General features: G+C 72.0%; 107 protein-coding genes, 4 tRNA genes and 2 pseudogenes (1 of these 113 running past the window's edge). 47 read left to right on the top strand and 66 right to left on the bottom strand.

Annotation, left to right across the window (positions count from 1 at the left end; translation table 11 throughout):
- Nucleotides 1-52: 52 nt before the first annotated feature.
- Nucleotides 53-1540, bottom strand: a complete 1488-nt coding sequence (locus IE145_RS04045; protein ID WP_189518872.1) for a PP2C family protein-serine/threonine phosphatase — start codon at nt 1538-1540, stop codon at nt 53-55.
- 633 nt (nt 1541-2173) lie between these two features.
- Here IE145_RS04045 and IE145_RS04040 point away from each other — a divergent pair.
- Nucleotides 2174-2932, top strand: a complete 759-nt coding sequence (locus IE145_RS04040; protein WP_189518871.1) for a bifunctional DNA primase/polymerase — start codon at nt 2174-2176, stop codon at nt 2930-2932.
- Between the two features lie 428 nt (nt 2933-3360).
- Nucleotides 3361-3807, top strand: a complete 447-nt coding sequence (locus tag IE145_RS04035; RefSeq protein WP_189518870.1) for a hypothetical protein — start codon at nt 3361-3363, stop codon at nt 3805-3807.
- A gap of 214 nt (nt 3808-4021) precedes the next feature.
- Here the strand turns inward: IE145_RS04035 and IE145_RS04030 are convergent, their stop codons facing one another.
- The 3 genes from IE145_RS04030 to IE145_RS04020 all read right to left on the bottom strand — a co-directional run bounded on the left by IE145_RS04030 (nt 4022) and on the right by IE145_RS04020 (nt 6703).
- On the bottom strand, nt 4022-4987 hold the full coding sequence (locus IE145_RS04030) for a DUF5926 family protein (RefSeq protein WP_189518869.1): 966 nt from the start codon (nt 4985-4987) through the stop codon (nt 4022-4024).
- Between the two features lie 105 nt (nt 4988-5092).
- Complete coding sequence (locus IE145_RS04025) at nt 5093-5695, bottom strand: ATP-binding protein (protein ID WP_373296567.1); 603 nt, start codon at nt 5693-5695, stop codon at nt 5093-5095.
- A gap of 171 nt (nt 5696-5866) precedes the next feature.
- Nucleotides 5867-6703, bottom strand: a complete 837-nt coding sequence (locus IE145_RS04020) for a glycerophosphodiester phosphodiesterase (protein WP_189518868.1) — start codon at nt 6701-6703, stop codon at nt 5867-5869.
- A gap of 201 nt (nt 6704-6904) precedes the next feature.
- On the opposite strand from IE145_RS04020, the gene IE145_RS04015 reads away from it, so the two are divergent.
- Nucleotides 6905-8632, top strand: a complete 1728-nt coding sequence (locus IE145_RS04015; RefSeq protein WP_189518867.1) for a S1C family serine protease — start codon at nt 6905-6907, stop codon at nt 8630-8632.
- A gap of 86 nt (nt 8633-8718) precedes the next feature.
- Nucleotides 8719-8805, top strand: a tRNA-Ser gene (locus IE145_RS04010).
- A 314-nt stretch (nt 8806-9119) separates the two neighbouring features.
- Here the strand turns inward: IE145_RS04010 and IE145_RS04005 are convergent.
- Nucleotides 9120-10028, bottom strand: coding sequence for a bifunctional DNA primase/polymerase (locus IE145_RS04005; protein WP_189518866.1), 909 nt, complete (start codon nt 10026-10028; stop codon nt 9120-9122).
- A gap of 333 nt (nt 10029-10361) precedes the next feature.
- On the opposite strand from IE145_RS04005, the gene IE145_RS04000 reads away from it, so the two are divergent.
- The 8 genes and pseudogenes from IE145_RS04000 (at nt 10362) to IE145_RS03965 (ending at nt 17216) form a co-directional block, all read left to right on the top strand.
- A complete protein-coding gene (locus IE145_RS04000; protein WP_189518864.1) occupies nt 10362-10676 on the top strand; it encodes a hypothetical protein in 315 nt (104 codons plus the stop codon).
- A gap of 227 nt (nt 10677-10903) precedes the next feature.
- Nucleotides 10904-11317: pseudogene (locus tag IE145_RS03995) on the top strand (acyl-CoA dehydrogenase family protein); the annotation flags it as partial.
- A gap of 446 nt (nt 11318-11763) precedes the next feature.
- On the top strand, nt 11764-12675 hold the full coding sequence (locus tag IE145_RS03990) for a bifunctional MaoC family dehydratase N-terminal/OB-fold nucleic acid binding domain-containing protein (protein WP_189518859.1): 912 nt from the start codon (nt 11764-11766) through the stop codon (nt 12673-12675).
- Nucleotide 12676: 1 nt separating this feature from the next.
- A complete protein-coding gene (locus tag IE145_RS33285) occupies nt 12677-13000 on the top strand; it encodes a hypothetical protein (RefSeq protein WP_373296566.1) in 324 nt (107 codons plus the stop codon).
- Complete coding sequence (locus tag IE145_RS03980) at nt 12997-13419, top strand: MaoC/PaaZ C-terminal domain-containing protein (RefSeq protein ID WP_189518851.1); 423 nt, start codon at nt 12997-12999, stop codon at nt 13417-13419. Before IE145_RS33285 ends, IE145_RS03980 begins: the two co-directional genes overlap by 4 nt.
- The gene (locus tag IE145_RS03975) at nt 13416-14582 is read left to right on the top strand and encodes a lipid-transfer protein (RefSeq protein WP_189518848.1); all 1167 of its coding nucleotides are present in this window, start codon (nt 13416-13418) and stop codon (nt 14580-14582) included. Before IE145_RS03980 ends, IE145_RS03975 begins: the two co-directional genes overlap by 4 nt.
- A gap of 189 nt (nt 14583-14771) precedes the next feature.
- A complete protein-coding gene (locus IE145_RS03970) occupies nt 14772-15335 on the top strand; it encodes a SigE family RNA polymerase sigma factor (RefSeq protein WP_189518846.1) in 564 nt (187 codons plus the stop codon).
- A gap of 228 nt (nt 15336-15563) precedes the next feature.
- On the top strand, nt 15564-17216 hold the full coding sequence (locus tag IE145_RS03965) for a long-chain fatty acid--CoA ligase (protein WP_189518844.1): 1653 nt from the start codon (nt 15564-15566) through the stop codon (nt 17214-17216).
- Nucleotides 17217-17305: 89 nt separating this feature from the next.
- Here the strand turns inward: IE145_RS03965 and IE145_RS03960 are convergent, their stop codons facing one another.
- Both IE145_RS03960 and IE145_RS03955 read right to left on the bottom strand, forming a co-directional pair.
- Nucleotides 17306-21499 carry a response regulator gene (locus IE145_RS03960; RefSeq protein WP_229825306.1) on the bottom strand — a complete coding sequence of 1398 codons (4194 nt, stop codon included), beginning with the start codon at nt 21497-21499 and terminating at the stop codon, nt 17306-17308.
- Between the two features lie 369 nt (nt 21500-21868).
- Nucleotides 21869-22444: an SSI family serine proteinase inhibitor gene (locus IE145_RS03955; RefSeq protein ID WP_189518842.1), complete on the bottom strand. Its 576-nt coding sequence runs from the start codon at nt 22442-22444 to the stop codon at nt 21869-21871.
- A gap of 315 nt (nt 22445-22759) precedes the next feature.
- Here IE145_RS03955 and IE145_RS03950 point away from each other — a divergent pair.
- Both IE145_RS03950 and IE145_RS03945 read left to right on the top strand, forming a co-directional pair.
- Nucleotides 22760-22850: transfer RNA gene (locus IE145_RS03950), tRNA-Ser, on the top strand.
- 215 nt (nt 22851-23065) lie between these two features.
- Nucleotides 23066-23138, top strand: a tRNA-Arg gene (locus IE145_RS03945).
- A gap of 107 nt (nt 23139-23245) precedes the next feature.
- Here the strand turns inward: IE145_RS03945 and IE145_RS03940 are convergent.
- The 4 genes from IE145_RS03940 to IE145_RS03925 form a co-directional block, all read right to left on the bottom strand.
- Nucleotides 23246-24112, bottom strand: a complete 867-nt coding sequence (locus IE145_RS03940; RefSeq protein ID WP_189518840.1) for a GNAT family N-acetyltransferase — start codon at nt 24110-24112, stop codon at nt 23246-23248.
- Nucleotides 24113-24363: 251 nt separating this feature from the next.
- A complete protein-coding gene (locus IE145_RS03935; RefSeq protein WP_189518838.1) occupies nt 24364-25488 on the bottom strand; it encodes a radical SAM protein in 1125 nt (374 codons plus the stop codon).
- Between the two features lie 211 nt (nt 25489-25699).
- Nucleotides 25700-26029, bottom strand: a complete 330-nt coding sequence (locus IE145_RS03930) for a hypothetical protein (protein ID WP_189519266.1) — start codon at nt 26027-26029, stop codon at nt 25700-25702.
- Nucleotides 26029-26229: a hypothetical protein gene (locus IE145_RS03925; protein WP_229825298.1), complete on the bottom strand. Its 201-nt coding sequence runs from the start codon at nt 26227-26229 to the stop codon at nt 26029-26031. Before IE145_RS03925 ends, IE145_RS03930 begins: the two co-directional genes overlap by 1 nt.
- A gap of 123 nt (nt 26230-26352) precedes the next feature.
- Between IE145_RS03925 and IE145_RS03920 the strand changes: the two genes are divergently transcribed.
- Complete coding sequence (locus tag IE145_RS03920) at nt 26353-27696, top strand: NsdA family TPR-like regulatory protein (RefSeq protein ID WP_189518835.1); 1344 nt, start codon at nt 26353-26355, stop codon at nt 27694-27696.
- Here the strand turns inward: IE145_RS03920 and IE145_RS03915 are convergent.
- Nucleotides 27674-28207, bottom strand: coding sequence for an NUDIX hydrolase (locus tag IE145_RS03915; RefSeq protein WP_189518834.1), 534 nt, complete (start codon nt 28205-28207; stop codon nt 27674-27676). The two genes, IE145_RS03920 and IE145_RS03915, sit on opposite strands and share 23 nt — an antisense overlap.
- 842 nt (nt 28208-29049) lie before the next feature.
- On the opposite strand from IE145_RS03915, the gene IE145_RS03910 reads away from it, so the two are divergent.
- The 3 genes from IE145_RS03910 (at nt 29050) to IE145_RS03900 (ending at nt 32045) form a co-directional block, all read left to right on the top strand.
- Nucleotides 29050-30312: a DNA sulfur modification protein DndB gene (locus IE145_RS03910; protein ID WP_189518833.1), complete on the top strand. Its 1263-nt coding sequence runs from the start codon at nt 29050-29052 to the stop codon at nt 30310-30312.
- Nucleotides 30313-30667: 355 nt separating this feature from the next.
- The gene (locus IE145_RS03905) at nt 30668-31288 is read left to right on the top strand and encodes a hypothetical protein (protein WP_189518832.1); all 621 of its coding nucleotides are present in this window, start codon (nt 30668-30670) and stop codon (nt 31286-31288) included.
- Nucleotides 31289-31487: 199 nt separating this feature from the next.
- Nucleotides 31488-32045, top strand: a complete 558-nt coding sequence (locus IE145_RS03900) for a GNAT family N-acetyltransferase (RefSeq protein ID WP_189518831.1) — start codon at nt 31488-31490, stop codon at nt 32043-32045.
- Between the two features lie 14 nt (nt 32046-32059).
- Here IE145_RS03900 and IE145_RS03895 read toward each other — a convergent pair whose 3' ends face one another.
- The 3 genes from IE145_RS03895 to sigJ all read right to left on the bottom strand — a co-directional run bounded on the left by IE145_RS03895 (nt 32060) and on the right by sigJ (nt 35044).
- Nucleotides 32060-32611: a DUF4760 domain-containing protein gene (locus IE145_RS03895; protein WP_189518830.1), complete on the bottom strand. Its 552-nt coding sequence runs from the start codon at nt 32609-32611 to the stop codon at nt 32060-32062.
- 186 nt (nt 32612-32797) lie between these two features.
- The gene (locus IE145_RS03890; protein WP_189519264.1) at nt 32798-33997 is read right to left on the bottom strand and encodes an NAD(P)/FAD-dependent oxidoreductase; all 1200 of its coding nucleotides are present in this window, start codon (nt 33995-33997) and stop codon (nt 32798-32800) included.
- Nucleotides 33998-34090: 93 nt separating this feature from the next.
- Nucleotides 34091-35044, bottom strand: coding sequence for an RNA polymerase sigma factor SigJ (gene sigJ, locus IE145_RS03885; RefSeq protein ID WP_189518828.1), 954 nt, complete (start codon nt 35042-35044; stop codon nt 34091-34093).
- 161 nt (nt 35045-35205) lie between these two features.
- On the opposite strand from sigJ, the gene IE145_RS03880 reads away from it, so the two are divergent.
- The 8 genes from IE145_RS03880 (at nt 35206) to IE145_RS03845 (ending at nt 45079) form a co-directional block, all read left to right on the top strand.
- A complete protein-coding gene (locus IE145_RS03880; protein ID WP_189518826.1) occupies nt 35206-35781 on the top strand; it encodes a hypothetical protein in 576 nt (191 codons plus the stop codon).
- Nucleotides 35782-35790: 9 nt separating this feature from the next.
- The gene (locus IE145_RS03875; protein WP_189518824.1) at nt 35791-36735 is read left to right on the top strand and encodes a DUF2797 domain-containing protein; all 945 of its coding nucleotides are present in this window, start codon (nt 35791-35793) and stop codon (nt 36733-36735) included.
- Between the two features lie 67 nt (nt 36736-36802).
- Entirely contained in the window at nt 36803-37687 is an 885-nt protein-coding gene (locus IE145_RS03870) for an amidohydrolase family protein (RefSeq protein ID WP_189518822.1), read from the top strand.
- A gap of 519 nt (nt 37688-38206) precedes the next feature.
- Nucleotides 38207-38863, top strand: coding sequence for a fasciclin domain-containing protein (locus IE145_RS03865; RefSeq protein WP_189518820.1), 657 nt, complete (start codon nt 38207-38209; stop codon nt 38861-38863).
- A gap of 153 nt (nt 38864-39016) precedes the next feature.
- Complete coding sequence (locus tag IE145_RS03860; protein WP_189518818.1) at nt 39017-39763, top strand: response regulator transcription factor; 747 nt, start codon at nt 39017-39019, stop codon at nt 39761-39763.
- Nucleotides 39764-39779: 16 nt separating this feature from the next.
- Nucleotides 39780-41423 (top strand): sensor histidine kinase, encoded by a 1644-nt coding sequence (locus tag IE145_RS03855; RefSeq protein WP_189518816.1) that lies wholly within the window; start codon nt 39780-39782, stop codon nt 41421-41423.
- Nucleotides 41424-41495: 72 nt separating this feature from the next.
- On the top strand, nt 41496-42944 hold the full coding sequence (locus IE145_RS03850; RefSeq protein ID WP_189518814.1) for a bifunctional glycosyltransferase family 2/GtrA family protein: 1449 nt from the start codon (nt 41496-41498) through the stop codon (nt 42942-42944).
- Nucleotides 42941-45079 carry an ArnT family glycosyltransferase gene (locus IE145_RS03845; RefSeq protein WP_189518812.1) on the top strand — a complete coding sequence of 713 codons (2139 nt, stop codon included), beginning with the start codon at nt 42941-42943 and terminating at the stop codon, nt 45077-45079. Before IE145_RS03850 ends, IE145_RS03845 begins: the two co-directional genes overlap by 4 nt.
- A gap of 37 nt (nt 45080-45116) precedes the next feature.
- On the opposite strand, the gene IE145_RS03840 is transcribed toward IE145_RS03845, so the two are convergent.
- Both IE145_RS03840 and IE145_RS03835 read right to left on the bottom strand, forming a co-directional pair.
- A complete protein-coding gene (locus IE145_RS03840) occupies nt 45117-46337 on the bottom strand; it encodes a serine hydrolase domain-containing protein (RefSeq protein ID WP_189518810.1) in 1221 nt (406 codons plus the stop codon).
- A gap of 137 nt (nt 46338-46474) precedes the next feature.
- Entirely contained in the window at nt 46475-47362 is an 888-nt protein-coding gene (locus IE145_RS03835; RefSeq protein ID WP_189518808.1) for an endonuclease/exonuclease/phosphatase family protein, read from the bottom strand.
- A gap of 270 nt (nt 47363-47632) precedes the next feature.
- Here IE145_RS03835 and IE145_RS03830 point away from each other — a divergent pair, with 270 nt between their 5' ends.
- Nucleotides 47633-49210: a DHA2 family efflux MFS transporter permease subunit gene (locus tag IE145_RS03830; protein WP_189518806.1), complete on the top strand. Its 1578-nt coding sequence runs from the start codon at nt 47633-47635 to the stop codon at nt 49208-49210.
- A gap of 260 nt (nt 49211-49470) precedes the next feature.
- On the top strand, nt 49471-50214 hold the full coding sequence (locus IE145_RS03825) for a TetR/AcrR family transcriptional regulator (RefSeq protein ID WP_189518804.1): 744 nt from the start codon (nt 49471-49473) through the stop codon (nt 50212-50214).
- A gap of 34 nt (nt 50215-50248) precedes the next feature.
- Here IE145_RS03825 and IE145_RS03820 read toward each other — a convergent pair whose 3' ends face one another.
- From IE145_RS03820 to IE145_RS03800, 5 genes are all read right to left on the bottom strand, one after another.
- On the bottom strand, nt 50249-51283 hold the full coding sequence (locus IE145_RS03820; RefSeq protein ID WP_229825295.1) for an NAD(P)-dependent oxidoreductase: 1035 nt from the start codon (nt 51281-51283) through the stop codon (nt 50249-50251).
- 7 nt (nt 51284-51290) lie between these two features.
- Entirely contained in the window at nt 51291-51761 is a 471-nt protein-coding gene (locus IE145_RS03815) for a PPOX class F420-dependent oxidoreductase (protein WP_006126114.1), read from the bottom strand.
- Between the two features lie 103 nt (nt 51762-51864).
- Complete coding sequence (locus IE145_RS03810) at nt 51865-52683, bottom strand: YceI family protein (RefSeq protein WP_189518802.1); 819 nt, start codon at nt 52681-52683, stop codon at nt 51865-51867.
- 326 nt (nt 52684-53009) lie between these two features.
- Nucleotides 53010-55472, bottom strand: a complete 2463-nt coding sequence (locus tag IE145_RS03805; RefSeq protein WP_506005038.1) for an MFS transporter — start codon at nt 55470-55472, stop codon at nt 53010-53012.
- A gap of 127 nt (nt 55473-55599) precedes the next feature.
- Entirely contained in the window at nt 55600-56112 is a 513-nt protein-coding gene (locus tag IE145_RS03800) for a MarR family winged helix-turn-helix transcriptional regulator (protein WP_069737694.1), read from the bottom strand.
- 271 nt (nt 56113-56383) lie between these two features.
- Here IE145_RS03800 and IE145_RS03795 point away from each other — a divergent pair, with 271 nt between their 5' ends.
- A complete protein-coding gene (locus tag IE145_RS03795; RefSeq protein WP_189518798.1) occupies nt 56384-56599 on the top strand; it encodes a hypothetical protein in 216 nt (71 codons plus the stop codon).
- 84 nt (nt 56600-56683) lie between these two features.
- On the opposite strand, the gene IE145_RS33840 is transcribed toward IE145_RS03795, so the two are convergent.
- The 9 genes from IE145_RS33840 to IE145_RS03750 form a co-directional block, all read right to left on the bottom strand.
- Entirely contained in the window at nt 56684-57184 is a 501-nt protein-coding gene (locus tag IE145_RS33840) for a hypothetical protein (protein WP_308427794.1), read from the bottom strand.
- 453 nt (nt 57185-57637) lie between these two features.
- Nucleotides 57638-58504, bottom strand: coding sequence for an RNA polymerase sigma factor SigF (locus tag IE145_RS03785; RefSeq protein ID WP_189518794.1), 867 nt, complete (start codon nt 58502-58504; stop codon nt 57638-57640).
- Between the two features lie 234 nt (nt 58505-58738).
- Nucleotides 58739-59611 (bottom strand): RNA polymerase sigma factor SigF, encoded by an 873-nt coding sequence (locus IE145_RS03780; protein WP_189518792.1) that lies wholly within the window; start codon nt 59609-59611, stop codon nt 58739-58741.
- 207 nt (nt 59612-59818) lie between these two features.
- Entirely contained in the window at nt 59819-60112 is a 294-nt protein-coding gene (locus IE145_RS03775; RefSeq protein WP_006126122.1) for a Dabb family protein, read from the bottom strand.
- A 10-nt stretch (nt 60113-60122) separates the two neighbouring features.
- Nucleotides 60123-60287 (bottom strand): hypothetical protein, encoded by a 165-nt coding sequence (locus IE145_RS03770; protein WP_006126123.1) that lies wholly within the window; start codon nt 60285-60287, stop codon nt 60123-60125.
- Between the two features lie 482 nt (nt 60288-60769).
- Nucleotides 60770-60857: transfer RNA gene (locus IE145_RS03765), tRNA-Ser, on the bottom strand.
- 67 nt (nt 60858-60924) lie between these two features.
- Entirely contained in the window at nt 60925-61353 is a 429-nt protein-coding gene (gene tadA / locus IE145_RS03760) for a tRNA adenosine(34) deaminase TadA (RefSeq protein WP_189519259.1), read from the bottom strand.
- A 203-nt stretch (nt 61354-61556) separates the two neighbouring features.
- A complete protein-coding gene (locus tag IE145_RS03755; RefSeq protein WP_189519256.1) occupies nt 61557-62105 on the bottom strand; it encodes a tRNA adenosine deaminase-associated protein in 549 nt (182 codons plus the stop codon).
- A 297-nt stretch (nt 62106-62402) separates the two neighbouring features.
- Entirely contained in the window at nt 62403-62645 is a 243-nt protein-coding gene (locus IE145_RS03750; RefSeq protein ID WP_189518791.1) for a hypothetical protein, read from the bottom strand.
- 102 nt (nt 62646-62747) lie between these two features.
- On the opposite strand from IE145_RS03750, the gene upp reads away from it, so the two are divergent.
- Nucleotides 62748-63383, top strand: coding sequence for a uracil phosphoribosyltransferase (upp, locus tag IE145_RS03745; protein WP_006126141.1), 636 nt, complete (start codon nt 62748-62750; stop codon nt 63381-63383).
- Between the two features lie 129 nt (nt 63384-63512).
- Here upp and IE145_RS03740 read toward each other — a convergent pair whose 3' ends face one another.
- From IE145_RS03740 to IE145_RS03715, 6 genes are all read right to left on the bottom strand, one after another.
- Nucleotides 63513-64115, bottom strand: a complete 603-nt coding sequence (locus IE145_RS03740) for a LytR C-terminal domain-containing protein (protein WP_189519254.1) — start codon at nt 64113-64115, stop codon at nt 63513-63515.
- 202 nt (nt 64116-64317) lie between these two features.
- Nucleotides 64318-64614, bottom strand: a complete 297-nt coding sequence (locus IE145_RS03735; protein ID WP_003967677.1) for a type II toxin-antitoxin system VapB family antitoxin — start codon at nt 64612-64614, stop codon at nt 64318-64320.
- Nucleotides 64615-64833: 219 nt separating this feature from the next.
- Nucleotides 64834-66366, bottom strand: a complete 1533-nt coding sequence (locus IE145_RS03730) for a M28 family metallopeptidase (RefSeq protein WP_189518789.1) — start codon at nt 66364-66366, stop codon at nt 64834-64836.
- Nucleotides 66367-66629: 263 nt separating this feature from the next.
- Nucleotides 66630-67325 carry an HhH-GPD-type base excision DNA repair protein gene (locus IE145_RS03725; protein WP_229825293.1) on the bottom strand — a complete coding sequence of 232 codons (696 nt, stop codon included), beginning with the start codon at nt 67323-67325 and terminating at the stop codon, nt 66630-66632.
- A gap of 86 nt (nt 67326-67411) precedes the next feature.
- Nucleotides 67412-68716, bottom strand: coding sequence for an RNA polymerase sigma factor (locus tag IE145_RS03720; protein ID WP_189518787.1), 1305 nt, complete (start codon nt 68714-68716; stop codon nt 67412-67414).
- Between the two features lie 18 nt (nt 68717-68734).
- Nucleotides 68735-69145, bottom strand: a complete 411-nt coding sequence (locus IE145_RS03715) for a YciI family protein (RefSeq protein ID WP_189518785.1) — start codon at nt 69143-69145, stop codon at nt 68735-68737.
- Between the two features lie 262 nt (nt 69146-69407).
- On the opposite strand from IE145_RS03715, the gene cbiE reads away from it, so the two are divergent.
- The 3 genes from cbiE to IE145_RS34085 are packed head-to-tail and all read left to right on the top strand — an operon-like array spanning nt 69408 to nt 71741.
- Nucleotides 69408-70685, top strand: a complete 1278-nt coding sequence (gene cbiE, locus IE145_RS03710) for a precorrin-6y C5,15-methyltransferase (decarboxylating) subunit CbiE (protein ID WP_189518783.1) — start codon at nt 69408-69410, stop codon at nt 70683-70685.
- Nucleotides 70682-71431: a precorrin-4 C(11)-methyltransferase gene (gene cobM, locus IE145_RS03705; protein WP_189518782.1), complete on the top strand. Its 750-nt coding sequence runs from the start codon at nt 70682-70684 to the stop codon at nt 71429-71431. Before cbiE ends, cobM begins: the two co-directional genes overlap by 4 nt.
- Before the next feature lie 34 nt (nt 71432-71465).
- Entirely contained in the window at nt 71466-71741 is a 276-nt protein-coding gene (locus IE145_RS34085) for an SCO4402 family protein (RefSeq protein ID WP_444545671.1), read from the top strand.
- A gap of 93 nt (nt 71742-71834) precedes the next feature.
- Here IE145_RS34085 and IE145_RS03695 read toward each other — a convergent pair whose 3' ends face one another.
- The 3 genes and pseudogenes from IE145_RS03695 to IE145_RS03685 all read right to left on the bottom strand — a co-directional run bounded on the left by IE145_RS03695 (nt 71835) and on the right by IE145_RS03685 (nt 74545).
- A complete protein-coding gene (locus IE145_RS03695; RefSeq protein WP_189518780.1) occupies nt 71835-73298 on the bottom strand; it encodes a flotillin family protein in 1464 nt (487 codons plus the stop codon).
- A 141-nt stretch (nt 73299-73439) separates the two neighbouring features.
- Complete coding sequence (locus IE145_RS03690) at nt 73440-73949, bottom strand: NfeD C-terminal domain-containing protein (RefSeq protein ID WP_189518778.1); 510 nt, start codon at nt 73947-73949, stop codon at nt 73440-73442.
- 105 nt (nt 73950-74054) lie between these two features.
- A pseudogene (locus IE145_RS03685) lies at nt 74055-74545 on the bottom strand (peroxiredoxin).
- A gap of 164 nt (nt 74546-74709) precedes the next feature.
- On the opposite strand from IE145_RS03685, the gene IE145_RS03680 reads away from it, so the two are divergent.
- Both IE145_RS03680 and IE145_RS03675 read left to right on the top strand, forming a co-directional pair.
- Nucleotides 74710-75459, top strand: coding sequence for an alpha/beta fold hydrolase (locus IE145_RS03680; RefSeq protein ID WP_189518776.1), 750 nt, complete (start codon nt 74710-74712; stop codon nt 75457-75459).
- Between the two features lie 90 nt (nt 75460-75549).
- Nucleotides 75550-77277, top strand: a complete 1728-nt coding sequence (locus tag IE145_RS03675; RefSeq protein WP_189518774.1) for a SpoIIE family protein phosphatase — start codon at nt 75550-75552, stop codon at nt 77275-77277.
- A gap of 39 nt (nt 77278-77316) precedes the next feature.
- On the opposite strand, the gene IE145_RS03670 is transcribed toward IE145_RS03675, so the two are convergent.
- On the bottom strand, nt 77317-78168 hold the full coding sequence (locus IE145_RS03670; RefSeq protein WP_189518772.1) for a GNAT family N-acetyltransferase: 852 nt from the start codon (nt 78166-78168) through the stop codon (nt 77317-77319).
- Nucleotides 78169-78258: 90 nt separating this feature from the next.
- Nucleotides 78259-78507, bottom strand: a complete 249-nt coding sequence (locus IE145_RS03665; RefSeq protein WP_189518770.1) for a hypothetical protein — start codon at nt 78505-78507, stop codon at nt 78259-78261.
- Nucleotides 78508-78724: 217 nt separating this feature from the next.
- Here IE145_RS03665 and IE145_RS03660 point away from each other — a divergent pair, with 217 nt between their 5' ends.
- On the top strand, nt 78725-80074 hold the full coding sequence (locus IE145_RS03660) for a ParB/Srx family N-terminal domain-containing protein (RefSeq protein ID WP_189518768.1): 1350 nt from the start codon (nt 78725-78727) through the stop codon (nt 80072-80074).
- An 8-nt stretch (nt 80075-80082) separates the two neighbouring features.
- Here IE145_RS03660 and IE145_RS03655 read toward each other — a convergent pair whose 3' ends face one another.
- The 4 genes from IE145_RS03655 to IE145_RS03640 form a co-directional block, all read right to left on the bottom strand.
- Nucleotides 80083-80712 (bottom strand): phosphatase PAP2 family protein, encoded by a 630-nt coding sequence (locus IE145_RS03655; RefSeq protein WP_189518766.1) that lies wholly within the window; start codon nt 80710-80712, stop codon nt 80083-80085.
- A complete protein-coding gene (locus IE145_RS03650) occupies nt 80709-81977 on the bottom strand; it encodes an MAB_1171c family putative transporter (protein ID WP_189518764.1) in 1269 nt (422 codons plus the stop codon). The genes IE145_RS03655 and IE145_RS03650 overlap by 4 nt, the downstream gene beginning before the upstream one ends.
- Before the next feature lie 78 nt (nt 81978-82055).
- Entirely contained in the window at nt 82056-82643 is a 588-nt protein-coding gene (locus tag IE145_RS03645; protein ID WP_189518762.1) for a toxin, read from the bottom strand.
- Between the two features lie 39 nt (nt 82644-82682).
- Nucleotides 82683-83240 carry a hypothetical protein gene (locus IE145_RS03640; RefSeq protein ID WP_189518761.1) on the bottom strand — a complete coding sequence of 186 codons (558 nt, stop codon included), beginning with the start codon at nt 83238-83240 and terminating at the stop codon, nt 82683-82685.
- Between the two features lie 404 nt (nt 83241-83644).
- Between IE145_RS03640 and IE145_RS03635 the strand changes: the two genes are divergently transcribed.
- The 4 genes from IE145_RS03635 to IE145_RS03620 all read left to right on the top strand — a co-directional run bounded on the left by IE145_RS03635 (nt 83645) and on the right by IE145_RS03620 (nt 86525).
- The gene (locus IE145_RS03635; RefSeq protein ID WP_189518760.1) at nt 83645-83968 is read left to right on the top strand and encodes a MerR family transcriptional regulator; all 324 of its coding nucleotides are present in this window, start codon (nt 83645-83647) and stop codon (nt 83966-83968) included.
- A gap of 293 nt (nt 83969-84261) precedes the next feature.
- Complete coding sequence (locus IE145_RS03630) at nt 84262-84465, top strand: cold-shock protein (RefSeq protein WP_006126182.1); 204 nt, start codon at nt 84262-84264, stop codon at nt 84463-84465.
- Between the two features lie 190 nt (nt 84466-84655).
- A complete protein-coding gene (locus IE145_RS03625; RefSeq protein ID WP_189518759.1) occupies nt 84656-86242 on the top strand; it encodes a DEAD/DEAH box helicase in 1587 nt (528 codons plus the stop codon).
- Nucleotides 86243-86321: 79 nt separating this feature from the next.
- Entirely contained in the window at nt 86322-86525 is a 204-nt protein-coding gene (locus tag IE145_RS03620) for a hypothetical protein (protein ID WP_189518758.1), read from the top strand.
- Between the two features lie 32 nt (nt 86526-86557).
- Here IE145_RS03620 and IE145_RS03615 read toward each other — a convergent pair whose 3' ends face one another.
- Nucleotides 86558-87640: an acyltransferase family protein gene (locus IE145_RS03615; RefSeq protein ID WP_189518757.1), complete on the bottom strand. Its 1083-nt coding sequence runs from the start codon at nt 87638-87640 to the stop codon at nt 86558-86560.
- 271 nt (nt 87641-87911) lie between these two features.
- Here IE145_RS03615 and IE145_RS03610 point away from each other — a divergent pair, with 271 nt between their 5' ends.
- Both IE145_RS03610 and IE145_RS03605 read left to right on the top strand, forming a co-directional pair.
- Nucleotides 87912-89432, top strand: a complete 1521-nt coding sequence (locus tag IE145_RS03610; protein ID WP_189518756.1) for an alpha/beta hydrolase — start codon at nt 87912-87914, stop codon at nt 89430-89432.
- Between the two features lie 61 nt (nt 89433-89493).
- Complete coding sequence (locus IE145_RS03605; RefSeq protein ID WP_189518755.1) at nt 89494-90723, top strand: cation:proton antiporter; 1230 nt, start codon at nt 89494-89496, stop codon at nt 90721-90723.
- A gap of 81 nt (nt 90724-90804) precedes the next feature.
- Here IE145_RS03605 and IE145_RS03600 read toward each other — a convergent pair whose 3' ends face one another.
- Together IE145_RS03600 and IE145_RS03595 are read right to left on the bottom strand one after the other, a co-directional pair.
- Complete coding sequence (locus IE145_RS03600; protein ID WP_189518754.1) at nt 90805-91242, bottom strand: universal stress protein; 438 nt, start codon at nt 91240-91242, stop codon at nt 90805-90807.
- Nucleotide 91243: 1 nt separating this feature from the next.
- Entirely contained in the window at nt 91244-92746 is a 1503-nt protein-coding gene (locus tag IE145_RS03595; RefSeq protein WP_189518752.1) for an APC family permease, read from the bottom strand.
- A 180-nt stretch (nt 92747-92926) separates the two neighbouring features.
- Here IE145_RS03595 and IE145_RS03590 point away from each other — a divergent pair, with 180 nt between their 5' ends.
- The gene (locus tag IE145_RS03590) at nt 92927-93697 is read left to right on the top strand and encodes a peptidoglycan recognition protein family protein (RefSeq protein WP_189518750.1); all 771 of its coding nucleotides are present in this window, start codon (nt 92927-92929) and stop codon (nt 93695-93697) included.
- Between the two features lie 22 nt (nt 93698-93719).
- Here the strand turns inward: IE145_RS03590 and IE145_RS03585 are convergent, their stop codons facing one another.
- The 14 genes from IE145_RS03585 to IE145_RS03520 all read right to left on the bottom strand — a co-directional run bounded on the left by IE145_RS03585 (nt 93720) and on the right by IE145_RS03520 (nt 106335).
- On the bottom strand, nt 93720-94085 hold the full coding sequence (locus IE145_RS03585) for a PH domain-containing protein (RefSeq protein ID WP_189518748.1): 366 nt from the start codon (nt 94083-94085) through the stop codon (nt 93720-93722).
- 87 nt (nt 94086-94172) lie between these two features.
- Nucleotides 94173-96128, bottom strand: a complete 1956-nt coding sequence (locus IE145_RS03580; protein ID WP_189518746.1) for an ABC transporter permease — start codon at nt 96126-96128, stop codon at nt 94173-94175.
- 204 nt (nt 96129-96332) lie between these two features.
- Nucleotides 96333-97154, bottom strand: a complete 822-nt coding sequence (gene modA, locus IE145_RS03575; protein ID WP_189518737.1) for a molybdate ABC transporter substrate-binding protein — start codon at nt 97152-97154, stop codon at nt 96333-96335.
- Nucleotides 97155-97240: 86 nt separating this feature from the next.
- Nucleotides 97241-97636: a TOBE domain-containing protein gene (locus IE145_RS03570; RefSeq protein WP_189518735.1), complete on the bottom strand. Its 396-nt coding sequence runs from the start codon at nt 97634-97636 to the stop codon at nt 97241-97243.
- A gap of 178 nt (nt 97637-97814) precedes the next feature.
- Entirely contained in the window at nt 97815-98618 is an 804-nt protein-coding gene (locus IE145_RS03565) for a VOC family protein (RefSeq protein WP_189518733.1), read from the bottom strand.
- A 128-nt stretch (nt 98619-98746) separates the two neighbouring features.
- Nucleotides 98747-98950 carry a hypothetical protein gene (locus IE145_RS03560; protein ID WP_189518731.1) on the bottom strand — a complete coding sequence of 68 codons (204 nt, stop codon included), beginning with the start codon at nt 98948-98950 and terminating at the stop codon, nt 98747-98749.
- Nucleotides 98951-99011: 61 nt separating this feature from the next.
- Nucleotides 99012-99986, bottom strand: a complete 975-nt coding sequence (locus IE145_RS03555; protein WP_189518729.1) for a TerC family protein — start codon at nt 99984-99986, stop codon at nt 99012-99014.
- A gap of 24 nt (nt 99987-100010) precedes the next feature.
- A complete protein-coding gene (locus IE145_RS03550) occupies nt 100011-100826 on the bottom strand; it encodes an enoyl-CoA hydratase/isomerase family protein (RefSeq protein WP_189518727.1) in 816 nt (271 codons plus the stop codon).
- A complete protein-coding gene (locus tag IE145_RS03545) occupies nt 100823-101950 on the bottom strand; it encodes a cytochrome P450 (RefSeq protein ID WP_189519248.1) in 1128 nt (375 codons plus the stop codon). The genes IE145_RS03550 and IE145_RS03545 overlap by 4 nt, the downstream gene beginning before the upstream one ends.
- A 269-nt stretch (nt 101951-102219) precedes the next feature.
- The gene (locus tag IE145_RS03540; protein ID WP_189518725.1) at nt 102220-103629 is read right to left on the bottom strand and encodes a cytochrome P450 family protein; all 1410 of its coding nucleotides are present in this window, start codon (nt 103627-103629) and stop codon (nt 102220-102222) included.
- Nucleotides 103630-103723: 94 nt separating this feature from the next.
- Nucleotides 103724-104314 (bottom strand): GTP-binding protein, encoded by a 591-nt coding sequence (locus tag IE145_RS03535; protein ID WP_189518723.1) that lies wholly within the window; start codon nt 104312-104314, stop codon nt 103724-103726.
- On the bottom strand, nt 104289-104663 hold the full coding sequence (locus tag IE145_RS03530) for a DUF742 domain-containing protein (RefSeq protein WP_030707069.1): 375 nt from the start codon (nt 104661-104663) through the stop codon (nt 104289-104291). Before IE145_RS03530 ends, IE145_RS03535 begins: the two co-directional genes overlap by 26 nt.
- Nucleotides 104660-105064: a roadblock/LC7 domain-containing protein gene (locus IE145_RS03525; RefSeq protein WP_010063113.1), complete on the bottom strand. Its 405-nt coding sequence runs from the start codon at nt 105062-105064 to the stop codon at nt 104660-104662. The genes IE145_RS03530 and IE145_RS03525 overlap by 4 nt, the downstream gene beginning before the upstream one ends.
- Complete coding sequence (locus tag IE145_RS03520) at nt 105061-106335, bottom strand: ATP-binding protein (RefSeq protein WP_189518721.1); 1275 nt, start codon at nt 106333-106335, stop codon at nt 105061-105063. The genes IE145_RS03525 and IE145_RS03520 overlap by 4 nt, the downstream gene beginning before the upstream one ends.
- 472 nt (nt 106336-106807) lie before the next feature.
- Between IE145_RS03520 and IE145_RS03515 the strand changes: the two genes are divergently transcribed.
- The 4 genes from IE145_RS03515 (at nt 106808) to IE145_RS03500 (ending at nt 109931) form a co-directional block, all read left to right on the top strand.
- Nucleotides 106808-107458, top strand: a complete 651-nt coding sequence (locus IE145_RS03515; protein ID WP_189518720.1) for a response regulator — start codon at nt 106808-106810, stop codon at nt 107456-107458.
- A 170-nt stretch (nt 107459-107628) separates the two neighbouring features.
- Nucleotides 107629-108756 carry a sensor histidine kinase gene (locus IE145_RS03510; protein ID WP_229825290.1) on the top strand — a complete coding sequence of 376 codons (1128 nt, stop codon included), beginning with the start codon at nt 107629-107631 and terminating at the stop codon, nt 108754-108756.
- A gap of 262 nt (nt 108757-109018) precedes the next feature.
- Nucleotides 109019-109702, top strand: a complete 684-nt coding sequence (locus IE145_RS03505) for a helix-turn-helix transcriptional regulator (protein ID WP_189518715.1) — start codon at nt 109019-109021, stop codon at nt 109700-109702.
- A gap of 31 nt (nt 109703-109733) precedes the next feature.
- Entirely contained in the window at nt 109734-109931 is a 198-nt protein-coding gene (locus tag IE145_RS03500) for a hypothetical protein (protein ID WP_189518713.1), read from the top strand.
- Between the two features lie 116 nt (nt 109932-110047).
- Here the strand turns inward: IE145_RS03500 and IE145_RS03495 are convergent, their stop codons facing one another.
- The 3 genes in view from IE145_RS03495 to IE145_RS03485 are tightly spaced (at most 22 nt apart) and all read right to left on the bottom strand, a layout consistent with a single transcriptional unit that may run on beyond the window.
- Complete coding sequence (locus tag IE145_RS03495) at nt 110048-110944, bottom strand: ABC transporter permease (protein WP_189518711.1); 897 nt, start codon at nt 110942-110944, stop codon at nt 110048-110050.
- Entirely contained in the window at nt 110941-111717 is a 777-nt protein-coding gene (locus tag IE145_RS03490) for an ABC transporter ATP-binding protein (RefSeq protein WP_189518709.1), read from the bottom strand. The genes IE145_RS03495 and IE145_RS03490 overlap by 4 nt, the downstream gene beginning before the upstream one ends.
- A gap of 22 nt (nt 111718-111739) precedes the next feature.
- A protein-coding gene (locus IE145_RS03485; RefSeq protein WP_189518707.1) for a peptidase domain-containing ABC transporter crosses the window boundary here: on the bottom strand, nt 111740-112687 show its final stretch. Its footprint extends 1203 nt past the window's final position; only the last 948 of its 2151 coding nucleotides appear in the window; its start codon lies beyond the right edge, outside the window — the gene reads right to left on this strand; its stop codon occupies nt 111740-111742.

Here is a 112687-nt window from a genome sequence, read left to right as displayed (position 1 = left end):
GGACCTGTTACCGGAGAGCGCGCCGGGCAGAGCTTCGCGGGGCCGCCGGAGGTCAGTCGAAGTGGGCGGCGAGGATCACGACGTCCTCGGTGGAATCGCTCCGGTCGAGGCCGTCGGGGAGCACCGTGCGCAGGACGTGGTCGGCCACGGCCGCCGGATCGTGCCGGTCGGGCTTCGGTACGGAGGCGGCGGCGGAGTGCAGCCGGGCGAAGGCGCGGTCCATCGCGTCCCCGGTGCGGCGCAGCAGCCCGTCCGTGTAGAGCAGCACCGTTTCGCCAGGTGCGGGGCTGAACTCCACGCTCGGCGCCTCCCAGCAGGCGAGCATCCCGAGCGGGGCGGAGAGCGTCGTCTCGACGTACTCGCAGCGCCGCTCGCCGAGGATCAGCGGCGGGGTGTGCCCGGCCCCGGCCAGCACGACCTTGCGGGCGGCGGGCTCGCAGTAGGCGAACAGGGCGGTCGCGGTCCGCGCGGGTTCGGTGAGCCGCAGCAGCAGTTCCAGGTCGGAGAGTACGGCGACGGGGTCCTCGCCCTCCATCACCGCGTACGCCCGCAGGCTGGCGCGGAGCCGGCCCATGGCGGCCATCGCGCTCGGCCCGGACCCGCCCACGGAGCCGACGGCGAGGCCGAGGGCGCGGTCGGGCAGCGGCAGCGCGTCGTACCAGTCGCCGCCGCCGTGGGGCCCTGTGCGGTGCCGGGCGGCGAGCTGGACGCCGGGGATCCGGGGGAGCCGGCTGGGCAGCAGCTCCTCGGCGACGGCGGCGACGTCCGCCCGGGCGCGCTCCAGCTCGATCAGGCGGGCCAGGTGCTCGGTGGCGTAGCGCGCGTAGAGGCCGGCGAGATGGCGCTGCTTCTGCGCGGGCGCGGCCGGTTCGTCGTAGAGCCAGAGCGCCGCGCCGAGCCGGCCCCTCGCCTCGGAGGCGAGGGGGAGGGCGTAGCTCGCGGCGTAGCCGAGCCGGGTGGCGACCTCGCGGTGCCGGGGGTCGAGGTCCTGCTCGCCGAGCAGGTCGGGGCTGGTGATCCCGTCGGCCGTGTCCGGCAGTCCGTCGAGGACGCGGCCGAGCGCGGTGGCCGCGCGCGGCACGGTCTCGATGTGCCCGAGTTCGGCGTGGGTGAGCCCCAGGCCGCGCGTGGCGGAGGGGCCTTCGCCGTTCGCCGGTTCCAGAACGAGAAGTCCGCGGCGGGCTCCGACGAGGGCGGCTCCGGCCTGCAACAGCTCGTTCAGGGCGGTTTCGAGGGTGCTCGTCCCGGCCAGCCGCTCGGTGAGTTCGTGCAGGGTCGTCAGGTCCGAGACCCAGCCCGCCAGGCGGTCCTGGAGGAAGGCTCCGGGCGGTCCCGGGACCTCTGTCAGGGGTGCGGGAGTGTGCGTTGAAACCGGAACCTCTGGATCGATTCCAGCCACTTTCGGCAGGTGTGGGGCGCTCATGGCAGCCAGCTTTCCGACCGGTGCGATTCGTCGAATAGCATCGCAAACCCCCATGTGATTCTGCGCCACTATCAGTGCATCCACATGTACACGCACAAGTAACCCGATGTCCAGCATTGTCCCTTCGGGGACCGGGCGATTCGTGCTCTCCCAGTGTGGGTTAACTTGGCCAAAAAATGCACCCTACGGACGCTATTTACGATCGACTGGGGCCGTTCGACAGGGGTACCTCCGGGGTCAGGTCGCCGGAGGAGCGTCATCCCGGGCATGCTGGGTACGTAAACGGTGATGCGCGGGTGCGGTTGTGATCGCCCAGGGAACCCGGCAGCGGGTTCGGGCGTCCTCACCCGTGAACGTGACGCCCCCGCCCCGGACGGCGGGGTTCGCACCAGGGACGGCAGGCGAGGCGCAGGCCACCCTCGCCCGGCGACCGCCAGCCCGGCTCGACCCGCTCGGTTCGACCCGCACGACTCCGCCGGAGCAGCACGACTCCGCTCGGTCGGTGAGGCCCTGTCCGGTTCGACTCCGCTCGACTCTGCTCAGTTCGGCTCGGTTCGGCTCTGCTCCACCCCAGATCGGTTCTATTCGGATCGGTTCCACTCGGCTCGGCTCGGCTCACGCTCGGTATCGACGGCACGCCCGTACCGCAGAACTGATGAGCACGTACGCACAGCGAAGAGATACGCACGTGGTGTCACACACACGTGGTGTCACGTGGACTCGGCGTTCAACGGAAAGGAACGAGCGCTCATGCGCGAGATCCTCGGAAGGCGACGCAGGCTCCGGCTCCGGCGCAAGGAGGCGACCGCCCGGCTCGACGCGGCCCTGACCTGCGCCACCGTATGGCAATGGCCCGTGCTTCCCGGAGTGGGGACGGCGCATCCCGCCGCCCCGAACGGCGAGAGCGCCGGCCCCGGCCTCGGCTGCGCCTGCCCCGAACCCGACTGCGCCGTACCGGGCGCGCACCCCTTCGACCCCGGCCTGCTGGCGGCCACCACGGACGAGCGCATGGTGCGCTGGTGGTGGACCAACCGCCCCACCGCCCCCGTACTGCTGGCGACCGGCGGACGCGCGCCCTGCGCGGTGAGCCTGCCCGCCGTGGCCGGCGCCAGAGCGCTGAGCGCCCTCGACGCGCTGGGCATGCGGCTCGGCCCCGTCGTGGCGACGCCCACCCGGTGGTCGCTGCTGGTGGCCCCGTACACCCTGGAACGGCTCGGCGAACTGCTGTACGCGAAGGACTGGGTGCCCAGCTCGCTCCGGTTCCACGGCGAGGGCGGCTATCTCGTTCTGCCGCCGTCCCGGACCGGCGCGGGCCAGGTCCGCTGGGAGCGGCCCGGGGGGCCGCTCGGAAAGTCCGCTTCCGCTGCGGCCCCGGTGTCGCGAGGGCGAGCGGAGGGCGGCGCTCCGGCGGCCGCGGCCCCTTGGCTTCCGGATGTCGAAGCGGTGCTGGACGCCCTGGTCGAGGCGAGCACCGGGGCACCGGGCGGGGGCAGTCGGCTCGCCTACTGACCTCCTGGGGCTTCGGGCGGGGCGGTCCGGCGTCCGGCTCACTCGAACGGGTGTGAGCCGGACGGGATCCGAGGTAATCGGGTGCCGGGCGCCCCGGCGGCACGCATTCCGTCGATATCGTCGGCCTGTCGTCAGTCCTTCGTCGGTCTGCCGTCAGTCCGTCGTCAGGAATTCCGCGCAGTTGCCAGGTGGGGCCCACCATGAATCTCCGCATGATCGGTCTCACGGCAGCCGCGGTGTGCGGAAGTCTCGTTCCGCTGGTTGCTTCCGCGCACTCGGCCGTTGCTCCGGATGCCGTATCGGCTGGTCCGGACACCGGGAAATCATCTGCCGGACCGCCAGAAAGTCATAGGCCAAAGGTTTCTGATCCGCTCTCCGGAGATGATTCCGCCTCCTCTTCTTCGGCATTGCCGAAATCACCATCGGAAATGAGCACGGAAGCCGGTTCCCTGTCTGAGTTTGATCGGTCGGGCGCGGCGGGGCTGGAGCGGTCGGGCGCGGCGGGGTTCGACCGGTCGGGTGCGGCGACGGCCCGGTGCGGGCCCGAGGTCGTCGCACCGGAGGGGGTCGAAGCGCAGACCTGCGTCATGGCCCGGGGGGACACCGTGTGGGCGCGCGTCTACTACCGGAACACGACCGGTGAGGAAATCCGTTCCGTGCTCACGCTGATGGGTCCGGGCGGGCGGACCGTGGAGTTGCACTGCGCGCCGGCCGCGCACGACGAGCCGGGCATCTGCGAGACGCCGGGCGTCCCCTCCTCGGGCGCGCCCGGATCCGCCACGGCGATCGCGGAGTTCGTGGGCGCGGGGCCGGTGGAGGAGGCGCCGCTGCTGCTGCGCGCCGGATCGGAACGGGCCCCGGCCGCCGGCGGCTGAGATGCGCGCCCGGGGGTGTCACGGGGCGGGCCGCAGCCGGAAACGAGGACGCCCGGTCGCTGGCGACGGGGGATGCACCAGCGACCGGGCTTCTAGAACCGTAACAAGAGATCTGCTGTTCGCAAATTCGATCTCGCCTGTAGGGACGCCTATTTACTTACGAGTACGGCGAGTTGTGACGCGGGTCACCGTCTGCGGCGTCCCGATGTCACTGTCAGCTGAGGGTCACCTGACGGTTGGTGAGACCGCCCCGGGCGCGCCGTTCCTCGGCGGTGAGCGGGGCGTCGGACGCGAGCGCCGCGGCCAGTCGCTCGGCGAACTCGACGGCGGGCTTCTCGCACGCCTCGGCCCCCATCGAGCTCGGCAGGTCCCAGACGGGCACCACGAGACCGTGCGCCCGGAACGACCCGACCAGCCGGGTGTCGTCGCCGAGCGAGGAGGTGCCCGCGGCGTGCAGCCGGGCGAGCGCGTCGAGGAGCTGCTCCTCGGGGTGCGGCATGACCCAGCGCAGGTGGTTCTTCTCCGGGGTCTCGCACCAGTACGCGGCGTCGACGCCGGAGAGCAGCGTCGTCGGGATCGCTGCGGCGTTCGCGCGCTCCAGCGACGCGGACACCTCGGCGGTGGCGTTCTCCGCGTCCGGCACCCAGAACTCGAACCCGGAGTGCACTTCCGGCTCGAAGGCGGCGTCCGGGGCCAGGAGGTCCTGGAGGCGCGGACCGTCGGCCGGTACGCGGCGGGCGGCGACCGGGGAGCCGGGCTCGGCCTCCAGGGCGCGCTGGAGGGTGTCCGCGAGGTCGCGGCTGAGGTCGCCGGAGGAGGTGTCGTTCTGCAGGGCGAGCAGGACGGAACCGTCGTCGCGGCGCAGCGCCGGCCAGGCCATCGGCAGGACCGTCGCGAGCTTCACCGACGGAACCCCTTCGGGCAGCCCGTCCTTGAGGGTCAGCTCGACCGTGGCGGCGGGCACCAGCTCGCGCAGCGCGACCCAGTCGCACTCGCCCGCCAGTCCCTCGAAGGGGCGATGCACGAGCTCGGTCACGGCCTGGGCGGCGGCGCGTCCGTGACACGCCTTGTAGCGACGGCCCGATCCGCACGGGCAGGGCTCACGGGCCCCGACGACCGGAATCTCACCGTCCTTGAGCTGCTGCTTCCCGGCCTTGGACTGAGGGCGCTTCTTGGCCATGGTGGGCATTCTCCCGATTGCGACAGTGCGGACTCGGCGCGAGCCTAGCCGCCCGGGGAGCCGTGCCCCGCCCACGTACGCGATCGGGCCCTGGGGGCCCCGCTCTCAGCTCACGTCGTCGAGGACGTCGGAGAAGTCCAGGCCCTCGAACCCGGTGAGCCCCCCGACCCCGTGCGCGGACACACCGTTCGTACCGCGGCCGTTCCTGTCGGAGCCGTTCGTCGCGGAGCCGTTGGCGGCGGATCCGTTGCCTGCGAGGCCGGGCGGCTTCTTCGAGGAGACCAGGGCCCAGACGGTGACCTCGCCGGGGGCATCGTCCCGTACGCCCCACTCCTGGGCCAGGGCGCTGATGATGTTGAGGCCCCGGCCGCCGCGTGCCGTCACCGACGGGGTGGCCGGAACCGGGCGGGTCGGGCCGCCGCCGTCCGTGACCTCCACGGTGAGCCCGCCGCCGGTGTCCACCCGCCAGGCGGCGCGGATGTCCCCGTCGCCGACATCGGTGTGCCGGCCGAGCGGCCTGCCGTGTCGGCAGGCGTTGCTGAGAAGTTCGGAAAGGATCAGAACAGCGTCGTCGACGACCGCGTCCGACACCCCGTTGCCGCGCAACTGCTCACGCATCCGGTGTCGTGCCTGCCCCACGCCGGCAGGACCATGAGGAATGGCCATGCTCGACGACGCGGGCACCTCTTGTGCCACCACCAACGCCACCCCCGAGACCTCCTTTGCCCCACGCCACGGGTTGGATGCCCCACTGGGCTGGACCGGAAACCGGCCAATGCGCTACGGGTGACGCACTCGTCACGACCGAACGCGCAGCGAATGCGCCGGAGCACACCCCGTAACGGCCGAGGTCGGAGGCTTGACGGGTACTTATCCGCCCTAAATGCGCCCGAGTTGGGACAGAACCTGCTTCGGGCGATTGGTGATGATCGCCTCGACGCCCAGTTCGGCGCACAGCTCGACATCGGCGGGTTCGTTCACGGTCCACACGTGCACCCGGTGCCCCGCACGGTGCAGCCGTTCGATGTATCCGGGGTGGCTGCGCACGATCCGCATGCCGGGCCCCGCGATCCGGGCCCCGGCGGGCAGCCGTCCGTCACGCATGCGGGGGGAGACGAACTGCATCAGGTAGACCGTGGGCAGAGTGGGGGCGGCCGCCTGGACGCGGTGGAGGGAGCGGGCGGAGAAGCTCATGATGCGGAGGGGTGGGGGCCCGTCGGCGGGCGGCTCGGCCAGCCCGAAGCGCCTCAGCAGGTGCAGGAGCCGCTCCTCGACCTGCCCGGCCCAGCGGGTGGGGTGCTTCGTCTCGACGGCCAGCTGCAGATCCCGCCCGGTGGCCCGTACCTCGGTGAAGAGCTCCAGGAGCCGTTCCAGGGTGAGTACGGAGGTGAGCTCGCCCGGCACCGGATCCCAGTCGGGCGACTCCTCCCGGTCCTTCCAGGAGCCGAAGTCGAGGGCGGCGAGGTCGGCGAGCTCCAGGGCGGACACGGCGCCGCGCCCGTTTGAGGTGCGGTTCACCCGTCGGTCGTGGACGCAGACGAGATGGCCGTCGGCGGTGAGCCGGACATCGCATTCCAAGGCGTCGGCACCGTCCTCGATCGCCTTGCGGTAGGCGGCGAGGGTGTGCTCGGGGGCGTCGTCGGAGGCCCCGCGGTGGGCGATGACCTGGATGGAGGTGTGCGCGCTGCGCTGCCGTGCGTGGGTCACCCGCGCCATGGTGTCACCGTCGCTGGGATGGCTGAGCACATGTCACCCTGGGGGTCCGTTTTGTCGGATGTAAAGATTGGTGTGCGGATGCACAGGTCCTGCTTACAGTGGCCCGACGTGTTGTGGGAAAAGCTGACTGCAGACACGTGCACAGCGGGTTTCTTGCCGAATGCCGACTGGATGCCGAGTGGAACCGAGGAGTAAAGAGCTGTGAGCACCGAGAACGAGGGCAACGAGGACCGCGTGGTACCGGCCGTGCCGTCCGTTCCGTCCGCACCTCCCGTGCCGGCCGACACTCCCGAACCGGCCACCGGCGGCGCAACGGAGGGCGCTTCGCGGACCCCGGGCGCTGACGGCGCATCCGACGAGTCCGGCGCGGGGCCCGCGGCCGTCACCGCTCCGGCGCACGCGGAGGCGCCGCGCCACAACCCCACGCACCAGGGCGCTCCGGCGCACCAGGGGCCCTCGGGCACGCCCACGTACGGCCAGGGCGCCGCACACCCGCCCGCGAACCAGCCGCCTCGGCCGTCGCGGCCGCCGCAGCCCTCCCCGTACGGAGTGGCCCCCGGCGGCGGCCTCGGCGCGGGCCCCGGATACGGAGCGGAGCCCGACCTCCCCGCGGGCGCCGCTTCCTGGCCGCCGCCCCCGCCCGCCGTCCCGTCGTACGCCGGCGGCGACGCCGGTCACGCGCCGGGTCACACGTCCGGCCACGCATCCGGTCACGCGTCCGGCGGTATCGGCAACGGCGGCGGCCACGGCCCGGTCTGGGGCGCCCCCGTCCCGCCCGGCTCCGACACCCCGGACGGCAAGAACGGCAGGAGCAGGGCCGGCGGCCTGGTGGCGGCCGTGGCCGTGGCGGCGCTCGTCGCGGGCGGCATCGGCGGAGCCCTCGGTTTCTGGGCGGCCGACCGCAACGACAACGGCTCGTCCGGCAGCTCGACCACGGTGTCGGCGTCGGACACCCCGAGGGACCTGAAGCGCCCGGCGGGCACGGTGGCCGGGGTCGCGGCGAAGGCGCTCCCCAGCGTGGTCACCATCGACGCGCAGGGCGGCGACGGAGAGGGCGGCACGGGCACCGGCTTCGTGTACGACAAGGAAGGCCACATCCTCACCAACAACCACGTGGTGGCCTCCGCCGCGGAGTCCGGCGAACTGTCGGCGACGTTCTCCGACGGCAAGAAGTACGCCGCCGAGGTGGTCGGCCGGGCGCAGGGCTACGACGTGGCGGTCCTGAAACTGAAGAACCCGCCGCAGGGCCTGGCACCTCTCCCCCTGGGCAACTCGGAGAGCGTCGCGGTGGGTGACTCGACGATCGCGATCGGCGCGCCCTTCGGCCTGTCGAACACGGTCACCACGGGCATCATCAGCGCGAAGAACCGCCCGGTGGCGTCCGGGGACGGCCAGAGCAACAAGAACTCGTACATGAGCGCCCTGCAAACCGACGCCTCGATCAACCCGGGCAACTCCGGCGGCCCGCTGCTGGACGCGACGGGCGCGGTCATCGGCATCAACTCGGCGATCCAGTCGACCGGCGGAGGCCTCGGCCAGTCCCAGGCCGGCTCCATCGGCCTCGGCTTCGCGATCCCGATCAACCAGGCCAAGAACGTCGCCGAGCAGCTGATCAAGACCGGGAAGCCGGTCTACCCGGTGATCGGCGCGACGGTGACGATGGAGGAGAAGACGGGCGGCGCGGCGATCTCCGCCGAGGGCGCGGGCGGCACCCCGGCCGTCACCCCGAACGGCCCGGCGGCCAAGGCGGGCCTGAAGGCGGGCGACGTGATCACGAAGTTCAACGACACCGTGATCGACAGCGGCCCGACCCTGATCGGCGAGATCTGGACCCGCAAGCCGGGCGAGAAGGTGACCCTGACGTACGAGCGCGACGGCAAGGAGTCCACGGCCGAGGTCACCCTGGGCCAGCGCGAGGGCGACAGCTGACCGGCTAGGCTGTCCCACGCGTCGAACCGGCCCCGCGCGGGCCTGACGCCCCATCGGCTTGCACAGCGACCGGGCGGACGACGCGGGGTGGGTTGCCCGAGCGGCCTAAGGGAACGGTCTTGAAAACCGTCGTGGCAGCGATGTCACCGTGGGTTCAAATCCCACACCCACCGCAGCAGGTCAGCGATCGTGCTGATCAGAAGGGGTGTCCCGACAACGGGGCGCCCCTTCTGCATGGGTGCTGTCTCACCTTGAACCGCCCCTGCGCCGCTGTGGATCATTGTTTGTGGGCCAGGCGTGGACCACGGTCCACGAAGTTCTGACCGGTGGACATACGCGGACCTTCGCGCCCTTGCTTGACCGAGTGTCCTGCTGGGTTGGAGGACCTGAAGGCTGCACACGAAGACACCGGCCCGACGGCGATGCGGACTCCGCCTCGTACACCGGCGGCGGCTTCGATCCGCCGGGCTCCCCTTCTTGCTCTGCGTCAGGCCGCGCCGTTCGTCCCCCCGCCCCGCCCCGACGTCAGCCGGGCCGCTGAGGCGATCGCGGCGCGGGCCTCGTGTTCCGGCAGGCCCGTGCGGACGGCGGCTGCGGTGAGCGCGTCGGCCAGGGCGTCGCCGAAGCCGTGTTCGTACGCGCGGCAGGCCGCCCAGAACAGGCGGGTGTTGCGCTGGCCCTCGTGGGCGGCCAGCACGAACTGGATCAGGCCCTCGCCCCGGCGGTCCTGGGTGGCGGCTGGGCCCGCGCTCCTGGTGGCTGTGGGCGGGCGGCGGGGCTGGGTGAGGAGGCGGAGCAGGGCGCGGGGGCACGGGGCCGGGGTGAGGTGGGCCGTACCGGGGCCCAGGCGGTAGCGGCCGTGGGCGGTGACCGAGCCGGGGCCGACCAGATAGCCGCCGGTCCCGCGGATGTCGATGCCCGGGGCGAGGCGGCCGGCGGAGTTGGGGACTGTCGCGTCGGCGGGGCCGGTCAGCCAGAGGTGGCGGCCGCCGCTCGGGGTGAGCACCGTGACCGTCGGCGGGATGGTGAACAGGTGCTGGAGGGCCAGTTGCCGCAGGGCTCCCGCCGCGTCGCTGCCGTACGCCGGGTCGACGTCCAGGTCGATGCCGATGAGGCGGTGCGGGGCGTGTCCGCAGGCGATGCCGTAGCCGGTGGCCCGGGGCGCGGCGGCGAAGAGGGCGCGGACGGCCGCGGGGTCGGTGGTGGCGTCGTGCACCCCGTGTCCCGGCAGTCCGCACTCGCCCCGGCAGTGCGTCGGGGGCTGCTCGCCGCGGTGGGGGGAGCGCAGGGCGGGGAGCTTGGTGGCGGAGAGGGGAAAGACGGGGAGGCCGCGCCCGGCGGCGGCGAGGGCGTGGGCGAGGGCCAGGGTGGGGGTCTGCCGGTCGATGGTGGCCATGCGATTAGTTTCGTACATGTGTTCGAGGAAGGGAAGGGGGGGTGGGTGCGGGGTGGCTCGGGGCGGCCGGTGCGGGTGGGTGGCGGAACGCTTCTTCGCGCGCGCGGTACGGGTGTGCCGCGGTTGCCTCGCTGACCTGGACTTTCCTGCGGCTCAGGAGGTTTATCCGCTCTTCGTCATACGTGAGAGGGAACGGGAGATCGTGAGGGATTCGCCGGGGGCGCCCTGGGCAACTCTGGTCTCGCGACGTTGTGAACAGCACCGGGGTGGTCGGCCAACTCCCCCGGAACCAGCCGAATATGAAGCCGCAATTCCGTTCCTGGAGGACATGACATGGCAAGTATCCGTACCGCTCGCGCCTTCGCCGCCGTCGCCGCTCTGCCCTTGGCCGTCGCGCTCTGCGGCGGAGTCGCCGTGGCGGACAACGGCTCCTTCGCGAACGACGGATCGAACGCTGCCGTGGCGACGATCGGCGGCAGCGGTGTCGGCGGCGACAACTCCGGCAACTCCTCCACGACCCAGCAGCAGGCCGTCGGCGCCGGTGCGTCGAACCAGAACACGTCCGCCCAGGTCAGCAACTCGGCCTTCGTGCCGATCGATCAGTCCGACCACAGTGTCGCGGTGAACTTCACGCCCTTCTTCTGGTGACCGCCCCCCCGGTGAACCGGCCGTCGGGACCTCCCGGGGGGTGGGTCCCGGCGGACTGAACGGCAGCCCGTGCGGCGGCACTTCGGTGCCCCCGTGCGGGCTGCCCGTGTCTTGACAGGGGTCGCTAACTGACGGACAGTCAGAAACGTTGATCGGGTGCTGCTTGCCGGGGCGTCGGCCAGCGGTGCTCCGGCGTCTGACCTGTCCGCAGTTCTGGAGGGCCCTCCGTGCATCTCGCTCCGACGGAACGCCAGCAGCGACTCCGCGTCGTACTCCGGTCTCACGTCCGTACGTTGATGGGTGGCGGGTGTGGTGGGGGCGACGAGGCCGCACCGGGGAGCGAGCAGCGTGCGCGGCAGCTCCCCCGGCGGATCGGCGCCGACGGGCTGCTCGGGCGCGGCCGGCCCAGGGCGTACGGCGGGCGGGGCCGCGGCCCCGACGAGCAGTTCGTCTTCTTCGACGAGGCGTACCGGGCCGGCGCCCCCGTCTCCATGGTCACGCTCAACGCCGTCGGCCCGACCCTGATGGTGTACGGCACCGAGGGGCAGAAGGCGTCCTTCCTTCCCCGCATCCTCGGCGGCGACCTCGTCTTCGCGATCGGCTACAGCGAGCCCGGGGCCGGTAGGGGCCTGTCGGCCCTGCTCCGGGGCGGGTCCCCCGGCTGCTTCGGGCCGGACGGTGAGCTGGAGCGGATGAACTGCGCGGCCCGGATCAACACCTTCGGGGGCGGTGTCGGCGAGGTGCAGCGCGAGATCGCCGCGACGGCCGGGCTCGGGATGATCCGGGGCAAGCGATGAGCGGGGCGGGGGGCGAAGCCGGGGGGGCGGGGGCCGAAGGTCGTCGGTCGCCCTCGGAAGGCCGATGGTCGCTCTCCGAAGGTCGTCGGTCGCCCTCCGAAGGCCGCTGGGCGGAGCCTGAAGCCCCGCGGCCCGGCGCCGAAAGCCCCCAGCCGGAGGCCGAGAGGGCCGAGAGCGCCGGGAAGGCCGAGAGAGCCGAGAGAGCCGGGAAAGCGGGGAAGGCCGAAGGTGTCGGGGAGGCCGAGAGAGCCGGGAAGGTCGAGGGAGACGCCAAGGCCGAGCGCGATGAGTTGTACGCCCAGCTCCGCGCCCACGAAGGCCGTGCCGCCACCGCCGGGCGCGGCAAGGATCTTGTCAACGAGCCGATGATCCGGCACTGGTGCGAGGCGATGGGCGACACCTCGCCCGCCTACCGGGGCCCGGACGCCGTCGCCCCGCCGACCATGCTCCAGGCGTGGACGATGGGCGGGCTCTCCGGGCACACGGACAGCACGGGGCGGTCCGCCGCGTACGACGAGATGTTCGCGCTGCTCGACGGCGCCGGGTACACCTCCGTCGTCGCGACCGACTGCGAGCAGGAGTATCTGCGGCCCCTGCGCCCCGGTGACCGGATCACCTTCGACACGGTCATCGAGTCGGTCTCCCCGCGCAAGACGACCAAGCTCGGCACCGGCTACTTCGTCACCACCCGCACGGACGTGCACGCCGACGGCGAGCTCGCCGGGACGCACCGCTTCCGCATCCTCAAGTACCGCCCCGCGCAACGGAACAAGGTCCCCGAGCCGACGCGCCGCCCCCGGCCCGTGATCAATCGCGACAACGCCGGGTTCTGGGCCGGGGTCGCCGAGCGCCGCCTTCTCATCCAGCGCTGCACCGACTGCGCGACCCTCCGCCTGCCCTGGCTGCCCGGCTGCAACGCCTGCGGCAGCGCGGAGTGGGACACGGTCGAAGCAGGCGGGGAAGGCACGGTTTTCAGCCATGTCGTCATGCATCACCCGTCGTTCCCCGCCTTCGCGCCGGACGGTGAGGGCGGGCCGTACGCCGTCGCGCTGGTCGAACTGGCCGAGGGTGTCCGCATCGTCAGCAACGTGATCGGTGTGCCGTACGACAAGGTCCGCGTCGGCATGCCCGTACGCCTGGAGTTCCTCGTGGCGGACCCCGACCTCAAACTGCCCGTCTTCCGGGCGAACGAAGGCGGTTGAGATGGACTTCACCCCGAGTAAGGAGCAGACCGCCGCGCAACGGCTGGCCGCGCGGATCCCCGAGGCGGCCTGGCGCCACGATGAGCAACTGGCCTACGAGGCGCAGGCGTTGACTCCCGCACGGTGGGCCCCGGAGGCGGGCAGGCGGGGCGTCCACGCGGGCCGGCATCCGCACGGCGGTACCGGGGCCGGCCTCGACCATCCGGTCCACCGGCCCTTCCTCCGGGGCCGCCGACTCGACGCGTACCTCGGCCGCGGCCGTGAAGTCCTGGAGGATTCGGGCCTGCTGTCGGCGGCCGACGGACATGGGGAGCGCGTGTCATGAGGCGGGCGCACCGCGTCGGCGACGAGCTGCCGCCCCTGGAGATCCCGGTGACCCGGACCCTGATCGTCGCCGGGGCCATCGCCTCGCGGGACTACCAGGACGTCCACCACGACGCGGAGCTGGCCCGGGCGAAGGGATCCCCCGACATCTTCATGAACATCCTCACCACCAACGGGCTCGTCGGCCGCTACATCACCGACCATTTCGGCCCCACCGCCGTCCTCCGCAAGGTCGCGATCCGCCTCGGCGCGCCCAACTACCCGGGCGACGTGCTGCGGTTGACCGGGCACATCGCCGACGTAAGCGCCGGGGAACACGCCGAAGCAGTCGTCCACGTCACCGGCGACAACCGCGTCGGCCGCCATGTCACCGGCACGGTCACCGTCGCCCTCCCGTACCGAGGCGAAGAGGCAGCATGAGCATTCGCAGAGCCGATTCGCTCGGTGGGAAGGCCGCGATCGTCGGAATCGGAGCCACCGAGTTCTCCAAGGACTCCGGCCGCAGCGAACTGAAGCTGGCCGTAGAGGCCGTCCGCGCCGCTCTCGACGACGCCGGCCTCACCCCCGCCGACGTGGACGGGCTCGTCACCTTCACCATGGACACCAGTCCCGAGATCACCGTCGCCCAGGCGGCCGGGATCGGCGAGCTGTCGTTCTTCTCCCGGATCCACTACGGCGGGGGCGCGGCCTGCGCCACCGTGCAGCAGGCCGCCCTTGCCGTGGCGAGCGGCGTCGCGGACGTCGTCGTCTGCTACCGGGCCTTCAACGAGCGCTCCGGCCGCCGCTTCGGCTCCGGCGTTCAGCGGCGGGAGCCCACGGCCGAGGGCGCGGCGCTCGGCTGGAACCTCCCGTACGGGCTGCTGACCCCCGCCTCCTGGGTGGCGATGGCGGCCCGGCGCTACCTGCACACCTACGGCCTCGGCCCGGAGGTCTTCGGTCGGGTGGCCGTGGTCGACCGGCGGCACGCGGCGCGGAACCCGGCGGCGTACTTCTACGGGAAGCCCATCACGCTCGCCGACCACGCCGCGTCCCGCTGGATCGTGGAGCCGCTGCGGCTGCTGGACTGCTGCCAGGAGACGGACGGCGGCCAGGCCCTGGTCGTCACGCGTGTGGAGCGGGCCCGTGATCTGCCCCGGCCGCCCGCCGTCGTCGTCGCGGCGGCGCAGGGGGCGGGCCGGTCGCAGGAGCAGATGACGAGCTTCTACCGGGACGGGCTGACCGGCCTGCCGGAGACCGCCGTCGTCGCCCGGCAGCTCTGGCGCACCTCCGGGCTGTCCCCGGCCGATATCGACGTGGGCATCCTCTACGACCACTTCACCCCGTTCGTCCTGATGCAGTTGGAGGAGTTCGGCTTCTGTGGGCCGGGGGAGGCGGGCGACTTCGTCGCGGCGGACGCCCTGCCCCTGAACACCCATGGGGGGCAGCTGGGGGAGGCGTACCTCCATGGGGTGAACGGCATCGCGGAGGCCGTCCGGCAGATCCGGGGCACCTCGGTGAACCAGGTGGCGGGCGCGGCGAGGTCCCTGGTCACGGCCGGTACGGGCGTGCCGACGTCGGGCCTGGTCCTCGGGGCGGACGGCTGAGCGGCGGCGCGTTGCCCCGGGGACCCGCGGCGGCTCCTGGAGACTCTCAGGGGCGGACCCTGACGGAGGCGCGCAGGCCCGTCCACCTTCAGGAGGTTCAGGGTGGACGTCCCCTACAACCTGAGGCGGACAGCGCTTCGGGACCTGGGGCCGATCCCCTCGGCGGCGTCCGCTCCTAGCGTTGGGTACATGACCACGCCAGTCTGCGCGGGCGCCTCCAGGGCGGCCTCCGCCACCGACGGACATCACCCCCACACGCCCTACGCGTCGTTCTCCTCGTACGTACGGGCCCGGGGGCCGGTCCTGCTGCGTACCGCGCGCTCGCTCACCGCGAACCCGTGCGACGCGGAGGACCTGCTGCAGACCGCGCTCGCGAAGACGTACGTGGCGTGGGAGCGGATCGAGGACCACCGGGCGCTGGACGGCTATGTCCGCCGGGCCCTGCTGAACACCCGCACCTCGCAGTGGCGCAAGCGCAAGGTCGACGAGTTCGCCTGTGAGGAGCTGCCCGAGCGCGAGACTCTTCCGACGCCGGATCCGGCCGAGCAGCAGTCGCTGCACGACGCTATGTGGCGCGCGGTGCTCAAGCTCCCGGACCGCCAGCGTGCGATGGTCGTCCTGCGCTATTACGAGGACCTGAGCGAGGCCCAGACGGCGGAGGTCCTCGGTGTGTCGATCGGTACGGTCAAGAGCGCCGTCTCCCGCGCCCTCGGCAAGCTCCGCGAGGACCCTGAGCTGACGCCGGTCCGCTGACCGGCATCACCACCGGGGGCAGCAGGTCGCGGCACCGCGGGGGCGGCCGACCGGCAGCGCCTCCGGAGGTACCGGCAGCGCCTCCGGAGGTATCCGTGCGGCCCTCGGGCAGGATGTCCCACAAGGCCCCGGTCAGGAATTTTCTCCCGTGAGTAGTGACATACCGCGTGGTATGTGCGCAGAATCAGCGGAACCCTACTGCCGCGTAGCGCCCACCGGGAGGACGCCGTGCTGAGCACCATGCAGGACGTACCGCTGACTGTCACCCGCATCCTGCACCACGGGATGACGATTCACGGGAAGTCGCAGGTCACGACCTGGACCGGCGAACCCGAGCCGCACCGTCGTACCTTCGCCGAGATCGGCGCCCGCGCCACCCAGCTGGCCAACGCGCTCCGCGACGAGCTGGGCGTCGACGGCGACCAGCGGATCGCCACGCTCATGTGGAACAACGCGGAGCATGTCGAGGCCTACCTCGCCATCCCCTCCATGGGCGCCGTGCTCCACACCCTCAACCTCCGGCTCCCGCCCGAGCAGCTCGCCTGGATCGTCAACCACGCGGACGACAAGGCGGTGATCGTCAACGGTTCGCTGCTGCCGCTCCTGGTGCCGCTGCTGCCCCATCTGCCGAGCATCGAGCACATCGTCGTGGCCGGCCCCGGCGACCGTTCCGCCCTCGCCGGGGTGACGCCCCGCGTGCACGAGTACGAGGAGCTGATCGCGGGCCGGCCCACCACGTTCGACTGGCCCGAGCTGGACGAACGCCAGGCCGCGGCCATGTGTTACACCTCCGGTACCACGGGCGACCCCAAGGGCGTCGTCTACTCGCACCGGTCCATCTACCTGCACTCGATGCAGGTCAACATGACCGAGTCGATGGGACTGACCGACAAGGACACCACCCTCGTCGTCGTGCCCCAATTTCATGTGAACGCCTGGGGTCTGCCGCACGCCACCTTCATGAGCGGCGTCAACATGCTGATGCCGGACCGCTTCCTCCAGCCCGCCCCGCTCGCCGACATGATCGAGCGCGAGCGCCCCACGCACGCGGCCGCGGTCCCCACCATCTGGCAGGGCCTGCTCGCCGAGGTCACCGCCAACCCGCGCGACCTCACCTCCATGGCCAACGTCACCATCGGCGGCGCGGCCTGCCCGCCCTCGCTGATGGAGGCGTACGACAAGCTCGGCGTCCGGCTCTGCCACGCCTGGGGCATGACGGAGACCTCGCCGCTGGGCACCATGGCCCACCCGCCCGCCGGGCTGAGCGACGAGGAGCAGTGGCCCTACCGGGTCACCCAGGGCCGCTTCCCCGCCGGAGTCGAGGCGCGGCTGGTCGGCCCCGGCGGTGAACACCTCCCGTGGGACGGCGAGTCGGCCGGTGAGCTGGAGGTCCGGGGCCCCTGGATCGCCGCCGCCTACTACGGCGGGTCCGACGGCGATCACCTGCGCCCCGAGGACAAGTTCAGCGAGGACGGCTGGCTGAAGACCGGCGACGTCGGCGTGATCAGCGCCGACGGCTTCCTCACCCTCACCGACCGGGCCAAGGACGTCATCAAGTCCGGCGGTGAATGGATCTCCAGCGTCGAGCTGGAGAACGCGCTGATGGCCCACCCGGACGTCGCGGAGGCGGCCGTCGTCGCCGTACCGGACGAGAAGTGGGGCGAGCGGCCGCTCGCGACCGTCGTCCTCAAGGAGGGCGCGGCCGACGTCGACTACGAGGCGCTCAAGGCGTTCCTCGCCGAGTCGGGCATCGCCAAGTGGCAGCTGCCGGAGCGCTGGTCGGTGATCCCCGCCGTGCCGAAGACGAGCGTGGGCAAGTTCGACAAGAAGGTGATCCGCAAGCAGTACGCGGAGGGCGAGCTGGACGTCACCCAGCTCTGACGTTCGAGCCCGTACGTTTCACGTGAAACAGGGCGGGTGCGGTACGGAATCCCGTACCGCACCCGCCCTGCTCTGCTCTTCGCGTGCGGTCAGTTGGTGCCGATCTTCGCCAGCAGGTCGACGATCCGCGACTGCACCTCGACGCTGGTCGACCGTTCCGCCAGGAAGAGAACGGTCTCACCCGATCCGAGCCGCGGCAGCTCCGCGGGGTCCATGCCCGCCGAGGTGTAGACGACCAGCGGGGTGCGGTTCAGCTGCCCGTTGGCCCGCAGCCAGTCGACGATTCCGGCGCGCCGACGGCGTACCTGCATCAGGTCCATCACCACGAGGTTCGGCCGCATCCGGCCCGCCAGGTCGACGGCCTCGCTGTCCGTCGCGGCGCGCGCCACCTGCATGCCGCGTCGCTCCAGGGTCTCTGTCAGCGCCACCGCGATCTCCTCGTGCTCCTCGATCAGGAGCACCCGCGAGGGATGCTGTTCGCTGTCGCGCGGCGCCAGCGCCTTGAGGAGGACTGCCGGGTCCGCGCCGTACGCCGCTTCCCGGGTCGCCTGCCCGAGACCGGCGGTGACCAGCACGGGGACCTCGGCCGCGACGGCCGCCTGGCGCAGCGACTGCAAGGCGGTACGGGTGATGGGGCCGGTCAGCGGATCGACGAAGAGCGCGGCGGGGAACGCGGCGATCTGGGCGTCGACCTCCTCGCGGGAGTTCACGATCACGGGACGGTAGCCCCGGTCGCTCAGCGCCTGCTGGGTCGGCACGTCGGGGGCGGGCCAGACCAGCAGCCGGCGCGGGTTGTCCAGCGGCTCGGGCGGCAGCTCGTCGTCGACCGGGTGCGGGTGCGGCCGGTTGGCGACCTCGACCGCGCCCCCGGGCCCGTCCAGCGGCTCGGGACCTTCGGCGCCCTCGTCGGGCGCCCCTATGGCGTACGCGCGCCCTTCCGCGACGGGCGGCGCGAGCAGCTGACCCTCGCCGTAGGCGGCGCCGGGGCCGCCACCTGTGTGACCCGGCTGGCCGAGCTGGCCCGGCTGGGCGGGTTCGTGCGCCGGACCGTGGGGCTGGGCCGAGAGCTGGGCCTGCTGCGGCCCGGGCGGGGGTGTGGGCGTGTTCGTGGTCGCGGGGGCGGGCGTCGGCCCCGGTCCCGTCGGCTGCGCGGCCCTGCGGTCCTGCTGCGGCGCGGCCTGCTGGCCGCCGGGGGCCCGGGCGGGGGTGCGGTCGCCCTCCTCCGGCGGAGCGGCGAGCTTGCGGCGCCGGCCGGCCCCGCCGAGGCTCTGGTGCGGCTGGTTCTGCTGATGCGCGAGGTGCTGGGCGAACGGCACGCCCTGGCCCAGCGTGCGCACGCTGAAGGCCCTCCCCTGCGTCGAGTCGGGGTTGGTGCCCTCCGGCATCGGCTCCTCGGCGGGCAGCGGCTGCCGCCGTACGTCCGGGGCGGGAACGCCGGGGTCGCCGTCGGCCGGGTGCGCCTCGGGACCGGTGACGGCGGCGACGCCGGTGGTGTGCGCGGTCTGGCCGGTGTGGCCGGTCTGCCCGGTCTGGCCGGTGTCGCTCCAGGAGCCGGGAGCCTCCGGGACCTGACCTGCTGCCGACTGCGGATCCTGCGGGAGGCCGTTCCCGGAGGGACCCGCCCCGGGGATGCCCTGCCCGGAGGTCGCGTCCGTCTGCTGGAGGTGGTGCGCCGGGGCGACGGGGTGCGCCTGCGGAGGGGTGTGGCCGGCCTCCGGTGCGGTACGCGTGTGGTGGGCGCTCGCGTCGTCGCCGGGACCCACCGGGGCGTCGGGGGCCACGGGCGCCCGGTCCGCGTCGGCGGGCGGCAGGGCGAAGGCGGTACGCGGACCGGCGTCCGCCGCCATGCGCTCCTGGGCTGCGGCCAGCGCGCGCCGGGCCCGTCGGCCACCCGGCTGCTGGGCCGGTGCGGGGTGCCCGCTCGTGCCGCCGGTGCCGGACGCCAGGGCGGGGAGGGCGGCGGGTTCGTCCTCCCGACGGGCTCGCCGCCCGGTGGGCGGGACGGGCTGCTGCGGATCCACCGGGACGCCCTGGGGCGGCACCGTCGGACCGAGCTGCGGACGGCCGCCGCCCTGGGCGTTCTCGGCGGCGGTGACGACCGACCCCTCCGAGGGGGCGGCGGGAGCCTCGGACGGGGCGGAGGCCAGGGCCAGGGCCTGGCGTTGCGGTGGCTGCTGCTGCCGCACGACGGCGCCCCCGGCGTCCGCCGCGCTGCCCGCGTTCTCCGCGTTCCCGGGAACGGTGTTCAGGGCCGCCTCGGCGGGGCTGGGCCGGCCGCGCCGCCGCCCGGAGCCCTCGCCCTGCTGGGCGGGGATGAGCTCGGGGACCTGCTGCTCCTCGGCCGCGGCCGGTCCACGGCGCGCACGCCGCCGCCCGGTCGGCTCGGCCACGGGCCGGTCGTCGGCGACGGGAGCAGCAGGAGGAGGAACGGCCTCGGCCGTGCTGTCGCCCGCGCTCTCTGGCGTACCGACCGGACTGTCCAGGAACGCGTCGGTGGAGGACCTGCGCGCCCGGCGCCGGCCGCCGCTGGTGACGCCCGGAGCTCCGACGCCTTCCGGTGACGACGAGGACGTCGGGGCGGCGGGCTCCGGCGACAGGCCGCTCCCGTCCGGCTCCGGCGGCGCGATCGTGCCGGCCGCCGCGCCGACGGGCACGTCGAGGACGTACGCGCTGCCGCTCATCCCCGGCATCTCGTGCGTCTGGAGGACCCCGCCGTGGGCCCGGACGATGCCGCGCACGATCGGCTCGTGCACCGGGTCGCCCCCGGCGAACGGGCCGCGCACCTCGATGCGGACGACGTCACCGCGTTGGGCGGCGGCCACGACCACGGTGGAGTCGACGTAGCCGCCCCCGGGGACGGCCCGGGTCTTGCCGGTCGAGTCGACACCGCAGACGTCCGCGACGAGATGGGCGATGGCGGTCGCGAGCTGCCGCGCGTCGACCTCGGCCTCGATCGGCGGGGCGTGCACGGCGAACTGGGCGCGCCCGGGGCCGATCAGCTCGACCGCCCCGTCGATGCCGCCCTTCACGATCCCCTCGATCAGGGCGGGGGCCTTGCGCAGCCCCTCCGCCCCCGCGTCGAGGCGCTGGTAACCCAGGACGTTGTCGACGAGCGTGGTCATCCGGGCGTACCCGGCGGCGAGGTGGTGCAGGATCTGGTTGGCCTCGGGCCACAGCTGACCGGCCGGGTCGGAGGCGAGCGCGGACAGCTCGCCGCGCAGCTCCTCCAGGGGCCCGCGCAGCGAACCGCCGAGAACGGCGGTGAGCTGGGCGTGCTGGGCGCTCAGGGAGGTCAGCAGCTCGGCCTGTCCCTCGATCTCGGCGGCGTACCGCTCGCTGCGGTCGGCGAGCTCGGCGGCATGCGCCTCCTTCAGCGCCTCCAGCTCCTTGGCGTGCGCTTCCCTGAGCGCGGTGACCTCGGCGGAGTGGCTCGTGGTCAGCTCGGCGACGACGTTCTTGTGCTGGGCGGACAGCTCCTCGTAGGGCCGGCGGTCGGTGAACGTCATCACCGCGCCGACGAGCTGGTCCCCGTCGCGGACCGGCGCGGTCGTCAGGTCCACCGGCACCCGGTCGCCGCTCTTGGACCACAGCACCTGCCCGCGCACCCGGTGCTTGCGCCCGGACTTGAGGGTGTCGGCGAGCGGGGAGTCCTCGTACGGGAACGGCTCGCCCTCCGCCCGCGAGTGCAGGATCAGCGGGTGCAGCTCCTGGCCGCCGAGGTCGCTGGCCCGGAAGCCGAGGATCTGCGCGGCGGCGGGGTTGACGAGGACGACGCGCCCGTCGGTGTCCGTACCGACGACGCCTTCGGACGCGGCCCGCAGGATCATCTCGGTCTGCCGCTGCGAACGGGCCAGCTCGGCCTCGGTGTCGACGGTGCCGGAGAGATCCCGCACGACGATCATGAGGAGTTCGTCGCCGGTGTAGCTGGAGTGGATGTCCTTGTACGCGGCCTGTCCGCTGTCCAGGCTCGCGCTGGTGACCTCGACCGGATACTCGTGGCCGTCGGTGCGCCGCGCGGTCATCCGCGTGGGCTTGGTCCTGCCCTGCTCGTCCGCAGCCTCGGGCCGCCGCATCGACCCCGGGATCAGCTTGGAGTCGAACTCCGGCAGCAGATCGAGCAGTCCGCGACCGACCAGCGCGGTGCCCGGGGTCTCGAACATTTCGAGGGCGATGGCATTGGCGTTGACGACCGTGCCATTGCAATTGACGAGCAGAAGCCCGTCAGGAAGGGCATCGAGTATGGCTGCGAGGCGAGCAGTGCCTCGGGATGGCCTGCTGCTCACGACGACGCTTCCTCCCTGATTACCGCACCTTGCCGACAGCGGGCCCCATCTTGCCCCTCGGGCCGCAGACTGTCACTGGAGGAGTCTAAGGCCAGGGGAGGCCCCTGGGGCGGCGGATGAGGGGGAGCTCTCACCAAGGTTCTGTGCGCGCGGTGTACGCCACGGGCCCACGCCGTGAGCGTCCGCACACCCTGTGACGTGCGCGGACGCGGGGCTCGGCGGTTCCTCCCGGGGCCCGGAACGCCTGGTGCCCCTTCGCCGGTGCGAACGTCTTTACGCCGCCGAGGGGCCGCACGGGACCGCCCGAGGAGGATCCGGCCGTCCTACGGGCTACCGGACGTCGGGGAGCAGCGGCGGCCCTCCGACGGGTTACCGGACGTCGGGGAGCACCGGCACGAGGCTGTTCCAGCGCGCGATCTCGCATCCGTCGCGCCGGCTGGCGGTGGTGTCCACGGCCCGGCCCTCCCAGGTGCCGACGATGCGGGCGAAGGCGTCGCCGCCGTGGATCATGGTGCACATCGTGCCCTCGGGGGTCTCGCGGAACAGTTCCTGCCGGCCGGCCCGGGTGGTCCCGGCCTCCGCCAGCCGGTCACAGGCGGCCTGCCCCTCCGGGTGGGTGCCCCCGGTGGGCCCGCACTCCAGCTCGAACGTGCCGTCGGCCCCGGGGACCCCGGTGTTCTCCACGCTCACGGTGAGCCGCGTCCGCGCCTCGTCGGCCTCACCGGACCCCGTCCCCTCCCCGCCGTCCAGGAACCCGGGCAGCGGGAGGGGCATGGGCAGCGGTCCGAGGGCGGGCCGGGCGGCGGCGAACGGCCCGGAGGTGGGCACGGCGGAGGGCACCGGTCCGGTCGAGGCGGGCCGGGAGGCGGTGGCGGTGGACGCCGGGACGGCGGTGGCGAGGACGGCCAGCGGGACGACGGCGGTGAGGGCGAGACGGCGCAGCATGCGAAAGCTCCAGGATCTCTGCGGCGGGGCCGGCCGCGGGCGACGGTCCCGGACGATCACGGACCCGCCCCGGCACCCCGCCGACGGACGACGAACGGGCGACGACGACTGGACGACTGGACGACTGGACGACGGACGGAGACCCGAGGCCCCCACCCCTCTCTAACGCGCACCGCGCCCGGACGTTGCGCCACCACGCCGAACTGCTTTGCCCTGGCCCCCGGAGGCCTAGTAACGTGGTCGGCGATTGGTGGCACGACGTTCGACTGTGTCATCATCTGCACGCGCCACTCGCGTCCGCGCGAGGCGTGTGGAGGAGGCGTCGCCTAGTCCGGTCTATGGCGCCGCACTGCTAATGCGGTTTGGGGTTTACCCCCCATCGAGGGTTCAAATCCCTCCGCCTCCGCTCCATCCCGAAGCCCCGTGCCCCTGGCGCGGGGCTTCGGTCGTTCCGGGGCGAGGGAATGCGCGGAGGGGGCGTCGCGGCCGCGCCCGGATGGGGCATCGGAGGTCGTTTCCGCAGCTCAGCGCTGGTGCGGCTAATGGATTTCGCGTCACGGCGCAGGTCATGTAATGTTGTTCTCGCAACGCCGACCGGGAAGAAAAAGCCCGGAACGCCAAGCACTCGTAGCTTAACGGATAGAGCATCTGACTACGGATCAGAAGGTTGCAGGTTCGAATCCTGCCGAGTGCACAGCAGGCCAGAGGCCCCGGAGAAATCCGGGGCCTCTGGCGTTTCAGGGGCGGACAGCAGCGATGTACAGCAACTGTGGTGGCCGTCGCGGCCTTCCCCGTCTGAGGCTAGACGTGCGTGATGTGACTGAACCCGAGGGAGGCCAGCCCCTCCGACTGGCACAGCCGATCCGAAGAGCCGTCGACCTCGGTCTGGAGAAGTTGGTAGGCGGCGCCGTGGGCCTGCCCCCAGTGCATCGCCGCCCGCCACAGGATGCGTCCCAGGCCCTGGCCTCGGGCCTCGGGGAGGACGGCGAAGTACTGGGGCATGAGCTGGGGGCGTTCGATCGCGTCCGCGCGTACTTTCATGGGGCCGATCGCGCCGACGATGCGGTCTTCGATGACGGTGGTGAGCACTGGGCCGCACTGGCCGGCCCGCATCTGGGTGCGGAGGAAGGCGAGGCCGTCGGCGGCCATCGTCTCGGCGAACGGGGCGAAGGTGTTCTGCACGGCGGCCGGCCAACCGGTGACGGGGCGGACCGGGCCGTTCGGGGCGGGGCAGGAGCCGGTGGTGAAGTCCTTGAGTTGGATGCGGGTGCCTCGCGGGTGCGTGGTCTCGGGGCCGAGGGGGCGTACGACCCTGGCGCTCACTACGGCGTGCAAGGAGGCGAGCTTGGCGGCCAGCTCGGCGGCCTCATCGATGACGCTGTCGCGGGGACCGTAGGCGAAGACCTTGACTGCGCCGCGTCCGCGCCGGGCCAGCGTGGGGATGAGGGTGTGCTCGGGCTGGTGAACCACGTCCTCACGGAGGACTTTCTCGTCCTTCTCGCCGCTCCAGCGCTGGTCCTTGTCATAGGGCAGGAAGTCTCCGGTGTCGGCTGCTCGCAGGATGTCTTCGAAGATGCCGACGGACAGGGCGTCGGGGTGGATGGGACCGAGGGTCGGCACGATCGGTGCGGTCAGTTGGGACCGGAGCCAGTCCCAGCGGAAGAACATGAGCGGCACCCTAACGGCGGGACGGACAGGGTTCAGGCCCCGACGCGAGTACGCCGGGGCCTGGAGGGAGTTGACCGGATCGTGTCGGTCAGTGGGGGGGGTGTCGTCACCGGCGTCGCAGGAGCACTCCGCGCTTTCCACGATGACGTCGAGGTCGTGGACGGCGGTGATCGACGCGGTAGCGACGGGCGGGGCCGATCGGCGGGCTGAGGGTGGCGGGCCGGGGAGGATGGTCACCGGTACGGGCGGGATCATGAGGCGTTCTCCTTGTCTCCGTGCTGGCAGTAGCTGTGCAGCGGCGCTTTGGCCTCCTGGTAGTGCTTGGCCAGGGGGCGGCAGACCCGGCAGGTGCCGGACAGGGCGCAGCCTTCGCACCCACCGGTGCGAAGCATGAGGCGGTCGGCGATGGTGCCGAGCCGGGTGAGGCCATAGATGCCTTCGGCCATGAGGTCGATCTGGTCGTCGCGGCCGACCTTGCAGATCGAGACCTTGGCGTGGGGGTCTGCGTGGAAGAAGGTGTGTCCCGCGTTGCAGCCCGCGAACGGTTTGCGCTGCCGCAAGTGGGCGACGGACTGGGCGAGGAGGGGTTCGCCGCCGCCGTAGATCGTGGGCGTCATGTTCGTGTACGCGTGGTTCTCGACGTTCCACTCGTCGGCGAGGGCAGCCATCTCGTCGGCCTCGGAAGCGTTGTCCTCGGTCACCACGACGTTGATGCGCAGCGGCAGCCCCGCCTCACGGGCGGCGTCGATGCCGCGCCGGAACGCCTTCCACGCCCCGCGGCGCTGGGTGAGCGTGTCGAAGGACTCCTCGCTCGCCCCGTACATGCTGACGACCAGGCGGTAGGGCGGGGAGTCGCGGAAGAGTTTGAGGAGGTCCGGCCGCCAGAGCAGTGAGCCGTTGGTCGAGATGGTGAGCATCATCCCGGCTTGCCAGGCGTACCGGTACGCGCCCTGGAAGTCCGGGTCCATGGTGGGTTCGCCGCCGGTGATCTGGAGCCAGAGGACACCGGCCTCGCGCATGATGTCCAGCAGCCGCACCTTGTCCTCCCAACCGAGGCCGGAGAACGGGCGCTCGCCGAGGTAGCAGTGCTTACAGCCGAAGTTGCAGCCGAGGTTGATCTCCCAGGACGCCCGGCAGTAGCCGTACGGAGACGGCTCGCGCACCAGCACCGTGCCCTGCGCGCTCAGGCCATCCAGGTCCAGGCCCCACACGTCGGCGGCGGTCTGTACCGCCCAGGCGGGAAGCGCCGCGCCGTCGGCGGCGGCCTGGCGCAGGCCCTCGTAGTGGTCGGCGGAGATGCGGGCGCCGGCCCGTGCTCCCGGCTTGAGGAGAAGGTGTCCGTCGAGGAACGGGGAGGCGATCAGAGCGTGGGCCATCGGTCGCCCTCCTTCCGGATCACGGAGCGGGACAGCACGTGGGGCTCCTGGCGGTCGGCGTGGCAGTGGATTTCGCCCAGTCCGTTACAGGTGCCGCAGGTCTTGCCGGACGAATTGGCGCCGCTGCCGCCACAGTCCCCGCACTGTTCGTTCCGAGGCGGGCGCGGGCGCGGGCGTGGGCGCGGGCGGCGGGGCTTGTGCGGGCTCGTGATCAGCCTGTGCACGAGACCTCCTTCAGGGCGTCTTCCCAGGTGTGCTGCGCGGTGTGGCCGGCGAACAGACAGCAGCCCTCACCGTCGGGCCCCGGGGCGACCACCGGGCAGTCCGGCAGCACGACGAGTTCCGCCTCGTCCGTTCCGTGCCAGCGGAGCCACAGCGCGGTCCCGTACGCGCAGTCATCGGTCAGGAGACCGAAGTGGTCGCTGTCGTCGTGCGCGGACAGCTGGCACTGCACCGCCCTGTCGACGTACGGGGCCGCCGACTTCTCCCGTGCCTCCCGCACCAGGTCGAGGGGCACCCGGCGCCAGTGCGCGCATCGCATCATGACACCACCCGGAAGGACGCGACGGCGTTCCGTTCCTTCTGCGAGCACCGGGGGCAGATGCACGGCGGGTAGCGGCCCGGGTTCTCCGGGAGCACCGAGTCCTCGCCCACGCGTACCTCCGCGAGAGACCCCCACGTCAGCCCGGAGTCACGGGAGACCCGCAACGTCATCCGTACGTCATCCTGTCCATTCGCCATGGTCAGGAGCATCGCGATCCACAGGCCCGGCCAGAAAGGCCCAGCGGATTACCCAACTTGGGTAACATCACCCTCGGTTGACCACGAGCTGCAATCCGTAGTCCTCATGCCGGAGCGTGCCCGATGCCCGAGCCATCTCGCTCGAAGGAGCTCCCGGTCAGCTTGCTCACGGACCCAGTGATGATCGAGGCATGCCAGGCCAGAGACTTCGACCGCATCTTTCAGCTGGTCAAGGCACGAGCAGGCATCTATCCGTCGATGATCGCGCGCCGCTGCGACCTGACACCGAGCCGCGTGGGCGAAGTGATCGCCGGACGGCGGCAGTTGCTGCACATGGATGTGATCGAACGGATCGCGGACGGACTGCGCATCCCCGGACACATGCTCGGCCTCGCCCGACGCTCCTGGGAGACGCCGCCCAGCCTGACGGTCACGCCTCGCGAACCGGCCGAGGTGCCGACAGCCGTCGAACCACTGGCCGCCGGACTACCGGGGGCGGACGTCGACAGCATCCTCGCCCTGGCGGCCGAGCGGGATCTCAGCGCCTCGACGCTGGACGCGCTGCATTCGTCGATCGCGGACTACTGGCGCCGGGACGACGAGCATGGCGGAGAGACCTTACGGCCGGCGGTCGTCGGCCAGCTCCGCTACGTCGTCGACCTCCTCAAGGAGCAGCGTCCGGCCCCCTTACGGGACGGTCTGCACAGCATCGCGGCCGAGCTGGCCCGGCTCACTGGATGGACCTATTTCGACGCCCGCCAGTACAACCAGGCACGCGCCTATTTCACCGAATCCCTCGGCCTGGCCAAGGCCATCGACGACCGCCAGTTCATGGCCAACGTCCTCGCCTGCATGAGCCTCCAGGCCACCTACCAGGACAAGCCCGGCGACGCCCTCGCACTCGTCACGGCCGCCCAGGACCAGGCCCGATCCGCCGTGGGGACGACACCGCGCGTGCTGGCCATGCTCGCGATGCGCGAAGCCTTCGCCCATGCCACCCTCGGCAACCACGGCGCGACCCACACCGCGATCTCGGAAGCCCACACCCACTTCGGACGGATCAGCACCGGTGATCCGGACCCGGCCTGGGTCGCCTACTTCAACGAGCCGAAGCTGATCGTGGACACCGGCATCGCGCACGGCCGCTTGGGCGAAGCCGCCCTCGCCGAACCCCTCATCGCAGACGCGCTACACCGTGAGCACTCATCGAACCACCGAGGCCGCGCCTTCCACGCCTTCTGGCTCGCCCGAACCCAGCTCCAGCGCGGCAAACTCGACGAGGCGTGCCACACGGCCATGGACGCCCTGGCCCCGGCAGCGGCCGTCAGCTCACGACGAGTCGCCGGTCACCTCAGGGAGTTCTACGAGCAGTTGGAGCCCTTCCGCCGCGAACCGGCTGCGGTGACGTTCGAGTCCCGGCTCCGGGAAGCGCTGCCCCGTCAGGTCAGCGGATCGCCTCGTCCATGAGGACGTAAAGCAGTCCGACAAGAGAACCGCTGCTGACGACCTCGCGCCGGTCGATCATGCCCCGCACGTCGGCCAGAGGGATCCACTCGATCCGGTCCGACTCGTTCTTCTCGGTCGGCGGACCCTCGTACGTTGCCCCGTCAGCCCGGAAGATGTGGTGCTGGGAGTCAGTGATGCCGTTGGCCGGCTCTGCGTAGACCAACGGCTTGACGGTGTTGGTCCGCCAGCCGGTCTCCTCCAGCACCTCACGGGCGGCCGCTTCCGCGGGCGTCTCGCCCTCCTCGACCAAGCCCATGGGCAGCTCCCACGCCCAGGCGTTGGTGATGAAGCGATGCCGCCACATCATCAGAATCTCGGAGTGCTCGTTTACGACGGCGGCCACGGACAGGTGGCGGAGCTTGACGACGTGGTGCTCCCAGCGGTTCCCGTCCGGGGTCTCGACGTCGGTGAGCCACAGGTTCACCCAGCTGTTTTCGTAGATCGGACGTTCCCCGTGGATCTTCCACTGCATCGCTGCGACCCCTCTCGATCGGGCTTCAGGATCGCAGAGATGCGAGCGCAGCGACTGTGCATCAGACAAGTTCGCGTCACATTGACACATACCGGGTATGGGTGAGACGTGGCACGTCAGGGATGTCCCACGAGAAGCACAACGCTCACGCCCTCCGATGGGCGAGCCGTGCTTCGTCTGTTGCCGGACGGGCCGAAGCGGATGTGTGCTGGGGCCGGTTGTTAGAGGTTTCTCTACCTCATCAAGGCACCCGGCTGCGCTCCGCTCCGCCGGGCGCGCTTCCCGGCTCTGGCTGCGCCCGCGCTCCTGCCTTCGGCCCGCTCGGCGCTGCCGCCGCCGACGCGCGCCCGCAGTGGATAGGCCCGAGGGGCATGAGACGAGAACCAAGCCCGCGGCTTCAAGACGATGCCTCCGGCGGGGGCGCTCAGACTCCGGGATGGACGGGGCACCGTACGCGAGTGCCGGCCGGAGCGTGGTGAGCGTCGTGGGGCTCCCATCCCGGCCACCTTCGACCCAGGCAGAGCCGAGCAGTCGCGGCCCAGGGCGTCAAGGTCGTTCGTACAGTGGCGCGCTCCACCTTGACGCCCTGAACCACGACCGCTCCACGACGTGTGGGTCGAAGGCGGACGGGATGGGAGCCGGGGCGAGGGGTGGGTTCTGTTGCGAACGCGCCATTTCGATCAAAAGGAGTCGAGAGTCGATCTCAAGCGATCAAGCAAGTAAGGCGCCCAACGCAAAAACGTGCAACAGGCAGCGTTTTACGTGGATAAGTTGACGTAATACGTTGACCTGTCGTACGTTCCTGATGTCCACTCAACTTTGCCTCAACGCAGGGGGATCCCGTGTCCATCGCACACTTCGGACTCACGGAGCACGATTCGCTGACGGCTGCTCAGGCAGCCGCGAGTGAGGCCGCCACGGCGTCGGGGGGCCGCGTCTTCACCTGCGTCGTCTTCCAGCAGGGGGGGCGCCTCATGCTGACGACTGCCTTCTCGTACGCATTCCTCGTCAAGCATGTGGTTTCCGATGCGGCCGTGAAGGGTGGCAACCCGCGCACGGCCACCAATCGCCCGATTGACACTAGCCACGTCAGGTCCATCACTAAGTACCTGATCGAGAACGAGAACAACTACATCCTCCCGCCGGTCACGCTGAACGTCCGTGCTGTCCCGGCCATCCATATCCCGCGAGGAAACTTTGCCATGACGGCTGGCTTCGTCGTCATCGGCGACGAGACCAAGTTCTCTGTGACTGATGGTCAGCACAGGCTCGCTGCCATCGCCAAGCGTAGCGAAAGCCTCATCGACACGGACTCCCCTTTCCCGAGCGACAGCATCTCTGTCGTCATCGTCGTGGAACCGGACGTTGCCCGTATCCACCAGGACTTTGCCGACGCAGCACAGACCAAGCAGATTCCGGCAAGTCTTCTCGCTGCATACAACACGCGTGAGCCCCTAAACCGAGTTCTGACGAAGATCGTGGATGGGTCTGCCCTGTTCGCGGGACGCATCGATGAGACGTCCAAGAGTCTGTCGAAGTTGTCATCGGCCATCTTCCTGCTCAACCAGGTGCGTGGGCTGGTCAAGGAACTGCTGTTTCAGGACTACGCGCTCAGCGAGGCGAGCATCCCGGCTCGCAGCTTCCAGGCCATCGGTACCACCGAGAAGCAGGACGCTTTCGTCAGCAGGACCCTGGCCATGCTCGCCATCCTCACGCAGCACATGGACCCTTGGCGTGCAGTGGCCGAACTGCCCACGAGCGGAGGGCCGGCCAACCAGGTGGTGGACTTCCGTAAGCACTACATCAACATGACCGCGACCGGTCTTGTCATCATCGGGCACGTGGCCTTCGAGATCGAGAAGAACCTGGACCCGGAGTGGCGAAAGGCTCGATACCTTGACCTTGCCACGAAGATTGATTGGCGCCGGAACGCGCAGATCTGGGAGGGGAACATCATTACGGGAGACAAGATCACCACTACCAGGTCTCCGGGGCGGATTGCAGCCCGCAAGGTCATGGAGGCGATCGGTGTCCCCGTCATCCCCAAGAATCCGTTGATCCCGCAGCCCACGCAGGAGGCCATCTCGTCCGAGGGCGTTCACTGAGTCTCGCCGGAATTGTGGGCTGCTCGTGTACAGCAGCGCGGTACCGCAACCACAGAAACCGCCACTGCTTGCTGCCTTCTCTTCGGGACCTCGTAGCGGCCGGTATTGCCGTAGCTGATCGATCCGGCTAGAGCTACGGATCAGAAGGTTGCAGGTTCGAATCCTGCCGAGTGCACAGCAGGCCAGAGGCCCCCAGGAGAAATCCCGGGGGCCTCTCGCGTTGCCCGTACAGCAGCGGAGTGCCGCGACCGGGTCAGCCGGGTCGGGTATCCGTACGCCAAGCTCGGATGGTGCTCAAGGCTTCCGGCTTGTTTGACGGGTCTGCGACCGCTGAGCGCTGTGGCAGGGTGCCCGCATGTCCGTTGACGTCGCGTATCCCGTCTTCCACACCCCCGATCCCGCCCTCGCCCTCCGCGTGGCACGTCAGTTGCTCAGCGTCGGTGATCAGGGCGATGCGAAGGTGGACGTGGACGTTGAGCTCCCCCGGGCCGAAGACGTCCTGCTCATCCTGCGGGCGATGCCCGACGCCTGGTTCAGGAAGGAGGACGTCGACGACTGGGTCCGGGATACGAGCGATCCGACCGGCCTGCACGCAGGCGTTCACGGACCGCAGCTCTCCACGGACACCGCCTTCCTGTCCAGGCACCTGCCGCTGTGGGCTTCGATGCTGGATCAACCCGTAGGGAGCATCGAGGACACCTTCACGGCAGTCGCCAGCAAGTACATGGCAGAGATCCGGTGGAACTGTCTCGGGTGGCCGGAAGTCGCGGAGCATGATCTGTACGCGGACTACAACCATGCCGAAGTCACCGTGCTGTTCAACGCCGCGACCCGTGAGGTGGACGAGTGGTCCAACGGGCACACCGTCCTGGTCCACGTTCGCCGGGGGAGCGGCAAGGGGTACGAAGAACGGCATGCGTCCTGGCTTGCCGAGCAGATCGGCCGGACCGTCATCGGCCCGCCGCAGTTCTGCTAGGCGCTGGGGCACTGCGGTACCGCCCCGGCGCGGCGACTGTGTCGGCCCCGTCGAGCCCCCGTCACGGTCGGCGTGGTGAAGGCACGCTCGGACAGGGGCTGACGCAGCGGTCACGACCGCGTGGACAGCCCTGTCTCAGCGGCGGGGTCGTCGATAGTCTCTTCCGGTACGTGTCCGCTCCGCCGGAGGATGGATCGCGTTGATCATCGAGCGTGCAACCGCGAAGGACCTGGACGTCCTGCTGGCGTTCCGGCGTGAGGCAGCGGTGTGGCTCTCTGCTCTCGGTACGGATCAGTGGCAGCGCCCGTACCCGGCCGTCAGGCTGTTGGACACGATCGAAGCCGGGTCCGTGTTCATGGTCCGCGACGGCTCGACCACGGCGGCGACCATCACGCTGACTCCGGACCCGGGAGAGGGGCTCTGGAACGAGGAGGAGCTTCGGGAGAAGTCCCTGTTCGTGAACAAGCTGACGGTGGCGCGGACGCACGCCGGTCGCGGCCTGGGCGGGCGGCTGCTCGACTGGGCCGGCGGGCAGGCGCATCGCTCTGGCGCCGTGTGGCTCCGGCTCGACGCGTGGAGCACGAACAGGCGGCTTCAGGACTACTACCTACGGCACGGGTTCCAGCACGTTCGCACGGTCATGGACGGTGAAGCGGTGACCGGTGGGCCACGCGTCTCCGGCTGGCTCGCCCAGCGGCCGGCACATCCTGTACGTGACGGCTCCGCGGACGCGGTGCGTGGCCCCCGGCTGCCCTGAGCCGGTGCCGCCGCCTACGCGGTCGCGGATCGACCCTGCGGAGGCAGGACGCCATCAGCACGTGTCGGAGACTGCCGTGGCGTCATGGCGTCAGCCAGCCACTGAAGATCCTCGTACAGCCGTGGTTCGCCGTGATTCTGGCGCTGCGCCTCCAGCCACGGGCCGTAGTTGGCGCGTACCGCGATGATCAAGCCGCCCCACGCCTGATCGATCACCGCTCGGTCGAAGGCATCCGTACGTGCTCCCACACCCAGGTAGTTGAACGCCGTCAGGTAGGACGTGATCAGCTTCGTCGCTGAGGCGTCACCCGTCAGGGAACGGCTGATCAGGGCTGAAACGGCAGCATGGTTCCGTTCGTCAGGTATCCCCTCCTCATAGAGCTGCCTCCGGCGATCGATGATGGCCGTGAGGTACTCCATGGTCGCCTGCTTCCGGCGCCTGTCGTGATCCTGGGCCGTGCTGCGAGCCAGCATGAGAAGCTGCCACGCCAGTGCGCCGAAGGCCACGACGCTGACGAGCAGAGTGCCGAAGGATGCGGCAAGGGACCATCGCTCATAGGACGTCACGGCCCGATACCTTACGGACGAAGGGCACTCGGCGATGCGGTTTTCGACATCAATGGCTGACCTCGGCGTCCCCGGACCCGGTGACGCCCGAAAACCCGACCGCCCGGGCAGCGCTTGGGCTTCTTTCCCGCCCTCAGGGACCCCCCGGGCGTCGCGCGTCGGTTCTGGCCCGGGCGGGCCGGAACCTCACGCGGCCGGTGCGCCCGCCCGCGCCCGCCCCGCCGTCACCCGGCGCCGGCGGGTCGGCAGGCCCATCGTGGGGTTTGCCACGCCCCAGGCCGCGCCCTTGCAGACCAACTCCTTGTAGAGGGCGGCCAGGCGGCCGGTCAGGGCGGCGCTGACGGCTCGGTCGTCGGCGGTGACGTACTGGATCAGGCCCTCCTTTCGGCCCAGTGAGATGCACTGGTTGAAGTAGCGGGCCGAGATGGCCGGGAGCTTGGTGTCGGTGAGGCGGGCCGCGATGGCGTCGGCGGCCTGCCAGGCGGTGGGGACGCCCGAGGCGCACGACATGCGCAGCGGCTTGTCGCCGGGGCCCGCCACCAGGGCCGCGTCGCCGATGGCGTACACGTCCGGGTGGGAGAGCGAACGCATCGTGGCGTCGACCACGATCTGGCCCGTGTCGCCGGTCTCCAGGGTCGTGGCCCGGGCGATCGGGTGGACCGCGAAGCCCGTCGTCCAGATGGTGACCGCTGCCGGGATGTCGCCCTCGGTGGTGGTGACGCGGTCGGCGTGCACGGCGGTGACGGTGGTGTGTTCGTGGGTGGTGATCCGCAGGTTCCCGAAGACCTTCCGCAGATGGCGCGCGCCCTTGGGGGAGAGCCAGTCGCCCAGTCCGCCCCGGGCGATCAGGGAGACGTCGAGGTCGGGGCGGGTCTCCGCCAGCTCCGTCGCCGCCTCCACACCGGTGAGCCCGCCGCCGACGACGGTCACGGGGCTGCCGGGGGCCAGGGCGGCAAGGCGGTCCCGCAGCCGCAGGGCCCCTTCGCGGCCGGCGATCTCGTGGGCGTGCTCCGCGGTGCCGGGGACGCCCTGGGGGTTCCAGGCGCTGCCGAGGGCGTAGACGAGGGTGTCGTACTCCAGGTCCGAAGGCCCGTCCGCGCCGGTGACGGTCACCGTCCCGCGGTCCACGTCGATCCCCGTCACCCGGCCGAGGCGCAGCTCGACGCCCGTCCCGGCGAACATGGCGTCGAAAGGGCGCGGGCGGAGGGTCTGGCCCACTGCCAGCTGGTGCATCCGGACGCGCTCGACGAAGTCCGGTTCGGCGTTGACGAGGGTGATGGAGACGTCCTCGCCGCGCAGCCGCCTGGCGAGGCGCCCGGCGGCCGTCGCCCCGGTGTATCCGGCTCCGATGACGACGACGCGGTGCTGCTGGATGGTCTGCCGCATGTTCTGCATGTCCCTGCACTCCTGTCTCGCGCGGTTTCACCCCTTGAACCGGGCAGGCCGTCGATTCCTGACAGGAGATGGCTGAGCCGTGGGTCACATGTCCTGGTGGATGCGGAAGAGGGGGTCTGCGTGGTCCGTCGTCGCCCACTGCCGCGTCGCGCGTTCGAGCTTGTCGGGGTTGACCTGGCTGCGGAACGCGGCGATGCCGTCCGGCGTGAACTCCAGGCAGATCACGCCGATGACCCGGCCGTCGACCAGGACCACCAGGGCGGGCAGCCCGTTGGCGGAGGAGGCGTGGATCTCCGCGGTGCCGCCGATGAGGCGGCGCGCGGCCTGGTTGGGGGTGAACAGGCTCCGCATGAATTTCGCGACGGCCACGGCCCCCTCGAACGCCTTCGCGCGGGCCGGGACCTTTCCGCCGCCGTCGCCGATCGCGATGGCGTCCGACGTGAGCAGTCGCACCAGCGGTTCGGTCCGGCCGCTGGTGGCCGCCGTCAGGAACTCCTCGACGATGCGCCGTGCGGCCGCCTCGTCGATCTCGGTACGGGTCCGGCCCGCCGCGATGTGCTTCTTGGCGCGGTGGAACAGCTGCTGGCTCGCGGACTCCGAGATGTCGAGGATCTCGGCGATCTTCCCGTGCGGGTACGCGAACGCCTCCCGCAGCACGTACACCACCCGCTCGTTGGGGGACAGCCGCTCCATCAGGGCGAGGACCGCGAACGAGACCGATTCGCGCTGCTCGGCGGTGTCGGCCGGGCCGAGCATCGGGTCCCCGGCGAGCAGCGGCTCGGGCAGCCACTGGCCCACGTACGTCTCGCGGCGGGCGCGCGCCGAGGTGAGCTCGTTGAGGCAGACGTTGGTGAGGACCTTCGTCAGCCAGGCCTCGGGGACCTCGATGCGGTCGATGTCGGCGGCCTGCCAGCGCAGGAACGTGTCCTGTACGGCGTCCTCGGCGTCGCTCGCCGAGCCGAGCAGGCGGTAGGCGATGGCCTTGAGGCGGGGCATGGCAGCCTCGAACTGGTCCATCTGGTTCCCGGTCAGCGCCATGGTCCGGATCCTAACGGGGACGGCAGCGGAAGCGGGAGCGGGAGCGGAAGCGGCAGCGGGGACGGGAGCGGAAGCGGGCACCGGTTGTTCGCCGGGCGAGGCCGGGGTAGCCGACCCATGACGGGGCGTGCTGGGCGCCCCTTTGTCCGGAGGTGGGCGCGATGGGAACGAAGGGGTATACGGGGCAGGGGCGTTGGCGCGACCAGTGGTGGGCCGTCGGGCTGCTGGTGCTGGTGATCGGGGTCGCCGTCCGGCTGGCGTTCCGGGGCTGGTCGGCGTGGCCGGAGGCGTTGGCCGGCGGTGTCTTCTACGCCGGTCTCCTGACGTGGTTCCTGATGCGGCGCAGGCGGCGGGACGCGCAGGCCGTGGGTACCGAGCCCGACCGGGTGCCGGAGCTGGAGCGCCGCATCGCGAAGAACGGTGAGCTGCCCGACGACCCGGCCGAGCAGGCTGCCATGGTCCGGCTGATCCGGCGGCGGGAGGAGAAGCTGCGGCGTAGCCGGCGGTGGGCCTTTCCCCTGCTCGGGGTGATCGTCCTGGGGGCGCCGTTGCTCCGGTTCACCTCCGGCGATGTGCCGGCGGGGCTGTGGACGCTCGGCTTCGGGGTGGCGTTCATGAGCTGGATGATCTGGTTCAACCGGCGCTTCGTGCGGCGCATGGTCGCGATGCGGCGGCGTATCGAAGGCGTCGGGGGCGTCGGCACCGGTGGGATCGAGGGTGTCGGTGGGCGCGCGTAGCATCCCCGGATGACGTGTGAGGTCGGTGGCGGCTGGCGGTGTGCCGGGGTGCGGTGGCCCCGGGAGGCGCCGGAGCTGGAGTGGAGCAGGGGCGGGCGGCGGCGGGTGAGCGTGCTCGCGTACGGGGCCGGCCTCGGGTTCCGGGCCGTCGGCGAGCGGCACTGTGTGGGGGCCCGGGGGAACGTCTGCCCGTCGGGGGCCGTGGTGCCGGGGCGGTCGACCGGGGGGCGGTGCGCGGAGTGCGCGCGGCTGGACCGGGCGCATTCGGTGGCCGCCGACACGATGGCGGACGACCCCCGGACGTACCGCGTGTATCTCGCCTGGTTCGGGCCCGGCATGGTCAAGGTCGGCATCACCGGGGAGGAGCGCGGGGCCGCCCGGCTGCGCGAGCAGGGGGCCGTGGTCTTCAGCTGGCTGGGGCGCGGGCCCCTCATGGCGGCCCGGCGGACCGAGGAGGTGCTGCGGGCGGCCCTCGGGGTGCCCGACCGGATCCCGTACGCCAAGAAGCGGGCCGTGCGGGGGCGGCTGCCGGGGGCGGAGGAGCGGGCTGGGGCGGTGGCCGAGCTGTACGCGTCGGCGGCGGCGCTCGAAGGGCGTGGCTGGCCCGAGTCGCTGGAGCGGCTGCCCCTCGAAGTCGTCGATCAGGTCGGCATTTTCGGGCTCGACCGTGCGCCCGAGGCCGAGGCCGCATCCGCATCCGCATCCGTGTCCGTGTCCGCGTCCGCGTCGGCGCCCGTCCGGGCCGTGCGGGAGCTGGTCGACGGGGGTGTCGTCGCGGGGCGGCTCGTCGCGGCGGCCGGGCCCGATCTGCACCTCGTGGTGGCGGGCGGCGGCGTCGTCGTGCTGGACACGCGGTTGATCACCGGGTGGGATCTGACCGCGGAGTCCGGGAGCGGTGTACGTGTCCCCCTCATCGACATCGGCGGCGGCGGCGTGCAGGGTGGGTTGTTCTGAACCACCGGGTGGGTCGTTCTCAGCGACCGGGTGGGTTGTTCCGGACGACCGGCGAAAGGGCCTGCGCATGGAGACGGGAAGCGATGACGTGGTGCGGTTTCGGGAGCGGCTCGGGCTGCCCGGGATCATCGACGTGCACACCCACTTCATGCCCGAGCAGGTCCTGCGCAAGGTCTGGGCCTACTTCGACGCGGCCGGGCCGCTCACCGGGCTGGAGTGGCCGATCACCTACCGGTACGAGGAGGAGCGCCGGCTCGATCTGCTGCGGGCGTTCGGGGTGACCCGGTTCACCGCCATGCTCTACCCGCACAAGCCCGGTATGGCCCGCTGGCTGAACGGCTGGGCCGCCGACTTCGCCGCCAGGACCCCGGACTGCCTGCACACCGCGACCCTCTTCCCGGAGGAGGGCGTCGACGTGTACGTGAAGGAGGCCGTCGAGGCGGGGGCGCGGGTGTTCAAGTCGCACCTTCAGGTGGGCGGCTACGACGCCAATGATCCGTTGCTGGACGCCGTGTGGGGGCTGCTCGCGGAGGCCGGGATTCCGGTGGTCATGCACTGCGGGTCGGGTCCCGCACCGGGGAAGTTCACCGGGCCCGGGCCGGTCGGGCGGCTGCTGGCCCGGCACCCCCGGCTGCGGTTGATCGTCGCGCACATGGGGATGCCGGAGTACACGGAGTTCCTGGCGCTGGCGGAGGCGTATCCGGAGGTCCGGCTCGACACGACCATGGCGTTCACCGACTTCAGCGAGCGGCTCAGCCCCTTCCCGGCGGCCGAACGCGGGCGGCTCGCCGACCTCGGGGACCGCATCCTGCTGGGGACGGACTTCCCGAACATCCCGTACCCGTACGTTCATCAGCTGGAGGCGCTGGAGCGGCTCGGGCTGGGCGAGGCGTGGTTGCGGGCGGTCTGCCACGGGAACGCCGCCGCGTTGTTCGAGCTGCCGGACGCCTGAGGGGGCGGTCGACCTGTTGTGGGGCGCCCCAGGAGAGTGGCGCCCCACAACGGCCCGCCCGCCACGGGTCTTCCACCGTGGCGAGCGAGATGAGGTCCCACGCAGCCAACGGGGCGACCTCGTCGTGTGCGGGGCCTCCTCCTGACGCCCGCTCACATCCGGTATTCGCTGCGGCGAGGGCGGCGGATTGGTCGGTCCCGATATGACACCCGTACGGGCTGACCGGAGCAGGCACCGGGCGGTCGGGCGCGGCGGACGAAGTCTTCTCCCCCTCCGACCAATCCGTCTTCGCGGCGGCTCCGAATAGCTGACATGACGATCAGAGCAGCACAACCGATCCGCCGCACAGCGGACGTCCCCCCCGACCCGCTTCGCGGACGAGCGCTCTGAACCGAGTCGCCCCGCGCCGGGGTGACACCTGACCTGACGCCAGCACTGCGGGACACCGGGAACACCGTGCCGACTCCTCCCCGTCGGCCAACACGCAGCGCTACCAACCGAACACGCAGGAGATATGCCGTGACTGCTTTCCGCTACCGCCGCGCCGCCCTCGCCCTCACCGCCGCCGCTGTTCTGCCCCTCACGCTGACCGCCTGCGGCGGAGACGACAGCTCCTCCGACGCCGCCGCCGACAAGGCCGCGTCCTCCGCCCCCGCGGAGGAGAAGTCGAGCGCGCCGGAGGAAGGCGCCGTCCCGGCCGACGGCCCGTTCGGTCCGGCCTGCGCCACCGTCCCGAAGGACGGTGCGGGTTCCTTCGACGGCATGGCCCAGGACCCGGTCGCCACCGCCGCCTCCAACAATCCGGCCCTGTCCACCCTGGTCACGGCGGTGAAGAAGGCCGGTCTCGTCGACACCCTCAACAACGCCGAGAACATCACCGTGTTCGCCCCGACCAACGACGCCTTCGCCAAGATCCCGAAGGCCGACCTGGACAAGGTGCTGGCCGACAAGGAGATGCTCACCAACATCCTCACCTACCACGTCGTCGGCGAGAAGCTCTCCCCCATGCAGCTGGAGAGCGGCACCTACGACACCCTGCAGAAGTCGTCCCTCACCACCAAGGGCTCCGGCGAGAACTACACCGTCAACGACACCTCCAAGGTCGTCTGCGGCAACGTCCCCACCGCCAACGCCACCGTCTACATCGTCGACACCGTGCTCATGCCCAAGAGCTGAGGTCCCCCCTGTACGGGACCGGCCCCGAGCCATCCTCATCGGCTCGGGGCCGGTCCCGGTCCGAAGACCTAGGCCGTGATGCCGTGGTGATTTCTCAGGGAATTCACAGAAACGGGTCAGGCTTCTCTCACGGGCGCCTCACAGAGTGGGCCCATGACGACGACGACCTCGCCCCAGGGGCGTACCGAACTGCTCAGGCCGGACCGCACCCCCGTCCGGGTCCTGGTCGTGGACGACGAGGCTCCGCTCACCGAGCTGCTCTCGATGGCCCTGCGCTACGAGGGGTGGGAGGTGCGCAGCGCCGGGGACGGGGCCGCGGCGGTCCGGGCGGCACGTGACTTCCGCCCGGACGCGGTGGTCCTGGACGTGATGCTCCCGGACATGGACGGGCTGGCCGTGCTGGGCCGGCTGCGCCGTGAGTACGCCGACGTGCCCGTCCTCTTCCTGACCGCCCGGGACGCCGTGGAGGACCGGATCGCCGGGCTCACCGCGGGCGGCGACGACTACGTCACCAAGCCGTTCAGCCTGGAGGAGGTCGTGGCCCGGCTGCGCGGGCTCATCCGCCGCTCGGGTTCGGCCGTCGCCGCCGGGCACGGCGAGTCCAGGCTGACGGTCGGGGACCTGGTGCTCGACGAGGACAGCCACGAGGTGTGGCGGGGCGGGCAGGCGATCCACGTCACCGCCACCGAGTTCGAGCTGCTGCGCTTCCTGATGCGCAACCCTCGGCGGGTGCTCAGCAAGGCCCAGATCCTCGACCGGGTCTGGAACTACGACTTCGGCGGCCAGGCCAACGTCGTCGAGCTCTACATCTCCTACCTCCGCAAGAAGATCGACGCCGGGCGCACCCCGATGATCCACACCCGGCGCGGCGCGGGGTATCTGATCAAGCCCGGTGAGTAGGGGCCGGGCGGGGGGCGTGCTGAGGCGGCCCTGGACGCTGCGGACCCGGCTGGTCGTGGCCGCCGTGTCCCTGATCGCTGTCGTCGCGGCCGTCATCGGGTCCGTCACCGCGATCGCCTTCCACAGCTACATGTACGGCAAGCTCGACGATCAGCTGCACTCCGTCGTCGAGCGTGCCCAACGGCCGCCCGGTCCCGTCCCGTTGCCGGAGACGCTGCGTGAGGCGGGTCCGCTCGGCTTCGTCGGCGGCGGCGGGCAGCCGCTCGGCACGTTCGGGGCGCTCGTCGACGGCGGCGGGGACGTCGCCGCGTCGAAGGTCGTCGAGGACGGCGGACTCCGCGCCCAGGAGAGCGCGAAGCCGCTGACCGCGGAGCAGCGGAGCGCGCTGGAGAAGGCCGCCCCGAAGGCCGGTGACGGCGCCCGGAGCGTCGATCTGCCCGGGCTCGGCGGCTACCGGGTCGAGGCCACGACCACCGCCGAGGGGAGCACCGTCCTCGTCGGCATCCCCAGCGCCGAGGTGAGCGGGGCGCTGACCACCCTGATCGTGGTCGAGATCTGTGTCACCGCCGCCGGGCTCATCGCCGCCTCGATCGCCGGCACCGCGCTCGTCGGGGTGGCCCTGCGGCCGTTGCGCCGGGTCGCCGCGACGGCCACCCGGGTGTCCGAACTCCCCCTGCACAGCGGCGAGGTGGCGCTCCTCGAACGCGTCCCGGACGCCGAGGCCGATCCCCGTACCGAGGTGGGGCAGGTTGGCGCGGCGCTCAACCGGATGCTGGGGCACGTCGGTTCGGCGCTCGCGGCCCGGCAGGAGAGCGAGACGCGCGTGCGGCAGTTCGTCGCCGACGCGAGCCATGAGCTGCGCACCCCGCTGGCCTCGATCCGCGGCTACGCCGAACTGACCCGCCGCGCCGGAGGGGCGGGCCCGAAGACCGGTCCCGTCACCCGGCACGCGCTGGGGCGGATCGAGTCGGAGGCGGACCGGATGACGGGCCTGGTGGAGGATCTGCTGCTGCTGGCCCGGCTGGACGCCGGACGCCCGCTCTCGTACGGCACCACCGATCTGCTGCCGCTGGTCGTGGACGCGGTGAGCGACGCGCGGGCGGCGGACCGGCGAGGAGTGGAGGGGCCGGACACCGGACCGGGCGGGGGGCACCACTGGCGGCTCGAACTGCCCGGGGCCGCCGAGCCCGTGACCGTACGCGCCGATCCCGAGCGGCTCCAGCAGGTGCTGGTCAACCTGCTCGCCAATGCCCGTACCCACACCCCGCCGGGGACCACCGTCACGGTCTCCGTGCAGCCGCCCGTACGCGGTGGGGGGCCGGTCGCGCTGGAGGTGCGGGACGACGGGCCCGGCATCCCGGCGGAGCTGCTGCCGCACGTCTTCGAACGGTTCGCCCGAGGGGACGCTTCACGGGCGCGGGGTGCGGACGGCGGCGGAGCGACCGGCTCCACCGGGCTCGGCCTCGCCATCGTGCAGGCCGTCGTCTCCGCGCACGGCGGCCTCGTACGGGTGGAATCCGCGCCGGGCCGGACGGTCTTCACGGTCGAGCTGCCGGCGGACGGCGTACCGGCGGGCGGCGTACCGATGGGCGGTGTACCGGCGGGCGGCGTACCGATGGGCGGCGTACCGGCGGACGGCGTACCGCGGACGACGACTTGATCCGCGCGGACTCACAGCTCGGGGACAGGCTCACCACACCGGCGTGACAGCGCGGTTGGCGAGCGTCGGACCATGACCACCGACAGCAGCCTCCGGAGCGGCCCCGGAACGACCGGCCGCAGCAGCAGCACGGACGGCGGGGAGGGCAGGAACGGCGGGGACGGCGGGTGCGGCGGGGGCCGCCACAACCATCTGCCCGGCCGGGAGCACCTTCCGGCCCGGCAGCCGGTCGCCGCGGCCCCCGCCGTCCCCGTGCTCGACGTCGTCGTCCCCGTGTACAACGAGGAGAAGGACCTCCGCCCCTGCGTCGTCCGCCTCCACGCCCATCTCGCGCGGACCTTCCCGTACCCCTTCCGCATCACCGTCGCCGACAACGCCAGCACGGATGCCACCCCGGCCGTCGCCGCCGCGCTCGCCGCCGAGCTGCCCGGGGTGCGGTACGTCCGGCTGGAGGAGAAGGGGCGCGGACGGGCTCTGCGGACGGTGTGGTCGGCCTCCGACGCCCCGGTCCTCGCCTATATGGACGTCGACCTCTCCACCGATCTCAACGCGCTCCTCCCGCTGGTCGCCCCGCTGATCTCCGGCCACTCCGACCTGGCCATCGGATCGCGGCTCGCCCGGAGTTCGCGGGTGGTGCGGGGAACGAAGAGGGAACTCATCTCGCGCGCCTACAACCTGATCCTGCGCTCGTCCCTCGCCGCCGGGTTCAGCGACGCCCAGTGCGGGTTCAAGGCGATCCGGCGCGAGGTCGCCGAGCGGCTGCTGCCTATGGTGGAGGACAGCGGCTGGTTCTTCGACACCGAACTGCTGGTCCTCGCCGAGCGGGCCGGGCTGCGCATCCACGAGGTGCCCGTCGACTGGATCGACGACCCCGACTCGACCGTCCACATCGTGCGGACAGCCACCGAGGACCTGAAAGGCGTGTGGCGGGTGGGGCGGGCGCTGGCCGTCGGCGCGCTGCCGCTGGACCGGCTGGCCCGGCCCTTCGGGGACGATCCGCGCGACCGGGCGCTGACCGGGGTGGAGCGCCAACTGGCCCGCCAGCTCATCGGATTCTGTGCCGTGGGGGCCCTCTCCACCCTCTTCTATCTCGCCCTCTACTCCCTCTTCCGGCTCGGCGCCGGCCCGCAGCTCGCCAATGGCGGCGCGCTGTTCGTCTCCGCCGTCGCCAACACCGCCGCCAACCGCCGGCTCACCTTCGGGGTACGCGGCCGGAGCGGGGCCGTCCGCCACCAGGCCCAGGGCCTGGTCGTCTTCGCCATCGGCCTCGCGCTGACCAGCGGTTCCCTCGCGGCGCTCGGCGCGGCCGCCGGATCGCCCTCGCACGGCACGGAGCTGGCCGTGCTGATCACCGCCAACCTCGCGGCCACCGTGCTGCGCTTCCTGCTCCTGCGCGCCTGGGTCTTCCCGGCCGGCACCCTCCCCGCCCCCGCCCCAGCCCCCGCCCCGGCCCCGGCCCCCGCCCCCGCCGCCGCCCCGGCCCCGGCCCCGGCCCTCCCCGACTCCGAGGACGTCCGATGACCACGATCACCACCATCGCAGCACCTCCGGAACCCGGTTCTGCCCCCGCACCCGGCCCCGCATCCGGTGGCCGCTGGGCGCGCCCCGCGCTGTACGGTCTGCTGCTTGCCGTCGGCCTCGCCTACTTCTACAACCTCAGCGCCTCCGGTTACGCCAACTCCTTCTACTCCGCCGCCGTTCAGGCGGGCAGCCAGAGCTGGAAGGCGCTCTTCTTCGGCTCGCTGGACTCCGCGAACGCGATCACTGTCGACAAGCCCCCGGCGGCCCTCTGGCCGATGGCCCTCTCCGTCCGGCTCTTCGGGCTCAACTCCTGGGCGATCCTGGCCCCTCAGGTTCTGATGGCCCTTGCCACGGCGGCTGTGCTCAACTCCGCCGTACGCCGTCGCTTCGGGCCGGTCGCCGGGCTGATCGCGGTCGGGGTCTTCGCGCTGACGCCGGTCGCCGCGCTGATGTTCCGCTTCAACAACCCGGACGCGCTGCTGGCGTTGCTGATGACCGTCACCGTGTGGTGCGTGCTGCGGGCACTGGAGCAGGGGCGGACGAAGTGGCTGCTGTGGGCGGGGGCGGCGGTGGGACTCGCGTTCCTCGCGAAGACTCTCCAGGCGTTCCTGATCCTGCCGCCGCTGGCGGTGCTGTACGCGGTGTGCGCCCCCGTTCCCGTACGGAAGCGGATCGGCCAGCTCGCGCTCTCCGCCCTGACGACGGTGGCCGTCGGTGGCTGGTGGGTCGCGATCGTCGAGCTGATGCCGGCGTCGTCGCGGCCGTACGTCGGCGGCTCGCAGAACAACTCCTTCCTGGAGCTGACCTTCGGCTACAACGGGCTCGGCCGCATCAACGGCGAGGAGACCGGAAGCGTCGGCGGCGGCGGGGGCCGTGGCGGCGGTGGCTGGGGCGAGACGGGCATCGGGCGGATGTTCAACTCCGAGGTCGGCGGCCAGATCGCCTGGCTGCTCCCGGCCGCGCTGGTCCTGCTGGTGGCCGGTCTCTGGCTGACCCGGAAGGCGGGACGCACGGACTCCGCTCGGGCGGCGTTCATCGCCTGGGGCGGTGCGCTGGTCATGACCGCCGCGGTGTTCAGCTTCATGGCGGGGATCTTCCACCAGTACTACACGGTGGCCCTCGCCCCGTACGTCGCCGCGCTGGTCGCCATGGGGGTGGCGGTGCTCTGGGAGGAGCGGTCGGCCCGGTGGCCGCGCGCGGTGCTCGCGGGCACGGTCCTCGCGACGGTGCTCTGGGCGTACGTCCTGCTCGGCCGCACCCCGGACTACCTGCCGTGGCTGCGGTGGGCGGTGCTCGCGGGCGGGACCGTCGGCGCGATCGGGCTGCTGGTCGTCGGGCGGTTCGGCGGCCGGGGTCTGGCCGTCGCCGTGGTGGGGCTGAGCTGCGCGGCGTCGCTGGCGGGGCCGACGGCGTACACCGTCTCCACCCTGAACAGCGGTCACCAGGGCTCGATCGTGACCGCCGGTCCCTCGGCGGGCGGGTTCGGCACGGGCGGCCCCGGGGGCGGCGGCCGGCCCGGTGGGCCCGGCGGCGGTGACGGCGGGCAGCGCGGCGGCATGCGGCAGCAGCCTCCCGGCCAGGGGCAGGGCCAGTTCCCGGGGCAGGGCCAGGGCCAGTTCCCGGGTCAGGGCCAGGGCAACCAGCAGGGCAGTGCACCGGGAGGCACGCCCACCGCACCCGGCGGCACGGGTGCGGGAGCAGCCGCGGGTCCAGGCGCCGTCCCCGGCTTCGGCGAAGGCATGAGGGGCGGAGGCGGCGGCATGGGCGGTCTGCTCAACGGCGCGACCGTCGACGCCGAGGCCGAGGCCCTCCTGGCGAAGGGCGCGGACGACTACACCTGGGTCGCCGCGGCCATCGGCGCTCAGAACGCGGCAAGCTACCAACTCGCCACCGGCGAACCGGTGATGGCGATCGGCGGTTTCAACGGAAGCGACCCGTCGCCGACGCTCGACCGGTTCAAGAAGTACGTGGCGGACGGCAGGATCCACTACTTCGTCTCGGGCGGCGGCATGGGCGGGGGGCCCGGTGGTTCCTCCGGGACCTCCTCCCGGATCTCCTCCTGGGTGACGGAGAACTTCACCGAGGTCTCCGTCGGCGGCGCCACGTTCTACGACCTGACGCGGCCCACGAGTTGATGAGCCAGGGCGTACGCGGCCGGGTGGGGGACCGGGATCAGAACCCGGCCGCGTACGTCCAGAAGTCCCGCATCACCGCGGGCGCGGCCGGTCCGCTCATCTCCATCTGGGTGAGCAGGACGGCGACCGTGCCCGTGGCCGGGATGACGTGGGCCGTGGTGCCGGTGCCGCCGACCCAGCCGTAGCGGCCGAGCACGTTCCAGGGGGCGGTGATCTCGACGTCCACCGCGCCGCCGAACCCCCAGCCCTGGCCCTCCGTGAACAGCCCGCTGGCGGCGCGCTGCTGAGGGGTCAGGTGGTCGGTGATCATCTGGCGGACGGACTCGCCGGCCAGGACCCGGTCCCCGGTGTCGTTCAGCCCCTCGGCGAGCAGCATCCGGCCGAAGGCCCACCAGTCGTCGACGGTCGAGACGAGGCCCCCGGCGCCGGACGGGAACGGAGGCGGGCTGCTCCACTGCCCGTCCGGAGCGTCGATCAGCTCGGGCTCGCCCCCGCCCCCGACACCGTTCCTGCCACCGCCCTCACCCTCGCCACCGTCCCCGCCTTCGCCTCCGCCCGCCCCGGCCCGGTAGTAGCCGGTGAACCGGTCCAGCGCGGCGGGCTCCACCCAGAACCCGGTGTCCTTCATGCCGAGGGGCTCGAAGATCCGCTCCGCCAGATACGCGGGCAGCGGCCGGTCGGCGACCCGGGCGATGAGCACGCCGAGGATGTCGGAGCACGTGTTGTAGAGCCAGCCGTCGCCCGGCTGGTGCAGCAGCGGGAGGCGTGACAGCTCGGCCATCCAGGCGTCCGGGGCGAGCACGGCCTGCGGCTGCGGCGGGCCCTGCTTCAGGTCCTCGAACAGCGGGGCGACGGCCGGGAGCGAGAAGTCGGACGGGAAGCCGTAGCCGGCCCGGAAGGTCAGCAGGTCCAGGAGGGTGATCGGGCGGACGGCCGACACCACGTCGTCGACCGGGCTCTGCGGGGTCCGGACGACCAGGGGCGAGGCGAGCTCGGGCAGCCAGGCCGCGACCGGGTCGGCGGGGGCGATCAGGCCGTCGTCGACGAGCGTCATGGCGGCCGCGGCCACGATCGGTTTGCTGATCGAGGCGAGGCGGAACAACGAGTCCCGCCGCATCGGCGCGGACCCGGCGAGGCAGGCCGTACCGGCCGACACGACCTCGACCCGCTCGCCCCGGGCGACCAGCGCCACCGCGCCCGGCATCGACCCTTCGGCGATGTGGGTGTCCAGCAGTTCGTGCAGGGTGGTGGTGGTCATGACCATCCTTCGTCCGTCCGGTACCGCGTGGTCCTTCGCGGCGACCCTCGATGAGGAGGACGCACCCCAGCCGCAAAAGGAAGCATTCGAGCCGAAAAAGGAGACTCCGGGAGCGCCCTGAAGTCATCGCCCCGGCGTCACCGCCTCCGTAACAGCAGGTCCGCCACCACTGCCCGGTGATCGGACGCGAGGCTCTGAGGCACCCATGCCTTTCGCACGCCGATCCTGTCCTCCGACACCGCCACGAAGTCGATCCGCTTGACCGGGTTCCGGGCGGGGAACGTGGGCGCGCCCGGGTCGGCGTCCGCCAGTTCCCGCCACAGCGGGGCCAGCTCGGGGGCGGCGGGTTCCGCGTTGAAGTCGCCGAGCAGGATCTTGGGGTCCCGGTCCTCGGCCATGATCCGCCGGGTGTCGGCGACCTGGGCGACGCGGACGGCGGGGTCCGGGCGGTAGTCGAGGTGGGTCACGTACACGTGCACCGGCAGCCCCCGTACCCGTACGACGACCTCGCCGAACCCCGGGGCGGGCGCGGGCACCGGGCTCGGGTCCTGGGTCGAGAGACGGGTGATCTCGTGGTTCTCGGCGCTCATGATCCGGTGCCGCGAGAGCACGGCCACCCCGTACTCGGCCCGGGGCCCGTCCGGTTCGGCCGGGTCGAGGCTGTAGATCGGCGCGAAGGAGACGTACATCCGCAGCCGCCGGGCCAGTTCACCCGCGAGATCCCGCCACTGGCTGCGGGAGCCCCAGTGCCGGTCGACCTCCTGAAGGCCGATCACATCGGCGTCCAGTGAGCGGATTTCGGCCGTCTGGCGGTCCAGGTCGAAGACGCCGTCCATGCCCGCCCCGGCGTGGATGTTGTACGTGGCCACCCGCAGCGGCAGGCCCCGGCCGCCGGCCCCGCCCGGTTCACCGGAGGGGGAGCGGGGGGCCGACGCGGTAGCGGCGGGCGGTGCGAGGAGCGCCCCCAGGAGGGAGGCGGTGAGGAGGAGTTGAGGGATGCGAGACGAATGGCGACGCAGCGACATGACTCTCCCGAGGGCCGGAAATCGCGCACTTTGTCAGAAAACTTGCCGGCAAGCTTGTCAGGTAAGCGTCGAGAACCGTACCGCCGGGCCACCCGTCGGGTCCCGGCGGCGCGACCGGCCGGCTCCACGGAAATCGACTTGTACGTCGTACGGGGCTGCCTTACGGTGTACAAGACAGGGTCCCGTACACCGTACAACCAGCGCTGGCCGCACCGCCGCCGCCGGCCGGACCGCCACGGGCCACCGCCCCATGGAGACCCAGGAGCCCGTATGACGGCGCCCGCCGCAGAGCGACCCGACACCTCCCACCAGGGACATCCGCAACGCTGGCTGATCCTCGGCGTCATCTGCCTGGCCCAGCTCACGGTGCTGCTCGACAACACCGTCCTGAACGTCGCGATCCCCTCCCTCACCTCGGAGCTGCACGCGTCCACCGCCGACGTGCAGTGGATGATCAACGCCTACTCGCTCGTCCAGGCGGGTCTGCTGCTCACCGCGGGCAGTGCGGCGGACCGCTACGGGCGGAAGAGGATGCTGATGGTGGGCCTCGCCCTGTTCGGCCTCGGTTCGCTCGTGGCCGGGCTCGCCCAGTCCTCCGGCCAGCTCATCGCGGCCCGCGCCGGGATGGGCGTCGGCGGTGCGCTGCTGCTCACCACGACGCTCGCCGTCGTGGTCCAGATCTTCGACGACGTCGAACGCGTCAAGGCGATCGGCATCTGGTCGACCGTCTCCTCCCTCGGTTTCGCGGCGGGCCCGCTGTTCGGCGGGTTCGTCCTCGACCACTTCTGGTGGGGCGCGATCTTCCTCATCAACATCCCGGTCGCCCTGATCGCCCTGGTCGCCGTCGTCCGGCTCGTACCGGAGTCGAAGTCCGGCCAGGGGCAGCGCCCCGACCTGCTGGGAGCCCTGCTCTCCACGATCGGTATGACCGCCGCCGTCTTCGCGATCATCTCCGGGCCCGAGCACGGCTGGGACTCCGGCCGGGTGCTGCTGACCGCGTTCCTCGGCGTCGCCGTGCTGGCCGGGTTCGTGCTGTGGGAGCTGCACATCCCGAACCCGATGCTCGATATGCACTTCTTCCGGAACCAGAAGTTCACCGGCGCGGTGGCGGGCGTGATCCTGGTCGCCTTCGGGATGACCGGCTCGCTCTTCCTGCTCACCCAGCACCTGCAGTTCGTCCTCGGGTACGGGCCGCTGGAGGCGGGGCTCCGGACGGCCCCGATGGCGCTCACCGTGGTCGCCCTCAACCTCACGGGCCTGGGCGCGCGGATGGTCCGGAAGTACGGCACTCCCCTCGTCATCGGGGCGGGGATGAGCTGCCTGGCGGCCGGCCTCGTCGCCATCGCGGTGCTCGGCGGGGGCGACGGCGGGTACGGCGGCATGCTGTTCGGCCTGATCGTGATGGGTGCGGGCGTCGCCCTCGCCATGCCCGCGATGGCCAACGCCATCATGAGCGCCATCCCGCCGGAGAAGGCCGGCGTGGGCGCGGCGGTCAACGGCACGCTCGCGGAGTTCGGCAACGGGCTCGGGGTCGCGGTGCTCGGCGCGGTCCTCAACGCCCGGTTCGCCGCGCTCGTACCGGCCGCCGTCGGCGCCGCCTCGCTGCCCGCGGCCCTGGCCGCCGCCGACGGGCCCGCCGCGCGGGCCCGGATCGAGGACGCGTTCGCGGCGGGCCTGGAGACCAGCCAGCTCGTCGGTGCGGTGGCGGTGCTGGCGGGTGGCCTGCTCGCCGCGCTGCTGCTGCGCCGGGCCGAGCGGGTGGAGGCGGCGGACGCGTCGGTGGAGAAGCCGGAGTCCGATGCTTCGCAGGCGGGGGACCGGGCAGAATCCACGGGACCGGCGGCATAGCATCGGATACGACGCGCGTACCGGACCGTCAGCGTCCGGTACGCCGTCTCCCGGCGGGCCCGCACGGCCCGGCGTTCGGCAGGACCGCTCGGTGGCCGATCCGAGCACGACGAGGAGTGTGCGCCATGGTGTCCGGGCCCGGTTGCGAACCCGATTCCCCGTCTGAGCCGACGTCAGGGGCTGTGCCCGCGCCCGAATCCGCGCCGGGGCCGAAACCCTCTCCCGCTTCCGCCCCGCCCGGCGGCTCGAAGGGCGCCGCCGTGCGGACCAGCGTGTGGCTGGGCCGCACGGCCCCCTCGCGCTCGCGCCGGACCGAGTCCCCGGCGGGTCTGGACCGCAACCGGATCACCGAGGCGTCGGTGCGGCTGCTGGACGCCGACGGGCTCGCCAAGTTCTCGATGCGCCGCCTCGCCGCCGAGCTGGACGTCACCGCGATGTCCCTCTACTGGTACGTCGACACCAAGGACGACCTCCTGGAGCTGGCGCTCGACTCGGTGTACGCCGAGATCGACCGGCCCGGCGAGGGCGCCGACTGGCGGGACCGGCTGCGGGAGCTGGCCCGCAGCTACCGCGAACTCCTCGTCCGCCACATCTGGATCTCGCCGCTGGCCGGGACGTTCCTCAACATCGGCCCGAACTCCATGCTGTTCTCGTACGCCGTCCAGGACGTGATCCGGGACACCGGTCTGCCCCTGGAGCGGCAGACGGGCGCGCTCTCGGCGGTCTTCCAGTTCGTGTACGGATTCGGCACCGTCGAGGGCAACTTCAAGGCGCGGTGCGATGCGACCGGGCTCACCCAGGACGAGTACCACCAGCGGGCGATGGGCACGATCCGCGCGGAGCCGCACCTGCGGGAGATCTCCGACTACTCCGACGAGATCATGTCGGCCCGGGGCGGCGAGACGGTCGAGGAGATGCGCGAGCGGGACTTCGTCTTCGCGCTGGACCTGGTGATCGCGGGCATCGAGGCGGTCCGCGACCGGTCGGGTTCCCCGGCCCAGTAGCCGCGTGTCGACGGGGCAGTGGCTCCCCGGCTCCTCAGTAGCCGCGTCCCGTGTCCACCGTCAGCCCGGGGCGGCGGCCCGCCGTCACGTCGTCCCAGCAGGCGGCGAAGTCCACGGCGATGTCCTCGTCGGTGGTGATCCCCGCGGAGTGCGAGGTGATGACCGTACGGGGAAGCTTCCACACGGGGTCCTGGGGCGCGGCCGGTTCCGCGGGCAGCACGTCCAGTACCGCGCGCCGCAGCCGGCCGTCCCGCAGCGCCGCCTCCAGCGCCCCCATGTCCACGGTCGCGCCGCGCCCCACGTTGACGAACGTCGCCCCGCGCAGCGCCGCGAACCGCTCGGCCCCGAAGAAGCCCTCCGTGGCGGCCGTCAACGGCAGGGTGGAGATCACCCAGCGGGCCTCACCCAGCACCCCGGCGTCCTCGGCGGCCCCGATCACCCGGTCGAAGCCCGGCGGCACCACGCGGTCGGTGCCCGGCGCCGGCCCGTACCGCGCGGTGCGGGCGACGCCCACGGTCCGCACCCCGCAGGCCCCGAGCAGCCGCCCCACCGCCGCGCCGATGCGGCCGGTGCCGTAGACCAGGGCGGTCCGCCCGGCGACGAGCTCCGAGGGGAGGCGCTCCCAGTGCGCGCGGGCGTGCCGTTCGGCGAACTCCGGTACGGACTGGGCCTCGGCGAGCATCCAGCCCAGGACGTACTGGGCGATCCGCTCGCCCATCCGGCCCACGGTCCGGGTCAGGAGCGCCGGGGCGGGCCAGGGGCCCCCGGCGAGCAGCGGGTCCGTCCCCGCGTTGACGCTGTGGAACCAGAGCAGCCGGTCCGTCCGCAGGGCGTCGGGCAGCGCGTCGCCCACGCAGAGGAGGGGAGCGTCGGGCGGGGGCGGAACGTTGCTCAGGGGCTCCGCGCGCCGCCCGGTGATCCGCTCCAGCTCCCGTACGAGGCCGGCGTCCAGCGAGGGCGCGACCAGCAGCCGGGCCAGGGCCAGGGCATCGGCGGCGGGCAGCGGCGGGGGCGGGACGGGCAGCCCGCACGCGAGAAGCGAGTGAGGCTGTACGGAGCTCTCGCTCATCGCGCGATCAGCTCCCCGGGGCCAGATGAGCCGGGAAGCCGCCGGTGGCGACGGGGCCCCAGCGCTCGGGGGTGACCCGGATGATCGACTTGCCCTGCTTCAGCATCGCCGCCCGGTACTCGTCCCAGTCCGGATGCTCCCCCGAGATGTTCCGGAAGTACTCCACGAGCGGCTCGACCGAGTCCGGGGCGTCGATGACCTCCGCCGCACCGTCGACCTGCACCCACGGCCCGTCCCACTCGTCCGACAGCACGATCACGCTGACCCGCTCGTCGCGCCGCGCGTTGCGGGTCTTGGCGCGCTCGGGGTACGTCGACATGACGATCCGCCCCGCGTCGTCCACGCCGCAGGTCAGCGGGGAGCCCTGGGGGCGGCCGTCGGCCCGGGTGGTGAGCAGGACCGCCCGGTGCCGGGGGCGTACGAACGCCAGCAACTCATCCAGGTCCACGGCGGTGTTGGTCGCGATGTTCGGTGCCATGCCCACCACCCTACGACCGGGCCGTGCGGCCGTCCGGGACGCGCCTCGCCCCCGGCCGGAGCGCGGCGCGTCCCGGTCCACGACCGGCGCGGGGCGGCCCGGGTCACGCCATGGGCAGCGCCTCGCCCTGCACCGCCTGGATGTCCAGCTCCACGCGCAGGGTCGTGCCGATCGCGGAGATGCCCGCCTGGACGACCTGGTTGTAGTTCATCGCGAAGTCGTCGCGGCGCAGTTCGGCGGTGGCGTGGAAGGCCGCGCGCACCCCGCCCCACGGGTCGGGCCCGGTGCCGAGGTAGGTCAGGTCCAGGTCGACGGGGCGCGAGACGCCGTGCATGGTCAGTTCGCCGTGCACGGTCCAGCGGTCGGGGCCCGCCGGGTCCAGCGCGGTGGAGCTGTAGGCGATCTCCGGGTACCGGTCCACGTCCAGGAAGTCCGGCGAGCGCAGGTGCTTGTCCCGCATGCCGTTGCCGGTGTCGATGCTGGCCGCCCTGATCACCGCGTCGACCCGGGAGCGCCCCACCTCCTCGGCGATCTCGATCCGGCCGCCGAAGTCGGTGAACCGGCCGTGCACGCTGGAGATCCCCAGGTGCCGGGCGACCGCGCCCACCGAGGAGTGCGCGGGGTCCAGGGACCAGGCGCCCGGCGGCGGCAGCTCCACCCCGCCCTGCCGGGCCAGCACGATCTGCCCGGCCTCGATCCGGCCGCTCGCGGTGACGAGGGCGGTGGAGGCGGCGGGGGCGTACCCGACCGCCGTGACGATCACCGTGTACGCGCCGGCCGTCAGGGCGCCGTCCGTGCGGACGGCCCCGTCCTCGTCGGCCGCGGCCCGCAGCACCTGGGCGCCGGTCATGTCGGTGACCGTCACGACGGCGTGCTGGACCGCCCAGCCGTCCCGCGTCCGTACCTGTGCGCGAAGTCCCATCCGTATCTCTCCCAGAAGCCCTAGCCCGATGACCCGACGGAACGTGGGGGTCACATGAGTCGGGCCCCGGGGCGGTCACGGTCGGCCGTCCCCTGCCTGCCGTACCCGCCACCGGGGCCCTTATCCACCCGGTCGCGACAGCCTCTCCGCTGGAAGTGCCGCCCGACCAGGGGTCTTCGCGATCCCTTCACGTGCGCACGCGCTTTTCACGTGCGCACGCGCTTTTCACGTGCGCACGCGCTTTTCACGTGCGCACGCGCTTTTCACGTGCGCACGCGCCTTTCCTGCGCGCGGGGGCCGTGAGCAGGCGAGCACGTGAGGGATCGTCACTCGCCCGGGTGGGCGAGCTCGATGTCGTGCCCGTCGACTCCCGTACCGCTGACGGTGAGGGAGCCGGCCACCGGCGGGTAGCCGGTCGCGATGACCGCGTACTCGCCCGCGTCCAGGTCGGTGAAGGCGTACGCCCCGTCCTCGCCGGTCGTCGCGGTGGCGACCACGTTGCCCGCCGCGTCGATCAGGGTGACCCGGGCGTCGGCCAGCGGACGCCGGGCGGACCCGGCCCGCACGGTGCCCCGGACCAGCGCACCGGACCGCAGCGCGGCCTCGACGCGGGTGACGCCCTGGGCGCCGATGTCCACCGGCAGCGCCAGCGGACGGAAGCCGGCCGCGTTGACCGCGACGGTCACGGAACCCGGGACCAGCTCGCCGAAGGCGAACTCACCGGTCGGGCCGGACGCGCCGGTGGCCAGTATGTCGCCCCGGACGTCGGTCACGATGACCATCGCCCCGTCGACGGGTGTGCCGGACTCGGCGGCCCTGACGGTTCCGGCCAGTCCGCTCGTGCCGGACAGCAGGATGTCGAAGGCCAGCGGCTCCTCGCCGACGACCACCGTGGACGCCTGCGGCTGGAAACCGTCGGCGGAGGCGATCAGGACGTAACTGCCGGAACCGGGGGCGTCCAGGGTGTAGCCGCCGTCGGTCCGGGCCACGGAGCGGCCGAGCTGCCGGCCGCCCAGCGAGATCAGGGTGACGGCCGCGCGGGCGACCGGGGCGCCCTCCGCACCGCGCACCACACCGTGGACGGGGGTGCCCTGGATGGTGTCGGTGGCGTCCTGAGGGGTCTTCGCCATGTCGACCGAGGTGACCCCGGCCGCGCCCTCGGAGACCGGACCGGCCGCGCCGACGGCGGCGGGTACGGGGACCTCGGCCGTCTCGACGGCGGCCGGAGCCTGGTCCGAACCCTGGTCCGAGCCCTGGTCCGACGTCTCGGTGGGGCCGTCGTTCGCCGCGCTGGTCTTCAGGGCGACCTCCTTGATGAAGATCGTCACGATGAAGGCGACGAGCGCGGCCGGCGCGGCGTACAGGAAGACGTCGCCGACGCCGTGCCCGTACGCGGCCTCCATGACCAGCCGGAGCGGCTCGGGCAGCTTGTCCAGGTCGGGGATGCCCCCGCCGCCGGTACCGCCGTGGCCGAGCGCGGCGCCCTCGGGGCCGAGCGCGGCGAGGCCGTCCTTGACGTAGTGGGTGACCCGGTTGCCGAGGACCGCGCCGAGCGCCGAGACACCGATCGCGCCGCCGAGGGAGCGGAAGAAGGTGACGACGGAGCTGGCGGAACCGAGGTCCTCGGGAGCGACCTGGTTCTGCGTGGCGAGGACCAGGTTCTGCATCATCATGCCGATGCCGAGGCCCATGACGAACATGAAGACCGCGACGTGCCAGTACGGGGTGTCATAGCGGATCGTGCCCAGCAGCCCGAGCCCGGCCGTGACCAGGAAACCGCCGGTGACCAGCCACGCCTTCCAACGCCCGGTCTTGGTGATGACCTGGCCGGAGATCGTCGAGGAGAGGAAGAGCCCCGCGATCATCGGGATGGTCATGACGCCGGACATCGTCGGCGACTTGCCGCGCGCCAGCTGGAAGTACTGGCTGAAGAAGACGGTGCCCGCGAACATCGCGATGCCGACGAACAGCGAGGCGATCGAGGCCAGTGTGATGGTGCGGTTACGGAAGAGGCGCAGCGGAATGATGGGTTCCTTGGCCCGCGACTCGATGAACACGAAGATCAGGCCGAGCAGGACCGAGCCCGCGACCATGACGTACGTCTGCCACGACAGCCAGTCGTACTTGTCGCCCGCGAAGGTGACCCAGACCAGCAGCAGGGAGACGGCGGCGCTGATGAAGAACGCGCCGGCCCAGTCGACCTTGACGCCCTCGCGCTTGACGACGGGGAGTTTCAGGGTCTTCTGGAGCACGATCAGCGCGATGACCGCGAAGGGCACGCCGACGTAGAAGCACCAGCGCCAGCCCATCCAGCTGGTGTCGGTGATGACTCCGCCGAGCAGCGGGCCGCCGACGGTGGCGACGGCGAAGACCGCGCCCAGGTAGCCGCTGTAGCGGCCGCGCTCGCGCGGGGCGATCATCGCGGCCATGACGATCTGCGCCAGGGCGGAGAGACCGCCGACGCCGATGCCCTGGACGACGCGGCAGGCGATGAGCATGCCGCTGCTGGTGGAGAGACCGGCGACGACCGAGCCCAGGACGTAGATGACCAGGGCTATCTGGACCAGCAGCTTCTTGCTGAAGAGGTCGGCGAGCTTGCCCCAGAGCGGGGTGGTGGCTGTCATGGCCAGCAGCGAGGCCGTCACGACCCAGGTGTAGGCGCTCTGGCCGCCGCCGAGGTCGGAGATGATCTCGGGCAGGGCGTTGGAGACGACCGTCGACGACAGGATCGCGACGAACATGCCGAGCAGCAGCCCGGTCAGTGCCTCCATGATCTGCCGGTGTGTCATCGGCGTGCCGTCGGAGGCGCCGGAGGCGTTGCCGCCGCCGTGGCCTCCGTGCTTGGCGTGGCCGCCCCGCACACCGGTGGGTGTGGTCGTAGCCATTGAGTTCCTTATCCGTGCGTATTTGCTTCTGTTACACAGGTGTACGGGCGTGAGCCTCGTCGCCGAGGCCGGTCCTGCACTCGCCGGTGTGACGTCCGGGGACGCAGCCACCGGAGCCGCGACAGGCGAAGCTGTCGCGCAGCCGGGACAGCAGCGCGATGAGCCGGCCGACGTCGTCGTCGGACCAGTCCTGGAGGTTGTGGGCGAACACCTCGGTGGTCCGCCGGGTCAGTTCGTCGAGCTGTGCGTGCCCGCCGGGGGTCAGCCGCAGGATGCGGGACCGCTTGTCCGCCGGGTCCGCGGACCGTTCGATCCAGCCGCGATCGGCCACATGGGCCACGTGGCGACTGGTCACCGACATGTCCACGGACAGCAGCTCGGCGAGCCGGCTGATCCGCATCTCGCCGTGCCGGTCCAGGAGGGTCAGTACGGCGGCGGATCCCGCGGGGCACTCGGGGGGCAGCGCGCGGGCGAGCCCCCTCTTGACGGCCCCGACGGCGCTGAGCTGTCGGGCCAGTTCCTCGTAACTACTCCGTGCGGCCACGGGAACCCCCAGCACGCTGACGAGATGTTGTTGCTTAGGGCAACGATAGAAGCTGTTGGTTGCTACAGGCAAACGAAAACGGCCTTGCAGAAGTAAAGGAACGCAAAAGCCTCCGTAGGGTCGAGGTCAAGCGCGCGCGCCGCCGCTCTCTCGCCCCGCCGTCCGTGGCGATTTTCGGACGATCTTCAGGGGCGCCGCCGCAGGTAGGGCGGGGTGCCCGGGTGCCCCCGGGGGTTGGGCCGGAGGGCCGAGTTCGCTAGGGTCCTGCCCCATGGCACACAACCCCCACGCCCCTCAGCCGGGCCCCGAGGGCAACCACGACCCGGCGGGCAGCACGCAGATGTTCCGCGCCTTCGTCGACGAGGGCGAGCCGCAGCGCCGGCAGCAGCCCGCGGCGACCTCGTCCGGGCCGAGGGCCGGGGTGATCGCGGCCGTGATCGCGGTTGTCGTCGTCCTCGGCGCGGTGGCCTGGCTCGCAATGGGCTGACGAGCCGCCGTACGACGGCACGGCCGCACGACAGCACGCCGAGACGCCGCACACCGTCGGGGAGTCCCGGCGTCACTTCCGACGTCATTCCCACACGGCGGAGACGTCCTGGGTCTCCACGCGCATCCCCAGCGGGACCCGCCAGGACTCCACACAGACGGTGTAGGTCTTCGAGCGCGTGGAGCCCGCGCCGATCGGGGCGGGCAGGGGCTGGGACGAGGTGATGGTCGCCCAGTCGACGCCGAGGGCGCCGATGATGTGCGTGGCGAAGGTGACGGTCCCCGAGCGCGCCGGGGAGCCTCCGGTGTTGCGGAACTCCACGGTCACCTTCTCGCACCACCGCTTGTCCGCCGCCGCGCGCTGCGGGGCGCTCAGCGTGAGCGCGGCCGGGCTCGCGGGCGGCGGGGGAGGCTTCGGAGTGCTGGGTGCGCCGGGGCTCGGAGACGGCTGCTTGCCGGGGCTGCCGGGGCCCGGAGACGACGGATCGCCGCCGCCGCCCGGCTTCGCGGGCGCGGAGGGCGCTGCGGGCTGCGAGGCGGCCTTCCCCGGCCCGTCGGACGAACCGGCCGCCTGACGCCCGCTCAAAGCCCCGCCTGACCCGTCCTGGGGTCCGCCGGGCCCGCCGGCCCCCGGGGAACCGGCGCTCGGAGGCGTACCGGGGCCCGGCGACGTACCACCGCCACCGCGCCCCCTGCCCCCAGCGCCGCCGCTCCCTCTCTCGTTCCCGCTCTCGTTCCCGTCGAGGGGCGTGAGCGTCACGTCGCCCGACGGGCGGCCGTCCGGGGGAGACTCAGAGCCTCCGGTGGCCGCGCCCACGGCCGTGTAACCGTCACCCGGTCCGCTGCCGCAGCCGGACAGCAGGCCGGTGCCCAGGCAGAGCGCGGCCGCCGAGGCGGCGATGGCGGTGCCTCGGCGGCCGATGGAGCCGCATGACTGACGTCGCATCGCGTCAGTGTGTCTGACGCGTCGTCACATCAGAACCCCGGTGAACCGGTTTTCCCGTTCTCGGGCTGCCGGTCCTCCTGTTCCGCCGGCTCCTCAGTCGGCGATGAGCCCTTCCCTGAGCTGGGCGAGCGTGCGGGTCAGCAGCCGGGAGACGTGCATCTGGGAGATGCCGACCTCCTCGCCGATCTGCGACTGGGTCATGTTCGCGAAGAAGCGGAGCATGATGATCTGGCGCTCGCGCGGGGCGAGTTTGGCCAGCAGCGGCTTGAGGGACTCGCGGTACTCGACGCCCTCCAGCGCCGTGTCCTCGTACCCGAGGCGGTCCGCGAGGGAGCCCTCGCCACCGTCGTCCTCGGGGGAGGGGGAGTCCAGCGAGGAGGCGGTGTAGGCGTTGCCGACGGCGAGGCCGTCGACCACGTCCTCCTCGGAGACCCCGAGCGCACGGGCCAGCTCCGGGACGGTCGGCGAGCGGTCGAGCTTCTGGGCGAGCTCGTCGCTGGTCTTGGTCAGGGCGAGCCGCAGCTCCTGGAGGCGGCGGGGGACCCGCACGGACCAGGAGGTGTCGCGGAAGAAGCGCTTGATCTCGCCGACGACGGTGGGCATGGCGAACGTCGGGAACTCGACGCCGCGTTCGCAGTCGAACCGGTCGATCGCCTTGATCAGGCCGATCGTGCCGACCTGGACGATGTCCTCCATCGGCTCGTTGCGGCTGCGGAACCGCGCCGCGGCGTACCGCACCAGCGGGAGGTTCAGTTCGATCAGTGTGTCCCGCACATAGGTCCGCTCCGGACTGTCCGTTCCGTCGGGTCCCGAGGCGGGGCCGAGCGCGGCGAGCCGCAGGAACAGGGAGCGGGACAGTGTGCGGGTGTCGATGGCTTCCGGCGAGCTGGTGAGCACGGCGGGTGCCGGCACGCTCTTCGTGAGCGTGAGCACCTTCGAGCTGCCCTGTTCTTCGGACATGCCACCCCCTTGAGGTCGCGGACGGTCGCGGTGGCCGCGACCATCGGAGGAACGCAGCCTCCACCTGAATACCGGAGGCGGGGCTGCGGCAAACGCGCTTCGAGCAGAATGTCACATGTCGGCAACACGCTGTAGTGACATGTCGACAAGTCAGCGACGAATCCGCCCTGGAAACAGGGGGTGTAGCCCTTTTATGCCGTCAGAACTGCTCTGTGGACGGTCTACCCGTTCCGGTTACGCCTCGATCCTGTTTGCGGATCTCAGTCGGGCGAAACTTCGGGCGAGGAGCCTTGACACATGCATCTGCGAGACGCCCAGCTCGGCGCTGATCTGAGACTGGGTCAAGTTGCTGTAGTAGCGCAGCAGAAGGATGCGCTGTTCGCGCTCGGGAAGCTGGACGAGGAGGTGCCGGACGAGGTCGCGGTGTTCGACGCCCGCGAGCGCGGGGTCCTCGTAACCGAGCCGGTCCAGCAGCCCGGGCAGCCCGTCGCCCTCCTGGGCGGCCTCCAGTGAGGTCGCGTGGTACGAGCGCCCGGCTTCGATGCAGGCCAGCACCTCGTCCTCGGAGATCTTCAGCCGCTCGGCGATCTCGGCGGTGGTCGGGGACCGCCCGTGAGCGGTCGTCAGGTCCTCGGTGGCGCCGGTGACCTGGACCCAGAGTTCGTGCAGTCGGCGGGGGACGTGGACGGTGCGCACGTTGTCGCGAAAGTAACGTTTGATCTCGCCGACGACGGTGGGCATCGCGAACGTGGGGAACTGGACGCCGCGCTCCGGGTCGAACCGGTCGATGGCGTTGATCAGCCCGATCGTGCCGACCTGGACGACGTCCTCCATCGGCTCGTTGCGGCTGCGGAAGCGCGCGGCGGCGTACCGGACGAGAGGGAGGTTCGCCTCGATGAGGGCGGCCCGGACCCGGCGGTGTTCCGGAGTGCCCGGCTCCAGGTTCTTGAGCTGACCGAAGAGGACCTGTGTGAGCGCCCTGGTGTCGGCGCCGCGAGCCCTGGCGGGCCGCGCCGAGGGGTCCGGGGTCTCGGTCTGGATGTCGTCCTCGGCCTGGACGGGCGGGACGGCCTGGGGAGGCACATGAGGTGCTGTACTGGCCGGCACGGTGACGCCACCCCTTTGCGGTCAACTAGTCAACTACGGTCAACTCATCCGTCAAAAGCGGTCATAGCATCACAAGACATGTCCACTGTGTGCAAGCACCTCATAGTGCCGTGTTGACGGCATACGGGTTTAAACGGGACAAAGAAACCCCCCGCCTGCACGGCGAGGGGTCGGCGGAACCGGACGGGCCGGTCTCCGTTGGTGTGATCAGAAGGGGTAGTCCGCGATCACCCAAGTGGCGAACTCGCGCCACTGTCCGGCGGCGGCCTGGTGGGCCGGGTGCTCGATGTACCGCTTGAGGGCGTCCTCGTCGGCGACGGCGGAGTTGATGGCGTAGTCGTACGCGATCGGCCGGTCGGTGATGTTCCAGGCGCACTCCCAGAACTCCAGCTCCGGGACCTGCCCGGCCAGTTCCCGGAAGGCCCGGTCCCCGGCGACGACCCGCGGGTCGTCCCGCTCGACGCCGTCGTTCAGCTTGAAGAGGACCAGGTGGCGGATCATCGGGCGGCTCCTACTTCACCAGTTCTGACATGAAGTCACCGACGCTCTGCGCGGCGGTGGAAATGCCTTCGAACCCTACCTGGACCAGTTCGGCGGCCCGCTCGGGAGACATGATGATCGTGTACAGCACGAAGACCACCAGCATGTAGATGATGATCGTCTTTGCCTTGGCCACAATCCTGCCTCCCCGTCGACCCCACGTACGATCGGGCGATTCTATCCGCACGAATGGCCGTATCCAGTGGTCGTTTTTGATCACTGATGCGCCTTTTAAGGGCCTACGACCCGCCCATCGAGGTCTTTCGCCGGGCCTCGGGAGCCTCGCCGCCCGGCACGATGGAGAACGAGCCCGACGGGACCAGGCAGGACCCGGAAGGCCGGAACAGGGCCTCTCTGTGGGGTCGGCCGCCGCGCGATTTCCCCCTGACCGCGACGGACGACCAGCAGGCCCTGTTCTCACCGGGGGAAGCGGCTTGTCCCCCCGATGCCGCTTCCCCCGACCTGACCTTCCTCGCGGGCACGCGCCGGTCAGGCGAGCCCGCTCGTGTCGCTGTCGAGTTCGAATGGCACCGGCAGATGAGGGTGCCCATACGGTCGGCCGAAGTACAGGGCAAAGCGAAGGGCCCGGCTCATCGAGCCGGGCCCTTCGTCTACCAGCGGTAGCGGTGGGATTTGAACCCACGGTGACGGGTTACGCCACACTCGCTTTCGAGGCGAGCTCCTTCGGCCGCTCGGACACGCTACCGAGAGAGAGCTTAGACCATCCCGGGCCGTGGACAGAAATCGGTTCTGCGGAGCCACGTCTCGCCTGGTCAGAGGGAGCGGAAGAACGTCGTCAGCTGCTCCGCGCACTCCCGCTCCAGGACGCCCGCGATGACCTCCGGGCGGTGGTTCAGGCGGCGGTCGCGGATCACGTCCCAGAGGGAGCCCGCCGCGCCGGCCTTCTCGTCGCGGGCGCCGTAGACGACGCGGGCGACGCGGGACTGGACCAGGGCGCCCGCGCACATCGTGCAGGGCTCAAGGGTGACCACCAGGGTGCAGTCGTTCAGGCGCCACTCGCCCACCGCCTCGGCCGCCCGGCGCAGGGCCAGGATCTCGGCGTGCGCGGTCGGGTCGCCGGTGGCCTCGCGTTCGTTGTGGCCGGTCGCCAGCTCGCCGCCGTCGGGGCCGAGCACGACGGCGCCGACCGGCACGTCGCCGGCCGACGCCGCCCGCGCGGCCTCGGCCAGCGCGCGGCGCATCGGGGCCTGCCAGGGATCGCGTACGGGATCGGGATCCGGGGCGGGCTCGGAGGTGGGGTCGGGTGAGGGGTCCGGCGGTCGTGCGGTCACTCGCGGACCCTAGCGGACGGGGTGGGGTGGGGCGGGTGGTGGGAGAGGTGGGCGGCGGGTGGGGGTGCGGGACCTCAGCGGCCCGTGTGCCCCTCAGCGGCCCGCGGTCCCCCTCAGCGGACCGACTCCAGGACCTCCGCCGCTCCCACGGCCTCCGCGATCTCGGAAAGTGCGTCGGTCTGCAGGGTCAGCAGCTCCTTCTCGGACATCCCGAGGTCGGCCAGGACCCCGAGCTCGCCGATCGGGCCCGCCGGAACGGCGTCCGGGTCGGCGTCGTCGTCCGCGTCGGCCGCCGGGGCGGTCCGCTGCGGTTCGCCGTCCTCCGTGCCGTCGAGGTCGACGAGCTCCTCCAGGGCGGCGATCTCGTCCTCGGCCCCTGGTTCGCGGCCGAGCATTTCGTCGGTGAGCAGGATCTCCCCGTAGGAGGAGCGGGCGGCGGCGGACGCGTCCGATACGTAGATTCGGGGGTCCTCCTCACCGTCCACCCGGACGACGCCGAACCAGGCGTCCTCCTGCTCGATGTAGACCAGGACCGTGTCCTCGTCCACCGAGGCCTCCCGGGCCAGGTCCGTCAGATCGGACAGGGTCTCCACGTCGTCGAGCTCTGTATCGCTCGCTTCCCACCCGTCTTCGGTGCGCGCGAGCAGTGCGGCGAAGTACACCGTGACTCTCCCACTGGTCATAGGCGAATCGGTCCGACGGGAGGGCGAACGGTGATCCGTCCGTCCTGGGCCCCGCCCAATCGGCATCGTGGCAGAAACAAGCGCTGTGCGAGACCTCTTCGACCGTTGCGTCGGCCATCAGTTCCAGGAGTGCCTGGTCGGCCCTCACCCTGACGTGCCGATCGGTGGGGGAGTGCGCCGGTGGTACTCGCGGGGCTCGCTCGGAGATGGCCCGGCTCTCACCAGGGCTTTCGCCAGGGGATTTGGTTGATGATCCGCCCGTCGCCGTTCCGTCTGTCACCAGCGGAACGTGCGCATCCGCATTTGTTGGCGCATTCGGGCGGCCCGCGCCCGGCGTGGCTGGACCCGGTCCCGCAGCTGCTTGGCCTCATGGAGCTCACGGAGGAACTGGGCGCGTCGGCGGCGGCGGGCCGCGTCACTCTCCTGCGCGTCCTCGGCATCGCCCGTCGCGCCCTCGGCGTCGCGCCCCTCGCGCGGTCCGCGCGAGGCCGGGTCGTCCCGCAGATCCCCGTCAGCCATCGACACACCACCCCAGTGCTGGGTCCGTATGCCCCCACCTTCCCCCCGAACAGGTGGTTGATGCCAGCGCAGAGTGCCGGGCGGCGCGGTTACTGTTGACGCATGCGGATCCACGTCGTCGACCACCCGCTGGTGGCGCACAAACTCACCACGCTGCGCGACAAGCGCACCGACTCCCCGACCTTCCGGCGGCTCGCCGACGAGCTGGTCACCCTCCTCGCCTACGAGGCCACCAGGGATGTGCGTACCGAGCAGGTCGACATCGAGACCCCGGTGACCCCCACGACCGGCGTGAAGCTCTCGCACCCCCGGCCGCTGGTCGTGCCGATCCTGAGGGCCGGTCTGGGCATGCTCGACGGCATGGTCCGGCTGCTGCCGACCGCCGAAGTGGGCTTCCTCGGCATGATCCGCAACGAGGAGACGCTTCAGGCGGAGACGTACGCGACCCGGATGCCCGAGGACCTCTCCGGCCGTCAGGTCTACGTCCTCGACCCGATGCTGGCCACCGGCGGCACCCTCGTCGCGGCGATCCAGGAGCTGATCAAGCGCGGTGCCGACGATGTCACCGCCGTCGTCCTCCTCGCGGCGCCCGAGGGCGTCGAGGTGATGGAGCGCGAGCTGGCCGGGACCCCGGTCACCGTCGTCACCGCCTCCGTCGACGAGCGGCTCAACGAGAACGGCTACATCGTGCCGGGCCTCGGTGACGCGGGCGACCGGATGTACGGGACGGCCGAGTAGGGCTCGGGCCCCTTCCTTCTACGACTTCGCGCCCCGTTCCGGCGCGTACGTACGAGACCGCGAGGCCGTACGTACGCGTTGGGACGGGGCGCTTCCGTGTGCGCCGGGGCGCTCCCCCGGCGGCGGGCTTCAGCAGGAGGGGGAGGGGGCCGGGGCCGGCTTCGTCAGGGCCGTCATCGCGGCCTTGGCCTCCTTCGGCGTGCTGAAGGCCTTGAACTTCGCCCCGAGGATCAGGTCGACCTCGCCCGTCTTCCGGGCGTCCGTCTTCTGCACCGTGCCCGCCAGCTGGGTGCCGAGCACCGTGAAGCTGCCGCTCTTCGCGGCCGGGGCGCCGAGCAGCACGCCCGCGCCCGGCACCTTCTTGTCGTACTCCTTCGACGCGTTGCCCACCTCGCCGATGGTGAAACCGCGCTTCTTCAGCTCCTCGGCGGCGGCCTTGGCCAGCCCGGTGCGCGTCGTCGCGTTGTAGACGTTCACCTTGATCGAGGCAGGTTTCGGCAGCGCCTTGACCGGGGCCGCGGACGGTTTCGCGGTGGGGCAGTCGCGCTTGTGGTCGGCCGCGCTGGCGCTCTTGTCGCCGCCGGTGAACACCTCGATGAGCTGCAGAGTGCCCCAGCCGACGAGGCCGAGGACGACGACGGCTCCGATGCCCGCGAGGACCAGCCTGCGGCGGTGCCGGGGGCGGCGCATACGGGGGTAGGTGTCGCCCGTGATGCGGTACTTTCCGCCCATGCCGGGGGGAGTGAGCATGCTCATGGAGGCAGCGTAGTGCGACCCGGTGATGATGCGTACTAAATGATCAACGTAGGGCACCCGGATGAGCGTGAAAGCACCCGAAAGCCCGAATCAGGGTTTCGGGAGGCGCCTCGGAGTGCGTGGATCCCCGTGGGGGTGTGTGGTGCCCGCGGCGGAGGGCCGCCGGTCCCGGAGCGTGTCAGCCCAGGTCGAGGACGCGCGCGTGCAGGACCTGGCGCTGCTGGAGCGCGGCGCGGACGGCCCGGTGCAGACCGTCCTCCAGATAGAGGTCGCCCTGCCACTTCACGACGTGCGCGAACAGGTCCCCGTAGAACGTGGAGTCCTCGGCGAGGAGGGTCTCCAGGTCCAGCTGGCCCTTGGTGGTCACGAGCTGGTCCAGGCGAACCGGACGCGGCGCGACATCCGCCCACTGGCGGGTGGATTCCCGGCCGTGGTCGGGGTACGGCTTCCCATTTCCGATGCGCTTGAAGATCACACGGAAAGCCTACCGGTCAAGAGCCACCGGGCGCAGCCACGGAAGCTCACCGCTGGGCCGGTGCAAAGTGCGTATAGGGCTGGATAGGGCGGGATACCGGGGCAGCGAGGGAGCAGGGTATGCCCGGGGTGCTTCCGCCTGCCTGCTTCCGCCCGCCCTGCTCACGGGCTCCGGTGTCGGTGCCGGAGCCCGTGAGCCGGTGCGGTGGTCAGTCGGCCGTCACTCCGTGACGCGGCCGTGGCCCTCGCGCAGGCCGCCGCCGCTGCCGCCGCTGCCGGGCGTCCCGGTGCCGGTGTCGGGGTCGACCGGGCGGGTCAGCGAGCGCAGGTCGTGCGCGTACGTTCCGACGGCGTTGGCGATCACGTCGATGTTGGTGTCGAAGTGACCCATGTCGATGTTGTCCAGGTCGTCGCAGGCCGAGTGGTAGCAGGGGTCGTACGCGATCCCCGCCTCGCCGCCGAACACCTCGGCCTGGGCCGCCGTCTTGATGCCCTCCGCACCCGTGTCCGTACCGCCGGAGGGGATGCCGACCTCGATGAACGGACCGTAGTCCGAGCGGCCGGTGAAGTCCGTGCCCTCGTGCGGCTTGCCCTTGCCGTCGAGGAACTCGTTGATGTCCCGCTCCAGTTGGGCCGAGCCCTCCGGGCCGGGGCCCTCGCCGACCTGGTCGGAGTCGTCGCCGTCGAAGACGAACTGGACGCCGTTCGGCGAGGCGATCATGTCGAAGTTCAGGTAGAGCTTGATCTGCTCGCGCTGCTTCTCGGAGAGCGCGGCGACGTACTTCTCCGAGCCGATCAGGCCGTTCTCCTCGGCCGACCACCAGGCGAACCGCACCTTGTTGGCCGGCTTGCTCTTCGACTTCGCCAGCTTCAGGGCGACGTCCAGCAGACCGGCGGAGCCGGAGCCGTTGTCGTTGATGCCGGGGCCCTCGGTCACCGAGTCCAGGTGGGCGCCGAGCATCACGGTCCGCGCCGCGCTGCCGCCCGGCGTCTCGGCGATGACGTTGCGGGTGGGGCGGTCCTCCTGGAGCTCGCGGATCTCGAAGGAGACCGTGACCTCGCCGGCCGCGAGGTCGGCGACGAGCTTCTCGCCCTCCTCCTGGGTGAGCCCGCCGGTCGGAATCCTCCCGGGGGCGACCTCGCCGAGCGTGCCGGACAGCGCGCCCTCGACGTTGTTGTAGACGGCCGCTCCGGCCGCGCCCGCGGTGGCCGCGGCCGCGGACTTCTCGGCGAAGGAGCAGCCGCCGCGCTTGATCAGCGCGATCGCGCCGGTGAAGTCCGCGGCGGCGTAGTCGGCGGCCTCGCAGCCGGTCGTGTCGTCGACGGGTACGGCGACGAGCCGTGCCGTCAGGCCGCCTTCCTTCGTCGACGGGGTGTACGTCATGGCCTTGATCGTCACGTCGCGGGGCGTCGGCGACACCACGGCGAGCTTTTCGGCCAGCGTCTCCGTGTAGGTGAAACGGAAGTTCTCGTACGAGACCTTGTACCCGGCGCGCTGGAGCTGCCGGTAGACGTACGCGGCCGAGGCGTCGTGACCGAGCGAGCCGGCGGCGCGGTGGCCGTCGGCGGAGTCGGCTATCGCCTGGAACTGCTGGAGGTGCTTGTAGGCGTCGCGTGCGGACGCGTTCCTCACCAACTCGCGCGACAGCTTGGCCGCGTCCTTCCCGGGATCGTGCGGCGCGGGGCGTCCGGGGTGGGGGGACGCGGCCAGGAGGAGCGGTGTGGCCAGGGCGGTGGCGGCCACGACAGCCATGGCTCTGCGACGTGTTGCGTGCACAGGAGTCCTTCCGGTCTGAACGGCTGGTGCCCCGAGCCGCCGGTACGTCGAACGGCTCGGTGACTGAACGGGTGAACGGCTGAACGAATGTGCTGCGAAAGCTAGCGAGTGAGGTGACGCCTGTGAACCGGTGTGGCTGATTCCGATCGGTGGGGTGGGGGTGTCGGCCGGTTCCGGTGCATGGTCATGTCACTTTTGCGCCCCGGATGCCTGCTCCCGTGCCCGTTCTCCTCGATGTCCTACTTCTTCCGTGACGTCCCGGGTTTCTTCGCCGCCTTCGCCGCTTTGGCCGCCGCCTTGGCCTGCTGTTTGTACGCACGCACCTCGACCAGCGACTCCGGGCCCGTGATGTCGGCGACCGACCGGTGCGATCCGGCCTCCCCGTACGGGCCCGCGGCCTCCCGCCAGCCCGCTGGACGTACGCCCAACTGCTTGCCGAGGAGCGCCAGGAAGATCTGGGCCTTCTGGGCGCCGAAACCGGGCAGGGCCTTGAGGCGTTCCAGCAGGTCGTCGCCGGTCGCGGCGTTCCGCCACACCGCGCTCGCGTCGCCGCCGTACTCCGCGACCAGGTACTGGCACAGCTGTTGCACCCGCTTCGCCATCGAGCCGGGATAGCGGTGCAGGGCCGGTTTGGTGGTGAACAACTCGGTGAAGGCGTCCGGGTCGTAGGCGGCGATCCGTCCCGCGTCCAGGTCGTCGGAGCCCATGCGCTCCGCGAGGGTGTACGGACCCGTGAACGCCCACTCCATCGGGACCTGTTGGTCCAGCAGCATGCCGACCAGGGCGGCCAGCGGGCTGCGGCCCAGGAGCTCGTCCGCCTCCGGGTTCTGGGCGATGCGCAGGGTGACGGCCTTGCCGGTGTCCGTACCCGTCCCCCGGGTCCCGCCCTTGCCCCTGCCGCCGGTGTGGTCGCTGCCGTCGCCGCTCGTGGTCATGCTGCCGATCATCGCGAGCACGGCGGGCGGTGGCGACCGGGGCTGCGCCGATGGCCTCTTCCCTGTCGGCCGAAGGGAGTAACTCCCTACGTGTCGGGGCGGTCCAGCCGGTCCGCGCGTCGGCGCAGGTAGCGGGCCTCGGGTTCGCTGAGGGTGGCGTCGGCGGCCGCGCGGTAGGCGGTACGGGCGGCGTCGGGCTCCCCGGCGCGTTCCAGGAGATGGCCGCGTACGGCGTCGAGCCGGTGACTCCGCTGCCCGGCCGTACCTGCCGCACCTGCTGTCCCCGCCGCCTCCGCGAGCGCGTCGACCTCGGCCAGCCCCGCCCGGGGGCCGTGCACCATGGCCACGGCGACCGCCCGGCCCAGTGCGGCGGCGGGGTCGGGGGTGCGTCGCACGAGGAGGTCGTACAGGGCGAGGATCTGCGGCCAGTCGGTGTCCTCGGCGCGCGCCGCCTCGTCGTGCAGGGCGGCGATCGCCGCCTGGAGCTGGTAGTCCCCGGCCGGCCCCTGGGCGAGCGCCTCCTCGGTCAGGGCGGTGCCTTCGGCGATGGCCGTACGGTCCCAGCGGGCCCGGTCCTGCTGGTCGAGGGGGATCAGCTCGCCGTCCGGGCCGGTGCGCGCCGGGGCGCGTGCCTCGGTGAGGACCATCAGCGCGAGCAGCCCGGTCACCCGCCCCTCGTGGGGGAGCAGCCGGCGGACGGCGCGGGTCAGCCGGATCGCCTCGCGGGCCAGGTCCGTGCGGTGGAGGTCGGGGCCCGCGGTGGCGGTGTAGCCCTCGTTGAAGATCAGGTAGAGGACCTGGAGCACGGCGGCGAGGCGTTGGTCGCGGTCCTGCGCGTCCGGCTGCCGGAACTGCGTACCGCGCACCGCCCGCTTGGCCCGGCTGATCCGCTGCGCCATCGTCGCCTCGGGTACCAGGTGGGCGCGGGCGATCTCCGCCGTGGTGAGGCCGCCGACCGCGCGGAGGGTCAGCGCGATCTGGGCGGCGGGGGAGAGCGCGGGGTGGCAGCAGAGGAAGAGCAGGGTGAGTGTGTCGTCCTCGGAGGGGGCCCGGCCCAGGGCGGAGGGTCCCGCTCCGGAGGGGTCTTCCCCGGGCGGCGGCGCGACGAACGCGTCGGCCGGGGTGAGGGCCGCCGCCCGCTCCTCGCGCCGCCGCCGGGCCTCGTCGCTGCGCAGCCGGTCGGTGAGGCGGCGCGAGGCGACCCGGATGAGCCAGCCGCGCGGGTTGTCGGGAATCCCGTCCCGGGGCCACTGCCCGGAGGCCGCGATCAGGGCCTCCTGGACGGAGTCCTCGGCCGGGTCGAAGTGCCCGTACCGGCGCACCAGCGCGCCGAGGACCTGCGGCGCGTGGCGGCGCAGCAGGTCCTCGATGTCGTCCGTCGCTCGGCCCACCTGGACCTTTCGGTTCGGTCAGTCGTCGATCCCGCCGCCCACCGGCCGGATGAGGACCGGATAGTCGGGCGCCCCGGCCGGCTGCGGACAGCGTGCCACGCGGGCGGCGATCTCGGTCACCCTTTCCAGGCTCTCGCATTCGAGGATCCAGAACCCGGCGAGCAGCTCCTTGGTCTCGCTGTACGGCCCGTCCGAGATCACCGGCCGGCCTTCGGCGTCGACGCTGACGGCCCGGCCCTGCGCGGGCTCCGTGAGCCCGTACGCGGTCACCAGCTCGCCCGACTCGGCGAGGTCGTCGTTGATGCTGCCCATGTAGGCGAACATCTCCTGCATGGCCTTCTCGTCCCAGGCCGGGCTGCCGGCGCTTCCCTTGCCGCTCTGCGCGTCGTAGTCCGCCTGGCTGCCCTGGACCATCACCAGATACTTCATGACCGTCGCCTCCTGGTCGCTCGTGGTCGTTCGTGGTCGCTCGGTGGTCGTTCTTCCTCCTGCACAGGGGACGTCGGGGCCGATGGCGGCTTCTCGACACCACGCGCGAAGTTTTCCCGGATTTACCCGGCGGGGTGGCGTTCACCCGGCGGGGTGGGCGGAACGGGGCGTTCAGTAAAGTTCGGCTGCGCTTCGTTTCCGCTCGTTGCCCTTCGTTTTGTTGCCCTTCGTTTCCCCTCCCCACCTGACGAGGTCCCGGCCCGTGCCCCCATCGCCCTCCCCGGCCCCGCTTCCGTACCCCGTCGCCGTCGTGGGGATCGGCGCGGACGGCTGGGCCGGGCTGTCCGCGCCGGCGCGGGAGGCGCTGTGCGGGGCGGAGGTGCTGATCGGCGGGGCGCGCCAGCTGGATCTGCTGCCGCCGGAGTGCGCCGGGGCGCGGGTGGCCTGGCCGTCCCCGCTGCGGCCGGCCGTACCCCGGCTGCTGGCCGAGCACGGGGAGCACCGGATCGCGGTGCTGGCGAGCGGGGACCCGATGTTCTACGGGATCGGGCGGGCGCTCGCGGAGGAGCGGGGGCCGGAGGGGCTGCGCGTGCTGCCGCACCCGTCCTCGGTCTCGTACGCCTGCGCGCGCCTGGGCTGGCCGCTGGAGGACACGGAGGTCGTGACGCTGGTGGGCCGCCCGGCGGCGCGCCTGGCCGCCTCGCTGTACGAGGGCCGGCGGCTGCTCGTGCTGAGCGCGGACGCCGGCACCCCGGCCACGGTCGCGGCGCTGCTGACGGACCGGGGCTTCGGGCCGAGCAGGCTGCGGGTGCTGGAGCAGCTGGGCGGTGAGGACGAGGAGCACGTCGAGGGCGTCGCGGAGGCCTGGGCGCACGGGCCCGGGGACCGGCTGAACGTCGTCGCGATCGAGTGCCGGGCGTCGGCGGGGGCACTGCGGCTCGGCACGGTGCCCGGTCTGCCGGACGAGGCGTACGAGCACGACGGCCAGCTCACCAAGCGGCATATCCGGGCCGCCACCCTGGGCACGCTGGCGCCCGCGCCGGGGGAGTTGCTGTGGGACGTGGGCGGCGGATCGGGCTCGATCGCGATCGAGTGGCTGCGGGCGCACCGGTCCTGCCGGGCGGTGAGCGTGGAGCGGGATCCGGTGCGGGCCGAGCGGATCACCCGTAACGCGGAACGCCTGGGCGTCCCCGGCCTGCGGGTCGTCACCGGCCCGGCGCCCGCGACTCTGGCCGGACTCGACGCGCCCGACGCGGTGTTCATCGGCGGCGGGCTGACCGCGCCGGGCCTGCTGGACGCGTGCTGGGAGGCGCTGCGGCCGGGGGGCCGGCTGGTCGCGAACACGGTGACGCTGGAGTCGGAGGCGCTGCTGGCCGAACGGCACAAGGCGTACGGCGGAGAGCTGGTGCGGCTGTCGGTCGCGCACGCCGTACCGGTCGGCGGGTTCACGGGGTGGCGGCAGGCGATGCCGGTGACACAGTGGTCGGTGACCAAACCCTCATCTTCAGACGTACGTTCGCACATGGGAGACAGACGATGACCGTGTACTTCATCGGCGCGGGCCCCGGCGCCGCCGACCTGATCACGGTGCGCGGCGCCCGGATCCTCGCCGCCAGCCCGGTCTGCCTGTACGCGGGCAGCCTGGTCCCGGTGGAGCTGCTGGCCGAGTGCCCGGAGGAAGCCCGTCTGATCGATACGGCGGACCTCGACATCGACCGGATCACGGAGGAGCTGGTCCGGGCGCACGCGGAGGGCAACGACGTGGCACGGCTGCATTCGGGGGACCCGTCGGTGTTCAGCGCGGTGAACGAGCAGATGAAGCGCCTGGACGAGGCGGGGGTGCCGTACGAGGTCGTCCCCGGCGTGCCCGCGTTCGCCGCCGCCGCTGCCGCCCTGAACCGCGAGCTGACGGTCCCGACGGTCGGCCAGACGGTGATCCTGACCCGCGTCGCCCAGCGCGCCACGGCGATGCCGGAGGGCGAGGACCTGGCGACGCTGGGCCGCAGCGGCGCGCTGATCGTGCTGCACCTGGCGGCGCGGTACGTGGACCGCGTGGTCGGCGAACTGCTCCCGCACTACGGGGCGGACTGCCCGGCGGCGGTGGTGGCGATGGCGTCCCGCCCGGACGAGATCATCCTGCGCGGCACCCTGGACTCGATCGCCGGGCAGGTGAAGGCGGCGGGGGTGATCCGGACGGCGGTCATCATGGTGGGCCGCACGCTGGGCGCGGAGCAGTTCCGGGACAGCCACCTGTACTCCCCGGAGCGGGACCGGCACGTGTGCTGACGGGGGCGGGCGAGGACGGCGTACGCGGCACACGCTGTTCGACGACTTCTGCGACGCCGAGCATCCCGAGCACTATCTCGGGACCGGTCTGCGCAGTGAGGAAGAGGCTGTTCTCCTCCGGGAGCTGGACCGAGCGCTGGCCGTTGCCGAGGATCAGGCTCCGGGGGATTCCGACGCGGAGATACTGCGCGTCGAGGGGTGGGGGGGGGACGTGGTGGCCGTGGCCGGGAGGCCGGCGCAGGTCATGGTCGCCAACGACCTCGGCGAGATCCTTGCGCTGGATGAGGCGCGGGGTGCCGCCGAGGCGTGAGCCGACGGTGGCAGTGGAGAGTTCCGGCGTACAAGGGTGTGCCCGGGGCCACACTGTGGCTCCCGGGCACCGTTGTGCGCTTCGTGCTGCGCGTCAGCCCTTGATCTCGATCTCGCCGTTCGCCGCAGAAGCGGAAGCGGAATCGGACGCGGACGCGTCCGGCGTGGTGGCCGGGGCCGGGACCGTCGTCGTCCGGTTCTTCAGGTTCTCCAGGAGGGACGCGAGGTCCACGCCCGTCGTCGAGCTGAGCAGTTCCATGCCCTGCGAGACGTTGTCGGTGACCGTGCGGGCCAGCTGGCTCGCACCGTCCGTGGAGATGACCGTCATCTTGTCGATGGCGCTCAGCGGCTCCGAGGCCTTCGCCACGACGCTCGGGAGGACCTCCACCAGCATCTGGAGGACGGCCGCGTCGCCGTACTGCGCGAACGCGTCGGCCTTCTTCTGCATGGCCTCGGCCTCGGCCGAACCCTTGGCGGCGATGGACGCGGCCTCCGCCTCGCCCTCGATGCGGACCGCGTCGGCCAGGGCCGAACGGTGCAGCTTCTCACCCTCACCGGTCAGGCGCGAGCGCTCCGCGTCGGCCTCGGCCTCCTTGACCAGGGCGATGCGGCGGGCCTCCGCCTCCTGCTCGGCCTGGTAGCGGGCCGCGTCGGCGGGCTTACGGACCTTCGTGTCCAGCTCGCGGTCGGTCAGGGCCGCCTGGCGCTCGGCCACCTTCTCCTGCTCGCTGAGGACTTCCTGCTGGCGGGCGGCTTCGGCGAGCGGACCGGCGGCGTTGGCCTTGGCGGCCGCGGCTTCCGTCTCGGCCTTGATCTCGGCCTGCTTCAGGTAGTACGTCCGCTCGGCGATGGCGATCTCCTCGGCCGCCTTCAGCCGGGCCTGCTCCGAGGCCCGCTTCGCGATGGCCTCGGCGATGTCCGCCTCCTGCTTGGCGCGGGCGGCCTCCGGGCGGCCGAGGTCCTCCAGGTAGGAGCCCTCGGTGGTGATGTCCTGGATCTGGAAGGCGTCCAGGATCAGGCCCTGGCCGGAGAGGCTGGCCTCGGCCTCCTCCGCGACCTGGCCGGCGAACGCGGCCCGGTCCCGGATGATGTCCTCGACCGACATCCGGCCGACGATCGCGCGCAGCGCGCCGGAGAGCACTTCCTGGGTGAAGCCGACGATGCCGTCCTGCTGCTGGAGGAAGCGCTGGGCCGCGGCCCGGATCGCGTCCTCGCTGCCGCCGACCTTGACGATCGCGACGCCTTCGAGGTTCGACTTGACGCCGCGCAGCGTCACCGCGCCGCGGACGGCGACCGGGATGTGCCGGCTGGACAGGTCCAGGGTGAACTTCTGCTGGACGAACGGCACGACGAAGACGCCGCCGCCCACGACGACCTTCTGGCCGCTGTTGTCGATGCTGATACGTCCGGTGACCGGGTCCGTCGACTTCTTGCCGCGGCGGCCGGTGATGATGAACGCCTCGCTGGGGCCGGCCACCTTGTAGCGCGTGATGACGACGAGGCCGAGCAGAACGAGGAGTACGACGATGCCGATGACGGCGATGACTACTGGACTCATGAGGTTTGTCCCCCCTGCCTCCCTTGGGGGACGGCAGATCGTTGTGGAGCGGGCCGTGCTGTGGAGTTGATCGCGGTGGGGTGCGGTGGAGCCCGCGTCGGACGGTCGGGCGGGTGGGGCGGGTCTGCCTGTGGAGCGTGGTCAGCGCTCCACGGGGCGTACCGCGACCGATGTGGTCGACAGCGCCTCTTCCACCCAGATCTCGGTCCCGCGCGCCACGGGCGTCGCCGACTTGGCCGCGTACTTCACGGGCTGGTCGCCCAGCCGCAGCAGCACCTCGCCGTAACCCCCGGCCGGAATGGCCGTGACCACGGAACCCGAGGTGCCGACCAGGTCGGAGTCGCGCGGCGTGGCGTGCGTCTGGTCGCGCATCAGGGCCTTGCTGAGTTTCCAGGTCAGCCAGCCCGCCACCAGGCCGGCACCGACGCCGACGACGGTGGCCACGAACGTTCCCGCGCCGGTCGAGCCGAGCACGATCGCTCCGCCGAAGCCGAGCATCGAGATGAATCCGGCGATCACCGGGAGCGAGAGCAGCCCGTCGAAGAGGCCGTCCACCACACCGTCGAAGAGGCCTTCGAGGACCCCGCCGAAGATCAGGGAGAGCGCGAGCAACACGATCCCCGCAATGCCGAGACCGAGAAAGAAGGTCACGCGATCACTCCCCTGTTCGTCGACTTCCCCCGAGTGTTTTCCGTCGATCTGGCTGGATGATCCCATACACGCCTGGGATCGGTCACTGCCGGGATCCGGCAATCTTTATGCGCCTTTGATGCCGGACAGACGGTTCGTGAGGGTGTCGAGTGACTGGAAGGTCGCCCCGAGCAACGCCACGTGCTTCCAGCGCAGGACCCCGTCCGGGCCGACGAGGAAGACCGCCCGTCGCACTCCGATGCCCGGGGCGGAGACCCCGTACGCCTTGGCGATCTCCCGGCCCTCGTCGGCCAGCAGCGGCATCCGCAGGCCGAAGGCCCGCGCGAACGACTCGTGGCTGTCCACACCCTGTGGACTGATTCCCCAGACGTCGGCGTCCAGGCCCTCGAAGGCCTCCATGCCCGAGGAGTACGAGCACAGCTGCTTCGTGCAGACCGTGGTGTTGTCCCCCGGATAGAACGCCAGGACCACGGACCGGCCGCGGGCGGACGACAGCCGGTAGCCGGAGCGTTCGAAGGTGTCGCCCGAGGCGGACAGGGCTCCGCCGGGGAGGCTGAAGTCCGTGCCAAGCTGCCGAGTTGAGGTCCTGATGCCATGGTGGGCTCCTTCGGTGTCGTAGAGGGGGATGCCGCGGACGGCGCGGATGGTTCCGTGGCCGTGACCGTACAGTGGACGGCACTTCACCCATCCGGAGCGGCCGCGGCGCCGAATACGGGGAGAGGGGCCGCACCGCGCCCCGCACCCGGACCTGGAGGTACGCGTGGCCCAGCGATCGCCGTCGGCAGCGGTTCTCGTGCTGCACGGAGGGCGCGAGACCGGTACGGAGCCTCCGCCGCCGGGGCTCCTCAATCTGCCCGGCACCCGGATGCGCCCCTTCGTCCGGGCCGTCGGCCGGGCCGCCGGAGGGAACGTGCTCGTGACGCCGGTGCGGTACGCCCACCGGGGCTGGAACGGCGACCGCGCGGACCCGCACCACGACGCCGTGACCGCCCTCGACGCGCTGCGGGAGGAAGCGGGCGACGACCTGCCGGTGGTGCTCCTGGGCCACTCCATGGGGGCGCGCGCCGCCCTCCGCGCCGCCGGGCACCCCCTCGTGCGGGCCGTCGTCGGGCTCGCCCCCTGGTGCCCGGCGGAGGACCCGGTCGCCCAGCTCGCGGGCCGTGACGTCGTCCTCGTGCACAGCGACCGGGACCGGCTGACCAGTCCCCGGGCCACCCGGTCCCTCACCGCCCGGGCCCGTCGCGCCGGAGCCCGTACGTGCATGGTCACCGTCCGGGGCGGCGACCACGCCATGCTCCGCCGGGCCCCTGCCTGGCACCGGCTCGCCACCGGGCTGGTCATCGGGCTGCTGGGTTCCGGCAGTCTGCCGGGCCCGGTCGGTGCGGCCCTCGCCCTGCCGCCCACCGCCGGGGCCACCGAGGGCACCCTCGATCTGGACCTCGATCTGGGCCCCGGTCCGGGGCCGGATCCCGGGCGGTTCCGGGCCCGGACGCGCTCCCGGGCGTACTGACCCGGAGGGACCCGCCCGCCGTCCTGCGGATGCGGTACGGGAAGGCGCACCCGACGATGGAGGCCCGGGAGCCGACGAGCGGTGGGAGGCATGCTCTTGCAGGCCGAGACGTGCGACGACGGCATGCCCTCGTTCTTCGACCCGAAGACGGTCGCGGCCCTGTTCGACGGCCATCCCGCCGCCGTCGCGGTGCTCGACCACGAACTCCGCTACACCTACGTCAACCCCGCCCTCGAACGGCTCAACGGACTCTCTGCCGCCGCCCACATCGGGCGGACCTTCTCCCAGGTGCTGCCCGGGCTGCACGGCCAGGCCGCCGCCCTGCGCGACGTGCTGACCGACGGCACGCCCCGGGAGGTGACGGTCAGCGGGCGGACCTGGGCCCCGACCGAGGAGGAGCAGCAGCTCTGGCGGGCCACCTACCACCGGCTCGACGCGGAGGAGGAGGGCTGCGGGCTGATGGCGATCATCGTCGAGATCACCGACATCGCCCGGCAGCGGGAGGAGCTGAAGCAGGCCCGCGGCCATGTCGCCCTGCTCTCCACCGCCGCCCTCCGGATCGGCACCACGCTCGACATGGACACCACCTGCCGGGAGCTGGCCGACTTCGTGGTGCCCGACTTCGCCGACGTCGCGGTGGTCGACGTGTTCCCGGCCGAGGTGGGGCACGCCGTACGCCGTCCGGCCCCCGATGTCGCACGACTGCGGCGGGCCGCGCTGCGGGGCCACGGCGAACTCGACGCGCAGGTGCAGCGGTTCGGCCACCCCGGCGAGTACATCGACTTCGCCGCGGACTCGGCGGTGACCCGCTGCCTGACGCGGAACGAGCCGGTCATCGACGACTGGGAGAACGACCGGCGCGGACGCAGCGCCCGCACCGCCGACCGGATCGCCGCCTCCCGGTCGCTCGGACTGCGCCATGCGCTCGTCGTCCCGCTCACCGCCCGGAGCCGGCCGCTCGGCACGCTCAGCCTGGTCCGGACGGAGGGCTCCCCCGCCTTCGGCGACCAGGACGTGGCCGTCGCCCGCGAGCTCGCCTTCCGGGCGGCCATCGACCTCGACCACGCGCGCCGCTACGACCACGAGCACAGCATCGCCCGCGAACTCCAGCGCTCCCTGCTCTCCGAGCCCTGGGGGCCGCGCCCGCACGTCGAGATCGCCACCCGCTACCGCCCCGCCGACGAGGGCGTCCTGGTCGGCGGGGACTGGTTCGACGTCGTACCGCTGAAGGACGGCCGGCACCTCAAGGCGATGGGCGACGTGATGGGGCACGGCGTGGAGGCGGCCGTCGCGATGAGTCAGTACCGCTCGCTGCTGCGGCTGCTGGCGCAGGAGGACCTGCCGCCGCACCGGATCCTGGAGCAGCTCGACACCATGGTGGAGCGGTCCGGCCTGGACCGGGCGGCGACCTGTCTGCTCGCCGTCGTCGACCGATTCGGCGGGGTGTGCGAGGTGGCCAGCGCGGGCCATCTGCCCCCGGTCTTCATCGACCCGGGCGCCGCGGCCCGGGTGGTGCCGGTGCCGGTGGGGCCGCCGCTCGGCACCGGGTTCGGCGGGTACCGGACGGCCTCCGTCCCCTGCGGGCCCGGGACGGTGCTGTTCATGTACACCGACGGTCTGGTGGAGCGGCGGGGCGAGGACATCGACGTCTCCGTGCAGCGGCTCGCGTCGCTGACCATGCCGCCGGGCGGACGCCTGGAGGACCTGCTGGACCAGGTTCTGGACCGGTTCGGCGAGGACGCGGAGGACGACATCGCCGTCCTCGCGTCCCGGGTCCGCGAGGGGCCGCCGGTGGTGCGGCCGACACCGGCGGAGTGACGGCCGCCGTTTCCCTCTCCCCTGCCCCGGGCCCCGGCTTCAGCCCAGTTCCAGGCTGGTGATGCCGTACAGGCCCGTCCGGTCGACGGCCGGTTCCGGGCCGCTGTACATGCGCGCCGTGTCGAACGACGGGGTCAGGCCCAGCTCCCCGGCCAGCCGTACCGCCGCCGGGTTGACGTCGGGTACGTCGATGGCGACGGCGGTGTCCGGTGCGGTCGCCGCCAGCGCGCTGACCAGGGACGCCGCCACGGCCGGGGAGGCGGCGTACAGCGGGCCGATCCGGGAGGCCGCACGGCAGGCCCGCAGCACCCCGAGGCCCTGGAGCTCCCCGTCCCGGACCGCCGCGAGGGCGGTGCGGCCGGGGGCGGTGATCCAGGCGGCCAGAAAGGTGTCACGGGCGGCCGGGAAGTACCGCCGGTCGTAGGAGGCGAGCAGGTCGAACGGCACGCTCCGGGCGTCGATCAGGGTGGTGCCCGGCGGCGGCGCGACGTCCGGCGGGGGCGTGCCCTCGTACCGGGCGTTGCTCCAGCAGGTGCGGAAGCCGGAGCGGCGGTAGTTGTCCTGCTGGGCGGGCACCCCGTCGAGGCCGACCGTGCGGCCGGCGAGGCGCGCCGTGCCGGCCTGCCAGGTCCGCAGCCCGTATCCCTGTCCGCGCAGGTGGGGGCGGGTCAGATAGAAGCCGAGGAAGCCGTAGGCGCTGCCGTGGCGGACGACGGAGACGCAGGTGACCGGCTCGCCGTCGAGCCGGCCGAACAGGAAGCCGCCGGGGTCGGTCGCGAAGAACACCCCGCCGTCGTGCAGGCCGGGGTTCCAGCCCTCCTCGTGGGCCCACGCGCCCAGCGTCACGATGTCCTCGGCGCGGGCGACGGTGATCTCGAATGGGTTCGGCACGGCACCTTCGTACCCCGGCCGGGCACCGTTCAGTGGCCGGGAGCAGGGTGATTTCCGGCCTTTCGGGCGGGCTGCCGAGGAGGGGCCCGCTCAGGCGGCCTCCGGGGTCTCCCGCTTCCGGCCGCGCAGCTGCCGCAGGACGAGGGCGGCCGAGGTGATCAGCGGCAGCACCCCCGCCACCGCGTCGGCGGTGTTGAGCTTGTCGTGCGTGCCCTTGGCCCGGCGGACCTGCTTGGACGCCCTGATGACCGCGAGCGCGCTGCTGCCCAGGCTCAGGACGAGCCCGGCCTTGCTGCCGCGCAGGCCCTTGGCGGGCCTCGCGGAACGGTTCTTCGCCATCGGGGACACCTCCAGCCGGTGGGGCCCGTCCGTTCGCGGGCGCGCCCTCCCCGTCCACGTAACCGGGTGCCCGCCACCCCCGCAAACGGGGGCGCCCGACACGGGAGGTCCCGGCGCGGCACTCCGGCGCCGTCCCGCGTTCACCTCACGTCCGTACGGGGGTCGCCGGGCCTTGCGATGGTCCCCGCGGAAGACCATGTCGCGGGAGGGGACGTTCATGAACAGAGCGCAGGCGCTGCTGCTGGCCGGGGTGCTGGCGGCGGGCACGGTCGTGGCCGGGGCGGGCACCGGAGCGGCGGCGGCCGATCCGTGCGCCGGGGGCGGGCCGCTGCCCCGCACCTGCGCGCAGCCGGGCGACCTGATCGACGTCACGCTCGGCGAACTGCACCCCACCCAGGCGGTACTCGGCTTCGACCAGGTCTTCTACAAGCTCGGCCGGTACGGCAGCGACCGCGACGAGGCGGCGGGCGACGTCAACAAGCGCTTCGACGACTGGTGCGAGACCAACGGCCAGGAGGAGGCGGCCTCGGCCGGCCCCGGCGCCCGGCTGGACGACCCGTCGAGCTTCTCCTGCACCGTGCCGGTCGGGCAGGAGACCGCCGAGACGATCGCGCAGATGAAGACGGCCGTGATCGGGCCCGGCGGGAAGCCGTACCTCACCGACGGGCACCACACGCTGACGTCCTTCCTGGAGGGCCCCGACGGCTCGCCCCGAACGCGTATCCGGCTCCGCGTCACCGACAACCTCAGCGCCCTGTCTCCCGCCGCCTTCTGGCAGCGGATGACCGCCGAGAAGAAGGTGTGGCTGCGCGACGAGAACAACCGGCCGCTCGGTGTGGAACAGCTTCCGGACCGGCTCGGCATCACGCACTTCCGTGACGACCCGTACCGCAGCCTCGTCTACTTCACCCGGAACATCGGTTACGAAGTCCCGGACGGGGCGACGGAGTTCCTGGAGTTCTCCTGGGGGGCGTGGCTGCGCGGCGAGCACGACACGGGCGCGTACGACCTGACCGCCCCGGGCCCGTACCTCGACCTGGTGAAGCGTGCCTCGAAGTCGATGGCCGCGCTCGCCCCCGACGCGGTCGTCGACGACGGGAAGACCGCCGCCCGGCTCGGCCGGATCGACGAGTGGAACGGCGGCAAGAAGGAGACGGGCGGCGAGTTCGCCAAGCTGGGCAGGCCGCTGAGCGACCCCAAGCCGGGCAAGCTCGCCCAGGCCCTCGACTACAAGGCCCGCGTCCTGCCGCTGCCCGCCTGCACCACCACGGTCACCGGGCCGCGCAACGGTCCCCTGGTCGTGACGGGCGGCGTCACCTGTCTGCAACGGGCCGCCCAGCGCGGGCCCGTCGTCGTCCGCCCGGGGGCCGCCCTCGTCGTCACCGGCTCCACGGTGGACGGCCCGATCCACGCCGACCGGGCCACGGAGGTCCACCTGTGCGGTTCGCGCGTCGGCGGGCCCGTCGTGGTGAGCCGCAGCACCGGCCCCGTACGGATCGGCGGGCCGGGCTGCACCGCGAACACCATCGCGGGGCCCGTCGTGCTCACCGGCAACGCCGCACGCTGAACAACCCCTCAGGCGAACACGTACGCCACCGTCGTCGCCGCCCCCAGGCCCGCGCCCGCGAGGGTCTGGGCGACGGTGTGGTAGCCGAGGGCGACCCGGGACCAGCAGACCGCCGCGGTCAGCGCGTACGCGGCGGTCCACCACGGGGAGTGCACGACGGCGAGGAGCGAGATGGCCGCCGAGGCCACCGCCGAGTCGACCGAGATCTTCCACACCGTGTTGACGGCCAGCAGGCCGACCGTCATCACCCACAGCGCGAGCATCGCGACGAGGATCCCGGTCGGCGCGTTCCCCAGCACCATCACCACCGAGCCGGCGCCGATCGAGCCCAGGATCACGAAGAAGATCGGCGCCCGCTTCGTGCGGTCCACCACATGGCGGTCGCCCCAGGTGCCGCGCCCGCGCTCCCACTCGATGTACCCCGCCGGGATCAGCCCGGCGCAGAGCGCCCCGAGGAAGCCCCAGAGCAGCCCGGTCCAGTGGCCGCCCGCCGCCGCGAGGCCGATGCCGAGCATGCCCGCCAGCAGGACGTTGCGCGGCTGGAGGGCGTCGGTGACGGTCCGGGCCACCGATGCCGTGCCGGTGGCGCCGGCCGTGGCCGGGTTCGTGGCCGCGGTGTCGTCGGCGGTGGTGCTCATGCGGTCCTCTCCGTCGTCCGGGGCGGTGCGGCCGGGCCGGCCGTGGCGGCGGCGAGCACCGCGCGGGCGCGGTCCTCGTCGACCGTGCGGTACGCGGCGGCCACCCGGACCAGCCGGGCCACCTCGCCGTCCTGGTCCGTGGCCTGCTGGGCGGCGACCGGCGAGGCGGAGCCGGCCGGGGCGCCGGAGGCCTTCGCGAGGAGGGCGGCCCTGATCCAGTACGCGTCGGCGAGGCCCTCGCGGCTCCGGGGCCCGGCGGCGGTTTGTTCGGCGGTGGCGAGCAGCCCTTCGGGGGCGTAGTGGCGCAGCTTCTCCACCGCGTCCGCGATGTCGGCGGCCCAGCGGTCCACCCGCAGGTCGGCCGGGACGTTGAACCGGGTCAGCTCGCGGGCCAGCGAGGCGGGCGGGTCGAACGGCTGCTCCGGGAACGCGGCCATCAGCTCGAACCAGAGGGCGTGCAGTTTGACCTGGGCCCGCCACAGCCTGGCCCGGCGCGCCCCGGCCGCGAACGCCGGGACGGAGGCGCCGAGGGCGAAGAAGGCGAACAGCACCAGTTGCGCGGCCTCGGTGATCCGGTCGAAGCGCAGGGCGAACGCCTCGGTGGGCTCGTCGACGACGCTGATCCACAGGAAGAGCGTGCGGCTGACGGTGTAGCCGACGCCGATGAACATCGCGAACGTCATCATGCCGAGCCCGACGCGCAGATGGCGGCGGCGGGAGTCGAGGGTGGCCAGCGCCCACTGGAAGGCGCACACGGCGGACGCGGCCCCGAGGTAGAGGTAGAAGACGCTCATGTAGAGCGTGGCGCCCCACTCCCCGGCGTGGTCGGAGACGAAGCGGTCCGAGGGCTCGGAGCGGTCGACCACGGTGAAGAACAGGACGGTCAGCAGGATCAGCGTGGCGACGGAGGCCTTGGCCGCCAGCCGCTGGACGAGCCGCGCGAACCGTACGTGGCGGGGGGCCGCGCCCTCTTCGGGGTAGCTGCCGTAGATGGCCACGATGTAACTGAGGATGGCCAGAATTGCCACCGTGGCGGTGTAGTGCTTGATGAGGACGGCGAGGTCGGTGACGGCGCTGTTGTTGAGGCCGGTGCGGACGGCCTCGGTCTTCGTCCACAGGGCGATGGCGAATCCGGCGTAGCAGCCCCACAGCGCCCGGCGTCTGCGGTCCTCCTCGTCCCCCCACAGGGCGGCGGGCATACGCCACAGGGCAACGGCCGTCATCAGGCCCGCTATGAGGTAGCCGGCGAGGTCGAGGGAGGTCACGGCGGTGTTCGTCCTCGGGTCGGGGTGCGGAATCGGGGGTGCGGGGCGGGGCCCTCGGGCGGAGCGCGGTGGCACGTGTCAGGTATCGCCGGACCGTCGTCGGGGGAAGAGACCGCGCCGCCGGTGGGCCACCGGGCGGGACAGGGAGTTGTCCAGCCGCCCCACCATGTCATCGGTGGTGAGGTCCCGCGCCATCCGGGGGATCAGGGAGGCACCGAATTCGGCCATGCGTTCGTCATGGGTGTCGTACTGGGCGCGGGCCTGGATGGTGCCGCCGCCGGAGACGAAGGACTCGGCGGCGGCCGGGGAGATCATCCGGGCGATCAGCGAGGTGTCGAAGACCGGGAGGAGCGTGCGCAGTTGCTCCGCGTCGAGGGTCGTGCCGTGGTCGAACCACTCGTGGCACAGCTCGTGCAGGATCACGTGCTGGGTCTGGTACGCGGTCGGTCTGCGGCGGTAGAGGACGAGGCTGGTGGGGCCCGCCTTCAGCCGCAGCCCGCAGGCGGTGTTGACGCGGGCGAGGCGGTCCGGCATCTCGTGCAGCCGGATCGTGCGCCCGCCGGCCGCCTCCATGTTCGCGACGAGCCCGTCCAGCGTGAAGGGAACCGGGAGGGGAAGGTCGGCGAGCCCGGCCTCGCACTCTTTCCGCAGTTTCCGCAGGGACATGACGAAGACGCTACGCTGCCGGGCCCGCGGGATGGTGCCTCACCGCGGAATCTCTCCCACCGCTCCGCCCGCTCCGCCGCCCCCGGAGCCGTCCTTCTCCCGGGCGGCGTCCTCCAGCAGGGACAGGGCGAACCGCAGCAGTTCCGGGGGGAGCCCGTCGTCGTCCAGGCCCCGGCCGGCCACTCCGCTGATCTCCCCGGTGCGCCGCTTGGCCAGGAACTGGAGCCCGGCGACGACGTCGTCGACGACCTCGGACTCCTCCTTGAAGAAGCGCCAGTCCACGCCGAACCCCAGCCCGAGGGCCTTGAGGATGTCCTCGGAGGGCTGGGTGACCTTGCCGGCCAGGATGTTGGAGAAGTAGCTGTGCGACAGCGAGCCGCCGCGGTCGCGGACCAGTTCGGCGAAGACCCGGCCCGAGATCTTCCGGCCGGGGAAGGTCTTCTCGACCATGTACTCGACCTTTTCCCGCAGCGAGTCGAGGCGGGGCAGCTCGTCCGGGCCGGGGGTGCCAACAGGTTCCGGACCGCGTTCGTCGCCGTCGTCCATGGCCATCCGGGCCTCCACGATCACCTCGGAGTCGGAACTGAGCTTGCGCAAACACTCTACGTCACTGTTAACTCGAAAAAACACGGGCAGGGGACCACGAGGGGAGTCCCTTGCCCGTGGGCGAGCCTGCGCCCCGCGCCGCCCGGAACCGGCTCCGGACAGGGGTGTAGCCCTTCACGACGGGGGATGCGTGAAGGGCTACGCGTGCATTATGGCCCCGCGGTACTCCTGACGACAACTGACCGGTCGGTCAGTGATCCGAGGAAGGGCCGTGAGGGCAGATTCGCCCTGCCCTCCGCGGCCACCCGAATCTGTTCCGGCCGCGATAGACATGGCCTCGCGGGGCGATTAGGGTTTCTTGTGCAGTCACGTGAAACAGCGGTACGCGGCCGAGGTGCACCCCGCAGGCGTACGGCGCCCGGCTCCTCCGGGCGAGCGTGACGGAAGAGGTGCAGATGCCCCCGAAGACCCCCTCGCACGCCACCGACCGGCTCGACGACGACGATTACCCCGCTTACACGATGGGGCGGGCCGCGGAGATGATCGGTGCGACGCCGGGGTTCCTCCGGGCGATCGGCGAGGCCCGTCTGATCACCCCGCTGCGGTCCGAGGGCGGCCATCGCCGCTACTCCCGCTACCAGTTGCGCATCGCCGCCCGCGCCCGCGAGCTGGTCGACGCCGGCACGCCCGTCGAGGCCGCCTGCCGCATCGTCATCCTGGAGGACCAGCTCGAGGAGGCCCTGCGCCTCAACGAGGAACTGCGCGGCAGCTCCGGCTGAATATCTGTATTCGACAGCACAGAATTTCGCGCAATGTGCGATGAGGCTTTTTATGTTCCCGTACGGCCGGTGATATGAGGCACTGCCTCTCCCGGTCTATCGTGCTAGTCTTGATCTCAGTTGCAGTTGTGGTTCCCAAAAAACTTCAAGTGCTCCTGCCGACCGGATGTCAGCGGGCGCACTTTTGTCTTTCCGGTGTTCTTGTGTTCTTCCGGACGGGGTAATCATCGCGGCGACGTGGGGTCCGCACAGTGTGGACCCGCGGGCTCTGCCCCTCTTGAAGGAGATATGACATGGCTACTGGCACCGTGAAGTGGTTCAACTCGGAAAAGGGCTTCGGCTTCATCGAGCAGGACGGCGGCGGCGCCGACGTCTTCGCCCACTACAGCAACATCGCCTCCAGCGGCTTCCGTGAGCTGCAGGAAGGCCAGAAGGTGAGCTTCGACGTCACGCAGGGCCAGAAGGGCCCGCAGGCCGAGAACATCGTCCCCGCCTGATCACTCGGGCAGCACGGCGCAGCTGGGGCCCGCACCATGGGTGCGGGCCCCGGCTCGTTGTCGTTTCCGGGCCCCGGGGCCCGTTTTCTTTTGTCATTTCATCGGCTCGTTCTTGCGATTCCGGGTGCCGTTCACGGTCGCTTCCCGAAAAAGAATCCCTCGATACGTGCCCATCGAGGAAAGGTTCTGCATGAATCGCGAACGCACCCCCCGCTCGAACGACCGGTTCTCCCGGACGCGTTCCGGCGGCGCCCCCCGCTACTCGGGCGGTGGCGGCGGTGAGCGCCGGGCCGCGGGCTTCGGCGGCGGCCCCCGGCGGTCCGGCGGCTCGGGCGGATCCGGCCGGTCCGGTGGTTACGGCCGCCGTTCCGCCTCCGGCGTCAAGGGCGAATTCGCCCTGCCGGTGACGCTGACCCCGGCCCTCCCCGCCGTCGAGACCTTCGACGAGCTGGAGATGCCCGCACCGCTGAAGAAGGCGCTGGCCACCGAGGGCGTGACCGTGCCCTTCCCGATCCAGGCGGCCACCCTGCCGAACTCGCTGGCCGGCCGGGACGTCCTGGGCCGCGGCCGCACCGGCTCCGGCAAGACCCTCGCCTTCGGCCTCGCGCTGCTGGCCCGCACGGCCGGCCGCCGCGCCGACGCCAAGCGCCCCCTGGCCCTGGTCCTCGTCCCCACCCGGGAGCTGGCCCAGCAGGTCACCGACGCGCTCACCCCGTACGCCCGGTCGCTGAAGCTGCGCATCGCCACCGTGGTCGGCGGCATGTCCATCGGCCGTCAGGCGAGCGCGCTGCGCGGCGGGGCCGAGGTCGTCGTCGCCACGCCGGGCCGCCTCAAGGACCTCATCGAGCGCGGCGACTGCAAGCTGGACCGGGTCGCCGTCACGGTGCTCGACGAGGCCGACCAGATGGCCGACATGGGCTTCATGCCGCAGGTCACCGAGCTGCTCGACCAGGTGAACCCGGACGGGCAGCGGATGCTTTTCTCGGCCACCCTGGACCGCAACGTCGACCTGCTGGTGCGTACGTACCTGAAGGACCCGGTCGTGCACTCCGTCGACCCGGCCGCCGGCGCGGTCACGACGATGGAGCACCACGTGCTGTACGTCCAGGGCGCCGACAAGTACGCCACCACGACGGAGATCGCGGCCCGCGACGGCCGCGTGATCATGTTCCTGGACACCAAGCACGCCGTGGACAAGCTCACCGACCACCTGCTGCACAGCGGGGTCCGGGCGGCGGCCCTGCACGGCGGCAAGTCCCAGCCGCAGCGCACCCGCACCCTGGACCGGTTCAAGACCGGGCACGTCACGGTCCTGGTCGCCACCAACGTCGCGGCGCGCGGCATCCACGTCGACAACCTCGACCTCGTCGTCAACGTGGACCCGCCGACCGACCACAAGGACTACCTGCACCGCGGCGGCCGTACCGCCCGGGCGGGGGAGTCCGGCAGCGTCGTCACCCTGGTGCTGCCGAACCAGCGCCGGGAGATGACCCGGCTGATGGCGGACGCCGGGATCACCCCGCAGGTCACCCAGGTCCGCTCCGGCGAGGCCGAGCTCAGCCGGATCACGGGTGCGCAGGCGCCCTCCGGCGTCCCGGTCGTCGTCACCGCCCCGCCCAAGGAGCGCTCCGGCCGGGGCGGCGGTGGCGGTGGCGCCTTCATGGGGCGCGGCACCCGGCGTGGCGGCGGGGCCCCGGCCCGGCGCGGCCGCCCCGGGGTGCCGACGCCCGAGGAGCGGGCGGCCGCGGCGCAGCGCCGGAAGAACCGCGCGGCGTGACCCCTGAGGGCCCGGTGGCCGTCGGCGGGTGACTTTTCGTCACGGAAGCCACGGGTCGGCGAGCCCTTCAATCAGCGCCATGAAAAGGAAGCTGACCGCGTTAGGCGTGACGGTGGTGGCGTCCATGCTGCCCGCCACCGCCGCCCACGCCGACGAGACGCACACCGACTCCCACAACGGCCCGCAGGTGGCCCTGATCTCCACGGGCCAGATCGACGATCCGCTGGAGGATGTCCTGGAGCACGTCGCGGTGCTCGGCCGGACCGTCGTCGTGGATCACTGAGGCCCTCGCCCGCCCCGGCCGTTCGGTGCGTCTCAGGACGCCCTGGCGGCCGGTGGTTTCTGCCGGGCCCACGCCATACGCGGTTCCAGCAGCGGGCGCAGCAGCCGCCGGACCGGGGGCGTGCAGAGCAGGGTGATGACGGCGATCGCGCCCAGGGTGACGGTGACCGTGCCCAGCGTGGTGCCGAAGAACGGGTCGTCGTAGAAGCCGCCGTACTTCAGGCCGCGTACGACGAAGCCGTGGAGCAGATACCCGTACAGCGTGCAGGTGCCGAGCGCGGTCATCCAGCTCCTGCCCTTGGGCACCCAGGCGAGGAAGCAGGCGCCCAGCACGATCGCGGCCCCGAACAGCAGCACGGTGACGGTCGGCCCGGTCCACTCGGCCATGTCCAGCCGGTCGGTGCTGTTCTTGCGGTAGAACCACCCGGTGGACGTCCGGGGCACCAGCCAGTACGCCACGAGCAGCCCGACGGCGAACACCGGCACCGACACGATCCGCACCCAGGTGGAGCGCAGCAGCTGGAAGTGTTCCGGGCGCAGCCGCAGGCCGAGTACGTAGAACGGCAGGAACTGCAGGATGCGCTGGATCTGGAGGGACCCGTCGGCGGCCGGTGACAGCGTCGCGAGGGCGGCGATGGCGAGGGAGACCAGTACCGGGAATCGCACGGACTGCCAGAGGGGAGTGGACAGCCGCCAGAGGAACAGGGCGGGCAGGAACCACAGCAGCCAGTAGGGCGACAGCGGCGAGAGGGGGAAGTCGGGCTTGTCGGCCACCCGCTCGAAGAGCGTGTAGAGCACCTCGAAGAGGACGTAGGGCGCCAGGAGGCTGGTGACCAGCTTCCACACCCGGTCCGGCCGCAGCTCGAAGTTCCGCGAGAAGTAGCCCGCTATGAGGATGAAGACGGGCATGTGGAACGTGTAGACGAAGGTGTACGCGGTCTCCACGAGACGGCCCGACGGCAGCGGCTCCCACGCGTGTCCCATCGCGACCAGCACGATCGCCAGGTACTTCGCGTTGTCGAAGAAGTGGTCCCGGCCGTCGGAAGGCGGCTTTCCGGTCTCCGGGGCGCCGGCAGCGGCGGGACGCGGCTGCTCGGAGGTGAGGGGCAGAGGCATCCTGACACCCTAGAACGCGGTGGGGTTCCCTCCACCCACTGTGTCCCGCATCACCGGCCCCGGGTGCCCGGACCCGGATCGGGTCACGCGCGCCCGCCGGGCCGCCCCGGCCCTCGAAGGCTCCGGCCGCCGCCCGGCACGCCTGTGCGGGAGAACGCGTGACGGGTGTGGCCCGGGGGCCCGCCCCGGGAGCCGGCCGGGGGGTGTCCCCACCCTCCGGGCACCGGGCTCCCGGATGGGCGGCGGGCCGTCGACCGGCCAGGCTGAGTCCATGACGAACTGGACCCGCAAAGCCTTACTCCTCTCCGTCTCCGCCGCCGCCGTGGCCGGGACGCTGACCGCCGCCGGCGCCCCCGTCGCACACGGCCGGCCGACGGGACCCATCGTGCCTCCGCTCGCCTGGGGGCCCTGCGAGCCGGTCCCGGGCACGCCCGTACCTGCCGGGCAGCAGTGCGCGACGCTCCGCGTCCCCCTGGACTACCGCGTCCCCGGCGGGCCCGGCGTCGACCTCGCGGTGACCCAGCTGCGCACGGACCGGCCCGAGGCCCGGCGGGGCACTCTGCTGGTGCTCGCCGGCGGCCCCGGCGGCTCGGGGGTCCGGCGTGTGGCGCAGAAGGGCGAGGCGCTGCGGGCGGCGACCGACGGCGCCTACGACCTGGTCGGCCTCGATCCGCGCGGGGTCGGCGGATCCACCCGGGCCAACTGCGCGCTCCCCGAGGCCGACCGGCACGTGGTGACGCTGCGGTCCTGGCCCGCGGCGGACGGCTCGATCACCGAGAACACCGAACGCTCCCGCCGCACCGCCGCCTCGTGCGCCCGCAACGGCGGCCCGGTGCTGGGGTCCTTCAGCTCGCGGAACCAGGCCCGCGACATCGACCGGCTGCGCGCCGCGCTGGGCGAGCGGAAGCTGTCGGTCTGGGGGCATTCGTACGGCAGCTACGTCGCGGCGGTGTACGCGCAGGAGCATCCGGACCGCGTCGACCGGCTGGTCCTGGACAGCACCGGCGACCCGGACCCGACGCGGGTGGGCTACGGCTGGATGGCGAACGTGGGTCCGGCGGTCGCGCTCCGGTTTCCCGACTTCGCGGCCTGGGCGGCGGATCCCGCCCGGGAGGCGGAGGGGCTCCGGCTGGCCCGGCGGGCCGAGGACGTGGAGCCGCTGTTCCTCGCCCTGGCCCGGGAGCTGGACCGTGAGCCGAGGGAGTCGGAGGTCCCCGGCGTCCCGCTGACCGGGAACCTGCTGCGGCAGGCGCTCCACAGCAGCCTCGACAGCGATGCGGGGTTCGCGCCGCTGGCCCGGCTGATCCGTTCGGCACAGGACCCGCGGGGCCGACCCGCGTTGCCGCCGGGGCTCGCGGGCGCGATACCGGACGAGGACGCGTCGGTGATGATGGCGGTGATCTGCAACGACGTGCGCTGGCCGGGGCCGGACTCCGGGTACGCCGGCCGTGTCGCAGCCGACCGCGCGCGGTATCCGCTGACAGCCGGACTGCCCGCGAACATCGCTCCGTGCGCCTTCTGGAAGTACGACCGGGAGCCGAAACCCGTCCGGATCACCGACGAGGGCCCCTCGAACGTCCTGATGGTCCAGAGCCTGCGCGATCCGGCCACTCCGCTGGCCGGGGCCCTGAGGATGCGGGCGGCGCTCGGTGACCGGGCGAGGATGGTGACCGTCGGGCAGGGCGGGCACGGGATGTATCTGGGCAACGGCAACGCCTGCGGCGACCGGACCGTCAGCGCGTTCCTGGTCACCGGGAAGCGGCCCGCCCGGGACAGCCATTGCCCGAACTGAGCGGCTGCGCCAAGGGTGTCATAGCGGACGATTTCGGTGCGTTCCTTGCTATACACGAGCGATGGAGTACCCGGGCACCCTCGTTCTGATCATGGCCCTGGCGGTTCTCGCCCCGCTGCTCGGTTACGCGACGGGGCGGTGGCTGCCGGTCCCCGTCGTCATCTTCGAGATCGTGCTCGGGATCCTGGTCGGGCCCGATGTGCTCGGCTGGGCCCGTCACGACCAGGTCATCGACACCCTGTCCGACCTCGGGCTCTCGATGCTGATCTTCCTGGCGGGGTACGAGATCCGGTTCGCCGAGGTCCGCGGCGACACGTTGCGCCGGGCCGGTGGGGCCTGGGGGCTGTCGTTCGCCGCCGGGCTCGGCGTCGCCCTGCTGCTGAGCGGGGCGGATCTGTCGAAGAGCCTGGTCATCGGCACCGCGCTCACCAGCACCGCGCTGGGCGCCGTCCTGCCGATCCTGCGGGACTCGGGGCGTCTTGAGGGGCGGTTCGGGTCGGTGGTGATGGCCTTCGGGTCGGTGGGGGAGTTCGGGCCGATCATCGCGATGGCCCTGCTGTTCAGCGGGCGCAGCCCGGGGGCGGCGAGCGTGGTGCTGGCCGTGTTCGCGGTCGTCACGGCGGGCGCGGTGTTCTGGGCGATGCGGCCCAGGCCGCCGTGGTTCGCCGGGATCATCGCCGCCACCCTGCACTCCAGCGGCCAGTTCGCCGTGCGCTTCGTGATGCTGCTGCTGGCCGGGATGCTGGGGCTCGCCCATGTCTTCGGCCTGGACACCCTGCTCGGCGCGTTCGCGGCGGGGATGCTGACCCGGCTCGTCCTCCAGGGGGCGGTGCCCGAGCGCAGCGACGCGATCCTGGAGCGGGTCGAGGCGATGGGCTTCGGCTTCCTCGTGCCGTTCTTCTACATCGTCACGGGCATCGACTTCGACCTCGCGGCGCTCCTGGACGGCGGCCGGCCGCTGGTGCTCCTGCCGGTCTTCCTGCTGCTGTTCCTGCTGGTGCGCGGGGTTCCGGCGTATCTGCTGGCCCCGCGCGACCTGTCCGGGCGGGCCCCGCGGGCCGCGCTCGGGCTCTTCTCGTCCACGTGTCTGCCGCTGGTGGTGGCGATCACCGCGATCGGCCTGGACGACAAGGCGATCGGCGCGGGGGAGGCAGCCGCTCTGGTCGCCGCCGCGATGGTGTCGGTGCTGGTGTTCCCGCTGCTGGCGTTCCGGCTGTTGCGAGGGCAGGAGAGCGGCGGCGGGGGCAAAGCCGCCCCCGGGCGGGCGGCGGAGAGCGGGGAGGCGTGGTGAACCTGCTCGCCCAGGGCGGGTAGCGAACGGAGCGTCCTCCGCCCGAAGGGCGCACGGCAGACGGCAGTCTGACGTCAGAGCCTAGGCCGGCGGCTCCGGGTCCTCCTCCGTCGGTACGCACAGCACCGGGACCGTCGACATGTGCAGCAGCTTGTGCGGGGTCGAGCCCAGCAGGGCCCCGCGCATCGGGCTCTCGCCCCAGGTGCCGACCACGATGACCCGGGCCCCGTGGCGTTCGGCGGCGTCCAGCAGGGCCTGTGCGGGTTTCTCGTCCAGCACCTCGACCGAGGCGGGGACGCCCGCCTCCTCGGCGGACGTGAGCGCGTGCTCCAGACCGGTGCGCCCGGCCTGCCGGATCGCGTCGTAGTGGCTGCGGTACTCCGCGCCCTCGCGCGGTCCGGGGGCGGCGGCCCCGTAGACCATCACCAGCTCCTCCCCGTACGCGGCCGCCACCTCGATGGCGATGCGCAGGGCGCGGGCGGCGCCGGGGGACTCGTCGTAACCGAGGACGACCGACATCTCACGGCCCCTTCCGGGTCGGGGCGTGCACCAGGTCCGGGTCCGCGACCCCCGGCCGCTCCTGCCAGAACACCGCGTCGCGCAGCCGCCACACCACCATGAGGATGACGCCGGCCAGGGCGATGGCGATGCCGATGACGAGCGGAGGGCCGAGCCCGAACCAGGAGGTGCCGCTGTAGGAGTTGGCCGGGTCGGACATGTCGATGACCGAGCGCACCAGGAGCCAGGTCAGCAGTCCGGCCCCGGCCACCGGGCCGAGCCCGATGAGCAGGAAGTCGCGCAGGCTCTCGGTGAGGTGGCGCCGGTAGTAGACGGCGCAGGCCACCCCGGTGAGCGCGTAGTAGAAGGCGATCAGCAGGGACAGGGCGGTGAGCGAGTCGAAGAGGGCGTCGGTGGAGATCCGGTTGACGGTCAGGTACCAGGCGATGGCGATCCCCGCGACCCACCACGTGCTCACGTCCGGGGTACGGAACCGGGGGCTGATGTGCCCGAAGTGCCGCGGCAGCGCCTGGCGGCGGGCCATGGACAGGGCGGTCCGGGACGCCGGGATGATCGTCGTCTGGGTGGAGGCGATCGCCGAGGTGGCCACCGCCAGCAGCAGGATCCAGTCCCAGCCGCCCAGGACGTCCCCGGCGAGCCGGGCGAAGATGAACTCCTCCTCGCCCGCGTTCTCCGCCAGGAACGCCGTCCCCGCGAAGGCCACGACCGCGATGGCGACCGACAGGTAGGTCACCAGGAGCACGACGGTGGACCACAGGCCCGCCCTGCCGGGCGCGCTGGCCGAGTCCTCGGTCTCCTCGGTGAGGTTCACCGCGGACTCCCAGCCCCAGTAGATGAACACCCCGAGCAGCAGCCCGCCGGTCAGCGCGGCACCGCCCGCGCCGAACGGGTCGAGCCAGCCGATGGACGGTTCGATCGAGTCGAAGCCGGTCGTACCCGCGTACACCCGGTAGAGCGCCACCGCGACGAAGACCAGCAGGAACGCGATCTGGAGGAGGATCAGGACGTTCTGCACCTTGGCGGAGAGCTCGGTGCCGATGACGCAGAGGCCGGTCATCACGATGATCAGCAGCACGGCGAGGAACTGGCGCGCGAAGCCGTTCTCGACCCAGCCGTCCAGACCGACCGCCAGCAGCGTGAAGCTCACCGCCACATCGGCCAGCGAGCCCACCACCAGCACGCCGGTCATGGTGATCGCCCAGCCGCCCAGCCAGCCCGCCCACGGACCCATCGCCCGGGTCACCCAGGAGAACGTCGTACCGCAGTCCTGGTCGACCTTGTTCAGGTAGTAGAAGGCGGAGGCGATCAGCAGCATCGGCACGAACGAGGCGAGCATGACGCCCGGGGCGTAGATCCCCACCAGCGCGACGACCGGGCCGATGACGGCGGCCAGTGAGTACGCCGGAGAGGTCGCGTTCAGACCGATGACCAGGGCGTCGACGAACCCGATCGCGTTCGGCTTGAGGCCGGCATCCGGTTCGTCCCGCACACGGTCGTGGGCCATGGGTTCCTCGCTCCGCCGGGCACCCCCGCCGGGAGCGGGCGATGATCCGGACCTCAGCGTAAGAAGACCCGGCGAAACGTGCATTCCGGGTGGAGCGCCCGGGCTGCGGAGGCCCGGCGCCGGTCACCCGAACGGCCCGCTCCTCTGCGAACCCGGAGGCCGGGGCGCAGGGTGGAGTCCATGTGGTCCCGCCGACTCGTCCTGGGTGTTCTTCTCCTGCCCCTGGCCCTCCTGGTGTTCGGGGACGGACCGGTGTCCCGCGCGCCGGGGGCGGAGCTGGCCACCGGGCCCCGCCCGCCGCGCGGCCTCCCGCAGCCGGCCATGGTCAGCCGCCGGGAGTGGCACGCGGACGAGGAGCTGGTCCGGGAGGGGCCGCACTACACGGGCGCGGCGCGGGCGGTCTTCGTGCACCACACCGGAAACCCCAACGACTACGACTGCGCGGACGCCCCCGGGCTGATCCGGGCCGTCCAGCGCGACCACATCCGGCAGGACGGCTGGGACGACATCGGCTACAACTTCCTCGTCGACCGCTGCGGCACCATCTACGAGGGCCGGGCCGGCGGCGTCGGCCGCTCGGTGCTCGGCGCGCACACCAAGGGCTTCAACGCCGACACGGTCGGCATCGCGGCGATCGGGAACTTCGGCCCGGGGGCCGAGGTGCCGAAGCCGATGATGGACGCGCTGGTGCGGCTCGCCGCCTGGAAGCTGCGGCCCGGGACGGATCCGCTGGGCAGCGTCGACCTGGTCTCGACGAACGACGAGAGCCGCTTCGACGAGGGCCAGGTGGCCCATCTGCACGTCGTCTCCGGGCACCGCGACAGCTTCGAGACCCGCTGCCCCGGCGACGCGCTCTACGCGCTGCTGCCCGAACTGCGGGAGCGCGCCGCGAAGCTGCGCGCCACCGTCCCCGGCCACTCGGCGGCGGCCCGGCTGCGCCCGTCCCTCTGAGCCGCGCCCGGTCAGGCCCTGGCTAGCGGGCGACGAACTGCGTGAGTATCGCCTGCACCTCGTAGATGTCGACGCCCTTGGTGAACGTCTTCTGGAGCGGGGTCTGGTTGCCCGAGATCCAGATCTTCAGCTCGGCGTCGAGGTCGAACGTCCCGGCCGTCTCGACCGCGAAGTGCGTGATGCTGCGGTACGGAACGGAGTGGTACTCGGTCTTCTTGCCGGTGATGCCCTGCTTGTCGACGAGGATGAGCCGCCGGTCCGTGAACAGGATCGTGTCGCGGACCAGCAGGAACGCGGCGTGCACCTGCTCGCCCTGTCCGAGCAGCTTCGCGTAGTCCTGCTGGGCGGTGGCCGGGTTGATCGTGTGGGCGTTGCCGAACAGTGCCATGGGTCCCCGTTTCTCCTTCTGCCGTAGTCGTAGGAAGTACGTCCGGGGCGGTGTCTCCGGTTCCCGGGCCGGGACTGCCGGGACGGGCTACAGCGGTACGACCGTCGCCTCCGTCGCCTTCACGCTGGTCCAGACGGCGCTTCCGTCGGCGATGCCCAGCTCGGCGGCGGCTGCCGGGGTGATCTCCGCGACCAGGTCGGGTGCCTCGGCCGAGGTGATCAGCAGCCGCAGCCGGCTGCCACCCGAGGTGATCTCGCGGACCGTGCCCGGCCAGACGTTGCGCGGCGATCCGGTGGGCCGCTCCCGGTGTACGGAGACGGCTTCGGGCGCGATGACCGCGAGGGCGTCCGTGCCGGCCGGGAGGGGCTCGGCGACCACGAGGTGGCCGCCGCCCTCCAGCGCGAGCCCGTCGGCGGTGGCGGTGCCGGGCCAGGCGTTGCGGCCCAGCATCCGGGCCACCCAGGGTGAGCGCGGGTGCCGGGTGACCTCGGCGGGTGGCTCGTCCTGGAGGGCCCGGCCGTCCTCCAGCACCAGGACCCGGTCGGCCAGCGAGACCGCTTCGACCGGGTCGTGGGTGACGATCAGACAGACCCCGCCGAACTCCGCGAGGTGCCCGCGCAGGGTGTGCCGCACCCGGGCCCGGGTGGTCTGGTCGAGGGCGGCGAGCGGTTCGTCCAGCAGCAGGAGGCGCGGGCGGGCGGCGAGCGCGCGGGCCAGGGCGACCCGCTGGGCCTGGCCGCCGGAGAGCTGGGCGGGCTTGCGGTGGGCGAGGTGGCCCACCCCGAGCCGGTCCAGCCACCCCTGGGCCTCGTGGCGGGCCTCGGCGCGCGGGACGCCGTGGGCGCGGAGCCCGTACGCCGTGTTGGTGAGGGCGCTCAGGTGCGGGAAGAGGGCCCCGTCCTGGGGGACCCAGGCCACGCCCCGGCGGTGCGGGGGGAGGCTGGTGACGTCGTCGTCGCCGAGGCGGAGTTCGGCGCGGGCACGGGGGGTGAGGCCGAGGAGGGCCCGCAGAAGCGTCGTCTTGCCCGCGCCGTTGGGGCCGACCACCGCGATGGTGGTGCCGGGACCCGCGTCCAGGGTGAGGCGGGTGAAGCCGGTGACGTCGGCGTGCAGCGGCCAGGGTTCGGGGGCGGCCTCCTGCGGGAGGCCCGGAGGCGCTTCGGGGGACGGGGCCGGGGCCGCGGGCTCCTCCGGGTCGGCCGCCGCCGTACGACTCGCGGGGTCCCGGTGCCCGCCCGGGGCGCCGGTCCAGCGGCCCCGCAGCGCGATGAGCACGATCATCGCGATGGCCAGGAGCAGCAGAGATACGGAGGTGGCGGCCTCCGGCGAGTCCTGGAGCAGCAGATAGACCTGGAGCGGCAGGGTCTGCGTGGTGCCGGGGAGGTTCCCGGCGAAGGTGATGGTCGCGCCGAACTCGCCGAGCGCCCGCGCCCAGGTCAGGGCGGCCCCGGCGATCAGCCCGGGGGCGACCATCGGCAGCGTCACGGTGAGGAACACCCGGATCGGGGACGCCCCCAGGGACGCGGCGGTCTCCTCGTACCGGGGGCGGAGTCCGCCGAGCGCGCCCTCCAGCGAGATGACCAGGAACGGCATCGCGACGAACGTCGCCGCGAGCACGGCCCCCGAGGTGTGGAAGGGCAGCGTGATGCCGAAGGTGTCCTCCAGCCAGGGGCCGAGCAGTCCGCGCCGCCCGAACGCCAGCAGCAGGGCGACACCGCCGACCGTGGGCGGCAGCACCATCGGCAGCAGCACCAGCGAGCGAACGAACGTCCTGCCGGGGAACGGCACCCGGGCCAGCAGCCACGCCAGCGGCACCCCGAACAGCAGCGAGAGCCCCAGCGACGAGAGCGAGACGAGCAGCGAGAGCCGCAGCGCCTCGGTGGTTGCCCCGGCGGTGAGGTGGTCGCCCAGCTCGCCCCAGGAGGTGCGGGCCAGGATCCCGACGAGCGGCAGCATCAGGAACGCCACGGCCAGCAGCGCGGGCACCGTCAGCAGCAGGGGCGCGCGGGCCCCGGGCGTACGGCGGAGTGCCGGTCGTTTCATGGTGACCTCGTCGGGCGGCGGCGGGGGGATCGGGCGGTGCCGGTGGGCCCGTGGGACGGTACGGGTCCCGCCGGGGCGGGCGGGGTTCTCGGCGGTGTACCGGGCCCGCCGGGACGGGCGGGGTTCCCGGCGGTGTGCGGGTCCCGCCGGGGCGGGCGGGGTTCTCGGCGGTGTACGGGCATCCGCCGGGGCGGGCGGGTGCGGTTACGGCTGCTGGAAGCCCGCGCCCTGGAGGATCTTCTGCGCCTCGGGCGTGGAGAGCCAGGCGACGAACGCGGTGGCCGCCTCGCTGTGCTTCGACGCCTTCAGGGTGGCGGCCGGGTAGGAGGCGATGGCGTTCTGCGCGTCCGGGACCTCGATCGCGTCGACCTTGTCGGTGGCGGTCGCGGCGTCGGTCCTGTAGACGAGCCCGGCGTCCGCCTCGCCCAGCTCGACCTTGCTGAGGACCGCGCGGACGTTGGGCTCCTGGGAGACGGGCCTCACCTCGGTCTTGTGCGCGTCGAGGATCTGCTTGCCGTAGCGGCCCACCGGTACCTCGGGGGCGGCCAGGACGACCTTCAGCTTCGGGTCGGCGAGGTCCTCGATGTTCTGGACCTTCTCCGGGTTGCCCTCGCCGACGGCGATGACGAGGCGGTTCTCGGCGATGACGGTGGGCTTGCCGGTGTCGGCGGAGAGGCCGTCCATCGTCTTGGTGTCGGCGGTGACCAGGACGTCGGCGGGGGCGCCCTGCTTGACCTGGGCGGCCAGCTCCTGGGAGCCCGCGAAGGAGAACGTCACCTCGGTGCCGGGGTTCTTCGCCTCGTACGCGGCCCCCGCCTCCTTGAAGACGTCCGTCAGGGAGGACGCGGCCAGCACGGTCAGATCGGCCTGCGGGGCTGTGGACGAGGACCCCGAGCCGCCGGCCGTGCCCCGGCCCCGGTCCTTCGCGGTGCCGGAGGCGTCGTTGCCGCAGGCGGCGAGCGGCACGAGGAGCGCGGCGGTCAGGACGGCGGCGGCCGTACGGCGGCGGATGAGCAGGAGAGACATGAGGGCGAGGCTCCTTGGGCGCGTGAGCGCGTGGGCGTGAGGCGCGGGTCGCCCGCGCGGGTGCGGTACGGGAGGACGGGGCGGGCTCACGTGCGGTCGATGTGCACGTTGGTCGACTTCACACGGGCGGTCGCCCGCATACCGACCTCCAGGCCCAGCTCCTCCACCGCTTCCCGGGTCAGGAGCGAGACGAGCCGGTGCGGCCCGGCCTGGATCTCGACCTGGGCCGCGACGTCGCCGAGTTTCACCGCGGTGACGATGCCCGGGAACGCGTTGCGGGCCGAGGTGTAGGGGGCCTCGTCCTCGCCGCCCGCGCCCTGGCCGACCTCGATCGAGAAGGCGGCCAGCGCGCGGCCGTCGATGAGACGGCGGCCGGCCTCGTCGCGGTGGGTCGCGACCCGGCCGGCGTCCGCCCAGCGGCGGGCGGTGTCGGGGCTGACCCCGAGAAGTCGTGCTGCCTGGCCGATTGTGTAGGACTGCATGTGCGACACGCTAGGCCAGTGGTGGTGGCATGTGCGACTCTCTGGACGATGCTCCATCGCAGATGCGAGGACTGTCGGATGATGCTACGGGGCCCGGGGCGGGATACCCGGGCCGGACGGACGGGCCGCGCCCGTTCTCCGGTACGCGGCCCGCCGGTCGCCGACAGCCGGGGTCGGGTCAGGTCGCCGGACCCATCTCCGGCATCTCGCCCTCGGTGGTGGTCACGTCGATCACGGAGAACGCGGCGCCCTGCGGGTCGCCGAGCACCGCGAACCGGCCGAACGGGCTGTCCATCGGTCCGTAGTGCAGCGCCCCGCCGAGCTCGGTCGCCCTCGCCACCGCCGCGTCGCAGTCCGGGACGGCGAAGTACACGTTGAGGTAGGAGGGCACCTCGGGCGGGAAGTCGCCGTCCATCGCCATCCGGCCGAGCACCGGCTGCGCCTGGACCTCGAAGACGGCGAAGTCCATCGTCGCGTCGTCCATCTTCCGTTCCGTGTACGGGAAGACGGCCGGGTAGAACGTGTCCACCGCCTTCGCGTCCCGGGTGAAGACCTCGGCCCAGCAGTACCCGCCGGGTGCGCCCATCTCCGTCTCGAACCCCTCGTGGGTGTTGCCCTGCCAGATGCCGAACACGGCTCCGCCGGGGTCGCGGGCCAGCGCCATCGTGCCGAACGCGCCGACCTCCATCGGCTCCAGCAGGATCTCGCCGCCGTGTTCGCGGACCCTCGCGGCGGTCGCGGCGGTGTCCTGCGAGGCGAGGTAGAGGCACCAGGACGAGGGGTTCCCCTCGTCGCCCGGCATGGGCGGCGAGACGGCGGCGGCCGCCCTGCCGTTCGCGTACGCCTGCGTGTAGTAGCCGAACTCCGCCTGGCTGTCGCCGAACGTCCAGCCGAGCACGTCCGCGTAGAAGCTCTTCGCGCCCTCGACGTCGGCGAACGTGGCGTCCGCCCAGCACGGGGTGCCCTCGGGTTGTACAGCCATGGCGCGCCGGTCCTTCCCTGAGTCCCCGAGCTCTGCCTTCGGCCCCCGCCCGTAGGGCCCACGCTAGTCAGCCGGGAGCCGGTTCGCGCGTCGGGAGGACCGGCCCCCGGCTGGACCGGCCGGGGGCGTCAGTGGTGTGAGCGGTGCCGGGCGCGCCACTCCCGGGCGGTGGTGTATTCCGGGCAGTCGGGGTTCTCGCAGGGGCCCGCGCGCCAGACCGGGACGAAGATCCCCAGGGACTTGTGGCGGTGGATTTCGGCGGGGACGGGCTGTTTGCAGGTGGGGCACATGAAAGCGGCCCGCTGATGAAGGTCACGCTTTTTGCTGTCCATTTACTCACGATAGGCCCGGCGGATGATTTGGGAAAGTCTTTCCCTTTGCTTTGCCTTCGCCCTACTTGCTCGCGTCGGTGCCGGAGGCGTCCGTGCTGTTCCGGTCCGGCGGCGGGCGGCGCATGCTCAGGGTCACCGACACGGCCAGGATCACGACGATCACCGCGAGGCTCACCGGCGACGGGATCTCCGGGATCGAGGTGCTGATCATCTTGTGGGACGCCTGGAGGATGAGCTTGACCGCGATGAAGGCGAGGATGATCGCCAGGCCGTGGCTCAGGTAGTGGAACCGGTCCAGCAGCCCGGCCAGCAGGAAGTACAGGGCCCGCAGCCCCAGGATCGCGAAGGCGTTGCTGGTGTAGACGATGAACAGGTCGTCGCTGACCGCGAGCACCGCGGGCACGCTGTCGACCGCGAAGATGAGGTCGGCCGCCTCGATCGCGGCGACGACCGCGAGCAGCGGCGTGGCGATGCGCCGCCCCTCCTGGTGGACGATGAAATGCGTGCCGGAGTAGTCGTCCTGGACCGGCATGATCTTCCGCAGCAGCCGTACCGCGAAGCTCTTGCCCGGGTCGAAATTCTCCTCCTGGCCGCTGAGGATCTTGTAGCTGCTGTAGAAAAGGATCGCGGCGAAGAGGAACAGGACGAACGTGAAGCGGTTCACCACCGCGACACCGGCGGTCAGGAAGAGCGCCCGGAACACCAGGGCGCCGATCACGCCGTAGAAAAGCACCCGGTGCTGATACTCCCGGGGCACCTTGAAATACGCGAAGATCAGCGCGAAGACGAAGAGGTTGTCGACCGAGAGGCTCTTCTCCAGCAGCCACGCGGTCGTGTACTCCGTTCCGGCGGTCGTCCCCAGCGTCAGGAAGACGACCCCGCCGAAGACCAGTGCGAGACCCACCCACAGGGCGCTCCACAGCCCGGCCTCCTTGAAGCCGATGACATGCGCCTTGCGGTGCGCGAGGAGGTCGACCGTCAGCGAGACGACGACGGTCACGGCGAACACGATCCACAGCCACACCGGTACGTCCACGCCGGAGACCTCCCACTCGGGTTTCTACGAGTGTGACCCGCCCGTCCCGTCGCCGCCCGCCGGAGAGCGCCGGGTGGCGGCCGCGACCGAGGCCATCAGCTCCGCGTCGAGGAACGAGGGGTCGGCCAGCCGGGTGGCGGCGGCGTAGGAGTTCAGCAGCGCCTTGGTGACCCGCAGCGCGGCCTCCGGGCGGCGCACCACCGGCTTCGCCCAGGCGGCGACCGCGTCGTCCAGTTCCGCCTCGGGCACCACCCGCTGGAGCACGGACAGCTCGCGGGCCTCGTCCGCGCCGAAGGCCCGGCCGGTCAGGATCAGCTCGCGGACCCGGGCCGCGCCCACCTCGTGGATCAGCCGGGGCAGCAGCCCGCCCCAGGCGGTCGGCAGCCCGAGCGCCAGCTCCGGCAGCCGGAAGGAGGCGTTCTCCGCGCCGACCCGCAGATCGCAGGCGAGGGCCAGCGCGAACCCCGCACCGACCGCCTTGCCCTGGACCCGGGCGATCGTCACCGCCCGGCCGCCGGAGAGCGCCTCGCAGACCCGGCGGGCCTTCTCCCCGGCGACCCGGATGCCCCGGCCCGTCGGGTCCTCCTCCAGCCACTGGCCGAACTCGGTGCGGTCCCCGCCCAGGCAGAAGTCGTCCCCCGCCGCGCCGAGCACCAGCACCCGCACCTGTGGGTCCGGGACGGCGACGACGTCCAGCAGTTCGTCGAGCATCGCCTCGGTCACCGCGTTCCCGCTCGCGGGCGCGTTCAGCTCCACGTGCAGGACGGCGCCCTCGCGCCGGGTGCGTACCGTCGTGGAGCGGTCGTTCGAGGTCAGGAAGTCGGGCAGCGAGAGCTTCACAGGGCCACGCCCAGCGAGGTGATCCGGCGGAAGACCATCCGGGTGGCGTACTGCGGCGGCGCGACGGTGCGCAGGGTGGGGAAGCGGTCCAGCATCCGTGCCAGCAGCGTCCGCGCCTCCAGCTTGGCCAGCGCGGCGCCCAGGCAGTAGTGCACCCCGCCGCCGAAGGTGAGGTGGCTGCCGCCGCGCAGGATGTCGAAGCCGTCCGGGCCCGGGTTCCGCCGCGGATCGTGGTTGGCCGCTCCGTACAGGACGTGGATCATGCTGTCCTTCTTGATGGGGACGCCGGCCAGGACGGTGTCCTCGGCGGCGATCCGGGTGTTGATGTGGATCGGCGGGTCGTAGCGCAGCACCTCGTCCACGGCCGCGTCGATGTGCTCCGGGTACTGCCGCAGCCACGCCCACCGGGTGGGCTCGGTCAGCAGGCGGGTCATCGAGGTGAGCAGCGTCGCGGTGGTCTCCAGCGAGGCGATGGTGACGAACATGGTGAGCCGGTAGAGGATCTCGTCCGCCTTCTCCCGGTCCGGCTCCATCGCGTCCCAGGTGTGGATCCAGCCGGTGAGCACGTCGTGGCGGGGCTCGGCCCGGCGGCGGGCGACCAGTTCGGTGAAGTACGCGCGCAGCGCCAGCGTCGCCTCGGCCGAGACGGCCAGCTGCGACTTGGTGGGCAGCAGTTCCTGGGCGTACACCTGGTTGTGGGTGATCTCCAGGATGTGCGGGTAGTCCTCGGGCGGTATCCCCAGCCAGGAGCCGACGGTGCTGATCGGCAGCTGTTCGCTGACCGTGGAGACGAAGTCGGCCTCGCCCCAGCGGAGCTTCTCCGCCAGCTCGTCCAGCAGCCGGTCGGCGTCGCGCTCGACGTCGGGGGCGAGGCGTTCGATGGTGGAACGGTCGAAGAGATGGCCGAGCGAGCGGCGCTGGCAGGTGTGCTCGGGGGCGTTGAGCCGGGCGAGGGTGGTGGTCATCTCCCGGGTCGCGATCGCGTCCCACTGCTTGGAGTCGTCCTGCCGCTCCTGCCAGGCGAGGTCCGGTGCGAGCCAGTTACGGCCCCGGAGCACCGTGCTGCACGTGTCGAATCCGGTGACGAAGTATCCGTTCCACGGAGCGCGGACGACGTCACCCATCGTCCGCAGCTCCGCGAGTATTCCGTACGGTTCGGCCTGGCCTTCGGGTGAATTGAGTCTGCGGAGCAGACCGATGACCGCGCGCCGACCGTCCGGGGTCCTGCTTGTACCACCAGTGATGCTCACGCAGAGTTCCTTGACCTAGGCCCGTGGTTACCGACCAGAACCTACCCCTCCGGATATCTGCGCCAAGCATCGATCTCTGTTGCCCCCGTCACATGCAATCGTCACAAATGCCCGTTCTCACCAGCGAATTGTCGGGCGGTGAGTCATACGCGGAACACGTCCAGGAACGAACTCCACCAGCCCTTGTGCTTCTTGGCCGGCTCCGGCGCGTGACGGGGAGTCACCGGCGCCGCGGAGGAGGCGTTCCGGTACGGGTCGGGAAGCTGGGCCGAGGTCTGCGCCGGCGGCTGCACCCCGGCCGACGCCCGCCGCGCGGCCGTCGGCGTGAACCTTACGGGCAGCGCGATCAGGGCCCGGTGGAACGGGCCCGGACGCCAGGCCACCCCCGAGGCGGGCACGGCCAGCGAGAGGTCCGGAACGGTGTTGAGGATCTTCTCGATCGCGGTCAGCGCGATCAGCGTCGCGGGCGACTTGGCCGGGCACACGTGCGGGCCCGCTCCCCAGGCCAGATGGGCGCCCTTGCTGAGCGTCTGGCGGGCGTCGGTGAGCCCCGGGTCGCTGTTCGCGGCGGCGAAGCTGATCAGGACCGGGGTCTCCGCCTTCAGCACCACCCCGTTCAGCTCGATGTCCCGCACCGGGTAGTGCGTGGCGTAGTTGGCGATCGGCGGGTTGTTCCACAGGACGTCGTCCAGCGCGTCCTCGACGAGCATCCCCGAACCACGCCGGTCGGGCGCACCCGGCTGCTCACCGGCGAGCATCAGCAGCAGCGCGTTGCCGATCAGATTGCGTTCCGGCTCCACACCCGCGCCCATCAGCATCACCAGCTGGTCCTTCAGCTCCTCGTCCCGCAGCCCCGCCGGGTGCTGGATGAGCCAGGAGGTGATGTCGTCGCCGGGCTGCCGGCGCTTGATCGAGACCAGCTCCATCAGGCACTCGGTCAGCTCGGCGTTGGCGCGGAGCACGTCCTCGCCGTCGAAGATGGCCGACATCGAGCGGGTCAGCCGGTCGCCGATGTCGCCGGGGCAGCCGAAGAGCTGGTTGAACAGGAGCAGCGGCAGGAGCTTGGCGTACTCGTTGAGCAGGTCGGCGGTGCCGCGCTCGATGAACTGGTCGATCAGGTAGTCGGCGATCCGCTCGACGTCCCGGCTCAGCCGGCTGCTGTTGAGCCGCGCCAGCGACTCGGTGACCGCCTTGCGCAGCCGCAGGTGCTCCGCGCCGTCGGTGAACAGGCAGTTGGGCCGGTAGATCATCATCGGCAGCACCGGGCTGTCCATGGGGACGGCGCCCTCGCGCAGCGCGGCCCAGCGCCGCGAGTCCCGGGCGAACAGCGCCGGGTTCTGGAGGACCCGCAGCGCCGCCTCGTGCTGCACGATCAGCGTGGCGTCCACCCCGGGGGCCAGCTCGATGGGCGCGGCCGGCCCGTGGGTGCGTGCCGCCTCGTAGAAGCGGTGCGGGTCGGCGGCGAACTCCGGTCCGTACAGCGACGTCTGCTGCTGGTGCATGGGGCACCCGGCGGGGGCGCTGTACGGGGTGGCTCCCGGCTGCGGATCCATGTCGGCTTCCTCGGTGTGATCGCGGGGCCGCAGGGCCCCGGCTTCGTATACGTCTACGTCTGCGTCGTGGTGTGCGCGCCGGACCGTGTGCCCGTCAGGCCGCGTGCGTCAGGAGGTGGCGGACCAGGGTGATCAGGGCGTTCGCGGAGGACTTCTGGTCCCGGGCGTCGCAGAAGACGACCGGGGTGTCCGGCAGCAGGTCGAGCGCCTCGCGCAGTTCGTCCTCGGCGTGCTGCGAGTACGGGTCGAAGCTGTTGACGGCGACCGCGTACTCCAGCCCGTACGTCTCCACCAGGTCGATGACGGGGAACGTGTCGGCGAGCCGCGCCGGATCGACCAGGAGCAGCGCGCCCAGCGAACCGCGCGCCATGTCCTCCCACAGCTCCACGAACCGCTGCTGCCCCGGCGTACCGAACAGGTAGAGGACCAGCTCGTCGCTGAGGGTGAGCCGCCCGAAGTCCAGGGCGACCGTCGTCGTCTTCTTGTCGGGCGCCCCCCGCAGATCGTCGACCTGGGCCGCGGCCTGGGTCATCCGCTCCTCGGTGCGCAGCGGCGTGATCTCGGACAGGGTCCCGATCAGCGTCGTCTTGCCCACCGCGAAGTGTCCGACGACGAGGATCTTCGCCGCGCGCTGGACCGCTTCCGGCACATAGATGCTCTCAGCCGAACCGGACTTGGAGTCCATGCAACACCTCTTCGAGGATCTTCCTGTCAACGAGCTGGGCCGGCGGCGGCGCCTTCCGGCGCAGGAGGTGTCCCTGCTGGTGTAAATCCTGGAGCAGGAGACGGGCCACCCCGACCGGCAGGCCGAGGTGGCCGGCGACCTCGGCCACCGAGAGATAGCCGCCGGAACACAGCTCCCAGATCGCCTTGACCTCGGGGCTCGGGTTCGGTGGCGGCTGGCTCTCGGGGGCGAGGGTGACCAGCGTGACGAGGGAGAGGTCCTCCGCGTCGGGCAGCCCCCGCCCGCCGGTGATGACATAGGACCGGACGAACCCGCTGCTGACCTGCTGCTCCTCGCCCGGCGCCGTCATATCTCGCTGTCCGCGGTCCGGCGGGGCGGTGTGGTCATCGCCTTGCCCAGCGCGGTGACCTGCTGCTGCATCCGGAAGGACATGGCCTCCATGTCCACATCGGCGGCGGCGGTGGCGGCGAGGTAGGCGCCGGTGCCCGCGGCGATGAGGAAGATCCAGCCGTCCTCGTACTCCAGGAGCGTCTGCCGCCATCTGCCCGGGTCGCGGGTGCCGATGAAGGGGGCGACGGCCCGGCTGAGGGACTGCATGGAGCTCATGGCCGCGGCGACGGTCTCCGCGTCGTCACGGCCGATCTCGCTGGAGTTGGCGAGCAGCAGGCCGTCGGCGGACACCAGGATCGCGTGCCGGGCGCCGGGTACCTGGAGCAGGTCGTTGAGTACCCAGGACAGATCGGGGTTCACTGGAACTCGGGTCCTTCCGTCGTCGTCGTGTCGCGCCCGGAACGGGTGCCGCGCTGGAACGCGCCGAGTCGCGACGCGGTCTCCTCGTTGCTGCGCACGGGCTCCGGTTCCGCCGATGGCACCGCGGAGACCGGGCTCTTGCGACGACGCTTCGGCAGCCCGCCGGCGGTGGTGGTGATCTGGGCGAGCGGCTGGGTGGCGGTGTCCGGCTGCGGGGTGGGCGGGAAGAGCGGGGTCGGCGCCGGGGCCTGCGCCGGGTGCTGGGGCTGGGACTGTGCCCGGGCCTGCCACTGGTCCGGCTGCCGGACCTGCGGCGCCGGGGAGAGCGCCGCTTCGGGCGCCTCGGCCGGGGCGGCGGCGGGCGGCGCCTCGGTGGTGAGCAGTTCGTCGGGGATGAGGACCACCGCGCGTACGCCTCCATAGGGGGAAACGGAGTCCACCGAGACCCGGAAGCCGTAGCGGGCGGCGAGCATCCCGGAGACGGCGAACCCGAACTGCGGCGGAATACCGAGGCTGGAGACGCTGATCGCGGCCTGGGGGGAGAGGAGGGCCGCGGCGCGGTCCTTCTCCTCCTGGCCCATGCCGAGACCGGCGTCGTCGACGATGAGGCAGACGCCCGTCGGGACGGCCTGGATGTTGATCTCGACCGGGGTGCCGGGGGCGGAGTAGTTCGTTGCGTTGGCGAGCAGCTCGGCGAGGACCACGGCGACCGGTTCGACCGCGCGGCTGACGACGGAGAAGTTCACCTGGCCGTTGACCCGGACCCGGTCGAAGTGCCGGATACGGCCCTGGGCGCTGCGAGCCACGTCGAAGACGGAGGCCACGGTCTCGCGCCGGCCGAGCCAGCCGCCGCAGAGCACGGCAATGCCCTGGGCGCGCCGCCCGAACTGGCTGTTGGCGTGGTCCATGGCCATCAGATCGGCGAGGATCCCGGGGTCGTCCCCGTACTTGCGCTGGGCCTTCTCGATCACGACCTGCTGCTCGTCGGCGAGGCCCTGGAGGGTGCGGACGGCTGCTTTGAGGACGGCCTTGGTCTCCTCCTCGGCGTCCTTGCGGACCTCCGCGAGTTCGGCGGACTGCCGCTGGAGCAGGGTGTTGTGGACGACGTGGAGTTCGTCCCGCTGGTGGAGGAGGGCGTCGCGCTCCTGGCGCAGCTCGGCGTGGTTCCTGCGCAGCTTGACGTTGATCGCGCGAGCACGCAGAACGGCACCCACGGCGACCAGGGCTACGACCACCAGCGCCCAGACGACAGGGCCCTGTGCAAATGTCATGAGACTCACTTCAAGTGCCATGGCGGAAACGGCTTGACACCCCATCAGGCGGCACGCAGCCAGGGCTTGTTCGCCACGACCGTGCGCCGCTCCGGGAGGTGCCCCTCCGAAGGTGGGGCCGAGGAATTCATTCCTCCCGGAATGCCCCCATACGCCATCAGCCCACTGGAAGTAAGATGATCTTATCATCGGCTGCTCGACGAAATGTCAAGGCCGCCACGCCCGTTGCCACTTGACGCAGAATGTTCACGTTGCGGAGATGTGAGGGAGGGGCTCCCGATGCCGCCGGTACGGCTGTCGGCCCCGCCCGGGGGGCGCGGCGGGGCGGCCGTCGTCGGGTCCCGGAGATGCGGCGGGGCGGCCGTCGTCGGGCCCGGAAGGTCTGGAATTCAACATTCCGCTTCCCCTGGAACGCTCCCCGCTCCTGCCGTACCCTTCGGTGGTCCTGGTCGGCCGGGCGGAGGGGAGCGTCGTGATTCGGGTTGCCGTCGTGGACGACGAGCAGCTGGTCCGGTCCGGGCTGAAACTGATCTTGGGGGCGGCCCCGGACGTCGAGGTGGTCGCCTGCTGCGACGGGATCGACGCCGTCGATCGCGTACGGGAGCTGCGCCCCGATGTCCTCCTGCTGGACATCCGGATGCCCGAGGTCGACGGGCTGACCGTGCTGCGGCAGGTGGTGGCGCTGACGGCGCCGCCCGCCGTGGCGATGCTGACCACCTTCGACGCGGGCCGGCACATCGACGACGCGCTGCGCTCGGGGGCGGTCGGTTTACTCATGAAGAACACGGCCCCGGAACAGCTCGTCCACGCGGTCCGCGTGCTGGCCGCCGGCGGCCGGATCCTGGCGCCCGAGGCGGTCGGCCCGGTCATCGAGGGCTATCTCGCCGCGGGCCGGGACGGCGGTGCGGCCGACCGTACCGGGGTCCTGACCGACCGCGAGGGCCAGGTGCTGGCCCTGGTCGGCGCGGGCCTGTCCAACCGGGAGATCGCCCGTGAGCTGCGGCTCTCCCACGGCACGGTGAAGGACCACGTCAGCTCGGTGCTGTCCAAGCTGGGCGGGGTCAACCGAGTCCAGGCGGCGGTGCTGGCGGACCGGGCGGGCCTGATCGACGGGGCGTTGTGAGCGGGACCGATCGGCGGGGCGCGGTGGGCGGGCCCGGTCGAGGCGGTGTCGTGGGCGGGTCCGGTCGGCGGGGTGTTGTCGGTGGGTCCGGCAGGCCGGGCGCTGTCGGTGGGTCCGGCCGGCCGGGCGTCATGACGTACGTCCGCCGTATGTCTCTCACCTCCTGCCGTATGTCCCTCACGTCCCTCACGTCCCGCCGGGCGCGGGCCGTCGGCCGGGCCGCCGTGCCGGTCGGGATCGCCGTGGGCGACGGTCTCCTCGTCAACGGCTTCGGGACCGGACCCGGCCTCTGGGTCGCGCTCGCCGCGGCGGGCGCGCTGGTGCTGCGGCGGCGCTGGCCCGAGGTGGTGCTGCTCGTCGGCCTGCCCGGCATGTACGTCGGCCACCTGGCCTTCGCCCCGCTGATCGCGCTCTACTGCCTCGCCGACCGCCGCCGCAACGTGGCCGTCGGAGCCGTGGGGGCGGTCGCGGTCGCCCTGGCCCAGTTCCTGCCGTACCCGGTCACGGACCTGCCGGAGCTCGCGGTCGACCGGGAGACCCTGATCATGGCGATGGACTCCTGCGTCCTGGCCGCCGGGGCGCTGGTCCTGGGGCGTACGGCCCGGGTGCGCCGCGAGCGCCAGCGGGAACTGGCGGAGGGCCGGGAGCGCGAGCACCGGCTCCTCGCCGAGCGGACCCTGGCCACCGAGCGCGCCTGGCTGGCGCGGGAGATGCACGACGTCGTCGCCCACCAGGTCAGCCTCATCAGCCTCCAGGCGGGGGCGCTCCAGGTCGGCGAACCGGACGCGGCCACCGTACGGTCGACCGCCGGGGTCGTCCGCGAGCTCTCCGTGAAGACCCTCACGGAGCTCCAGCACATGGTGGGCGTCCTGCGGGCGGCCGGTGGCCCCGCGCCCGGCCTCGACCCGCAGCCCCGGCTCACGGACCTGCCCGCCCTGGTCCGCGACTGCGGTCTGCGCGTCACCCTCGCCGCCCCGGACACCCCCGGCCACTGGTCCCAGGCGGTGGAGCGGGCCGCCTACCGGACGGTCCAGGAAGCCCTCACCAACGTGACCAAGCACGCCCCCGGCGCCGAGGTGGACATCCGGGTCCAGCCCCTGGACGGCGGTCTGCGGGTCGACGTCCGCAACACCGCCGACGACGGTTCCACCGCCCCCCTCGACCTGCCCGCCGGCGGCCACGGCCTCGTCGGTCTGCGCGAACGGGCCCTGCTGCTCGGCGGCACCTTCGAAGCCGGGCCCGAGCCCGGCGGCGGATTCCGGATCCAGGCCGTGTTTCCGTCCCGGCAGACTTTCTGAGGGTGTGTCCACAGGCACGTGATCCGTCTTTCCGGTCCTTCTCCGGGAGGAGATCGAAGATCCCGGACCCCGCCGACCGGCGGGGGGTGCCCCCGTCGATTGACCGGATAATTCGGACCCCGCTCCCTTAAGTGTATGGCTGCTTGCTGTCATTTTCCTGGGAAAGCTAGGATCGTTGCGCGCCTTGACCAGCGCACGCCGTGCGGGGGCCGTCGTGACGGATCCGCCCTGCCGGCGGCCGTACGGGGGAAGTAGGGCAGAAATGGCAGATGACTGTATAGCCGTGGGGCTGATGGTCGCCAGATTGTCGTTGCGGCGGAGACTCACCCGACTCTTCGCCCATCGTGGCTGGAAGGCCGTCGCGTGCGAGGGGGCCGGGGGGCTCCTGTCGTCCGGCGACCGGTCCGGCGTCTCGTCGGGGGTTTCGCCCGGGCTTCCGTCCGGGGTTCCGTCCGACGTCCTGGTCGTCGACATCGACCGGCTCGACGAGATACGGGGCGCCACGCCCGTCGTGGCGCTGACCTACGGCTCGGAGATCGACCGTCTCGGAGCGGGGAAAGCCGACGTCCGCGCGGTCGTGGACCGGGACGACCTGGACGAGGCCTTCCTGGAGGCCGTGCAGGAGGTCGCCGCCGGGCACGGGTGGATATCGCCCACGCTCGTCCGTCCGCTGCTGCGCGGGCAGCCGTCGGCACCGTCGGGGGCCGTCCGGCCGACCGTCGTTCCCGCACAGGTGCACCGGCCGGGCCGGCCGCACGATCCGGCCCTGACGGCACGGGAGTACGAAGTGGTCTCCCTGGTGTCGAAGGGAATGAACAACAGTGAGATCGCCGGCGCCCTCTATATCGCGGAGAGCACCGTGAAGTTCCATATGTCGAACATTCTGCAGAAGACCGGATTCCGTAACCGCGGTCAGCTCGTGGCGCGTATGCCGATGGCCGGCTGAACCGGCCGCACACAACATGAAGGAGACCGTCATGGGAAACGTCGTGGGGAAGAAGAAGGAAGCCCTTCGCTGGGCGCCGGTGGTCATTCTGCTGGTATTCGCGCTGATCGCGCCGCTCTTCGGGGACAGCCCGACCGGCGTGGTGATTCCGCTTCTGCTCGCGGTGATGCTCGCGGGTGTCAATGTCACGATGCAGAAGAAGGAGCGTTCGGCCGGCGGAACGGAGTGATCCGAGCGGGGGAATGACGACGCGTGCCGGGGCCGCCGCACCTGACCAGTGCGGCGGCCCCGGCATGTCGTCGGTCATGAAGTCCCGGTCACGGCGTTCCCGTCAGGGCGTTCCCGTCACGAGGCCTCGTACCGGGTGAAGCGCGCCGCGCCCACCGCTCCGATCACCACCGCGTACAGGAACAGGACCAGGAAGCCGAGGCCCTGCGAACCGCCGTCCGCCTCCGCCGCGGCCGTCATGATCGTGCCGCCGCCCGCCAGGTCGCCCGCCCCGCCGGGAAGCAGGTTGCCCAGCTCCGCGTTGCCGAGCGAGGAGGAGAGGATCCGCAGGGTCGGCTCCACGAACTGCGTCACCAGCAGGATGCCGACGATCGCCGCCACCTGGTTGCGCACCAGTGCACCCACGCCGACGCCGATCGCGCCCCACAGGGTCATCACCAGCACGCTGCCGCCCAGCGCGCCGAGCACCGTGCCGTCCGTGAGGTACGTCGGCTTCCCGTGCCCCGCCAGCAGCGCCGCCGCCACCAGGGCGCCGGAGAGCACCGCCACCGCTCCGTAGACGAACGCCGTGCCCAGCCCGACGACGAGTTTGGCCCTGTACACGCGGGCCCGGCGCGGCTCGGCCAGCAGCGTCGCCGAGATCGTGCGCGCGTGGTACTCCTGCGTCACCGTGATCACACCGATGGCCAGCGGGAAGACGTACGCGAGCGCCACCGGCAGGTTGTACGCCGGTACGGCGTCGCCCGCCGACCCGAAACTCAAGGGGCTGCGCGGGGCGTTGAGGCCGCCGAAGACGATCAGCGCGGTGAATCCGGCGCCGCACGCGACGACCGCGAGCAGCAGGATCCACCACAGCCGGGTCGTGGTCAGCTTCAGCACCTCGGACCGCAGGAGATCGGCCGTGGAGACCGCGTCGGAGCCGGGTGCGGAGTCTGCGGCCGGGCTCGCGCCCCGGTCCGTCCGTGCCGCCGCGGCCGTGCTCGTACCCGCGGCCGTGCTCGTACCCGTGCTCATGCCCGTACTCCGTTCCCGGCCCGTGTCAGCCGCAGGAAGGCCGACTCCAGGCGTTCGCCCGGCTCCAGCAGACCGTCGAGAGGGCCGCTGCTCAGCAGCCGCCCGTGATGCATCAGCAGGACGTCGTCCACCGTCTGCTCCATCTCGCCGAGCAGATGGCTGGAGAGCAGCACCGTCCGGCCCGAGGCCGCGAAGTCCCGCAGGAACTCCCGTAGCCACAGCATCCCTTCGGGGTCCAGGCCGTTGGCCGGCTCGTCCAGGACCAGCAGCTCCGGATCGCCCAGCAGCGCCGAGGCGAGGGAGAGGCGCTGCTTCATGCCCGTCGAGTACCCGGCGACCGGCCGGTCCGCCGCATCCGACAGGCCCACGTCCGCCAGCAGCCGGTCGACCCGTTCGGGACCGCAGCCGGCGGCCGGTGCGTAGCAGCGCAGATGACCCCGTCCGGTCCGGCGGCCGACGAACGCCCCGCCGTCCAGGCCGACCCCGATCCGCCGCGTGGGGGCGGCGAGCCCGGCGTACGGGCTGCCCCACAGCAGTGCGCTGCCCCCGGTCGGGCGGATCAGCCCGAGGATCATGCGCAGAGTCGTCGTCTTGCCCGCGCCGTTGGGGCCGAGGAAGCCGGTGACCCGGCCCGGCCGTACGTCGAAGGAGACCCCGTCGACGGCTCTCGTGCCCCGGAACTCCTTGCGGAGATCCCGGACCGAGATCACCTGCTGCCGCGCGTCCTGCCGGTTCTGCGTGGGGTCCTGCGTCGTGTGCGCGTCCTGTGCCATGCGGCGGTTCCTCCTTCTCTCTCTAGACCGTGTTGAGGTCGACCTGGGAGCGGACCAGGTCCCGGTACGGGCCGGGTTCGGTGATGAGCTCCTCGTGGCGGCCGGTCTGGACGACCCGGCCGTGCTCCAGCACCACCACGAGATCGGCGTTCACGATGGTCGACAGCCGGTGGGCGATGATGATCCGCGTGCACTCCAGCCGGTCCAGCGCGGCGGCGATCCGGGACTCGGTGACGGTGTCCAGCGCGCTCGTCGCCTCGTCCAGCACGAGGACGCGGGGGCGGCGGGCGAGCGCGCGGGCGAGCGCGATCCGCTGGCGCTGGCCGCCGGAGAGGCTGCCGCCCATCTCGCGGACCGGGGTGTGGTAGCCCAGCGGCATCGCCGCGATGTCGTCGTGCACATGCGCCTGGCGGGCGGCGTCGACGACCGCCTCCATCGTGGCGTCGGGGACCCCGAAGCGGATGTTGTCCGCGATGCTGCGGTTGCTGAGGACGATGTCCTGCGGGACGTACGCGGCGTTCCGGTAGAACGTGTCGGCGTCGATCTCGCCGATCGACACCCCGTCGTAGAGGACGTCACCGGACCGGATCGGGTACAGGCCCATGAGGAGTTTGCCCAGCGTGCTCTTGCCCGAGCCGGAACTGCCCACGATCGCGACCCGCTCGCCGGGCCGGATGTCGAACGTGACGTCGGCGAGGGCCGGGGTGCGGGAGCCGGGGTAGGAGAACCCGACGTTCCGCAGCCGTACCGCGCCCCGCACGGCGACCGGCCGGTCGCCGAACGCCCCCGGGTCCTCCGGCTGGTGGAGGATGTCGCCGACCCGCGCGACCTGCGCGTTCGCCGTGATCAGCTGGGTGAACGCGCCGGACAGCGACATCACCATGCCGAGGCTCGTCGCGGTCAGGGTCTGCGCCGCCACCGCCGAACCGAGGTCCAGCGAACCGTTCAGCACGAGCCACAGCCCCACCGC

Origin of the sequence: Streptomyces sindenensis (assembly GCF_014649035.1) — a bacterium.
Taxonomy (GTDB): domain Bacteria; phylum Actinomycetota; class Actinomycetes; order Streptomycetales; family Streptomycetaceae; genus Streptomyces; species Streptomyces sindenensis.
The sequence above is the reverse complement of the archived record's forward strand: the minus strand, read 5'-3'. Positions and strand labels throughout refer to the sequence as shown.

Bases quoted from the DNA above. Each gene is read 5' to 3' on its own strand.
- IE145_RS04045 (WP_189518872.1), bottom strand. From the start codon at position 1,540: ATGCTGGACATCGGGTTACTTGTGCGTGTACATGTGGATGCACTGATA.
- IE145_RS04040 (WP_189518871.1), top strand. From the start codon at position 2,174: ATGCGCGAGATCCTCGGAAGGCGACGCAGGCTCCGGCTCCGGCGCAAG.
- IE145_RS04035 (WP_189518870.1), top strand. From the start codon at position 3,361: ATGAGCACGGAAGCCGGTTCCCTGTCTGAGTTTGATCGGTCGGGCGCG.
- IE145_RS04030 (WP_189518869.1), bottom strand. From the start codon at position 4,987: ATGGCCAAGAAGCGCCCTCAGTCCAAGGCCGGGAAGCAGCAGCTCAAG.
- IE145_RS04020 (WP_189518868.1), bottom strand. From the start codon at position 6,703: ATGGCGCGGGTGACCCACGCACGGCAGCGCAGCGCGCACACCTCCATC.
- IE145_RS04005 (WP_189518866.1), bottom strand. From the start codon at position 10,028: ATGGCCACCATCGACCGGCAGACCCCCACCCTGGCCCTCGCCCACGCC.
- IE145_RS04000 (WP_189518864.1), top strand. From the start codon at position 10,362: ATGGCAAGTATCCGTACCGCTCGCGCCTTCGCCGCCGTCGCCGCTCTG.
- IE145_RS33285 (WP_373296566.1), top strand. From the start codon at position 12,677: ATGGACTTCACCCCGAGTAAGGAGCAGACCGCCGCGCAACGGCTGGCC.
- IE145_RS03980 (WP_189518851.1), top strand. From the start codon at position 12,997: ATGAGGCGGGCGCACCGCGTCGGCGACGAGCTGCCGCCCCTGGAGATC.
- IE145_RS03975 (WP_189518848.1), top strand. From the start codon at position 13,416: ATGAGCATTCGCAGAGCCGATTCGCTCGGTGGGAAGGCCGCGATCGTC.
- IE145_RS03970 (WP_189518846.1), top strand. From the start codon at position 14,772: ATGACCACGCCAGTCTGCGCGGGCGCCTCCAGGGCGGCCTCCGCCACC.
- IE145_RS03955 (WP_189518842.1), bottom strand. From the start codon at position 22,444: ATGCTGCGCCGTCTCGCCCTCACCGCCGTCGTCCCGCTGGCCGTCCTC.
- IE145_RS03940 (WP_189518840.1), bottom strand. From the start codon at position 24,112: ATGTTCTTCCGCTGGGACTGGCTCCGGTCCCAACTGACCGCACCGATC.
- IE145_RS03935 (WP_189518838.1), bottom strand. From the start codon at position 25,488: ATGGCCCACGCTCTGATCGCCTCCCCGTTCCTCGACGGACACCTTCTC.
- IE145_RS03930 (WP_189519266.1), bottom strand. From the start codon at position 26,029: ATGCGATGCGCGCACTGGCGCCGGGTGCCCCTCGACCTGGTGCGGGAG.
- IE145_RS03925 (WP_229825298.1), bottom strand. From the start codon at position 26,229: ATGGCGAATGGACAGGATGACGTACGGATGACGTTGCGGGTCTCCCGT.
- IE145_RS03920 (WP_189518835.1), top strand. From the start codon at position 26,353: ATGCCCGAGCCATCTCGCTCGAAGGAGCTCCCGGTCAGCTTGCTCACG.
- IE145_RS03915 (WP_189518834.1), bottom strand. From the start codon at position 28,207: ATGCAGTGGAAGATCCACGGGGAACGTCCGATCTACGAAAACAGCTGG.
- IE145_RS03905 (WP_189518832.1), top strand. From the start codon at position 30,668: ATGTCCGTTGACGTCGCGTATCCCGTCTTCCACACCCCCGATCCCGCC.
- IE145_RS03890 (WP_189519264.1), bottom strand. From the start codon at position 33,997: ATGCGGCAGACCATCCAGCAGCACCGCGTCGTCGTCATCGGAGCCGGA.
- sigJ (WP_189518828.1), bottom strand. From the start codon at position 35,044: ATGGCGCTGACCGGGAACCAGATGGACCAGTTCGAGGCTGCCATGCCC.
- IE145_RS03880 (WP_189518826.1), top strand. From the start codon at position 35,206: ATGGGAACGAAGGGGTATACGGGGCAGGGGCGTTGGCGCGACCAGTGG.
- IE145_RS03875 (WP_189518824.1), top strand. From the start codon at position 35,791: ATGACGTGTGAGGTCGGTGGCGGCTGGCGGTGTGCCGGGGTGCGGTGG.
- IE145_RS03870 (WP_189518822.1), top strand. From the start codon at position 36,803: ATGGAGACGGGAAGCGATGACGTGGTGCGGTTTCGGGAGCGGCTCGGG.
- IE145_RS03860 (WP_189518818.1), top strand. From the start codon at position 39,017: ATGACGACGACGACCTCGCCCCAGGGGCGTACCGAACTGCTCAGGCCG.
- IE145_RS03850 (WP_189518814.1), top strand. From the start codon at position 41,496: ATGACCACCGACAGCAGCCTCCGGAGCGGCCCCGGAACGACCGGCCGC.
- IE145_RS03845 (WP_189518812.1), top strand. From the start codon at position 42,941: ATGACCACGATCACCACCATCGCAGCACCTCCGGAACCCGGTTCTGCC.
- IE145_RS03840 (WP_189518810.1), bottom strand. From the start codon at position 46,337: ATGACCACCACCACCCTGCACGAACTGCTGGACACCCACATCGCCGAA.
- IE145_RS03835 (WP_189518808.1), bottom strand. From the start codon at position 47,362: ATGTCGCTGCGTCGCCATTCGTCTCGCATCCCTCAACTCCTCCTCACC.
- IE145_RS03830 (WP_189518806.1), top strand. From the start codon at position 47,633: ATGACGGCGCCCGCCGCAGAGCGACCCGACACCTCCCACCAGGGACAT.
- IE145_RS03820 (WP_229825295.1), bottom strand. From the start codon at position 51,283: ATGAGCGAGAGCTCCGTACAGCCTCACTCGCTTCTCGCGTGCGGGCTG.
- IE145_RS03815 (WP_006126114.1), bottom strand. From the start codon at position 51,761: ATGGCACCGAACATCGCGACCAACACCGCCGTGGACCTGGATGAGTTG.
- IE145_RS03810 (WP_189518802.1), bottom strand. From the start codon at position 52,683: ATGGGACTTCGCGCACAGGTACGGACGCGGGACGGCTGGGCGGTCCAG.
- IE145_RS03805 (WP_506005038.1), bottom strand. From the start codon at position 55,472: ATGACACACCGGCAGATCATGGAGGCACTGACCGGGCTGCTGCTCGGC.
- IE145_RS03795 (WP_189518798.1), top strand. From the start codon at position 56,384: ATGGCACACAACCCCCACGCCCCTCAGCCGGGCCCCGAGGGCAACCAC.
- IE145_RS03785 (WP_189518794.1), bottom strand. From the start codon at position 58,504: ATGTCCGAAGAACAGGGCAGCTCGAAGGTGCTCACGCTCACGAAGAGC.
- IE145_RS03775 (WP_006126122.1), bottom strand. From the start codon at position 60,112: ATGATCCGCCACCTGGTCCTCTTCAAGCTGAACGACGGCGTCGAGCGG.
- tadA (WP_189519259.1), bottom strand. From the start codon at position 61,353: ATGCGCCGCGCGCTGGCCGAGGCCGCGCGGGCGGCGTCGGCCGGCGAC.
- IE145_RS03750 (WP_189518791.1), bottom strand. From the start codon at position 62,645: ATGGCTGACGGGGATCTGCGGGACGACCCGGCCTCGCGCGGACCGCGC.
- upp (WP_006126141.1), top strand. From the start codon at position 62,748: ATGCGGATCCACGTCGTCGACCACCCGCTGGTGGCGCACAAACTCACC.
- IE145_RS03740 (WP_189519254.1), bottom strand. From the start codon at position 64,115: ATGGGCGGAAAGTACCGCATCACGGGCGACACCTACCCCCGTATGCGC.
- IE145_RS03730 (WP_189518789.1), bottom strand. From the start codon at position 66,366: ATGGCTGTCGTGGCCGCCACCGCCCTGGCCACACCGCTCCTCCTGGCC.
- IE145_RS03725 (WP_229825293.1), bottom strand. From the start codon at position 67,325: ATGACCACGAGCGGCGACGGCAGCGACCACACCGGCGGCAGGGGCAAG.
- IE145_RS03715 (WP_189518785.1), bottom strand. From the start codon at position 69,145: ATGAAGTATCTGGTGATGGTCCAGGGCAGCCAGGCGGACTACGACGCG.
- cobM (WP_189518782.1), top strand. From the start codon at position 70,682: ATGACCGTGTACTTCATCGGCGCGGGCCCCGGCGCCGCCGACCTGATC.
- IE145_RS03695 (WP_189518780.1), bottom strand. From the start codon at position 73,298: ATGAGTCCAGTAGTCATCGCCGTCATCGGCATCGTCGTACTCCTCGTT.
- IE145_RS03675 (WP_189518774.1), top strand. From the start codon at position 75,550: ATGCTCTTGCAGGCCGAGACGTGCGACGACGGCATGCCCTCGTTCTTC.
- IE145_RS03665 (WP_189518770.1), bottom strand. From the start codon at position 78,507: ATGGCGAAGAACCGTTCCGCGAGGCCCGCCAAGGGCCTGCGCGGCAGC.
- IE145_RS03660 (WP_189518768.1), top strand. From the start codon at position 78,725: ATGAACAGAGCGCAGGCGCTGCTGCTGGCCGGGGTGCTGGCGGCGGGC.
- IE145_RS03655 (WP_189518766.1), bottom strand. From the start codon at position 80,712: ATGAGCACCACCGCCGACGACACCGCGGCCACGAACCCGGCCACGGCC.
- IE145_RS03645 (WP_189518762.1), bottom strand. From the start codon at position 82,643: ATGTCCCTGCGGAAACTGCGGAAAGAGTGCGAGGCCGGGCTCGCCGAC.
- IE145_RS03635 (WP_189518760.1), top strand. From the start codon at position 83,645: ATGCCCCCGAAGACCCCCTCGCACGCCACCGACCGGCTCGACGACGAC.
- IE145_RS03630 (WP_006126182.1), top strand. From the start codon at position 84,262: ATGGCTACTGGCACCGTGAAGTGGTTCAACTCGGAAAAGGGCTTCGGC.
- IE145_RS03625 (WP_189518759.1), top strand. From the start codon at position 84,656: ATGAATCGCGAACGCACCCCCCGCTCGAACGACCGGTTCTCCCGGACG.
- IE145_RS03620 (WP_189518758.1), top strand. From the start codon at position 86,322: ATGAAAAGGAAGCTGACCGCGTTAGGCGTGACGGTGGTGGCGTCCATG.
- IE145_RS03615 (WP_189518757.1), bottom strand. From the start codon at position 87,640: ATGCCTCTGCCCCTCACCTCCGAGCAGCCGCGTCCCGCCGCTGCCGGC.
- IE145_RS03610 (WP_189518756.1), top strand. From the start codon at position 87,912: ATGACGAACTGGACCCGCAAAGCCTTACTCCTCTCCGTCTCCGCCGCC.
- IE145_RS03605 (WP_189518755.1), top strand. From the start codon at position 89,494: ATGGAGTACCCGGGCACCCTCGTTCTGATCATGGCCCTGGCGGTTCTC.
- IE145_RS03600 (WP_189518754.1), bottom strand. From the start codon at position 91,242: ATGTCGGTCGTCCTCGGTTACGACGAGTCCCCCGGCGCCGCCCGCGCC.
- IE145_RS03595 (WP_189518752.1), bottom strand. From the start codon at position 92,746: ATGGCCCACGACCGTGTGCGGGACGAACCGGATGCCGGCCTCAAGCCG.
- IE145_RS03590 (WP_189518750.1), top strand. From the start codon at position 92,927: ATGTGGTCCCGCCGACTCGTCCTGGGTGTTCTTCTCCTGCCCCTGGCC.
- IE145_RS03585 (WP_189518748.1), bottom strand. From the start codon at position 94,085: ATGGCACTGTTCGGCAACGCCCACACGATCAACCCGGCCACCGCCCAG.
- IE145_RS03580 (WP_189518746.1), bottom strand. From the start codon at position 96,128: ATGAAACGACCGGCACTCCGCCGTACGCCCGGGGCCCGCGCGCCCCTG.
- modA (WP_189518737.1), bottom strand. From the start codon at position 97,154: ATGTCTCTCCTGCTCATCCGCCGCCGTACGGCCGCCGCCGTCCTGACC.
- IE145_RS03570 (WP_189518735.1), bottom strand. From the start codon at position 97,636: ATGCAGTCCTACACAATCGGCCAGGCAGCACGACTTCTCGGGGTCAGC.
- IE145_RS03565 (WP_189518733.1), bottom strand. From the start codon at position 98,618: ATGGCTGTACAACCCGAGGGCACCCCGTGCTGGGCGGACGCCACGTTC.
- IE145_RS03560 (WP_189518731.1), bottom strand. From the start codon at position 98,950: ATGGACAGCAAAAAGCGTGACCTTCATCAGCGGGCCGCTTTCATGTGC.
- IE145_RS03545 (WP_189519248.1), bottom strand. From the start codon at position 101,950: ATGGGTGACGTCGTCCGCGCTCCGTGGAACGGATACTTCGTCACCGGA.
- IE145_RS03540 (WP_189518725.1), bottom strand. From the start codon at position 103,629: ATGGATCCGCAGCCGGGAGCCACCCCGTACAGCGCCCCCGCCGGGTGC.
- IE145_RS03535 (WP_189518723.1), bottom strand. From the start codon at position 104,314: ATGGACTCCAAGTCCGGTTCGGCTGAGAGCATCTATGTGCCGGAAGCG.
- IE145_RS03530 (WP_030707069.1), bottom strand. From the start codon at position 104,663: ATGACGGCGCCGGGCGAGGAGCAGCAGGTCAGCAGCGGGTTCGTCCGG.
- IE145_RS03520 (WP_189518721.1), bottom strand. From the start codon at position 106,335: ATGACATTTGCACAGGGCCCTGTCGTCTGGGCGCTGGTGGTCGTAGCC.
- IE145_RS03510 (WP_229825290.1), top strand. From the start codon at position 107,629: ATGTCCCTCACGTCCCTCACGTCCCGCCGGGCGCGGGCCGTCGGCCGG.
- IE145_RS03505 (WP_189518715.1), top strand. From the start codon at position 109,019: ATGGCAGATGACTGTATAGCCGTGGGGCTGATGGTCGCCAGATTGTCG.
- IE145_RS03500 (WP_189518713.1), top strand. From the start codon at position 109,734: ATGGGAAACGTCGTGGGGAAGAAGAAGGAAGCCCTTCGCTGGGCGCCG.
- IE145_RS03495 (WP_189518711.1), bottom strand. From the start codon at position 110,944: ATGAGCACGGGTACGAGCACGGCCGCGGGTACGAGCACGGCCGCGGCG.
- IE145_RS03490 (WP_189518709.1), bottom strand. From the start codon at position 111,717: ATGGCACAGGACGCGCACACGACGCAGGACCCCACGCAGAACCGGCAG.